96 protein-coding genes (1 of these 96 only partly in view) are annotated in these 112,536 nt (G+C 71.3%); 28 read left to right on the top strand and 68 right to left on the bottom strand.

Features of this window, described 5'->3' with window-relative positions; translation table 11 throughout:
- Window positions 1-150: 150 nt before the first annotated feature.
- From mfd to ABIC52_RS01725, 15 genes are all read right to left on the bottom strand, one after another.
- Complete coding sequence (mfd, locus tag ABIC52_RS01795; RefSeq protein ID WP_354026464.1) at window positions 151-3,762, bottom strand: transcription-repair coupling factor; 3,612 nt, start codon at window positions 3,760-3,762, stop codon at window positions 151-153.
- Window positions 3,763-3,836: 74 nt separating this feature from the next.
- Window positions 3,837-5,198 (bottom strand): PT domain-containing protein, encoded by a 1,362-nt coding sequence (locus tag ABIC52_RS01790; protein WP_354026463.1) that lies wholly within the window; start codon window positions 5,196-5,198, stop codon window positions 3,837-3,839.
- A gap of 187 nt (window positions 5,199-5,385) precedes the next feature.
- Window positions 5,386-5,970 (bottom strand): aminoacyl-tRNA hydrolase, encoded by a 585-nt coding sequence (gene pth, locus ABIC52_RS01785; protein ID WP_126890972.1) that lies wholly within the window; start codon window positions 5,968-5,970, stop codon window positions 5,386-5,388.
- Window positions 5,971-6,002: 32 nt separating this feature from the next.
- On the bottom strand, window positions 6,003-6,635 hold the full coding sequence (locus ABIC52_RS01780) for a 50S ribosomal protein L25/general stress protein Ctc (protein WP_354026462.1): 633 nt from the start codon (window positions 6,633-6,635) through the stop codon (window positions 6,003-6,005).
- 204 nt (window positions 6,636-6,839) lie between these two features.
- A complete protein-coding gene (locus ABIC52_RS01775) occupies window positions 6,840-7,760 on the bottom strand; it encodes a hypothetical protein (protein WP_354026461.1) in 921 nt (306 codons plus the stop codon).
- Window positions 7,761-7,783: 23 nt separating this feature from the next.
- Window positions 7,784-8,521, bottom strand: a complete 738-nt coding sequence (locus ABIC52_RS01770; RefSeq protein WP_354026460.1) for a hypothetical protein — start codon at window positions 8,519-8,521, stop codon at window positions 7,784-7,786.
- Entirely contained in the window at window positions 8,514-8,699 is a 186-nt protein-coding gene (locus ABIC52_RS01765; RefSeq protein ID WP_250367045.1) for a hypothetical protein, read from the bottom strand. The genes ABIC52_RS01770 and ABIC52_RS01765 overlap by 8 nt, the downstream gene beginning before the upstream one ends.
- A 102-nt stretch (window positions 8,700-8,801) precedes the next feature.
- Entirely contained in the window at window positions 8,802-10,157 is a 1,356-nt protein-coding gene (gene manD, locus ABIC52_RS01760; RefSeq protein WP_354026459.1) for a D-mannonate dehydratase ManD, read from the bottom strand.
- Entirely contained in the window at window positions 10,154-11,434 is a 1,281-nt protein-coding gene (locus ABIC52_RS01755; protein ID WP_354026458.1) for a mannitol dehydrogenase family protein, read from the bottom strand. The genes manD and ABIC52_RS01755 overlap by 4 nt, the downstream gene beginning before the upstream one ends.
- A complete protein-coding gene (locus tag ABIC52_RS01750) occupies window positions 11,431-12,303 on the bottom strand; it encodes a sugar phosphate isomerase/epimerase family protein (RefSeq protein WP_354026457.1) in 873 nt (290 codons plus the stop codon). The genes ABIC52_RS01755 and ABIC52_RS01750 overlap by 4 nt, the downstream gene beginning before the upstream one ends.
- Entirely contained in the window at window positions 12,300-13,502 is a 1,203-nt protein-coding gene (locus tag ABIC52_RS01745) for a Gfo/Idh/MocA family protein (RefSeq protein WP_354026456.1), read from the bottom strand. The genes ABIC52_RS01750 and ABIC52_RS01745 overlap by 4 nt, the downstream gene beginning before the upstream one ends.
- On the bottom strand, window positions 13,499-14,335 hold the full coding sequence (locus ABIC52_RS01740; RefSeq protein WP_354026455.1) for a sugar phosphate isomerase/epimerase family protein: 837 nt from the start codon (window positions 14,333-14,335) through the stop codon (window positions 13,499-13,501). Before ABIC52_RS01740 ends, ABIC52_RS01745 begins: the two co-directional genes overlap by 4 nt.
- A 77-nt stretch (window positions 14,336-14,412) precedes the next feature.
- The gene (locus ABIC52_RS01735; RefSeq protein ID WP_354026454.1) at window positions 14,413-15,360 is read right to left on the bottom strand and encodes a carbohydrate ABC transporter permease; all 948 of its coding nucleotides are present in this window, start codon (window positions 15,358-15,360) and stop codon (window positions 14,413-14,415) included.
- Window positions 15,357-16,370: a carbohydrate ABC transporter permease gene (locus ABIC52_RS01730; protein WP_354026453.1), complete on the bottom strand. Its 1,014-nt coding sequence runs from the start codon at window positions 16,368-16,370 to the stop codon at window positions 15,357-15,359. Before ABIC52_RS01730 ends, ABIC52_RS01735 begins: the two co-directional genes overlap by 4 nt.
- Window positions 16,370-17,722 (bottom strand): ABC transporter substrate-binding protein, encoded by a 1,353-nt coding sequence (locus tag ABIC52_RS01725; RefSeq protein WP_354026452.1) that lies wholly within the window; start codon window positions 17,720-17,722, stop codon window positions 16,370-16,372. Before ABIC52_RS01725 ends, ABIC52_RS01730 begins: the two co-directional genes overlap by 1 nt.
- Before the next feature lie 143 nt (window positions 17,723-17,865).
- Here ABIC52_RS01725 and ABIC52_RS01720 point away from each other — a divergent pair, with 143 nt between their 5' ends.
- From ABIC52_RS01720 to ABIC52_RS01705, 4 genes are all read left to right on the top strand, one after another.
- Window positions 17,866-18,912 carry a LacI family DNA-binding transcriptional regulator gene (locus ABIC52_RS01720; RefSeq protein ID WP_354026451.1) on the top strand — a complete coding sequence of 349 codons (1,047 nt, stop codon included), beginning with the start codon at window positions 17,866-17,868 and terminating at the stop codon, window positions 18,910-18,912.
- A 92-nt stretch (window positions 18,913-19,004) separates the two neighbouring features.
- Complete coding sequence (gene uxaC / locus ABIC52_RS01715) at window positions 19,005-20,444, top strand: glucuronate isomerase (protein ID WP_354026450.1); 1,440 nt, start codon at window positions 19,005-19,007, stop codon at window positions 20,442-20,444.
- A 203-nt stretch (window positions 20,445-20,647) separates the two neighbouring features.
- Complete coding sequence (locus ABIC52_RS01710) at window positions 20,648-23,992, top strand: SdrD B-like domain-containing protein (protein ID WP_354026449.1); 3,345 nt, start codon at window positions 20,648-20,650, stop codon at window positions 23,990-23,992.
- 291 nt (window positions 23,993-24,283) lie between these two features.
- Window positions 24,284-24,931 carry a class I SAM-dependent methyltransferase gene (locus tag ABIC52_RS01705; protein WP_354026448.1) on the top strand — a complete coding sequence of 216 codons (648 nt, stop codon included), beginning with the start codon at window positions 24,284-24,286 and terminating at the stop codon, window positions 24,929-24,931.
- Between the two features lie 93 nt (window positions 24,932-25,024).
- Here ABIC52_RS01705 and ABIC52_RS01700 read toward each other — a convergent pair whose 3' ends face one another.
- The 4 genes from ABIC52_RS01700 to ABIC52_RS01685 all read right to left on the bottom strand — a co-directional run bounded on the left by ABIC52_RS01700 (window position 25,025) and on the right by ABIC52_RS01685 (window position 29,170).
- Window positions 25,025-25,867, bottom strand: a complete 843-nt coding sequence (locus ABIC52_RS01700; RefSeq protein ID WP_354026447.1) for a hypothetical protein — start codon at window positions 25,865-25,867, stop codon at window positions 25,025-25,027.
- On the bottom strand, window positions 25,864-26,850 hold the full coding sequence (locus ABIC52_RS01695) for a DNA adenine methylase (protein WP_354026446.1): 987 nt from the start codon (window positions 26,848-26,850) through the stop codon (window positions 25,864-25,866). The genes ABIC52_RS01700 and ABIC52_RS01695 overlap by 4 nt, the downstream gene beginning before the upstream one ends.
- A gap of 194 nt (window positions 26,851-27,044) precedes the next feature.
- A complete protein-coding gene (locus tag ABIC52_RS01690) occupies window positions 27,045-27,731 on the bottom strand; it encodes a response regulator transcription factor (RefSeq protein ID WP_354026445.1) in 687 nt (228 codons plus the stop codon).
- Window positions 27,728-29,170: a histidine kinase gene (locus tag ABIC52_RS01685; protein ID WP_354026444.1), complete on the bottom strand. Its 1,443-nt coding sequence runs from the start codon at window positions 29,168-29,170 to the stop codon at window positions 27,728-27,730. Before ABIC52_RS01685 ends, ABIC52_RS01690 begins: the two co-directional genes overlap by 4 nt.
- Window positions 29,171-29,386: 216 nt before the next feature.
- Here ABIC52_RS01685 and ABIC52_RS01680 point away from each other — a divergent pair, with 216 nt between their 5' ends.
- The gene (locus tag ABIC52_RS01680) at window positions 29,387-29,632 is read left to right on the top strand and encodes an SHOCT domain-containing protein (RefSeq protein WP_202976531.1); all 246 of its coding nucleotides are present in this window, start codon (window positions 29,387-29,389) and stop codon (window positions 29,630-29,632) included.
- On the opposite strand, the gene ABIC52_RS01675 is transcribed toward ABIC52_RS01680, so the two are convergent.
- On the bottom strand, window positions 29,619-30,158 hold the full coding sequence (locus tag ABIC52_RS01675) for a gluconokinase (RefSeq protein ID WP_126890985.1): 540 nt from the start codon (window positions 30,156-30,158) through the stop codon (window positions 29,619-29,621). The two genes, ABIC52_RS01680 and ABIC52_RS01675, sit on opposite strands and share 14 nt — an antisense overlap.
- Window positions 30,159-30,271: 113 nt before the next feature.
- Here ABIC52_RS01675 and gnd point away from each other — a divergent pair, with 113 nt between their 5' ends.
- Window positions 30,272-31,744, top strand: a complete 1,473-nt coding sequence (gene gnd, locus ABIC52_RS01670) for an NADP-dependent phosphogluconate dehydrogenase (RefSeq protein ID WP_354026443.1) — start codon at window positions 30,272-30,274, stop codon at window positions 31,742-31,744.
- 71 nt (window positions 31,745-31,815) lie between these two features.
- On the opposite strand, the gene ABIC52_RS01665 is transcribed toward gnd, so the two are convergent.
- A complete protein-coding gene (locus tag ABIC52_RS01665) occupies window positions 31,816-32,502 on the bottom strand; it encodes a hypothetical protein (RefSeq protein WP_148113332.1) in 687 nt (228 codons plus the stop codon).
- A 167-nt stretch (window positions 32,503-32,669) separates the two neighbouring features.
- Between ABIC52_RS01665 and ABIC52_RS01660 the strand changes: the two genes are divergently transcribed.
- Complete coding sequence (locus ABIC52_RS01660) at window positions 32,670-34,271, top strand: molybdopterin-dependent oxidoreductase (RefSeq protein WP_354026442.1); 1,602 nt, start codon at window positions 32,670-32,672, stop codon at window positions 34,269-34,271.
- On the opposite strand, the gene ABIC52_RS01655 is transcribed toward ABIC52_RS01660, so the two are convergent.
- From ABIC52_RS01655 to ABIC52_RS01605, 11 genes are all read right to left on the bottom strand, one after another.
- Entirely contained in the window at window positions 34,258-34,734 is a 477-nt protein-coding gene (locus tag ABIC52_RS01655) for a GNAT family N-acetyltransferase (protein ID WP_354026441.1), read from the bottom strand. The two genes, ABIC52_RS01660 and ABIC52_RS01655, sit on opposite strands and share 14 nt — an antisense overlap.
- 28 nt (window positions 34,735-34,762) lie before the next feature.
- Window positions 34,763-35,548: a putative protein N(5)-glutamine methyltransferase gene (locus ABIC52_RS01650; protein WP_354026440.1), complete on the bottom strand. Its 786-nt coding sequence runs from the start codon at window positions 35,546-35,548 to the stop codon at window positions 34,763-34,765.
- 46 nt (window positions 35,549-35,594) lie between these two features.
- Window positions 35,595-36,572: a ribose-phosphate diphosphokinase gene (locus ABIC52_RS01645; RefSeq protein WP_126892446.1), complete on the bottom strand. Its 978-nt coding sequence runs from the start codon at window positions 36,570-36,572 to the stop codon at window positions 35,595-35,597.
- 55 nt (window positions 36,573-36,627) lie between these two features.
- Window positions 36,628-38,055, bottom strand: a complete 1,428-nt coding sequence (gene glmU, locus ABIC52_RS01640; protein WP_354026439.1) for a bifunctional UDP-N-acetylglucosamine diphosphorylase/glucosamine-1-phosphate N-acetyltransferase GlmU — start codon at window positions 38,053-38,055, stop codon at window positions 36,628-36,630.
- An 88-nt stretch (window positions 38,056-38,143) separates the two neighbouring features.
- Entirely contained in the window at window positions 38,144-39,523 is a 1,380-nt protein-coding gene (locus ABIC52_RS01635) for an MFS transporter (protein WP_126892449.1), read from the bottom strand.
- Between the two features lie 169 nt (window positions 39,524-39,692).
- The gene (locus ABIC52_RS01630) at window positions 39,693-40,739 is read right to left on the bottom strand and encodes an NAD(P)-dependent alcohol dehydrogenase (protein ID WP_126892450.1); all 1,047 of its coding nucleotides are present in this window, start codon (window positions 40,737-40,739) and stop codon (window positions 39,693-39,695) included.
- A complete protein-coding gene (locus ABIC52_RS01625) occupies window positions 40,736-41,992 on the bottom strand; it encodes an ROK family transcriptional regulator (protein WP_209677571.1) in 1,257 nt (418 codons plus the stop codon). The genes ABIC52_RS01630 and ABIC52_RS01625 overlap by 4 nt, the downstream gene beginning before the upstream one ends.
- A 119-nt stretch (window positions 41,993-42,111) precedes the next feature.
- On the bottom strand, window positions 42,112-43,188 hold the full coding sequence (locus ABIC52_RS01620) for a sugar phosphate isomerase/epimerase family protein (protein WP_354026438.1): 1,077 nt from the start codon (window positions 43,186-43,188) through the stop codon (window positions 42,112-42,114).
- 68 nt (window positions 43,189-43,256) lie between these two features.
- Window positions 43,257-44,369, bottom strand: coding sequence for a Gfo/Idh/MocA family protein (locus ABIC52_RS01615; RefSeq protein WP_354026437.1), 1,113 nt, complete (start codon window positions 44,367-44,369; stop codon window positions 43,257-43,259).
- Window positions 44,354-45,055 carry a ThuA domain-containing protein gene (locus tag ABIC52_RS01610; RefSeq protein WP_354026436.1) on the bottom strand — a complete coding sequence of 234 codons (702 nt, stop codon included), beginning with the start codon at window positions 45,053-45,055 and terminating at the stop codon, window positions 44,354-44,356. The genes ABIC52_RS01615 and ABIC52_RS01610 overlap by 16 nt, the downstream gene beginning before the upstream one ends.
- Window positions 45,055-46,248, bottom strand: a complete 1,194-nt coding sequence (locus tag ABIC52_RS01605; protein WP_238638236.1) for a Gfo/Idh/MocA family protein — start codon at window positions 46,246-46,248, stop codon at window positions 45,055-45,057. The genes ABIC52_RS01610 and ABIC52_RS01605 overlap by 1 nt, the downstream gene beginning before the upstream one ends.
- 97 nt (window positions 46,249-46,345) lie before the next feature.
- Between ABIC52_RS01605 and xylA the strand changes: the two genes are divergently transcribed.
- The 4 genes from xylA (at window position 46,346) to ABIC52_RS01585 (ending at window position 50,722) form a co-directional block, all read left to right on the top strand.
- Complete coding sequence (gene xylA, locus ABIC52_RS01600) at window positions 46,346-47,536, top strand: xylose isomerase (RefSeq protein WP_126892337.1); 1,191 nt, start codon at window positions 46,346-46,348, stop codon at window positions 47,534-47,536.
- Window positions 47,533-49,026 (top strand): xylulokinase, encoded by a 1,494-nt coding sequence (locus ABIC52_RS01595; RefSeq protein ID WP_354026435.1) that lies wholly within the window; start codon window positions 47,533-47,535, stop codon window positions 49,024-49,026. Before xylA ends, ABIC52_RS01595 begins: the two co-directional genes overlap by 4 nt.
- A 115-nt stretch (window positions 49,027-49,141) precedes the next feature.
- A complete protein-coding gene (locus tag ABIC52_RS01590; protein ID WP_354026434.1) occupies window positions 49,142-50,131 on the top strand; it encodes an acetylxylan esterase in 990 nt (329 codons plus the stop codon).
- A gap of 243 nt (window positions 50,132-50,374) precedes the next feature.
- Window positions 50,375-50,722 (top strand): helix-turn-helix domain-containing protein, encoded by a 348-nt coding sequence (locus ABIC52_RS01585; RefSeq protein WP_354026433.1) that lies wholly within the window; start codon window positions 50,375-50,377, stop codon window positions 50,720-50,722.
- On the opposite strand, the gene ABIC52_RS01580 is transcribed toward ABIC52_RS01585, so the two are convergent.
- Both ABIC52_RS01580 and ABIC52_RS01575 read right to left on the bottom strand, forming a co-directional pair.
- Window positions 50,680-51,252, bottom strand: coding sequence for a TetR/AcrR family transcriptional regulator (locus ABIC52_RS01580; protein WP_354026432.1), 573 nt, complete (start codon window positions 51,250-51,252; stop codon window positions 50,680-50,682). The genes ABIC52_RS01585 and ABIC52_RS01580 overlap by 43 nt on opposite strands.
- Before the next feature lie 119 nt (window positions 51,253-51,371).
- A complete protein-coding gene (locus tag ABIC52_RS01575; protein ID WP_174234769.1) occupies window positions 51,372-51,545 on the bottom strand; it encodes a hypothetical protein in 174 nt (57 codons plus the stop codon).
- 138 nt (window positions 51,546-51,683) lie between these two features.
- Here ABIC52_RS01575 and ABIC52_RS01570 point away from each other — a divergent pair, with 138 nt between their 5' ends.
- Entirely contained in the window at window positions 51,684-51,878 is a 195-nt protein-coding gene (locus ABIC52_RS01570; RefSeq protein WP_126892678.1) for a hypothetical protein, read from the top strand.
- A 45-nt stretch (window positions 51,879-51,923) separates the two neighbouring features.
- Here ABIC52_RS01570 and ABIC52_RS01565 read toward each other — a convergent pair whose 3' ends face one another.
- The 5 genes from ABIC52_RS01565 to ABIC52_RS01545 all read right to left on the bottom strand — a co-directional run bounded on the left by ABIC52_RS01565 (window position 51,924) and on the right by ABIC52_RS01545 (window position 58,995).
- Window positions 51,924-53,081 carry a PP2C family protein-serine/threonine phosphatase gene (locus ABIC52_RS01565; RefSeq protein WP_354026431.1) on the bottom strand — a complete coding sequence of 386 codons (1,158 nt, stop codon included), beginning with the start codon at window positions 53,079-53,081 and terminating at the stop codon, window positions 51,924-51,926.
- A 163-nt stretch (window positions 53,082-53,244) separates the two neighbouring features.
- Window positions 53,245-55,785 (bottom strand): beta-xylosidase/alpha-l-arabinosidase, encoded by a 2,541-nt coding sequence (locus ABIC52_RS01560; RefSeq protein ID WP_354026430.1) that lies wholly within the window; start codon window positions 55,783-55,785, stop codon window positions 53,245-53,247.
- Window positions 55,782-56,675, bottom strand: a complete 894-nt coding sequence (locus tag ABIC52_RS01555; RefSeq protein WP_209679692.1) for a carbohydrate ABC transporter permease — start codon at window positions 56,673-56,675, stop codon at window positions 55,782-55,784. Before ABIC52_RS01555 ends, ABIC52_RS01560 begins: the two co-directional genes overlap by 4 nt.
- A complete protein-coding gene (locus ABIC52_RS01550; protein ID WP_126892593.1) occupies window positions 56,675-57,694 on the bottom strand; it encodes a carbohydrate ABC transporter permease in 1,020 nt (339 codons plus the stop codon). The genes ABIC52_RS01555 and ABIC52_RS01550 overlap by 1 nt, the downstream gene beginning before the upstream one ends.
- 2 nt (window positions 57,695-57,696) lie before the next feature.
- Window positions 57,697-58,995 carry an ABC transporter substrate-binding protein gene (locus tag ABIC52_RS01545; RefSeq protein ID WP_126892594.1) on the bottom strand — a complete coding sequence of 433 codons (1,299 nt, stop codon included), beginning with the start codon at window positions 58,993-58,995 and terminating at the stop codon, window positions 57,697-57,699.
- 158 nt (window positions 58,996-59,153) lie between these two features.
- On the opposite strand from ABIC52_RS01545, the gene ABIC52_RS01540 reads away from it, so the two are divergent.
- Window positions 59,154-60,182: a LacI family DNA-binding transcriptional regulator gene (locus ABIC52_RS01540; protein ID WP_354026429.1), complete on the top strand. Its 1,029-nt coding sequence runs from the start codon at window positions 59,154-59,156 to the stop codon at window positions 60,180-60,182.
- Window positions 60,183-60,743: 561 nt separating this feature from the next.
- Here ABIC52_RS01540 and ABIC52_RS01535 read toward each other — a convergent pair.
- Window positions 60,744-61,730, bottom strand: coding sequence for an AraC family transcriptional regulator (locus ABIC52_RS01535; protein ID WP_209679697.1), 987 nt, complete (start codon window positions 61,728-61,730; stop codon window positions 60,744-60,746).
- A gap of 121 nt (window positions 61,731-61,851) precedes the next feature.
- Here ABIC52_RS01535 and ABIC52_RS01530 point away from each other — a divergent pair, with 121 nt between their 5' ends.
- Window positions 61,852-62,298, top strand: a complete 447-nt coding sequence (locus ABIC52_RS01530) for a MarR family winged helix-turn-helix transcriptional regulator (RefSeq protein ID WP_209679699.1) — start codon at window positions 61,852-61,854, stop codon at window positions 62,296-62,298.
- Window positions 62,299-62,459: 161 nt separating this feature from the next.
- On the top strand, window positions 62,460-62,612 hold the full coding sequence (locus tag ABIC52_RS01525; RefSeq protein WP_153257449.1) for a hypothetical protein: 153 nt from the start codon (window positions 62,460-62,462) through the stop codon (window positions 62,610-62,612).
- A 137-nt stretch (window positions 62,613-62,749) separates the two neighbouring features.
- Here ABIC52_RS01525 and ABIC52_RS01520 read toward each other — a convergent pair whose 3' ends face one another.
- The 4 genes from ABIC52_RS01520 to ABIC52_RS01505 form a co-directional block, all read right to left on the bottom strand.
- Window positions 62,750-63,598, bottom strand: a complete 849-nt coding sequence (locus ABIC52_RS01520; protein ID WP_209679701.1) for a carbohydrate ABC transporter permease — start codon at window positions 63,596-63,598, stop codon at window positions 62,750-62,752.
- Window positions 63,598-64,584, bottom strand: a complete 987-nt coding sequence (locus ABIC52_RS01515; protein ID WP_209679703.1) for a carbohydrate ABC transporter permease — start codon at window positions 64,582-64,584, stop codon at window positions 63,598-63,600. Before ABIC52_RS01515 ends, ABIC52_RS01520 begins: the two co-directional genes overlap by 1 nt.
- Entirely contained in the window at window positions 64,581-65,900 is a 1,320-nt protein-coding gene (locus ABIC52_RS01510) for an ABC transporter substrate-binding protein (RefSeq protein WP_126892585.1), read from the bottom strand. Before ABIC52_RS01510 ends, ABIC52_RS01515 begins: the two co-directional genes overlap by 4 nt.
- Window positions 65,901-66,215: 315 nt before the next feature.
- Window positions 66,216-67,235, bottom strand: a complete 1,020-nt coding sequence (locus ABIC52_RS01505; protein ID WP_354026428.1) for a LacI family DNA-binding transcriptional regulator — start codon at window positions 67,233-67,235, stop codon at window positions 66,216-66,218.
- Between the two features lie 249 nt (window positions 67,236-67,484).
- On the opposite strand from ABIC52_RS01505, the gene ABIC52_RS01500 reads away from it, so the two are divergent.
- Genes ABIC52_RS01500 through ABIC52_RS01480 form a run of 5 tightly spaced genes read left to right on the top strand, consistent with a single transcriptional unit; the run spans window position 67,485 to window position 72,650 of the window.
- The gene (locus ABIC52_RS01500; protein ID WP_354026427.1) at window positions 67,485-68,720 is read left to right on the top strand and encodes a sugar ABC transporter substrate-binding protein; all 1,236 of its coding nucleotides are present in this window, start codon (window positions 67,485-67,487) and stop codon (window positions 68,718-68,720) included.
- A gap of 57 nt (window positions 68,721-68,777) precedes the next feature.
- Window positions 68,778-69,728 (top strand): carbohydrate ABC transporter permease, encoded by a 951-nt coding sequence (locus ABIC52_RS01495; protein WP_354026426.1) that lies wholly within the window; start codon window positions 68,778-68,780, stop codon window positions 69,726-69,728.
- Window positions 69,725-70,615, top strand: a complete 891-nt coding sequence (locus tag ABIC52_RS01490; RefSeq protein WP_126892467.1) for a carbohydrate ABC transporter permease — start codon at window positions 69,725-69,727, stop codon at window positions 70,613-70,615. Before ABIC52_RS01495 ends, ABIC52_RS01490 begins: the two co-directional genes overlap by 4 nt.
- Before the next feature lie 50 nt (window positions 70,616-70,665).
- Complete coding sequence (locus ABIC52_RS01485) at window positions 70,666-71,532, top strand: ThuA domain-containing protein (protein ID WP_354026425.1); 867 nt, start codon at window positions 70,666-70,668, stop codon at window positions 71,530-71,532.
- Window positions 71,529-72,650, top strand: a complete 1,122-nt coding sequence (locus ABIC52_RS01480; RefSeq protein ID WP_354026424.1) for a Gfo/Idh/MocA family protein — start codon at window positions 71,529-71,531, stop codon at window positions 72,648-72,650. Before ABIC52_RS01485 ends, ABIC52_RS01480 begins: the two co-directional genes overlap by 4 nt.
- Window positions 72,651-72,934: 284 nt before the next feature.
- On the opposite strand, the gene ABIC52_RS01475 is transcribed toward ABIC52_RS01480, so the two are convergent.
- A complete protein-coding gene (locus ABIC52_RS01475) occupies window positions 72,935-74,533 on the bottom strand; it encodes an ABC-F family ATP-binding cassette domain-containing protein (RefSeq protein WP_354026423.1) in 1,599 nt (532 codons plus the stop codon).
- Between the two features lie 74 nt (window positions 74,534-74,607).
- Between ABIC52_RS01475 and ABIC52_RS01470 the strand changes: the two genes are divergently transcribed.
- Window positions 74,608-75,249, top strand: coding sequence for a biotin transporter BioY (locus ABIC52_RS01470; protein WP_354026422.1), 642 nt, complete (start codon window positions 74,608-74,610; stop codon window positions 75,247-75,249).
- A 256-nt stretch (window positions 75,250-75,505) separates the two neighbouring features.
- On the opposite strand, the gene ABIC52_RS01465 is transcribed toward ABIC52_RS01470, so the two are convergent.
- The 5 genes from ABIC52_RS01465 to sufB are packed head-to-tail and all read right to left on the bottom strand — an operon-like array spanning window position 75,506 to window position 79,737.
- A complete protein-coding gene (locus ABIC52_RS01465; RefSeq protein WP_022902786.1) occupies window positions 75,506-75,835 on the bottom strand; it encodes a metal-sulfur cluster assembly factor in 330 nt (109 codons plus the stop codon).
- Window positions 75,835-76,602: a Fe-S cluster assembly ATPase SufC gene (gene sufC / locus ABIC52_RS01460; RefSeq protein WP_066654406.1), complete on the bottom strand. Its 768-nt coding sequence runs from the start codon at window positions 76,600-76,602 to the stop codon at window positions 75,835-75,837. Before sufC ends, ABIC52_RS01465 begins: the two co-directional genes overlap by 1 nt.
- A gap of 58 nt (window positions 76,603-76,660) precedes the next feature.
- Window positions 76,661-76,987, bottom strand: a complete 327-nt coding sequence (locus ABIC52_RS01455) for a non-heme iron oxygenase ferredoxin subunit (protein WP_435526052.1) — start codon at window positions 76,985-76,987, stop codon at window positions 76,661-76,663.
- Window positions 76,987-78,318, bottom strand: coding sequence for a Fe-S cluster assembly protein SufD (gene sufD / locus ABIC52_RS01450; RefSeq protein WP_354026421.1), 1,332 nt, complete (start codon window positions 78,316-78,318; stop codon window positions 76,987-76,989). Before sufD ends, ABIC52_RS01455 begins: the two co-directional genes overlap by 1 nt.
- Window positions 78,319-79,737, bottom strand: coding sequence for a Fe-S cluster assembly protein SufB (gene sufB, locus ABIC52_RS01445; RefSeq protein WP_126892075.1), 1,419 nt, complete (start codon window positions 79,735-79,737; stop codon window positions 78,319-78,321).
- A gap of 250 nt (window positions 79,738-79,987) precedes the next feature.
- On the opposite strand from sufB, the gene ABIC52_RS01440 reads away from it, so the two are divergent.
- Window positions 79,988-80,974 carry a COX15/CtaA family protein gene (locus ABIC52_RS01440; protein ID WP_126892076.1) on the top strand — a complete coding sequence of 329 codons (987 nt, stop codon included), beginning with the start codon at window positions 79,988-79,990 and terminating at the stop codon, window positions 80,972-80,974.
- 559 nt (window positions 80,975-81,533) lie between these two features.
- Here the strand turns inward: ABIC52_RS01440 and ABIC52_RS01435 are convergent.
- Entirely contained in the window at window positions 81,534-82,478 is a 945-nt protein-coding gene (locus ABIC52_RS01435) for a heme o synthase (RefSeq protein WP_126891149.1), read from the bottom strand.
- A 373-nt stretch (window positions 82,479-82,851) separates the two neighbouring features.
- Between ABIC52_RS01435 and tkt the strand changes: the two genes are divergently transcribed.
- The 5 genes from tkt to pgl all read left to right on the top strand — a co-directional run bounded on the left by tkt (window position 82,852) and on the right by pgl (window position 89,762).
- Window positions 82,852-84,945 (top strand): transketolase, encoded by a 2,094-nt coding sequence (gene tkt, locus ABIC52_RS01430; RefSeq protein ID WP_354026420.1) that lies wholly within the window; start codon window positions 82,852-82,854, stop codon window positions 84,943-84,945.
- Between the two features lie 155 nt (window positions 84,946-85,100).
- Window positions 85,101-86,213 (top strand): transaldolase, encoded by a 1,113-nt coding sequence (gene tal / locus ABIC52_RS01425; protein ID WP_126891147.1) that lies wholly within the window; start codon window positions 85,101-85,103, stop codon window positions 86,211-86,213.
- Between the two features lie 191 nt (window positions 86,214-86,404).
- Window positions 86,405-87,943, top strand: a complete 1,539-nt coding sequence (zwf, locus tag ABIC52_RS01420) for a glucose-6-phosphate dehydrogenase (protein ID WP_126891146.1) — start codon at window positions 86,405-86,407, stop codon at window positions 87,941-87,943.
- Complete coding sequence (locus ABIC52_RS01415) at window positions 87,940-88,884, top strand: glucose-6-phosphate dehydrogenase assembly protein OpcA (RefSeq protein WP_126891145.1); 945 nt, start codon at window positions 87,940-87,942, stop codon at window positions 88,882-88,884. Before zwf ends, ABIC52_RS01415 begins: the two co-directional genes overlap by 4 nt.
- Before the next feature lie 107 nt (window positions 88,885-88,991).
- Window positions 88,992-89,762 carry a 6-phosphogluconolactonase gene (pgl, locus tag ABIC52_RS01410; protein WP_126891144.1) on the top strand — a complete coding sequence of 257 codons (771 nt, stop codon included), beginning with the start codon at window positions 88,992-88,994 and terminating at the stop codon, window positions 89,760-89,762.
- Window positions 89,763-90,003: 241 nt separating this feature from the next.
- Here pgl and ABIC52_RS01405 read toward each other — a convergent pair whose 3' ends face one another.
- The 15 genes from ABIC52_RS01405 to polA form a co-directional block, all read right to left on the bottom strand.
- On the bottom strand, window positions 90,004-90,363 hold the full coding sequence (locus tag ABIC52_RS01405; protein ID WP_209677209.1) for an RNA polymerase-binding protein RbpA: 360 nt from the start codon (window positions 90,361-90,363) through the stop codon (window positions 90,004-90,006).
- A gap of 3 nt (window positions 90,364-90,366) precedes the next feature.
- Window positions 90,367-90,618, bottom strand: coding sequence for a preprotein translocase subunit SecG (gene secG / locus ABIC52_RS01400; protein ID WP_058727797.1), 252 nt, complete (start codon window positions 90,616-90,618; stop codon window positions 90,367-90,369).
- 120 nt (window positions 90,619-90,738) lie between these two features.
- A complete protein-coding gene (gene tpiA / locus ABIC52_RS01395; RefSeq protein WP_354026419.1) occupies window positions 90,739-91,518 on the bottom strand; it encodes a triose-phosphate isomerase in 780 nt (259 codons plus the stop codon).
- Window positions 91,515-92,732 (bottom strand): phosphoglycerate kinase, encoded by a 1,218-nt coding sequence (locus ABIC52_RS01390; RefSeq protein ID WP_126891141.1) that lies wholly within the window; start codon window positions 92,730-92,732, stop codon window positions 91,515-91,517. The genes tpiA and ABIC52_RS01390 overlap by 4 nt, the downstream gene beginning before the upstream one ends.
- The gene (gene gap / locus ABIC52_RS01385) at window positions 92,729-93,739 is read right to left on the bottom strand and encodes a type I glyceraldehyde-3-phosphate dehydrogenase (protein WP_058749583.1); all 1,011 of its coding nucleotides are present in this window, start codon (window positions 93,737-93,739) and stop codon (window positions 92,729-92,731) included. Before gap ends, ABIC52_RS01390 begins: the two co-directional genes overlap by 4 nt.
- 259 nt (window positions 93,740-93,998) lie before the next feature.
- Window positions 93,999-94,979 (bottom strand): DNA-binding protein WhiA, encoded by a 981-nt coding sequence (gene whiA / locus ABIC52_RS01380; protein WP_126891140.1) that lies wholly within the window; start codon window positions 94,977-94,979, stop codon window positions 93,999-94,001.
- 75 nt (window positions 94,980-95,054) lie between these two features.
- Window positions 95,055-95,966 (bottom strand): RNase adapter RapZ, encoded by a 912-nt coding sequence (gene rapZ, locus ABIC52_RS01375; protein ID WP_209677211.1) that lies wholly within the window; start codon window positions 95,964-95,966, stop codon window positions 95,055-95,057.
- A 108-nt stretch (window positions 95,967-96,074) separates the two neighbouring features.
- A complete protein-coding gene (gene uvrC, locus ABIC52_RS01370; RefSeq protein ID WP_209823607.1) occupies window positions 96,075-98,195 on the bottom strand; it encodes an excinuclease ABC subunit UvrC in 2,121 nt (706 codons plus the stop codon).
- Window positions 98,196-101,234, bottom strand: coding sequence for an excinuclease ABC subunit UvrA (uvrA, locus tag ABIC52_RS01365; protein WP_238638126.1), 3,039 nt, complete (start codon window positions 101,232-101,234; stop codon window positions 98,196-98,198).
- A gap of 49 nt (window positions 101,235-101,283) precedes the next feature.
- Entirely contained in the window at window positions 101,284-102,207 is a 924-nt protein-coding gene (locus ABIC52_RS01360) for an SDR family NAD(P)-dependent oxidoreductase (protein WP_354026418.1), read from the bottom strand.
- Window positions 102,197-104,281: an excinuclease ABC subunit UvrB gene (gene uvrB, locus ABIC52_RS01355; RefSeq protein WP_174234706.1), complete on the bottom strand. Its 2,085-nt coding sequence runs from the start codon at window positions 104,279-104,281 to the stop codon at window positions 102,197-102,199. The genes ABIC52_RS01360 and uvrB overlap by 11 nt, the downstream gene beginning before the upstream one ends.
- An 84-nt stretch (window positions 104,282-104,365) precedes the next feature.
- Window positions 104,366-104,968, bottom strand: a complete 603-nt coding sequence (coaE, locus tag ABIC52_RS01350; protein WP_126891136.1) for a dephospho-CoA kinase — start codon at window positions 104,966-104,968, stop codon at window positions 104,366-104,368.
- A gap of 90 nt (window positions 104,969-105,058) precedes the next feature.
- Window positions 105,059-106,528 carry a 30S ribosomal protein S1 gene (gene rpsA, locus ABIC52_RS01345; protein ID WP_126891135.1) on the bottom strand — a complete coding sequence of 490 codons (1,470 nt, stop codon included), beginning with the start codon at window positions 106,526-106,528 and terminating at the stop codon, window positions 105,059-105,061.
- Window positions 106,529-106,828: 300 nt separating this feature from the next.
- Entirely contained in the window at window positions 106,829-108,508 is a 1,680-nt protein-coding gene (locus tag ABIC52_RS01340; RefSeq protein WP_126891134.1) for a DUF885 domain-containing protein, read from the bottom strand.
- A gap of 101 nt (window positions 108,509-108,609) precedes the next feature.
- Window positions 108,610-111,282, bottom strand: coding sequence for a DNA polymerase I (polA, locus tag ABIC52_RS01335; protein ID WP_126891133.1), 2,673 nt, complete (start codon window positions 111,280-111,282; stop codon window positions 108,610-108,612).
- Window positions 111,283-111,394: 112 nt separating this feature from the next.
- Between polA and ABIC52_RS01330 the strand changes: the two genes are divergently transcribed.
- The gene (locus tag ABIC52_RS01330; RefSeq protein ID WP_058730186.1) at window positions 111,395-111,763 is read left to right on the top strand and encodes a PaaI family thioesterase; all 369 of its coding nucleotides are present in this window, start codon (window positions 111,395-111,397) and stop codon (window positions 111,761-111,763) included.
- Window positions 111,764-111,782: 19 nt separating this feature from the next.
- On the opposite strand, the gene ABIC52_RS01325 is transcribed toward ABIC52_RS01330, so the two are convergent.
- Window positions 111,783-112,253 (bottom strand): GNAT family N-acetyltransferase, encoded by a 471-nt coding sequence (locus ABIC52_RS01325; protein WP_209823604.1) that lies wholly within the window; start codon window positions 112,251-112,253, stop codon window positions 111,783-111,785.
- Between the two features lie 138 nt (window positions 112,254-112,391).
- Window positions 112,392-112,536 carry the 3' portion of an ANTAR domain-containing response regulator gene (locus tag ABIC52_RS01320; protein ID WP_022903868.1) on the bottom strand. Its footprint extends 461 nt past the window's final position, so 145 of the gene's 606 nt are visible here — the last part of the coding sequence; its start codon lies off the right edge, out of view; it ends in the stop codon at window positions 112,392-112,394.

The raw sequence follows: 112,536 nt of genomic DNA, 5'->3' as shown, positions 1-112,536 counted from the left end.
CGCCGGCCCCCGGTATTCCCGGGGGGGCGGGCGCGGGTTTCGTCCACCCCGCCGCCGGGGGGGGCGCGGGGGGGGGGGGGCCCCGGGGGGGGGGGGGGGGGGGGGGGCCCCCGGGCCCCCCCCGCCTCCCGGCCTCAGGAGGGTCGCGACTCAGGACGCGGGCGCCTCCGCGGGAGCCTTCGACGCCCCGTAGACGGCCGTCAGGATGCTCTCCACCCACTGGATGAGCCCGTCGTCGGGCAGCGTCTCGCCGTGCGGCTTCGGCAGCGGGATGCTCGCGGCGTCCTGCTGCGGGAACCAGCGCGCGCCGGGGAACATGCGCTTGAGTCGGACCTGGGCCGAGTCGGCGAGTTCCTTGCCGGCGACCCGCAGGTTCGAGCCCATGACGACGACGTCGGACAAGCCGACCTGCTGCGCCATGCGGCGGAGACGCGAGACCTCGACCAGGGTGAGCACCGGCTGCGGCGGCTGGCCGTAGCGGTCGGTGAGCTCGTCGAGCACCATGTCGATCGCCTCGGGCTGCGCCGCCGGGGCCGACGCGGCCGAGAGCTTCTGGTAGGCCTCGAGGCGCAGCCGCTCGGACTCGACGTAGTCCTCCGGGATGTGCGCGTCGACCGGGATCTCGAGCCGGAGCTCGGTCTGCCCCTCGGCGACGTCCCCGCGGAACTGCGACACGGCCTCGCCGATCATGCGCAGGTACAGGTCGAAGCCGACGCCCGCGATGTGGCCGGACTGCTCGCCGCCGAGCAGGTTGCCCGCGCCGCGGATCTCGAGGTCCTTCATCGCGACCTGCATGCCGGCGCCGAGCTCGTTGTTCGCGGCGATCGTCTCGAGGCGGTCCTGCGCGGTCTCGGAGAGCGGCTTGTCGGCGTCGTACAGGAAGTAGGCGTACCCGCGCTCGCGCCCACGGCCGACACGACCGCGCAGCTGGTGCAGCTGCGACAGCCCGTACTTGTCGGCCTTGTCGATGATCAGCGTGTTCGCGTTCGCGATGTCGAGACCCGTCTCGACGATGGTCGTCGACACGAGCACGTCGAACTTGCGCTCCCAGAAGTCGACCATGACCTGCTCGAGGGTGCCCTCGGACATCTGCCCGTGCGCGACCTGGATCCGGGCCTCGGGGATGATCTCGGCGAGGTGCGACGCCACCGACTGGATGTCCTTCACGCGGTTGTGCACGTAGAACACCTGGCCCTCGCGCAGGAGCTCGCGGCGGATCGCGGCGGCGACCTGCAGGTCGGACTGCGGCCCGACGAAGGTCAGGATCGGGTGGCGGTCCTCCGGCGGGGTCGCCAGCGTCGACATCTCGCGGATGCCGGTGACCGCCATCTCGAGCGAGCGCGGGATCGGCGTCGCGGACATCGCCAGGACGTCGACGTTCGTCTTGAGCTTCTTCAGCTGGTCCTTGTGCTCGACCCCGAAGCGCTGCTCCTCGTCGATGATGACGAGTCCGACGTCCTTGAACTGGATGTTCTGCGACAGGATCCGGTGCGTGCCGATGACGATGTCGACCGTGCCGTCGGCGAGCCCGGCGATGGTCTCCTTCGACTCCTTCTCGCTCTGGAACCGGCTGAGGGCGCGCAGGTGCACGGGGAAGCCGGCGAAGCGCTCCTGGAACGTCTCCATGTGCTGCCGCACGAGCAGCGTCGTCGGGACGAGCACGGCGACCTGCTTGCCGTCCTGCACCGCCTTGAACGCCGCGCGGATCGCGACCTCGGTCTTGCCGTAGCCGACGTCACCGGAGAGCAGCCGGTCCATCGGGATCGGGCTCTCCATGTCGCGCTTGATCTCGTCGATGGTGGTGAGCTGGTCGGCGGTCTCCGCGAACGGGAAGGCTTCCTCGAGCTCGCGCTGCCACGGGGTGTCCGGACCGAACGCGTGCCCCTTCGAGGCCATGCGTGCCGAGTACAGCTTCACGAGGTCGACGGCGATGTCGCGGACGGCCTTGCGGGCCTTGGACTTCGCGGCGGACCAGTCGGAGCCGCCCATCTTCGACAGCGTCGGGTTCTCGCCGCCGACGTACCGGGACAGCTGGTCGAGCTGGTCGGTGGGCACGAAGAGCTTGTCGCCCGGGTAGTTCCGCTTCGACGGCGCGTACTCGAGCACGAGGTACTCGCGCTGGGTCTTCACGGCGTTGCGGCCACCGGAGCTGACCTCGCGTGAGACGAGCTCGACGAACTTGCCGATGCCGTGGGTGTTGTGCACGACGACGTCGCCCGGCTTGAGCTGCAGCGGGTCGACGACGTTCTTGCGGCGCCCGGCGAGCTTCTTCACCGTGCGCGCGCCCTGCTGCACGCTGCGGCCGTAGAACTCTGCCTCGCTCAGGACGGCGATCCGCGGGTCGGGGGTCGCGAAGCCGGCCTCGACCGTGGCGGTGGTGACGATCGTCATCCCCGGCTCCGGCGGCGCGGTGAGGTCGTCGGCCCGGGCGGCGACCCCGGCGTCGGCGAGCACCTGCACGGCGCGCTCGACGAGGCCCTTGCCCTGCGCGGTGACCACGACGGCCCAGCCGTCGTCGACCAGCTGCTTGACGTGGGCCACGGCGCCGTCGGCACTGCCCACGAAGCTCGGGATCGACTCGGCGCGGACCCGGATGTACTCGCCGGCCTCGGCAGCGGCCTCGGCGTCGGTGAGGACCCGCTCGCGATCGCCCTCGTCGAGCCCCGAGTCGAACGGGGTGACCGTCCACCAGGTGCGCTGCCCGCGCGCGTTCTTCAGCTGCTGCACGGTGAGGAAGTTGCCGGCGTCGAGGTCGATCGGCGCCTGCGCACCGGCGACCGCGGCGCTCCACGCGGCCTGCAGGAACTCGGTGTTCGTCTCGGCGAGGCTGTGCGCACGGCCGGCCACCCGCTCCGGGGAGAGCACGGCGATCGTCGCGGCCTCGGGCAGGTAGCTCGTGATCGGGACGAGGTCCTGCACGAGGGCCGGTGCGAGGGACTCCATGCCCTCGACCGGGATGCCCTCGGCGATCTTCGCGAGCATCTGCGACAGGTTCGGGAACTCGTGCAGCATCTCGCGCGCACGCTGCCGCACGTCGTCGCTCAGCAGGAGCTCGCGCGACGCCGTGAGCTCGACCGAGCCGAGGTCGTCGTCGGTGGTGCGCTGGTCGGCGACGGAGAAGGCCTTGATCGCCTCGATCTCGTCGCCGAAGAAGTCCACGCGCACCGGGTGGTCGGCCCCGGGCGGGAAGACGTCGAGGATGCCACCGCGCACCGCGAACTCGCCGCGGCGGGTGACGAGGTCGACCCGGGCGTAGGCCAGGTCGACGAGCTGCGACGCGATGGCCGCGAAGTCGTTGCCCCGCGACCCCGTGACGAGCGCGACGGGCGCGAGGGAGGTCAGGTTGCCCGCGATCGGCTGCAGCGCAGCGCGGACGCTCGCGACCACGACGATCGTGCGGCGGTCGGCCGGGTCGGCGTCCTGCCACGCCGCGAGCTTCCGGAGCGTCGCGATGCGGGTGCCGACCGTCTGGGCGCTCGGGCTCAGGCGCTCGTGCGGCAGGGTCTCCCACGCGGGGAACTCGAGCACCTCGGCGTCGGGGACGGTGCAGGTGAAGGCACCGCGGACCGCCTCGGCCTCGCGCCCGGTGGCGGTGACGACGACGAGGCACTGGGGACCGTTGCGCTCGGCGAGCAGCGCGCCGAGCAGCGGGACGCGCAGGCCGTCGACGACGGAGAAGTCCGCGTCACGCCCGGCAGCGCGGAGGACGCGATCGAACGCGGAGGCGCGCGAGAGCGCAGGGATGATGCCCGAGATCGTCACTCAGACGATGGTACCGGCGGCGTCCGACACCCGGCCCGGCGTGCGCGGGCGGCGAACACGGCACGCGGCGCGGATCAGCGACGGCGACGACGCGTGAGACCACCGAGGAGGACCCCGCTCCCGGCCAGGGCCGTGGCGGTGAGCAGCGCGGGCACGACCGGACCGGCGCCGGTCCAGGCGAGGTCGCCCTGCTGACCTGCGGCCGGGGCGACGAGCGCTCCGTCCGCGGGACCGGCGCCTGTTCCTGCTCCCGCCGCGTCGGTCGCGGGTCGGCCGGGAGGCTCGGTACCGGCGCCCGGGACCGCAGCCGTCACCGAGGGGATCGCCTCGGGGCCGGGGGCCGAGGTCGGGATGGACGTCGGTGCCGCCGTCGGCTGCACCGTCGGCTCGCTCGTCGGCGCGCTCGTGGGTTCTCCCGTCGGCTGGACGGTCGGGTCGACCGTCGGTTCGCTCGTCGGCAGGGCGGTCGTCGGTGCCGGGCTGGGGACGACCACCGCTCGCCCCGACGACACGGCCGTCACGACGCGCTGACGGTTGTAGTCCGCGACGACGAGGCTGCGCCCGGGCCCCACCGACACCGCCGTGGGGTTCACCAGCGGCGAGCCGTCCGGAGCGCTCGAGAACGCCTCGGTCCAGGAACCTCCCGTCAGCGCCCAGACCGCGCCGCGCCCGTTGTCCACGACGAAGACGTCACCGTCGTCGACGGCGACCCCGCGAGGTCGGGTCTGCGCATCACCCGGGAACCCGAGTGACGTCACCGCCCCCGAGGCCCGGTCGAGCTGCCACACCTCGTCGGAACCGGCGTCGGACACCGTGAGCATCCCACCGTCGGCGGACAGCGCGACACCGCTCGGGTCCGTCCACGGACCGGGCACCGCGGCCCAGGTCCCGCTCCCGAGCTCGGTCGTGAAGAGCGTGCCGCCGCCGGGGACCGCGGCGTAGACGGTCGAGCCGTCGACGGCCAGCTCCGAGACCGCTCGCCGCGCGGGCGGGGCGGTGCGCGACAGCACGGTGCCGTCGGCGCCGAGAACCGTGAACGCGGGGCGTCCGGCCTCGGCGACGAGGATGCGGCCGTCGGTCGTGGTGGTCACCGCCGACGGGTTCCACACGTCGCCGGCACCGGTGCCGAACGGCGCGACCCTGCTCCAGGTGCCGTCGACCGCGCGCCGCAGCAGCCCGTTGGCGGAGAAGTCGGCCACGAGGAGCGAGCCGTCCGACTCGTGGTGCACGTCGTTCGGCGCGCCGAAGGTCGACGCGACCGGCGGTGCGGACGACTCCGCGACGGTCGGCGTCCAGGTCTCGGTCGCCGCGACGGCGCCGTCCTGCGTGAGGAGCGACCCGAGGCCCACGGCGATCACCGCGATCGCGGCCGGGACGACGGCCACCGCCGCCCGGCCCCCGTCGGTCCGTCGTGCCCGGTGTGCTGCTCGTCCCACGGTCGTTCCCCTCGTCGTCGGGGATCGTCACCCCGTGGGCGAACGTACCGACGACCGGGGTACGTGAGAGTCCCCCAGTTCGGGGACCGCACGCCTTCCGGACAGTGACGTGGCGGACGCGCGCCGCGCCTCCAGGCCGACGCCTGGACCACCCGCCCGACGGATCAGGCGCGACGTGCGCGACGGATCAGGACGGGGCGTGCACGCGCTGCTGCGCGGCGAGGAGGCCGAGTTCCGCGATCGCCTCGACGGCGTCGGCGCCGTCGGCGAGCAGGTTCGGCAGCGTCTTCTTCTCGGTCGGCGAGAAGTCACGCAGGACGTAGTCGGCGGGGTCCTGGCGTCCCGGGGGTCGGCCGATGCCGATCCGCACCCGAGTGAACTCGTTCGTGCCGGTCGCCTTGATGATGTCGCGGAGCCCGTTGTGGCCGCCGTGCCCGCCACTGCCCTTGAGACGGACGGTGTCGTACGGCAGGTCGAGCTCGTCGTGGACCACGATCAGGTCCTCGGCGGTGGCGCTGTAGAACCCGAGCACGCTCGAGACCGGTCCACCGGAGGTGTTCATGAAGGATCCCGGCTTCGCCAGGACCAGCTTCGGTCCGCCGGGCACCAGGCGCCCCTCGGCGACCTGGTTCGGCGTCTTGTGCTTCTTGAACGTCGCGCCCATGCGAGCGGCGAGTTCGTCGAGGACCATCTGGCCGACGTTGTGACGGTTGCCCGCGTAGCCGGGCCCGGGGTTCCCGAGCCCGACCACGACGAGGGTCGTTCCTGTCATCAGCGTCGGCCAGACGTTCCGCGAAGGGGGTGTTACTCGGAGTCGACCGGGGCGGAGCCGCCCTCGGCGCCGGCCTCGGCGCCCGCCTCGGCAGCGGCCTCGTCGGCAGCGTCGTCGTCAGCGGTGCCACGCGGGGTGACGATCTGGACGACGAGCGCCTCGCCGTCGGTCTCGAGCTCGGCACCGGCCGGCAGCTCGAGCTGCGAGGCCAGGACCTGTGCGCCGTCCTCGAGGCCCTCGACGTCGACGGTCACGTGCTCCGGGATGTCGGTCGCCTCGACGAGGAGCGAGACCGAGGAGAGGTCCTGGACGTGGATCGTGCCCGAGAAGGACTCGCCCTCGACGACGACGGGGACGTCGACGGTGACCTTCTCGCCACGGCGCACGACGACGAGGTCGATGTGCTCGATGATCTGGCGCACCGGGTCGCGCTGGACGTCCTTGACGAGGGCGAGCTGGGCCGCACCCTCGATGTCGAGGTCGACGACCGCGTTGGCGGTACGGACGAGCAGCATGGTCTCGTGACCCGGGAGGGTGATGTGCTGCGGCTCGGTGCCGTGGCCGTAGACGACCGCCGGGATCTTGTCGGCGGCGCGGAGCTTGCGCGCAGCGCCCTTGCCGAACTTGGTGCGGGTCTCCGCTGCGAGCTTGGTGTAGTCGGCCATGGTGCCTCCTGGTGTCGGGGTCGACGCCGGGGTGCCGGCATCGGGGGGTCTGTGGTGTTGCAACTCGAACGCGTGCACGCGTGAGGAACGCTCCCTGGACTGGGCCGGGTCTCCCTACCGCGTCGATCACGGCCGCGCGCTGCGCGGCCCTCGCCGAAGTCGGTTTGTGAGTCTAGCAGGGGCCGTCGGGCGTGTCGCGCCGGGTCAGCGGCCGACGTCTCGACGGTGGCGCTGCGCGGCGCGCAGGAGGTCCCGTGCGCGGTCGCTCGCGTCCGCTGCCTCGTCGCGCGCGCGTTCGGCCCGCTCGATCTCCGCGCTGGCGTCGGCGAGCTGCCGTTCGAGCTCGGTACGGCGCTCCTCGGCGGTCTCGAGCTCCTGCTCTGCGGCGTCCAGTGCCGCGTCGGCATCGCGTGACTCCGTGCCCGCTGCGGCCTCGGCCTCACGAGCGGCGCGGCGCTCGGCAGCGGGGTCGGCACGCGGTTCGGACTCCGGCCCCGGGTCCTGTTCCTCCTCGGGCTCCGCCTCCGGCTCCGGCTCCGGTCGGGAGGCACGGCTCGCCTTTCGGGATCGCCGCGCGCTGGTGATCGGGATGGGTTCGGCATCGGTGCCGGACCACGCGTCCGGCACCGCATCGGGGTCGGCCAGTGCTCCGTCGAGGTCGACGGCGTCGAACCCGGCGCTCTCGAGCGGTCGGACGAGCAGGCCGGACCGGGCGGCGGCGCCGGCGTGCGGGTCGGCCATCGCGGCCTCGATCGTGGCGCGGACCTGGTCGAGCACCGCCGACGTCACCGGGTGCCCGGCGTCGGACGCCAGGTCGGCCCCGGCCTGCGCGAGCGCGGCGACGACCTCCGCCCGTTGCCGGCGGAGTCGACGGATCTCGTCGGGATCTGCGTCGGCCTGGGCCCGTCGGATCGCCGGGCCGAGGTCGACCGCCTCGTCCAGGGCGCCCTCGTGCGCGAGCAGGTCGACCACCCACGCGGCGGGCGCGGGCTTCCGCAGTCCGCCGATCCGGGTCGCGAGCTCGCGGTCGTTCTTCCGCTCCGCACGCTGCCGTGCGGTCCGCTCCTGCACGAAGTCCGCGGGCGCCACGAGGAGCAGCTCCCTCGCCACGTCCGCGAACTCCACGCCCCCAGCATGCCCGCTCGCGATCAGTACGCCTGCAGTCGATCGAGCCGCACGGCCGGGACCGGATCCGGAGGCGACACCTCGTAACCGAGTTGTCTGAGCGCCCCTGCCGCTGACTCGGGATCGTCGCGGACGCAGACGGCCGTCTGGATGCTGCGGAAGCGACGCCGCCCCTCCGCGATCACCGAGCCCGCGTCGGGTGCGCGATCGATCCCGAACTCCTCGACGAGCATCTCGAGGACGTCTTCCAGCGCGGGCCGGTGTCGGTGGCCACCGAGTGGGAAGTGCAGGGTGGAGAGCCGGGTGATCCGACCGTTCGTCGCTTCGAGCAGACGGCGCTTCCCCCGCTTCGCTCTCGCCATGAGCATCGCCCAGATGATGTCGTCACGGTGCGCGTGGGCGTTGAGGTGCGCCACGGGTACCGCCCCTCGAGGCTCCCGGACGTAGTCGAAGTGGAAGATCGGCTCGTTGACCTGGTCGAGAGCGACCGTGAACGACGACTCTTCGACCGCGAGAAACTCTCCGGTGGTGTCCCACCGACAGCGGAACCGGACGAGCAGCCGGAAGAGCACGTGTCCGTCGACGGTCAGCGGCGCCCCCGTGTCGTCCGACTGCATGATGGGCACCTGCGGTCGCTTGGTCGATTCGCCGACCTTGACGACGAAACCCACCGGTCGCCCCAGGACACCGGTGAGCGTGTCGGTCAACTCCTGCGCGAACTCCTGCACCCGTGCTGCGAGGGCGGGAGTCCGGTCAGTCATCACCCGCGAGGAAGTCGAGTTCGTCGAGCGCACGGAGGATCGCCTGTTCCTCCGGGTCGAGCTGGTAGTTCGCACCCTTCGAGCGCATCACGTCGAGCGGCATGTTCGCGCGCTGGAGCAGGTCAGCACGCCGAGCTTCGATCGCTTCGTGATCCAGGTAGATGACGGTGGGGACCATGCATTCCTCCTCGCTTCGTGGATGACGATACTGCTGCACGCCACCGACAGCACGGAGTTCGGATGCACGGCGGCCGCGATGGGATCGCGGCCGCCGTGCCGGTCACCAGTCGTGGACGGTGCCGTCGGCCAGGCGGTTGAACGGCAGGTACGCCTGCTCGTACGGGTACTTCCCCGCCTCGTCGAGGTCGAGCGTCACGCCGAGACCCGGCTCGTCGCCCGGGTGCAGGTAGCCGTCCGTGAAGGTGAACGTCTGCCGGAACACCTGGTTCGTCCGGGGCCCGTGCTGCATGTACTCCTGGATGCCGAAGTTGTGGATCGCCATGCCGAGGTGCATCTGCGCCGCCAGGCCGACGGGCGAGATGTCGGTCGGCCCGTGGAACCCGGACTTGACCTGGTACATCGCCGCGTAGTCCATCGTCTTGCGCAGCGGGGTGACGCCGCCCATGTGGGTCACGGCACCGCGGACGTAGTCGATGAGCTGGTCGCGGATGATGTCCTTGAAGTCCCAGATCGTGTTGAACACCTCGCCGATCGCGAGCGGCGTCGTGGTGTGCTGCCGGACGAGCTTCAGCGCCTCCTGGTTCTCGGCAGGGGTGCAGTCCTCGAGCCAGAACAGGTCGTACGGCTCCAGGCTCTTGCCGAGCTTGGCGGCCTGCAGGGGGGTCATCCGGTGGTGGCCGTCGTGCAGGAGCGGCAGCTCGGGGCCGAACTCGTTGCGGACGGCCTCGAACACGGTCGGCACGTGCCGCAGGTACGCCCGGGTGTCCCAGTCCTCCATCGCCGGGAACGCTCCGCGCTGCGCGGGCTCGAAGTCGTAGCGGACGCCGGCGTTGCCCTCGGTGGTCCGGTTCGACGCGATGCCGTAGATGCTCTCGAGCCCGGGGACCCCGGTCTGCACCCGGATCGACCGGTAGCCCTCGGCCTGGTGCTCGCGGATCGAGTCGAACAGCTCGGGCAGTTCCTTGCCGGAGGCGTGCCCGTAGGCCATGAGTCCGGTGCGCGACGCCCCGCCGAGCAGCTGGTAGAGCGGCATCCCCGCGACCTTGGCCTTGATGTCCCAGAGCGCCATGTCGACGGCGGCGATCGCGGCCATGGTGACCGGGCCGCGGCGCCAGTAGGACGAGCGGTAGAGGAACTGCCAGGCGTCCTCGATGCGGCTGGCATCGCGCCCGACGAGCAGGGGGACGACGTGCTCCGACAGGTACGCGGAGACGGCGAGCTCGCGACCGTTCAGGGTGGCGTCGCCGAGACCGGTGACGCCGTCCGCGGTCGTGAGCTTCAGGGTGACGAAGTTCCGGTCCGGGCTCGTGACGATCACCTCGGCCCGGTCGATCAGCTGCCCGCGGTCGGTCGACGCCCAGGTGTCCGGACGGCCGGCGGTCGGGTCCGTCGCCGCGCCGCCGTCGGCGGCACCGGGGACGGGCGCGGCGGGGTTCGTGGTGCCGGTGTCGGTCATGCGTGGACTCCTTCGTCGACGGGGCCGCGTGCGGGTGCCGCGGCGGCGCGGATGCGTTCGGCGGCCGCGGTGACGGCGGCCACCACGGGGGTGGTGTCGAGGTCGGGCGCGACGACCCCCAGGACGTCGTGCAGGTCCGAGTCTGGCCCGGGCGCTCCGGCGTCGTCCACCAGCTCGGGCTGCGTGGTGCAGTGCAACCACCAGGCGGCGAGCAGGGTCGCGGCTCCCGGGCCGATCCCGGCGTCGGGGTCGCGCTGGAGTCGCCGACGCAGGACGTCGACGACGCGGACGGGCAGCTTCTGCGAGCCGCCGGACGCGATCTGGCGCAGGGTGTGCCGGATGCGCGGGTTCGCGAACCGCTCGACGAGCGCGGCCCGGGCGTCGGCGACCTCGTCGGCGGGCAGCGGGAGCTCGGCGGCGGCCTCGTCCCAGAGCTGTTCGACGACGGTACGGCAGCGTTCGTCGTCCATCGCGGAGGCGACGGTCTCGTGGCCGAGCAGCAGGCCGAGGTACGCCAGGAGCGAGTGCGACCCGTTCAGCAGCCAGAGCTTCCGCTGCTCGTACGGGGTGACGTCGGGCACGAGCCGGACGCCCGCGGTCTCCCAATCGGGGCGGTCGACGCCGTCGAACGCGTCCTCGAGCACCCACTCGGCGAAGGGTTCCGTGACCACGGGCACGCGGTCGCCGTCGAGCACCCCGGGCAGGTCGCCGATCTCCGCGAGGTCGGAGGCGGTGGTGGCCGGCGTGATCCGGTCGACCATCGACGAGGGGAACGCGACCGTCGACGCGGTCCACGACCGGAGCGCCGGGTCGTCCGTCGCCCCCAGCACGGCCTCCCGCAGGACCTCGCCGTTGTGCGTCAGGTTGTCGAGCGACACCAGCGCGATCCGGCCGCCGCCGGCGGCCCGTCGGGCGGCGAGCCCCTCGACCAGCCGGGCCGGCACGCCGGAGTCGGCGCGGTAGCCGGCCTCGGTGACCGTCAGCGTGACGACGGTCGTCTCCGGGGACGCGACCAGGTGCCTCCAGGCCGTGTCGTCGCTGCCGGGGTGGGCCGCGACGACGGTGTCGACCACCTCGGCGGTGTCGCCGTCGGCCGCGCGCGTGACGAGTGTGTACCGGCAGTCCTGCGCGGAGAGGGCCTCGGCCGCCGACGGTGACCGACCGGTGAACGCGGTGATGCCCCACGCCTCGCCTCGGGCGTGCCCCGTGTACCAGGCGAGGTGGGCGCGCGCGAACGCCCCGATGCCGAGGTGCACGATGCCGGGACGACGGGTCATGCCGTCACCGGCACCAGGGAGCGGAGGTACGCCAGGTTGTCGGCGGTGCGCTCCGCGAGCGGCAGGTCGGTGGAGAAGTCCTCGATGGTGACCCAGCCGTCGTAGCCGTGCTGCCGCAGGGCGTCGAGGTACTCGGACACCGACGCCTGGCCGTCGCGCAGCGGTGCCCACTCGTTCCGCCAGATCCGGCTGCCGTCGGGCCGGGTCTCGCCGGTGTCGACCCAGCGGGCGTTCTTGACGTGCGCGTGGGCGAGGTACGGGCCGAGGAGCTCGAAGGCCGCCAGGTGGTCCTCCTGCCCCTCGATGACGAGGTTCCCCAGGTCGTGGATGACGCCGACGTGCTCGGGGTCGAGCCCGTCCACGAGCCGGAGCGCCGCGGACGCCGACGGGGTGATCGTCATGTGGTGCAGCTCGACGAGCGCCTTGACGCCGAGGTCGGCCGCGCGGGCGGCAGCCCACTCGAGGTCGGCGCGCGTCCGGTCGAAGAGCTCGCCGTAGGTGGTGCCGGTCCGCTCCCGCTCGCGCTGGTACCAGGGCATGGTCACGCGGACCTGGCGGGCGCCGAGGCCGCTCGTCACCCGGAGCATCGTCTCGACGCCCTCGTGGTCGGCCACCGGCTGGTAGCCGCCGATCCCGGAGTACTCCAGGCCGGCGGCGTCGGTGACCCGAGCGATCTCGCCGACCTGGTCCGCGATGCCGGTGAACTGCCAGGTCGAGCGGTTGCCGGCCCAGAAGCCGGACGAGCCGTCTGCGGTGCGGTCGTCGACGATCCGCCACTCGATGCCGTCCCAGCCCTGCTCGGCGAGGGTGTCGGCTGCCTGCGCCGGGGTCCAGTCGGGCGTCGAGGCGGTGAACACGGAGAACTTCACCGGACTGCTCCTTCCCGGGGAGCGACGACGGCCCGGGGAGCGACGACGGGTTCGACGTCGTCGTACTTCCCCTCGATGACGTCGTCGATCCGCACCGGCTGCCCGAGCGTCGCGCTGACGTACAGCCCGCGGACGGTGGCGAGCGACACGAGGGCGTCGTCCACGGTCACACCGGGGTCGCGGCCCTCCCGGATCGCCGCGACGACGTCCGTGTACTGGCGGGTGTGCCCCGCGGCGAAGTGGTCCGCCTCGGCCGGGCCACCGACGACGTGCTCCGGTGGGACGACGTCGTGCTTCTGGTCGGCGGCGTCGGCCACCGCGGTGGTGTTCGCCGTCGTCGCCGCGGACTCCAGCGTCGCCGTGTCCGGCGCGACGTGGAAGTACGCGAGCCGGTCGTCGTCGACGATCGCCGACCCGTGCGTGCCGTACACCGCGTAGCGCGCCGAGAGCCCGGGGTACGCGGCGGTCGTGCAGTGGACGACCCCGAGGGCGCCGTTCCGGAACCGCACGGTGGCGACCGCCGTGTCCTCGACCTCGATGCGGTCGTGCGCCAGGAGTCCGACCTGCGCCGAGATCTCCTCCGGACGACCGAGGGCCCACACGAGCAGGTCGACGGTGTGCACGCCCTGGTTCATCACCGCGCCGCCGCCGTCGAGCGCCCAGGTGCCGCGCCAGTCGCCCGAGTCGTAGTAGCCCTGCGAGCGGTACCAGGCGACGCTCGCGACGCCGGACGTCACGGTGCCGAAGTCGCCGCCGTGCGCGGCTCCCGCGACGGCGACCGAGGCCGGGTCGAAGCGGTGCTGGCTGATCACGCTCGTCACCAGGCCACGCGAGCGGGCGTCGGCGGCGAGCGCGGCGATCTTCCGCGCCCGCGGCATCGTGGTGTCGAGCGGCTTCTCGATGACGACGTGCTTGCCGGCGGCGAGCGCCGCCTCGGCCAGCTGGACGTGCATGCCGGAGGGCGAGCAGATCGCGACGACGTCGATGTCGGTCTGCGCGATGGCGTCCTCGATGGTCGCGGTGGTGACGGGCCGGTCGGCGCCCGTGGCCTCGAGCTCGTCGGCGGCGCCGGTGGCGGCCTCGGGGACGGCGTCGACGAGGGCGACGACCTGCAGGTCCGGGTGCTGTGCGGAGACGCGGGCGTGGTGGCGTCCGATGACGCCGGCGCCGACGACGGCGAGCTTCAGTGGGGTGGTCATCGCAGGGTGACTCCGATCTGGTCGGTGAGGCTCCGGAAGGCTCGTCCGGCGCGGCCGAACGCGGCGGGGCCGGAGAACCCGCCGAGGCTGTTCACGTCGGTCAGGTGTGGTTCGAGGGAGGCGTACCCGGCGTACCCGGCGTCACGCAGCGCGGTGAGCGTGAGCAGGAGTTCGCCGTCGCCCTCCCCCGCCGGGACGACGGACCCATCAGCGGCGAGGGCGTCCTTGACCTGCAGGTAGTCGACGTAGGGCGCGAGCTGCGCCCAGCCGTCGGTGAACGGCCTGACTCCGCACTGCACGTAGTTCGCGTTGTCCCAGGCGAGCCGCAGCGCGCTCGAACCGATGCTCTCGACGATGTCGAGCACGCGCTCGGGGACGTCGCCGTAGATGTCCTTCTCGTTCTCGTGCAGCAGGGTGACGCCCTCGCGCTCCGCGAGGTCGGCGAGCGCGCGCATCCGGACGAGGACGTCGTCGCGCACCTCGTCCGCGGTGCGGCCGTCGAAGTAGAACGAGAAGATCCGGATGTTCGTCGTCCCGAGGGCGTGCGCGGCCCGGATCGCACGGGCGAGCCGCGACACCTCGTGCTCGACGGGTTCGTCGACGGGCACCTTGCCGATCGGCGAGGCGACGGCGGACACGGTCTGTCCGCGCTCCTCGAACAGGCGGTGCAGCCCGGCGAGCTGGTCCTCGTCGAGGTCGACGACGTTGGTGCCCCAGGCGCTGCGCACCTCGATGGCGCTCGCGCCGAGCGCCTGGAGGACCGCGACCTGGACGACCGGGTCGGCGTCGATCTCGTCGCCGAAGCCGGAGAACTCCCACGTTGGCTGGGTCATCGTGTTCCTTCCTTGTCGGACGGGAGGCGCGTGGCGGGCTGGCACCGCGCCTCCCGTCCGTCGTGTGGTTGCTTGCGTCACTTGACGGAGCCGGCGGTCAGACCGCCGACCAGGTAGCGCTGGAAGACCAGGTAGAGCGCGACGACCGGCACGGCGCAGACGATCGACGCGGCCATCATCTGGCCGTAGATCGGGACGGCGCCGCCCTCCTGGGCGGTGCCGAGCACCTGCAGCACCACGGCGACCGTGCGGGTGTTCGGGGTCGTCATGATGGTGCTGAAGAGCACGTCGTTCCAGCCGAGCAGGAAGGCGAAGATCGCCGAGACCACGATGCCCGGCCACGAGAGCGGCAGCACGACGCTCCGCAGGATCCGCCCGCTCGAGGCACCGTCGATGCGGGCGGCCTCCTCGAGCTCCTTCGGCAGACCGCGCAGGTACGTGACCATCACCCACGTCGAGAACGGCAGGGCGAAGGTCAGGTAGGTGACGAACAGGCCCCAGCGGGTGCCGATCACCTGCACGCCGGTCGCGCTGGCGATGTTGGCGAAGACGACGAAGACGGGCAGGAGCAGCAGGGTGCCGGGGATCGACTGCAGCGCCAGCAGCCCGCGGAGGATCGTCAGGCGGCCGAGGAACCGGAACCGGACGAGCACGTAGGCGGTGGACACGGCGAGCGCGGCACTCGCGACGGCGACGGCCCCGGCGGTGAGCAGCGAGTTCACCAGGCCCTGGCCGAGCGCCACCGTGTCCCAGATCGCGACGTAGTTCGCCAGCGTGAACTCGGAGGGGAAGTACTCGCCGCGGGCGACCGCGACGTCCGAGTTCACCGACCCGAACAGGATGTACAGCACCGGTACGGCGATGAACGCGACGAGGAGCACGATCACGGTGACCAGCAGCCACCGGGGCAGCAGCCGGGTGACGTCGGTGTCGTACGGGCGCCTCGGGCGCTTCGCACCGCCGGCGGTGATGCTCTCGGTGAGCGTCGCGGTCGGGCGGGTCCGGGTCTGGCTGAAGGCGCTCATGCGCGGGCTCCCTCGATGTCGGCGGCGGCCGGGGCGGCGAGCACGGCGCGGTCGGCGCGGCGCTGCTTCCAGGTGGGGCCCGCGTCGTCGCCGGTGTCGAGCTTGACGGCCCGCAGGTAGACGAAGAGCGGGATCGCGACGATCACCAGCGAGCAGATCGCCATCGCCGCGGACAGGCCGAAGCGGAACGACTGGAAGCTCGCGATGTACGTCAGGACGGGCATCACCTCGACGCTCGAGGGGAGGGGGTTCCCGAAGAGCACGAACGGCAGCGTGAAGTTGTTGATGTTGTGCAGGATCGAGATGATGATCGCCAGGCTCAACGGGCCGCGCAGGTACGGGAAGACGATGTACCGGAGCTTCGCCCACCACGTCACGCCGTCGAGGGCGGCGGCCTCGTGCACCTCGTTGTCGACGGCCTGGAGTCCGGCGAGCGAGAGCAGGTAGACGAACGGCCAGCTCGTCCAGACCATGACGCCGGCGAGCGCCCAGTACGACGCGGAGCCGTTCAGCCAGAGGACGTCGGTGCCGAGCGCGGTGTTCACCACGCCCTGCGGCTGGAGCATCGTGCGGAAGAACGTCCCGACGACGAACGCCGGCAGCACGTAGGGCACGAGGTAGATCGACCGGACCAGACCGCGACCGGGGAAGCGGTTCTGGGTGGAGACCGCCGCGGCGACGCCGATCGGCACGGTGACCGCGGTGACGAGCACCGACAGGGACACCGAGATCCAGATCGAGTGCAGGAGCGGCGAGTCGGTGAACGCCTCGGCGAAGTTCGCGAACCCGACGAAGGGGGCGCTGAACCACTGGCGGAGCGTGTACTGGTCGAGGTCGAGCATCGCGATGTACACGCCGACGAGCAGCGGGACGACGATGACGGCGAGCATGAGGACGCCCCCGGGCAGGAGCATCCACAGCGGACGCTCGCGCTTGTACAGCGGGGTCTTCCCGTGCGGGCGGACCGCGCGCGGGGTCTCCTGGCGGGGCCGGGTCTGCGTGGTGGTCATCACAGCCCTCCGTTCTTCTGGCGGTCGAGCGTTGCCTGGGCGTCCCGCTGCGCCGCGGCGAGGCGCTTCCGGAGCTGGTCGTCGCTGACCTCGCCGCTCTTCAGCGACGGGATCGACTGCACGACGACGTCGACGAGCGAGAGCTGCACGTCCGACCACGCGCCGGTGAAGGCGGTGGGCTTCGACAGTTCGCCGGCGCGGACGATGGGTGCGAGGTCGGGGTTCTGCTCGGCGATGCGGTCCGCCGCGACGGTGTTCGTCGGCAGTTGTCCGAAGAGCTCGAAGTACCGTTCCTGCGCCTCGGGCGAGGACACCTGCCGGACGAAGTCGAACGACAGGTCCTGCTTCGAGCCGTAGTCGGCGACGACGAGGTTGTCGCCGGACAGGATGCTCGCCGCCTCGATGCCGTCGGCGGGACGCTCGGTCGCGCCCGGTGGCACGGTCGGCAGCAGGGCGTACTCGTACTTGCCGTCGACGGCGGAGCCCTTCAGCGAGTTGAGGGACGTCGTCGTGGTCATCGGGAAGAACGCGGCCTTGCCGTCGGCGAACTGCGCGAGGGCCTGCGGGTTGTTCCACCCGATCGCCGCGGGGTCGACCACGCCGTCCTTCGTCACCCAGTCGAAGTAGGTGCGGTAGGCCTGCTCGACCGCGGGAGCGTCGATCTCGGCCGTCCCGCCGTCGACGATCGTGTTGCCGGCGTTCTGCGCCATGCCCCACACGAACTTCCACGGGTCGAAGCCGTCCGCGTAGGCGATGGCCATGCCGTGGACGCCGTCCCCGGTGGTCTTCCTGGCGTCCTCGGTGAGCTCGTCCCAGGTGGTCGGCAGGTCCGTGATCCCGGCGCGAGCGAGGAGCTCGGTGTTCACGGCCATGACGAACGGCCGACTGGCGAAGGGGATGCCGATCTGCTTCGACGTGCTCGGACCGGAGATGCCGAGCGAGGCCGGCGCGAACTGGTCCTTGCCGCCGACGGCGTCCCACTGCTCCGGCCCCATCTCGACGAACGCGCCGGTGGCGTAGGCCGTGGGGGTGAACGTCGTGCCGATCGCGTACACGTCCGGACCCTGCCCGGAGATGACGCTGGTCTGGATCGCGGTGAGCTCCTCCTGCGGGGTCGAGTAGGTCTCCCACTGGATGTCGGCGCCCGTGGTGCGCTTGAACTCGGCGGCGGTCTCCCGCTGCCACTGCGCGCGCTCCTTCGGGTAGGTCGTGTCCGCACCCATCATCACGCGGAGGGTGTCCGGGTCGTCGCCGCTGCCGTCGACGACCGCGCAGCCCTGCAGCGAGAGGGCGGCGACGGCGACGACGGCGGCACCGACCAGGACGCGGGTCCTGCGTCTTCCTGTGCTCATGCGGGGGTGTCCTCCTCGACATCTCCCCCGGGCGACGGTGCCCGGGACGGCGGCTGCGCTGCCGACGTGCCACCACTGTCCCGTCCGTGGCAACAACCGGCAACCGGTTGCCACTTGTTGCCAACGCGGCCTAGCTTCGCCTCGTGAGCAGCGCAGACACGGACACCTCGCGGCGGGTGACCATCCGGGACATCGCCGATGCGACCGGGGTCGCCCCGTCCACTGTGTCCCGTGCGCTGTCGCTGCCCGACCGGGTGAACCGCGACACGCAGCAGCGGATCCAGCAGGCCGCCCGCGAGCTCGGCTACGTCGCCAACTCGCAGGCCCGGGCACTGACCTCGGGTCGGACCCGGGCGGTCGCCGTCCTGGTGTCGGACATCACGAACCCGTTCTACTTCGACGTCATCCGGGGCACGCAGCACCAGCTCTCCGCCGCCGGGTGGACGCAGCTGCTCGTCGACACCGAGGAGTCCGCCGAGGCCGAGGTCGCAGCGCTGAGCGCCGTCGCCGGCAAGGCCGACGGTGCCGTGCTCACCGCGTCCCGTCTGTCCGACGCGCAGATCGCCCGGTTCGCCGAGCGCACGCCGCTCGTCGTCGTGAACCGGCGCCCGGCCGGGGTGCCGTCGGTGCTCATCGACACCCCCGGCGGGGTCGAGCAGGCCGTGCAGCACCTCGTCTCCCTCGGCCACCGGGACGTGCTCTACGTCGCGGGTCCGGACAGCTCGTGGTCGAACGAGCGGCGGTGGCGGGCGCTCGTCCGCGTCGCGAAGCGCCTGGGGGTGCGGGTGGCGAGGATCGGTCCGCACGCGCCGTTCGTGGACTCGGGAGCAGCGGCCGCGGACGCCGCCGTGCACGCCGGGGCCACCGCGTGCATCGCGTTCAACGACCTCATCGCGATCGGGATGCTCACGCGCTTCCGCGAACGGGGTGTCCGGGTGCCGGAGGACGTGAGCGTCGTCGGCTGCGACGACATCTTCGGTGCCGACTTCTGCAACCCGCCGCTGACCACGATGACCTCGCCCATCGAACGCGCCGGCCGGGTGGCGATCCGGATGCTGCTCGGACGGCTCGACGCGCTGCCCGCCGACGAGCTGCCGGGCGAGCACGCGTCGGGGGCCGTCGCGCTGCCCACCCACCTGACCGTCCGCGAGTCCACGGGACCGGCTCCGGCGCGGCCCCGGCCCCGCTGACCGGCGCTCTGCGCTCGTCGCTCTGCGTCCCGCGCGCCCTCGTCCGCATCCGACCCCGCCCGTCCCGCCCGTCCCGCCCGAAGGAGCCGATGATGTCCTCCACCAGCACCACCACGCCGTTCGCACCCCACCCCGACCGGCTGTTCCCGGCGGACCCCGGCGCCCGCGCGGTCGCGCGGACCGTGTACGACGCGGTCCGCGACCTGCCGATCATCTCCCCGCACGGACACGTCGACGCGTCCCTCATCGCCGACGACCAGCCGTTCCCCGACCCTGCGACGCTGCTGGTCACGCCCGACCACTACGTCCTGCGCCTGCTGCACGCGAACGGCGTCGGGCTGCAGGACCTGGGACGCCCCGACCGGTCGGGCACGCACCCGCTCCCCGACGGTCGGGAGGTCTGGCGCCGGCTCGCCGAGCACTGGGACGACTTCGTCGGAACGCCGGTCCGCTACTGGTTCGAGACGGAGCTGCACGACGTCTTCGGCCTGACCGAGCAGCCGTCGGCCGGGAACGCCGACGAGCAGTACGACCGCATCGCTGCAGCGCTGGCCACGCCCGCACTCCGACCCCGAGCCCTGTTCGACGCCTTCGGCATCGAGGTGCTCGCGACCACCGACGGCCCCGCCGACGACCTCGCCGCGCACGCGCGGCTCGCCGCCGACCCGTCCTTCACGGGTCGGGTGCTCCCCACCTTCCGCGCGGACGCCGTGTTCGACCCGTCGCGCTCGGACTGGAGGCACGTGGTCGCGTCGATCGGTGAGGCGTCCGGCATCGACACGGGCACCCACGACGGGCTCCTGGCAGCGCTGCGGGACCGGCGCCGGTACTTCATCGAGCACGGTGCGACGGCGACCGACACCGGTGTGCTCGACGCGGGGTCCACGCCGCTGTCCGCGACGGAGCGTGCGCGCATCCACGCGGCAGCGATGCGGGGTCCGTCGGGCGTCACCCCGGACGAGGCCGTCGCCTACCGCCACGACATGCTCTTCCGGTGGGCCGAGATGAGCGTCGAGGACGGCCTCGTCATGCAACTGCACCCGGGCGTGCTCCGGAACCACCACACGCCGACCCTCGAGCGTTTCGGCCCGGACACCGGACACGACCTGCCGGCCGTCGGCGCGTTCACGGAGCCACTCCGTCCACTGCTCGAGGCCTTCGGGACCGCACCGGGCTTCCACCTCGTGCTCTTCACGGTGGACGAGACCGTCTTCTCGCGGGAGATCGGGCCGCTCGCCGGTTTCTACCCGGCCGTGTACGCGGGAGCCCCGTGGTGGTTCATCGACACCCCCGCCGCCATCGGGCGCTACCGGGCGGCGGTCACCGACTCGGCCGGGTTCACGAAGACCTCCGGGTTCATCGACGACACTCGCGCCTACTGCTCGATCCCGGCGCGGCACGACATGTCCCGGCGGGCGGACGCGGCGTACCTGGCGTCGCTCGTGGTGACGCACCAGCTCTCCGAGGAGGACGCGGTGCACACGGCACGCCGGATCGTGTCGGAGATCCCGCGGGCGACGTTCAAGCTCTGATCGGCAGGTCGTACATGTGACATGCAAAGAGTTCGGCACTGCGGCCCTCGTCGGCTCAGGGTAGGGCGTCCGTCCGTCCCGATCCCCGACCGAGGAGCGCCATGTCTCGTCGTCCGTCGTCCGAACGTCCTCCCTCGCCCGCTCGATGCGGCCGGCCCGTCAGTCCCCCGTCGTCCGGGCGCGCGATCGGCGCGCTGGGGACGGTGGCGCTGGCGGTCCCCGCCGTCCTGCTCGGGCCGAGCGGCGCTGCTGCTGCCGCACCCGCGCCCGAGGCGGTGGTCGGCCTTGCCGTGGAGGTTGCCGCCGACGGCCGCGGTCCGTTCACGCCCGAGGACGGCCCCGGAGCCGACCGAGGTCCCGCGAACGGTGTCGTTCGCACCCGTGACGCCGTGACCTACCGGGTCACCGTGAGCGCGGGCGACGGGACCGCACACCACGAGCGGTTCGTGCTCGACGCCCCGACGGGCACGAGCTGGGCAGGTGTACCGCTCGCATGCACCGGAGCCGGTTCCGTGGTGGAGGGCCAGCGGCTCACCTGCGACCTCGGCGACGTCCCCTCGGGGCACGCGGTCGCCGTGCCCGCCGTGCTCGACGTGTCCGGGGACCTGCAGGACGGCGACCGCATCGCCGTGACCGGTACCGCCTCGGCCGACGACGCCGAACCGACCGCACCGGTCACCTCGGCGACGACCGTCGTGTCCGCCGCGCCGCGGTACAACCTCAGCAAGGCCGCGGTCGGCTCGACCCTGCGCACCGGAGTGCCGGGGCCGGACGCCACCCCCGGCGTCCAGTTGCGCTACCCGATCACGGTCGACTGGCAGTCCCCCGTCCCCGGGCAGGGCCTCCTCGGGTTCGAACGGAGCACGGGCGACATGCACTTCACCGACGACCTGTCCCACCTGCTCGGCGACCGGCCGTCGGGCGCGGTGCTCTGGAACGGCGGTGGACCCGCCTGTGGTCGGAACGGTGAGGACGGTGTGCAGTTCGGCGGCCTGCCCGCTGGCCGCGGCGGTGGTGACCGCGCCGTGGTCGACTCGGGCACCATCACGTGCACGCAGGCAGAGCCGGGCGGCGACGTCGACGTCACGATCGACGGTGCCGTGACGGACGCAGCGCGCATGCCCAGGCGGAACATCGGCGGTGGCCCGATCAGCGGCGGCGCGAAGCCGTACGTCGTGAGCGGGTGGATCTCGCTGTGGGTGCCCACCCCGGAGGCGCCGACGTCCGTCGAGTCGGTGAACACCTTCACGCCGCTGCAGACGACGTCGGTCAGCGGGACGCCGAACTTCCCCGGCGGCTCGGAGCCGACGACCGACAACAGTGCGCGGCGGAACCTCGTCGAGCTCGGACCGGGCAGCGCGGCGAAGCGACTCTGGCGTCTCGACAGCGACGGGATCGGCGTGATCGCGGGATCGGCGAAGGACGGCGACCCCTGGGCCACCCCCGGCACCCGGCTCCGCAGTGACGTCACGATGTCGAACCCGGGGCTCGCCGCCTTCCGCAACGCGGCCCTCTGCGACACGTTCGACCGCCGGACGCAGCGTCTGACGGCCGTCGGCGGGCGGGCGCCCGCGTGGACGAGCGGCTTCGAGCACGCCCGGGTGCAGTACGCCGCCGACGACACGGCATCGCCGGCGGCGGGCCAGGTCCACACGTGCGACGACGGCGACGGTCCCTGGTACGACGATCCGGAGGACGTCCCCGGCGGAGCTGCGGCGGTCGGGGCGGTCCGTGTCGTCGGTGACCTGCCCGGCGGAACGTACGGTGGCCTGTTCTCCACCGTGACGACGCAGCGAGTCCCCGACGGCACCCGCGCCCGCGACTTCGGCCACGCCCGCTTCGGTGACCACCTCCCCGCCTGGGTGCACGACCAGCAGGACCCCGACCTCGCTGCGGGCGGGCTGGCCGACAGCGTCGTGCTCACCGAGGACCTGGTCCGCGTCGGCAAGGTGGTCGTCGACCCCGGGCACGACGCCGCGGACACCCCGGACCGGACGAGCTCGGTCGCACCGGGCAACACCGTCGACTACGCGCTCCGGCCGACCCTGACGAACGGCTTCGCCGACGGACGCCCTACCGACGTCACCGTCCGTGACGTCCTGCCCGCGCACACCTCGTACGTCGAGGACAGTGCGTCGAGGACCCCCGAGGTCGACACGGTGCCGGGTGCCGACGGCCAGGAGCACCAGCGTCTGACCTGGACGCTGCACGACGTGGAGCCGAACAGCCGCATCACCCCGATCACCTACACCGCACGGGTCGACCGCTCGGCCCCGGCCGGGCGGATCGCCAACACCGTGACGGTCGAGTCCCCGGCCGACCGGTCCGAGGAAGGCTGGCGCACCGCGCAGCGCGGGCTGGAGGTCGTCACCACCGGCGGCGTCGGGGTCGAGAAGCGCACACCGGCACCCGTCGTCGTGACCGGCGACCACCCGGAGTGGGACCTCGACGTCACGAACACCGACGACACCGCGATCCGCGGCCTCGACCTGATCGACGTGCTCCCGCACCGTGGAGACGCACGGGGCTCGGACTTCCACGGCAGCGTCGGCCTCGCGGCGCCGGTCACCTCCGACGCCGCCCAGGACGAGGTCGTGCGCTACACCGACGCCGATCCCACTAAGGTCGCCATGGACGGTGCCGACCCGAGCAACCAGCCCGGCGGGGCGACCCGCTGGTGCACCGAGGACGAGTTCGGCGCGAGCGGCTGCCCGGACGCACTCGCGCGGGTGACTGCCGTCCGGGTCGAGCGGCAGACCCCGGTCCCGGCCGCCGACACCGTCACGTACCGGCTCACCCTCGCGACGAGCGGCGAACAGGACGGTGACCGCTACGTCAACCGGTTCGGGCTCCGGACGTCCGACCTGGCGCTGCCGGTGCAGTCGAACCCGTCGACCGTCCGGGTCGTCGCCGGCGCGATCGGCGACCGGGTGTGGGACGACCGGAACGACGACGGTCTGCAGGACGACGGCGAGCCCGGCGTCCGGGGCGTGCCCGTCGCCCTGACCGGGACCGACGACCGCGGTGACGAGGTCGAGCGGCGCACGACCACCGACGACCACGGCGGGTACCGGTTCGACGGGCTGCGGCCGGGCGACTACCGCGTGCGCTTCACGGCGCCGGACGGGACGCACTTCACCGAGGAACACGTCGGCGACGACCCCGCGGTCGACTCGGACGCCGCTCCGGACGGCCAGACCGCACCGGTCACGGTCGACCGGGTCACGAGTACGACCGGCGCGCTCGAGGGCGTGCGCCGTGACACGACCGTCGATGCTGGCCTGGTTGCGGCGGATCCCGGTGGCGGGGGCGACGGCGACGGCGACGGAGTACCCGGGGCGGGCGGCGGTTCCGGTGCCGAGGCGGGCGACGACGCGTCGAGCGAAGGCGGTCACGATCGCGCCGGCGCTGTGCACGCCACCGCTGCCGGACGACTCGCGTTCACCGGGACGAGCATCGGTGCTGCGGTCGCGCTCGCGCTCGCGCTCCTCGTGCCGGGGTTGACCGTGCTCGCCGTCCGGCGTCGTTCTCGGTCGACGTCGGACTGATCCCCGGCTCCGTCCACCGCGTTCCGTACGGCGGGGTCGGGTTGCCTCCGGGCGACCCGACCCCGCGGTCCACACGAGCGGAGACCGCCGGCACCACGACCGCCGACACGAGGACCGTCGCCACGTGGACCGTCGCCACGTGGACCGGACCAGCGGCGCGCGCCTCGGACCCGACGGAGCGAGTGCCCGGGGGGGGCGGGCCGCGGCAGGGCGGACGCGGCAGTCGGAGGCGGCAGGTCGGTACGGGCAGGTCGATGTCGGCGAGTCGGTGGCCGTCGGTACCGTCGAGTCGTGGAACACACCGCGGAGAGCACTCCGGACGTCCCGAGCGCGACGGTGCCCGACGTCGACCGGGTCGTGGCTGCCTACGGCGACCGAGCGGACGAGTACGCCGAGATCCTCGGGTCGATGGACGCTGTCCACCCCGACGACCGGACACTCGTCGAGGCATGGGCGGACACGATGCACGGACTCCTGCTCGACGTCGGGTGCGGACCCGGACACTGGACCGCGCACCTCCACCGCCGTGGCCACGACGTCATCGGGGTAGAGCCCGTCCCGCGGTTCGTCGGGCTCGCGAGGGCGGCCTCACCCGAGGTCGACTTCCGGACCGGGACGATCGAGGTGACCGGCCTGTCCGACGGGGCTGTCGGCGGTGTGCTCGCCTGGTACTCGCTCGTGCACCACCGCCCGGACCGGGTGCCGATCGCGCTCGCTGAGGTCCACCGCATCCTGGCCCCCGGCGGCGGGCTGCTCGTCGGCTTCTTCGAGGGCCCGTCGCTCGAGCCGTTCGACCACGCGGTGACGACCGCCCACCGATGGCCCGTGGAGCGGATGGTCACTGCGCTCGAGGACGCGGGTCTCACGGTCGACTCCGTCCACCGGAGGACCGACGAGGGGGCACGTCCGCACGCGGCCGTCGTGGCGCACCGGTTGTGATCACGATGCGATCGACTCAGCCCGCCACCGCTAGCCCGAACCGAACGGGTTCGTTGTCCGCCGCCGATATCAGCATTGTCGCACGCCGAACACTCATAGCGAGGGCTCGAAGAGCCCTTTGAGTCGCGCAAATTCGCGTAAGTCTGTCCGAAACTCCTCGAGATCATTAAGCGTATAAAGGCCGTCGATCTGGCTGTCTTCCAAAAGGCGATGGATGCGGCGAAGATCGTTAATTCGACTCTTCCAGCCGATTCCGTCCACAACCGCCAGACACAGCTGGCGCGGTAGCCGAACTGCCGCCATCTCCTCGATCTCACGGACAGCATCGGTCAACTTTGAACCGGTTGAGTCAAAACCCTTCGCGGCCACGACGATCATCGGCTGGTCACGGGACGGTATAGCAAGGTCACACGGGGCAGTCCTGCCGCCGTTTCCGATAAAACGAGTCCTAGAAGTTGAATCTAATCCGAGGTCCATCGCTATCTGCTCGATCGCATCCTCGATGCTCCTCCCTGCAGCACCAGCCCGAATCGCGGAGACGCGCGACCCAGCCCTTGCCACAAGAAGCTCACCGAACGTATAGCTCCGGTTCAAGTGCTGATCTAAGGCTCCCAGCATCCCGTAAGCAGAGTCGAAGAACCGCGACAATCGACCTGGGTCGATCTTGGCTATTGACCGCCAACTACTCGTTCCGAATTCATGCTTCAGAGCATTTTTAAGCTTCTCCTGGGACAAACCCACCACAAGCGCGACCGTCGGTACGCCGTCCGGGTTGCGCTGCAGGAACGCAGCGAGCTCATCAACTGTCGTCGGATGAACTGTTTCGAGATCCTTTGCAACCTGCTGAATCTGCGATGAGGCTCGACTTGGAGCCAACGGGTCTACGTGTGGCGTAAGTGGCCTAAGCCTCTCAACGTATTCGTCAAAAGCAGTCATTCCAGGCTCCCAATGAAGATATATTCGCTTACTTGTCGACGAGCCGCCGTCGAATGAGTTCCAAAACTATACCTGTGGGGAATTTCTTTGACATCCACCCGCGGACGAGTCACCTTCATCAAGTCGACGATACGATCTCGATCAGGAACCGCATTCGAGGAGTATGACATCACCAGAGTAGGAACCGATGCGAATTGCGCGAAGGTCCGCTCTAAGGCGTTCTCAATCGTCCGCTTGTAGGCGAACTCGGTGAACTTCTTCGCAATCTTCTTAGTTTTCGTCTCTTCCATGATCACTTGCCCACGCCAGTAGACAGAGAGACCCTCCAGAAAGTGATAGCGTTTCATGTAATCCGCATCATCCTTCGGCGGAGCATAAGGGGGGTCAAGGTAAACGAGGTCGATCTCGCTCGAGGATAGAAGGGCGCTATCCTGAGTAAGGACCCGGTGCACTCGACCATTATCGAATATCGCCCCGTTGACTTCAGCGACTGCTTCTCGAAAAAGGTCTTCTATGGGCACGCGCAGATGGCGTCGTCCATCATCGTAGCGGTGCCCGACAAAGGTAAAGACACCCCTCGGTTGGCGGCGAGCTGCCGCAATAACCAGAGCGGCAATCGCAACATCCCGCGTCGCGCCCTGAAGGCGGTCGATGTGCGACCATGCCGCGTCCAGAAATTCTAAATCTCGACGTTCGAAGAAGATTCCTTCGAATGTTCGTGTTATGAAGTCCCTGTCGTCGGCGGCAGGCGAACAAATCAGCTCCGTGAGTTCGGCATCGAGCGTCGCCCTCGAGTTTTGGATCAGAGCTCTTGCGACAACTGACGGATACTCCATGAAGTCGTTGCTCACGACTGACCAACCGCGGCTCTTCAAAAGATAGGAAACTATACCCGAGCCACTGAAGGCATCGAGGGCACGGCCCGTTGGAATCGATGAGAACACGGAATCGAGTTCGTTGACCAATCGGAACTTAGACCCCATGTATCGAAGCCTAGGATAGCGGCTCACGTCCGCAGCTGACGTCGTGGGCATCGAGCTGTTCGACCCGACCCTCAAAAGCGGTCCCAGTTCCAGTTGATCATCCTGTCAAACCTAGCGGCGTGCGCTGACATCAGGCTCCACCGACGAGGGGGGGGGCACGCCCGCACGCGGCCGTCGTGGCGCACCGGACGTGATCACGGCTGCCACCCCGGCGTGACCAGTCCGGTCTCGTAGGCGAAGACCACCAGCTGCGCGCGATCGCGGGCGCCGAGCTTGATCATGGCGCGGGAGACGTGGGTCTTCGTGGTCATCGGGCTGACGAAGAGCCGCTCGGCGATCTCCGTGTTGCTGAGCCCGAGGGCGACGAGCTGCATCACCTGGCGTTCGCGTTCGGTGAGCACGTCGAGCGTGGGGGCGAGGGCCGCGGGCTTCGCGTGCGTCGCGTAGGCGGCGACGAGGGACCGCGTCGGCCCCGGCGACAACAGGGACTCCCCCGCGTGCACGGTGCGCACCGCGCGGAGCAGTTCGGCGGGCTCGGTGTCCTTCACGAGGAAGCCGGCCGCACCGCCACGGATCGCCTCGAACACGTACGAGTCCTCCTCGAAGGTCGTGAGGATCACCACGTGCACGCCGCCCAGGTCCGGGTCAGCCGAGATGCGCTGGGTCGCGACGAGTCCGTCCGTGCCCGGCATGCGGATGTCCATCAGCACGACGTCGGGACGCTCCCGTCGGACGGTGTCGACGGCTTCGTCACCGTCACCGGCCTCGCCGACCACGGTCATGCCGGGTTCGGCGTCGACGAGCGCGCGGAGGCCGGCCCGGATGAGCACCTGGTCGTCGACGAGCACGACGCGGATGACGTCGTCGGTGGTGGTGGTCACGATCGTTCCCCGATCCCGTCCTCGTGGGGCACCCGTCCGGCCGCGGTCGCGGTGTTCGGCAGACGAGCCGCCACCCGCCAGCCCCCGTCCGGTGTCGGCCCGGCCGAGAGCGTGCCACCGACCGCAGCGGCCCGCTCGCGCATCCCGATGATGCCGTTGCCCGACGGCCCGAGCAGCGGCGACGTCCGTTCCACGCTGGCGTCGTGGGCCGGTGACGGGGAGTCCTCGACGGAGAGTTCGAGGACGTCCGGGTCGACCCGCACTGCGATGCGCGTGCGGTGCTCGGGGGCGTGCTTCATCACGTTCGTCACGGACTCCTGCACGATGCGGAACGCCGTGCGGTCGGTGGTGCGGTCCAGCAGCGCACGGTCACCGTCGACGTCCGCGGAGACGTCGACCCCGGCCGCACGGGCCCGCACCACCAGGTCCTCCAGGCGGTCGAGCCCGGGGACGGGGTGCCGGTCCGCTGAGCCGGGCGACGACTCGCTGTCGAGAGCGCCACGTCCGAGCGGTGCGCTGTCGAGTCGCACCCTCCTCGGCCCGTCCAGCGCGTTCAACCCGTCCGGCTCGTCCGAACCGTCGGCGCCGAGGGCACCGGGTCGGTCGACCGATCGGAGGACGCCGAGGATGGTCCGGAGCTCGACCAGGGCCTCGCGACTCGTGTCACGGATGTCGGCGAGCGAGCTGCGCGTCTGCTCGGGGAGCTCGGCCCCCAGGTGGAGCGCGACCCCGGCCTGCAGGTTGATGAGCGACATGCTGTGCGCGACGGAGTCGTGGAGCTCACGGGCGATGCGGACGCGCTCGTCACGCGCACGTTCCTGCTCCGCAGCAGCCCGTCGGCGGCGTCGTTCCGCGACGCGCTCGAGACGGACCCGGACGAGCTCGGCCACCGACAGCGTGACGGCGGCCCAAGCGACGGCGAGGAAGACCGCATCGAGGTTCCGGTCGGGCGTCCGGGCGAGGACCGCGTCGGCGGTCGGCAGCACCGCGACGGCCAGTCCGAGCGCGACGCCCGCTGCGGTGCGACGTCCCCGCAGCCACGCGTTCACTGCGGCCATGCTCAGCGCGGCCACGAACGGCCCGCGCGGACTCACCAGCAGGGCGTAGCCGATCGTCGTCGCGAGCGTGACCAGCAGGACTGCCGTCGGCCACCGCCAGCGCCACGGCAGGACGACGACCCCGGCGACGAGGAGCGCGATCGCGAGCGGGCCCGGGACCGCCGCGTCGACGACCGAGGAGCCGAGGACGTGGGACGCCCAGGGCGGGCCGCCGCGAGGCCCGACGGCGTCCGTCGGACCGGTCGGGAACCGCGCTGCCAGCAGCGTCCCGACGATCTGCACGAGTGCGACCGGCAGCACCCGACCGAACCGGGCGAAGCGGCGGACGCCGTCTCGCTGGTCGTCGTCCGCCTCAGCCGAGGCGGTGGGGGTGCGGTGCATGGGTCCGAGCCTAGGGTCGGACGGGTGCCACGGCGTCGGGCGCTGGCAGGAGGTGTGGACTACTCCCGCGGGAGTAGCCGCCTGTGCAGGAGGGACGGCGGTACTGCTGCGGGAGCAGGCCGGAGTCGGCCTCCGTGGCGGACGCGGGACGAGCCTCCCTGCCGGACGCTTGGATCGTCGCCCGACCGGGCGACACGAACCGCCCAGGAGGCAACCGTGCACACCGCTCTCTCGACCATCGCCGCCGTCGGCCCGTACGGGCACGGCGGCCCGCCCTTCTTCCTGTTCCCGGCGTTCTTCCTGCTCGTGCTCCTGGCCACCGCCGTCGTCTTCGGCGCGCTGCGCCGCGGCAGCTGGCGGGCACGGTCCGACGCCAGGGCCGTCCTCGCCGACCGGTTCGCCCGCGGCGACATCGACGCGGACGAGTACCGCTCGCGGCTCGCCGAGCTCAGCCGGAAGTGACCGACAGCGCCGACGTGATCGTCGCCACGGTGTCGTCGACCGATCCCTCGATCGACACCGCGACGGCGGTCTCGTCGGGCTGCGGCCGCTCGAGGGTCGCGAACTGCGAGTCGAGCAGCGAGGACGGCATGTACTCGTGGTGGCGGTGGGCCTGGCGCTCGGCGATGAGGTCGTGCGACCCGTCGAGGAACGCGATGACGAGGTCGGGCGCCGAGCTGCGGAGCCGATCACGGTAGACCCGCTTCAGCGCGGAGTTCGCCATCACGCACCGGTGGCCGGACGCCTGCACCTCGGCGATGCGCGCCGCGCACGCGTCCAGCCAGGGCCAGCGGTCCTCGTCGGTCAGCGGTGTGCCCTGCCGCATCTTCTCCTTGTTGGCGGCCGGGTGCAGGTCGTCGGCGTCCACGAACGTGCTCGGCTGGCCCTGCTCGGCGAGGGCGTCGGCCAGCGCCTGGCCGACGGTGGACTTGCCGGAACCGGAGACACCCATCACGAGCACGGGCGGGAGGACGTCGTGGTCGGTCATCCCTCCACAGTACGGGTCGTCCGCTTCCCGCCCCCAGTTGCCGGAACACCCGTGCCGACCCAAGGTGTCGGTCGTACGGTGGGCCGCGACACGTCAGGACGAAGGAGACTCAGGTGGCGGACAACGAACAGCACGACGACGGCGGCACGGCGAACATCGGCGTCGTCGGTCTCGCGGTGATGGGCTCGAACCTGGCCCGCAACCTCGCCTCGCGCGAGGGCAACACGGTCGCGGTGTACAACCGCACCTACGCACGCACCCGGGAGCTCATGGACGAGCACGGCGACATGGGGTTCATCGCGTCCGAGGACATCGACGGCTTCGTCGCGTCGCTGTCGAAGCCGCGCACCGCCATCATCATGGTGCAGGCCGGCAAGGGCACCGACGCCGTCATCGAGCAGCTCGCCGAGCGCTTCGAGGAGGGCGACATCATCGTCGACGGCGGCAACGCGAACTTCCACGACACCATCCGCCGCGAGCACGACCTGCGCGAGAAGGGCCTCAACTTCGTGGGGACCGGCATCTCCGGTGGCGAGGAGGGCGCGCTCAAGGGCCCGTCGATCATGCCCGGCGGCTCGGACGAGGCGTGGGAGACCCTCGGGCCGATCCTGAAGTCGATCGCCGCGGTGGCCGAGGGCGAGCCGTGCGTGACGCACATCGGCACCGACGGCGCCGGCCACTTCGTCAAGATGGTCCACAACGGCATCGAGTACGCGGACATGCAGCTGATCGCCGAGTCCTACGACCTGCTCCGTCGCGCCGGCGGGCACTCGGTCGACGAGCTCGTGCAGATCTACGAGAAGTGGAACGAGGGCGACCTCGAGTCCTACCTGATCGAGATCACGGGCGAGGTCCTCAAGCAGCAGGACGCCGACTCGGGCAAGCCGCTCGTGGACGTGATCCGCGACGAGGCCGGGTCGAAGGGCACCGGCGTGTGGACCGTGCAGAACGCCGTCGGACTCGGCATCCCCGTCTCCGGCATCGGCGAGGCGGTCTTTGCCCGAGCGGTGTCGTCGAAGCCGACGCAGCGTGCAGCCGTCCAGAAGTCGGTGACGAGCCGCCCGGACGTCGTCGACGTGCCCGACACGTTCGAGGACGACGTCCGCGCCGCGCTGTACGCGTCGAAGGTCGTCGCGTACGCGCAGGGCTTCGACCTCATCATCGCCGGGGCGAAGGAGTACGACTGGGACATCGACCTCGGCGCGGTCGCGAAGATCTGGCGCGGTGGCTGCATCATCCGTGCCCAGTTCCTCAACCGCATCGTCGAGGCGTACGACAAGAACCCCTCGCTCGAGAGCCTGCTGGTCGACCCGTACTTCGCGGACGCCGTCGCCGAGGGCGAGGCAGCCTGGCGTCGCATCGTCGGGATCGCCGCAGCGTCGGGCATCCCCGCCCCCGGGTTCTCGTCCGCGCTGGCGTACTTCGACTCGCTCGCGTCCGACCGCCTGCCCGCGGCACTCATCCAGGGGCAGCGCGACTTCTTCGGCGCGCACACCTACCAGCGCGTCGACAAGGACGGCACCTTCCACACGCTGTGGTCGGAGGACGGCCGCCGCGAGGTCGAGCAGGAACCGTCCACGCACTGATCCCTGCACTGACCGAACAGACAGCAGGCCCCGTCGCACGACGGGGCCTGCTGTCTGTTCGGCGGACGGGGTCAGACGACGATGCGCTCCCGTGCGAGGTCGGCGACGAGCCGCTCGAGTCTGGGGCCCCGTCCGAGCAGCCGACGGGACCCGGGCGACGAGCGGACGAAGAAGGTGGCGACGGCGGCGGTGTCGTCCGGTCGGACGTAGTGCATGGCCACGGCGCTCGCAGTCCGCTCCCCCAGGACGTCCTCGACGCCCACGTGCACCATGCGGCTCCAGCGGATCACGAGCAGACGGGTCGCCCGACGCTCCTCGAGTTCCCACAGCGACGCCTCGGTGGCCCCGAACGCCCAGGTCACCCGCTCGCCCAGGGTGGTCTCGGGCCGGGCCCGCTGCACGTCCTGGCGCAGTTCCGGCGTCGGCGCCGCCGGCACCAACCAGACGGTCGGGTCGATGCGACGGATCGCGGACGCGAGTGCCTCGTCGGCACGACGACGGCGGATCGCCCGGGCGCGCACGACCGCGACGACGACACCCGCCACCCCGACGGAGACCGCGACGAGCTCGGCGACGCCGAAGAACGTCAGGTCGGTCTGCGGCGCCGTCGAGACGACGACGATCCGACCGACCAGGAGCGCCGTCCACACGCCGACGATGCTCCAGCGCAGGACCGCGAAACGTCGATCGACCGTCCAGGCGGTGCGCGACCGCCGCGCGCGAGCGCGGCGGGGCACACGGTCTGGTCGGTCCAACACGATCCCGATCCTCGCACGGCTCCGGTCGGGTGCGCTGTCCCGGAGCAGTGAACGGTCGACGAACCCGTCGCGGTCACGATCCCTGCACAGGCCGGAGCGGCTCCTCGTCGTCCACCACCACGGACGTTGTCAGCCCATCCGCGGTGGCTCCGACCTACGCTGCACGGGTGAGCACGACAGCGGCACCGACCACCGAGCAGGCACCGGCCCCGACACGGGTCCGGCACCCGGCGCTGCTCGCGGCCGTGTGCGGTGTGGTCGCGGTCGCCGCGTTCCTGGCCGTCGCCGAGTTCGGCGCGCTGCTGCTCGGCGGTGCGGGCAGCCCGCTGGTGGCCGTCGGTTCGGCCGTGATCGACCTCGCTCCCCCGGCGGCGAAGGACCTGATGGTCGGCCTGTTCGGCACCGGGGACAAGGCCGCGCTCTTCGTGCTCATGGCGGTGCTCACGGCAGCGATCAGCGCGGGCGCCGGTGTGCTCGAGCGCGCGCGGCCGCCGTTCGGGGCGCTCGTCCTCGCGGCCGGTGCGGTCCTCGCACTGGTCGCCGTCACCACCCGCTCGGGCAGCGGCACCTGGGACGGAGCCCCGACGGTGCTCGGCGTCGCCGCGGCGATCGTCGTGCTCCGCGTGCTCCTGCGTCGGCTCCGTCGGTGGGAGGCCGCGGCGGCCGTGCCCTCGGCGTCGCCCCGCCCGGCTGCGACCGAGCGACGCGCCTTCCTGGTCTGGAGCGCGACGACCGCCGTCGCGGCGATCGTCGTCGGCGGAGCATCACGAGCCGGTACGGCGGCGATGCAGGCCGCTGCGGCCGCGCGTCGCGCCGTCCGGCTCCCCCGGGCCGCGACGACCGCGCCGGCCGTCCCCGCCGGCGCGTCGCTCGACGTCGACGGCATCACGCCCTACGTCACGCCGAACGCCGACTTCTACCGCATCGACACGGCGCTCCGCGTGCCGTCGATCGACCCGGCGGACTGGTCGCTCCGCATCCACGGCGCCGTCGACCGAGAGGTCGTCCTGACCTGGGACGAGCTGCTGGCACTGCCCCTGCAGGAACACATGGCCACGCTCAGCTGCGTGTCGAACGAGGTCGGTGGTGACCTCATCGGCAACGCCCTGTGGCTGGGCTACCCGATCCGCGCACTGCTCGCCCGAGCGGGCGTGCAGGACGGCGCCGACATGGTCCTCTCCCGCAGCATCGACGGGTTCTCCGCGGGGACGCCCCTCGACGTGCTGCAGGACGAGGGCACCGCGGCACTGCTGGCGATCGGGATGAACGGCGAACCGCTGCCCGCCGAGCACGGCTTCCCGGTGCGGATGGTGGTCCCCGGGCTCTTCGGCTACGTCTCCGCGACGAAGTGGGTGACCGAGCTCGAGGTCACGCGGTTCGCCGACGCCCAGGGGTACTGGACGCCGCGCGGGTGGTCCGAACGCGGGCCGGTGAAGCTGGAGTCGCGGATCGACACCCCTCGGGGCGGTGCCTCACTGACCGCCGGCCAGCAGGTCGCCGTGGCCGGCGTCGCCTGGCAGCCGCACACCGGGGTCAAGGCGGTGCAGGTGCGCATCGACGACGGCGCGTGGCAGGACGCCACGCTCGCGGACTCCGTCTCGGCCGACACCTGGCGGCAGTGGGTGTACCGCTGGACGCCGGACGCCGGCTCGCACACGATCCGGGTCCGGGCGGTCAGCGCCGACGGCCAGGTGCAGACGAGCGTCGAGCGGCCGCCGGCTCCGAACGGCGCGACCGGGTGGCACACGGTGCAGGTCAGCGCCGGCTGACCACGCCAGCGTGATCGTCCGCGCCCCCGTCCCCCTCACCGTCGCCACGGGCACCGGGTGTCGCGACGACCGTGTCGAGGTCCATGCCGGGTCCGTCCTCGTGCCGGCGGACGAAGCCGCGCTGTTCGTAGAAGGACGCTCGACCCCGAGCCGCGAAGAGCTGCACGTCGTCGACGCCCCGACGGCGTGCCTCGTCGACGAGCCGGGCGAGCACCTCGCCTCCGACACCCGTGCCGCGCACGCCCTCCGACACGATCATCTCGGTGACGAAGGCGTGCAGGGCACCGTCGCTGATCAGGCGTCCGATCCCGACCAGACGCCCCGCCTCGTCCCGCGCGCTGCACACCACCCAGCTGCCGGACAGGGCGCGTGCGAAGCGCTCGAGGTCCCAGGCACCCCAACCTGTCTCGCCGTAGAGGGCCTGGAACTCCGCTGCGGTCGGCGGTGCGAACGAGTACTCCACGCCCAGACGGTACCGCGGCCGACGGGCGTCAGGCGGGGAGCTCCGCGACGATGCAGGTCCCCTCGACCTCGTCGTCGGACTCGATCGTCACGCTGAAGCCCGAGCCCTCGAACACCGCGGCGGACACCGGCGCCTGGGTCGACGACACCTCGATGACGACCGCGCCGCCCGGACGCAGCCACTCCCCCGCCCCCGCGGCCACCCGCCGGTGCACGTCGAGCCCGTCCGGGCCTCCGTCCAGCGCGACGAGTCGCTCGTGCTCCCGCGCCTCGGCCGGCATGGTCGCCAGCGCCTCCGACGGCACGTACGGCGCGTTCACCGCGATGACGTCGACGGCTCCGCGGAACCGTTCCGGCAGCGGTGCGAACAGGTCTCCCAGGACGACGATCCCGCGGTCGCCGATGTTCTCCGCCGCGACGTCGACCGCGTCCGGGTCGATGTCCGCGGCGACCAGGTCGAGCGCGCCGACCCGGCCGAGCAACGCCACCGAGATCGCGCCGACCCCGCAGCACAGGTCGACGACCCGGTCGTAGCGCTGCAACCGTCGTGCGGCCTGCTCGACGACGACCGTGGTGCGGGTCCGTGGCACGAACACCCCCGGTGCGACACGGACGCGGTGTCCGTCGAACGCGGCCCAGCCGAGCACGACCTCGAGCGGTTCGCCGGCGAGCCGACGCTGCACCAGGCTGCGCAGCTTCACCGGGTCACCGTCACCGGCCTCGAGCAGCAGGTCGGCTTCGTCCTCGGCGAACACGCTGCCCGCCGACCGGAGTCGGGCGGCCAGCGCGGCGCGCGCCGGGTGGACGGGAGGCACGGCTCAGCTCGCCGGTGGGGTCACGCGGATCGCGCGACCGGTCCGACTACGCGGCACCGTCGAACATCGACGTCACGGAGCCGTCGTCGAAGACCTCGTGGATCGCGCGGGCGATGAGCGGCGCGATCGGCAGGACCTCGAGGCGGTCCCAGCGCTTGTCCTCGGGCAGCGGCAGGGTGTCGGTGACGACGACGCGGTCGATGAACTCGCTCTGCAGCAGCTCGGTGGCCGGGTCGGAGAACACGGCGTGGGTCGCCGCGACGACGACGCCGGTCGCGCCGTTGGCCTTCAGGGCCTCCGCCGCCTTGGCGATGGTGCGGCCGGTGTCGATGAGGTCGTCGACGAGCAGGCAGACACGGCCGGAGACGTCGCCGACGATCTCGTGCACGGACACCTGGTTCGGCACGAGCGGATCGCGGCGCTTGTGGATGATCGCCAGCGGAGCGCCGAGCTTCTCCGACCAGATGTCGGCGACGCGCACGCGGCCCATGTCGGGCGACACGACCGTCAGCGTCTTCGGGTCGAGGATCTCGCGGAAGCGCTCGAGCAGGACGGGCATCGCGAACAGGTGGTCCACCGGGCCGTCGAAGAAGCCCTGGATCTGTGCGGCGTGCAGGTCGACGCTCATGATGCGGTGCGCACCGGCGGCCTTGAACAGGTCGGCGACGAGTCGCGCCGAGATCGGCTCGCGGCCACGGCCCTTCTTGTCCTGGCGTGCGTAGGGGTAGAAGGGCGCGACGACGGTGATGCGCTTCGCCGAGGCACGCTTCAGCGCGTCGACCATGATGAGCTGCTCCATGAGCCACTCGTTGATCGGCGCGGTGTGCGACTGGATGACGAACGCGTCGCAGCCGCGGACCGACTCGTCGAAGCGGGCGTAGAGCTCACCGTTCGCGAAGGTCCGGGCATCCGTGGGGACGAGGTCGACCCCGAGCTCGTCGGCGATCTGCGCCGAGAGCTCCGGGTGTGCCCGGCCCGACACGAGGACGAGTCGTTTCTGACCGGTGGTCTTGATTCCGGACAAGTGCGGTGCTCACTCCCTGACCCGCTCGGGGCCGTCTCGATCGACCCGACCGCCGTCAGATCTGTTCGCCGTGCGCGCGCCGAGCCGCCTCGGCCGCCGGCGAACCGGGTCGGTGTTCCTCGACCCATCCGTCGGTGTTGCGCTGCGGGGCGTAGCTGATCGCCAGCGACCCGGCCGGTACGTCCTTGCGGACGGTCGTACCCGCGCCGGTGTACGCCCCGTCGCCAATCCTAACCGGGGCGACGAACACGTTGTGCGAGCCGGTGCGGACGTTCGACCCGACCTCGGTGCGGTGCTTGTGCACGCCGTCGTAGTTGGCGGTGATCGTGTTCGCCCCGATGTTCGAGTCCTCGCCCACCTCGGCATCGCCGATGTACGACAGGTGCGGGACCTTGCTGCCGCGGCCGATCACCGCGTTCTTCGTCTCGACGAACGTGCCGATCTTGCCCCGCTCGCCCAGGATCGTGCCCGGGCGCAGGTAGGCGAAGGGACCGACCGAGGCGCCGTCGCCGATGACGGCGAGGGTCGCGTCCACGCGGTTCACCACCGCGCCGGCTCCGACCTCGGTGTCGCGCAGCGTGGTGTCCGGCCCGACCACGGCGCCGGCGGCGACGGCCGTGGCGCCGACGAGCTGCGTGCCGGGGAGGATCTCGGCGTCGGCCTCGATGGTGACGTCGAGGTCGATCCAGGTGGTCGCCGGGTCCTGCACGGCGACGCCGGCGACCTGGTGGCGTCGGACGATGCGGGCGTTGAGCTCGCGCGCGGCGTCGGCGAGCTGCGCGCGGTCGTTGATGCCGGCCACGAGCCAGGGGTCGGTGAGGGTCACGACGTCGACCGAGCCACCCCGTTCGATGACGAGTGCCGGTGCGTCGGTGATGTACTTCTCGCCCTGCGCGTTCGCGGTGGTGAGCGACGGCAGGACGGCACGCAGCTGCGTGACGTCGAAGGCGTAGATCCCGGCGTTGTACTCGGTGATCGTGCGCTGCTCGTCGGTGGCGTCCTTGTGCTCGACGATGCCGACGAACGTGCCGGACGCGTCGCGGACCACGCGGCCGAGACCGGTCGGGTCGTCGGCGATCGCGCTGACCAGGGTCACGGCGTTGCCGACGTGGGCGTTCACCAGCGCGCGGAGCGACACGGCGTCGAGCAGCGGGACGTCGCCGGACAGCACCACGACGGTGCCGTCGAAGTCGGCGGGCAGCGCCTGGACGGCGACCTCGACCGCGCGACCGGTGCCGGGGACGTCGTCCTGGTCGACCACGATCGCCTCGGGGGCGCGCTCGGCGACCTCGGCGGCGACCCGGTCGCGTTCGTGCCGGACGACCACGGCGACGTGCTCGGGCTCGAGCGAGGCGGCCGTGCGCAGCACGTGCGCGACGAGGGGCAGGCCGGCGAGGCGGTGCAGCACCTTCGGGGTGGACGACTTCATGCGCGTGCCCTGCCCGGCGGCGAGGACGACGACGGCGATCCGCTGGTCGGTCATGCACCCATCCTGGCGCATGCGGTCCGACCGGGTGCTCGACCCGCGCCCGGAACGCGGGGTGAGCCGGGACCGACGAGCGGACCGAGCGCTACACCCGCGCCGGCTCCCGCCGCACGAACGCCATGAGCACGAGCCCCGCGACGAGCACCACGACCACGCCGATGATCCCGAACCGCGTCGACCCGCCGATCGTCACGGCGATGCCGAACAGCGCCGGTGCCAGGAACGACGCCGCCCGCCCGGTCGTCGCGTAGAGGCCGAACAGCTCGCCCTCGCGGCCCGGGGTGGCGAGCCGCGCCAGGTACGCCCGGGACGACGACTGCACCGGCCCGACGAAGATCGCCAGTGTGAGCCCGAGCACCCAGAACCCGGCGGTGGCGTTCCCGATGAGGAACACGCCGATGCCGGTGAGCGCGAGCCCGACGAGCGACACCGTGATGACCGCCCGCGAGCCGAACCGGTCGTCGAGCCGCCCGGACGCGAAGGTCGCGATGCCGGCGACGACGTTCGCCGCGATCGCGAAGAGGATCACCTGCGACGGACTGAACCCGAACACCTGCGCGGCGACGATGCCGCCGAAGGTGAACACCGCGCCGACGCCGTCGCGGAACACGGCGCTCGCGAGCAGGAAGGCCAGGACGTTCCGGCGCTCCCGCCACAGCCGGGCGACGTGCCGGCCGAGGTCGCGGTAGGCACTGAGCAGGCCGCCGGTGCGGGACCGGTCCGGTGCCGCCTCGGGCACGGTCAGGAAGAGCGGGACCGAGCTGACCGCCAACCACACCGCCGCGATGCCGATCGCGACCCGGACGTCCCACGACCCGTCCGCCACGGTCGACGGCAGCTGCAGGAGCCCCGCGACCCCCTCGGTGCCGAAGTCCTGGATGCAGAGCAGGAGCAGGACGACGAGCAGCACGATCCCGCCGAAGTACCCGGCCGCCCAGCCGACCGCCGACACGCGCCCGGTCTGCGGCCCGGACGCCACCTGGCCGAGCATCGCGTTGTAGCCGACGGTCGCGACCTCGTACGCGACGGTCCCGATGCCGAGGAGCGCTGCGCCGAGCACCAGGTACGGCTGCTGGGGCGCGACGAAGACCATCGCCCCGATCGACAGCGCGACACCGATCGTGCCGATGAGCACGGACCGGCGGCGGTGCCCGGAGGAGTCGGCGAGCCGCCCCACCGCGGGCGCGACGAGCGCGACGACGATCCCCGCGAGGGTCAGCGCCGTCGAGACCGTGGCGGCGTTGTGCGCGAGCTCCCGCTCGACCGCCTGCGCCGCGGCCGCCGAGGAGTCCTCGGCAGCGACGAGCCGCGGGTCGACGAACGCCCGGCTCGCCAGGTAGGTGCTGAAGACGAACGTGGTGACGACGGCGGTGAACGCCGAGGACCCCCAGTCCCAGAGTGCCCAGGACACGAGGGCCCGCCGGTCGGTGCGCTGCGGCACTGCCGCCGCCGGTGTCGCGGTCATGGCCGAACCGTAGCGCGTCGTGGTGACCGGGCGGGGACCACCCGGCCACGGCTCGCCGTGGTGACCGGACGCCGGACGGGAGGGTCGGCACCCGCCGGCACCGCGCCTCCCGTCCGTCGAGCGGTCACCGGACGGGCGCGACCCGCGTCGCGCACGTCGGCTCGCGTCCTCACGCGCCCGCGGGGACCCCGTTCGGGTAGACGACGGACTTGAGCGAGGCCGGGTCGGTGTCGCTCTCGAGGGCCTCCCGGACCTCGTCGAGGCCGAAGCGGCCGGTGACGAGCGCGTCGAGGTCGACCTGGCCCGACGCGACGAGACCGATCGCGACCGGCCACGTGTTCGTGTAGCGGAAGATGCCGGTGACCGTCACCTCGAGGTTCTGGATGTGCTCGACCGGCAGCACCATCTCGGAGTTGCCGAGGCCCACGAGCACCGCGGCACCGGCGGGCCCGACGGCCTTGATGCCGTCCGACACGGCACGGGGCGCACCGCTGGCGTCGATGAACGCGTCGACGGGGACGATGTCCGACGTGACGTCCACCGCGACGGGGTCGACCACCTCGGTCGCGCCGAAGGACAGCGCACGCTCGCGGCGCTCGGGGACGAGGTCGCTGACGACCACGCGCGTCGCGCCGAACGCCCGGGCGACCTGGGCGCAGATGACGCCGATCGGTCCGGCACCGGCGATGAGGACGCTCGAGCCGGGCACGATGCCGGCCTTGCGTGCGGCGGCGATGCCGACGGACAGGGGTTCGAGCAGTGCACCCGCCTCGAAGGACACCGTGTCGGGCAGGGTGTGTGCGAACTCCGCCTCGATCGTGACGTACTCGGCGAAGGCGCCGTCGACCGGGGGCGTCGCGTAGAAGCGCATGTGCGGGCAGAGGTTGTAGCGGCCGGCCAGGCACTGCGCGCAGCGGTGGCAGGGACGCTGGGGCTCGACGGCGACGCGCTCGCCGACCCGGGCGGGGTCGACGCCCTCGCCGACCGCGGCGATCGTGCCGGAGAGCTCGTGGCCGAGGACGAGCGGCTCCTCGACGACGAAGTCGCCGATGCGGCCGTGGCGGTAGTAGTGGACGTCGGAGCCGCAGACGCCGACGGCGGCGACGCGGACGAGGACGTCGCCAGGGGCGACCGCGGGGACGGGGCGGTCTTCGATCGTCAGGTCCTCGGTGCCGAGCAGGACGCTCGCGCGCTGGGTGTCGGGGGTGGTGCTCATGCGGATCTCGCTTCCTCGACCGCGTCCTCGCGGTCGGATGTGGTGTGGTCGGTGGCGGGGGCGGCTGCCGCGCCGCTGGTGGTCGGGAGGGCCCCGTCGCGGAGCAGGTCGGCGAACCCGAGCTCGGCGGCACCGCGCACCAGGACGTCCCGCCCGAGCTCGGCGGGCACGATGCGCAGCCGGTCGGTCATCGCCGCCATGGTCTGCGCCCGGACGTCGTCCTCGACGCGGTCCCCGACGTGCCCGAGCAGCACCCCGAGGAACCCGCCCAGCACGACGACCTGGGGGTCCACGGTGTGGATGGCGTTCCGGATCGCCGTCGCGAGCGCGGTCACCTGTCGGTCGACGACCCGTTCGACCTCGTCGTGTCCCTCGGCCAGCGCCGTGGCGAGGGCGTCGAGGTCGTCGGGCGGGGTGCCGGTCACGGCGGTCAGGGCGCCGCGCGACGCCTCGGTCTCCAGGCACCCGATCGCCCCGCAGTGGCAGCGGATGCCGTTCGCCGCGACGAAGGTGTGCCCGAGCTCGCCCGCGTACCCGTCGGCACCGCTGAACGGTCGGCCGGCGCTGACGATCCCGCCACCGATGCCGCTCGCGCCGCCGTTCAGGTACACCAGGTCGTCGACACCACGTGCACTGCCGTAGAGCCGCTCGGCCCAGGCGCCGAGGTTCGCGTCGTTCGCCGCGCGGACCGGCAGCCCGAGACGCTCGGCGAGGGGCCCGGCGAAGGGCTCGTCCCGCCAGCCGAGGTGTGGGGCGTCGCGGACGACCCCGTCCTCGACCCGGACGATGCCCGGGACGGCGACGCCGACGCCGACGAGCCGCAGCTCCGGGGCCGCCCGTCCGGTCAGGACGTCGAGCAGCCGGGCGACGGCGTCGACCGCGACGGCTGCGCTCGGGACGCTGGGCTGCGGCTCGACGAGCCGGTCGCGCACGGTGCCGTCGAGGGCGACGAGTGCCACCGCGACGGTGTCGATCTCGACGGTGACCGCGGCGGCCACGACGTCGCCGGATGCCCGGACGACCGCGCTCGGTCGTCCGACCCCGGCGGGTCGGTCGGCTCCCGCGGTCCCGGCGGCCGGGAACTCCTCGTGCACCAGGCCCCGCTCGACGAGCTCCCCCACCAGGGCGAGGACCGTCGACCGGTTGAGCCCCGTGCTGCGGGTGAGCTCGGCGCGGGTGACGGGTCCGTCCTCGTGCACGATGCGGAGGACGCGCGCGACGTTGCCGGGCGTGGTCGTGGCCGTGCGGGCCATGGGTCCTCCTGGGGTGTGAAGTGGATCGGCGGCGCGAGTCTCGTGCTCAGCGACGTTCCTCGCGGCGGTCGGGACGAGGAACGTCGCTGAGACCGAGTCTCGCGTACCCGGGCGGGCGCTCAGCGCGAGCGGGAGAACGCGGCGTCGAACGCGGCGTCGGGCGGGGCGATGGTGCCGAGCTTCCGCACGAAGGCGAGCGCCTCTGGGCCGCCGACGAGTCGGTCCATCCCGGCGTCCTCCCACTCGACGCTCGTCGGACCGTCGTACCCGATGTGGTTCAGCACGCGGAACACCCGCTCCCACGGCACGTCGCCGTGCCCGGCGGACACGAAGTCCCACCCGCGACGGGGGTCGCCCCACGGCAGGTGCGACCCGAGTCGACCGTTGCGGCCGTCGAGCTGCCTGACCGACTCCTTGCAGTGCACGTGGTACACCCGGTCGGCGAAGTCGAGCAGGAACGCGGCGGGGTCGAGGTCCTGCCACACGAAGTGCGACGGGTCGAAGTTGAACCCGAAGGACGGCCGGTCGGCGAACACCTCGAGCGCCCGCTTCGCCGTCCAGTAGTCGTAGGCGATCTCGGAGGGGTGCACCTCGAGCGCGAAGCGGACGCCGACCTCCTCGAAGACGTCGAGGATCGGCGACCAGCGGTCGTGGAAGTCCTGGTACCCGGCCTCGATCATCGCCGGCGGCACGGGCGGGAACCCGGCGACGGTCTTCCAGATCGAGGACCCGGAGAACCCGGTCACGGTGGTCACCCCGAGCGCGGCGGCTGCACGGGCGGTCCACTGCAGTTCCTCGGCGGCCCGCTGCCGGACGCCCTCGGGGTCGCCGTCGCCCCACACGTGCGGCGCGAGGATGTCCTCGTGCCGCTGGTCGATCGGGTCGTCGCACACGGCCTGCCCGGTCAGGTGGTTCGCGATCGTCCAGACCTGCAGTCCGTTGCGCTCGAGGACCGCCTTCCGGTCCGCCACGTACTCCGGGTCCGTCGCGGCACGCCGCACGTCGAGGTGGTCGCCCCAGCAGGCGATCTCCAGCCCGTCGTAGCCCCACTCCCCCGCCAGGCGCGCGACCTCCTCGAAGGGCAGGTCCGCCCACTGCCCGGTGAACAGGGTCACCGGCCTGGTCGACCGTCCGCCGCCGTCCGGCCTGGAGGCGCCGCCCACCTCGGTCTCGCCGGTTCCGTCCGTCGTCGTCATCGTCGTCGTCCTTCCTCGCCTGTCGTGTCGTGTCGCGTCGTGCTGCTGCTGCTGCTGCTGAGTCTGGCTCACCAGGACCCGGGTGAGGCGCCTGCCGGCACGGTGTCGGGACGGTCGACGCGCGACCGGACCTCGACCACGGTGTGCTCGCGGGCGGCGGTCGACACCGCTTCCATCACCTCGAGCACGTGGAACGCGAGCTCCCCCGACGCCCGGTGCGGTCGGTCGGTCGCGATCGCGTGCGCCATGTCGGCCAGGCCGTACCCGCGTCCGGCGTCGGCGTACCCGGCGCTCGTCGGCAGGTCCCGCCACTCGCGGGGCTGTGCTGTTCCCCCCTGGGCGTCGGCGATCGACACCGTGTCGGAGAACCGGTTCGGGTCGGGGACGCCGAGCGTGCCCGCGGTGCCGTACACCTCGAACAGCGGCGCCCGGGTGGCCCAGACCTCGAACGACACGGTCACCGTCGAGACGACACCGTTCGCGTGCTCGAGGACGGCGACCACGTGCGTGTCGATGTCCACCCGGAGCGGGGTGCCCGCCGCGGGACCCGTCGCGATGGTGCGTTCGCGGTCGGAGCGGGTCGAGGCACCGCTGACCCGGACGACCGGGCCGAAGAACGACACGAGGCTCGTCAGGTAGTACGGCCCCATGTCGAGCAGCGGACCGCCGCCGGGCTGGTAGTAGAACGCGGGTGCCGGGTGCCAGAGCTCGTGCCCGGGAGCCGACCACGACACCGCGGCTCCGACCGGGCTGCCGATCAGGCCGTCGTCGAGCGCGGCCCGTGCGGTCTGGATCCCGGTGCCGAGCACGGTGTCCGGCGCGCTGCCGACCCGCAGGCCCGAGCGTCGGGCGCGGTCGAGCACGGGCTGTGCCTCGGCCGTCGACATCGCGAGCGGCTTCTCGCCGTACACGTGCTTGCCGGCCTCGAGTGCCCGGGTGGCGATCTCGGCGTGCGCGGCGGGGATCGTCAGGTTGAGCACGACGTCGACGTCGTCCGCGGCGATGAGCTCGTCGACGCTCGTCCCCCGCACGCCCTGCGTCGCACCGACCGACTGCGCCCGGGCGACGTCGATGTCCGCGACGGCGGTGAGCTCGAGGCCGGGCAGCGCCGGGAAGTGCTCGAAGTACTGCTGGCTGATGACGCCGACGCCGACGACACCGACCTTCATCGGGCTGCCCACAGGAGTCCCCTCTCGATGATCGTGCGGAGCGGCTGCGACTCGACGACCTCGAGCCGGTGCCCGGGAGCCGAGACGAACACGCGCCCCTCGCCCCACTGCCGGGTCCAGATCGCCGGTGCGGTGACCGGACGGTTCCAGGCGTCGAAGTCCCGGGCCTCCTGCGTGGTCGTCGCCAGCACGTCGTTGTACTCGTCGGAGAGCACCCAGTACTGCTCGGTCAGGAGGTCGAAGTCCTCGATGCCCTGCGTGATCGGGTGTTCGTGCCCGGCATCGGTGATGTGCACCGTGTACGGGATGTAGTTGTCGGACTGCTCGCCGGTGCGCTCCGACGGGTGCTTGCCCGCGTGGTGCGCGAACTGGCCGCCGACCATGTGCAGGTAGTCGGCGGTGTTCCGGAACGCGTCCGCGATCCCGCCGTGCCAGCCGGCGAGCCCGGCACCGCCGAGCACCGCCTGCTGGAGCCCGGCGAACTCGTCGTCGGCGATGGTCGACATCGTCACGACCTGCACGATCAGGTCGACGTCCGCCATCACGGACGCGTCGGCGTACACCGCCGTCGAGTCCGACACGTGGACGTCGAAGCCGTTGTCGCGGAGGAACGGGACGAACAGGTCGGTGGTCTCGACGGGCATGTGCCCGTCCCACCCGCCACGGACGACCAGCGCTCGCTTCGTCGTGTCGGCCATCAGATCGCCGTCCAGGCGCTGCCGTCGGCCGCGCTGCGCTCGACCGCGTCGAGGACCCGCTGCACGTGCAGGCCGTCCGCGAACGACGGCTGCGGGTCGGTGCCGGCGACGATCGCCCGCACGAAGTCCGTCACCTGGTGGCTGAAGGTGTGCTCGTAGCCGATGAGGTGCCCGGTCGGCCACCACGCGGCCATCCACGGGTGCTCCGGCTCGGTGACGAGGATGCGGCGGAAGCCCTGCTCCCCCGCGGGCGCCGACGACTCGTACAGGCGCAGTTCGTTCATCGACTCGAGGTCGAACTGGATCGCGCCCTCGGACCCGCTGACCTCGAGCGTCAGGCCGTTCTTCCGGCCGGTCGCGTAGCGCGTGGCCTCGAAGGTGCCGATCGCACCGTCGGCAGCGCCGCCGGTCAGACGGCCGAGGAAGAACGCGGCGTCGTCGACGGTGACCTGCCCACGCTCGTCGGACGCGGTGCCGGAGAGCCCGACGCCCTCGGCCATCAGCGGACGCTCGTGCACGAAGGTCTCGAGCGTGCCGGACACGGTGGCGAGCTGTGCGCCCGTGACGTGCTCGACGAGGTCGATCGCGTGCGCACCGATGTCACCGAGCGAGCCGGAGCCGGCGAGCGCCTTGTCCAGGCGCCACGTCATCGGACCGTCCTCGTCGGCCAACCAGTCCTGCAGGTAGAGCGCGCGGACCTGCCGGACCGTGCCGATCCTCCCGTCCGCGACCAGCTGGCGGGCGAACGCGATGGCGGGGACGCGGCGGTAGCTGAAGCCGACCATCGCGCGGACCCCGCGCTCGGCGGCGGCCTCGGCGGCGGCGGTCATCGCCTCGGCCTCGGCGACGGTGTTGGCGAGGGGCTTCTCGCACAGGACGTGCTTGCCGGCCTCGAGCGCCGCGATCGCGACCTCGACGTGGGAGGACCCCGGCGACACCACGTCGACGACGTCGATGTCCGGGTCGGCCACCACCTGCCGCCAGTCGGTCGATGCGGTCTGCCAGCCGTACTGCTGCCGCGCGGCCTCGGTGCGCTCGGCGTCGCGGCCGACGACCACGGCCATCTCGGGCTCCACGCCGAGGTCGAAGAACCGCGGTGCGGTCCGCCACGCCTGGGAGTGCGCCGCCCCCATGAAGCCGTGCCCGACCATGGCGACGCGCAGTCGTCCCGGTCCGTGTCCGTCCTGTGCCATCCACTCGCTCCTTTGCGATCCGGTGTTGCCAGGATCCACCCTACCGCTTATGTTGGGCGCGGCAACATTTTGTTTCGACGACGAACGGTGACCCACCATGGCAACGACGCCCACCCGCGACGACAAGTTCTCCTTCGGTCTCTGGACCATCGGCTACAACGGCTCCGACCCGTTCGGCGGCCCGACCCGTCCCGCGCTGGACGTGGTCGAGGCGGTCGAGAAGCTCGACGAGCTCGGTGCCTACGGCCTGACCTTCCACGACGACGACCTGTTCGCCTTCGGCTCGACCGACGCCGAGCGCCAGGCGCAGATCGACCGCCTCAAGGGCGCGCTCGACTCCACCGGGATCATCGTGCCGATGGTCACGACGAACCTGTTCTCGGCCCCGGTCTTCAAGGACGGCGGCTTCACCTCGAACGACCGGAACGTCCGTCGCTTCGCGCTCCGCAAGGTGCTCCGCAACCTCGACCTGGCCGCCGAGCTCGGCGCGAAGACCTTCGTCATGTGGGGTGGCCGCGAGGGCTCGGAGTACGACTCCGCCAAGGACGTGCAGGCAGCGCTCGAGCGCTACCGCGAGGCCGTGAACCTGCTCGCCCAGTACGTCACCGACAAGGGCTACGACATCCGCTTCGCCATCGAGCCGAAGCCGAACGAGCCCCGCGGCGACATCCTGCTGCCGACCCTCGGTCACGCGATCGCCTTCACCGAGACGCTCGAGCGTCCGGAGCTGTTCGGCATCAACCCCGAGGTCGGCCACGAGCAGATGGCGGGCCTGAACTTCACGGCCGGCATCGCCCAGGCGCTCTACCAGGGCAAGCTCTTCCACATCGACCTCAACGGCCAGCGCGGCATCAAGTACGACCAGGACCTGGTGTTCGGCCACGGCGACCTGCAGAACGCGTTCTCGCTCGTCGACCTGCTCGAGCACGGTGCTCCGCAGGGCGGCCAGGCGTACGACGGCCCCCGTCACTTCGACTACAAGCCGAGCCGCACCGAGGACATCACGGGCGTCTGGGACTCGGCGAAGGCGAACATGCGCATGTACCTGCTCCTCAAGGAGCGTGCGCAGGCGTTCCGTGCCGACCCCGAGGTGCAGGAGGCCCTGTCCGCCGCCAAGGTCGACGAGCTCTCGACGCCGACGCTGAACAGCGGCGAGTCGTACGACGACTTCCTCGCCGACCGCTCGGCGTACGAGGACTTCGACGCCGACGCGTACTTCGGCGGCAAGGGCTTCGGCTTCGTGCGCCTGCAGCAGCTCGCGATCGAGCACCTCATGGGCGCTCGTTGAGCCAGCAGCTCGCCGCAGGGGTCGACTCCTCGACCCAGTCCTGCAAGGTCACCATCCGTGACGCTGCGACCGGCGCGGTCGTCCGGGAGGGCCGTGCGGCCCACCCGGACGGCACGTCCGTCGACCCCCGACACTGGTGGGACGCGCTCGGCACCGCGATCGCGGACGCCGGCGGGTTCGACGACGTCGCCGCCGTCGCGATCGCCGGGCAGCAGCACGGCATGGTCGCGCTCGACGTCGACGGTCGCGTGGTCCGCGACGCGCTCCTCTGGAACGACGTCCGCAGTGCCGACGCGGCCGCGCAGATGGTCGAGGAGCTCGGCCGGGAGGCATGGGTCGCCCGGACGGGTCTGGTCCCGGTGGCCTCGTTCACCGGCACGAAGCTGCGGTGGCTCCGCGACGCGGAGCCGGACAACGCAGCGCGGGTCGCCGCCGTCGCGCTCCCCCACGACTGGCTGTCGTGGCGGCTGCGCGGGTACGGACCGGCGGACGAGAGCCCGCTCGGACCGGACCTCGACGCCCTCGCGACCGACGGCTCGGACGCCAGCGGCACCGGCTACTGGGACCCGGTGCGCCGGGAGTACGACACCGAGCTGTTCGAGCAGGCGCTCGGTCGTCGCGCACGGGTCGCTGCCGGGACGCACGACGGCACCGCGCACGACGGGGACGACGACCTGGTCGTCGTCCCGCGGGTCGTGGCTCCCGACGAGGCGATGGGCACGCTGGCGTCCGACGTCGAGCTGCCGGGCGGTGCCGTCTCCCGCGCCGGCCTCGTCGTCGGCCCGGGGCTCGGCGACAACGCCGGGGCAGCGCTCGGCCTCGGGCTCGGCCCGGGCGACGTCGCGGTGTCCCTCGGTACCAGCGGGACGGTCTTCGGCGTCACCGACACCGAGGTGACCGACCCGAGCGGGACCGTGGCGGGCTTCGCCGACGGGACCGGGTCGCGCCTCCCGATCGTCACCACCCTGAACGCGGCCCGCGTGCTCGAGGTGATCGGCGGACTCCTCTCCGTCGACCACGACGAGCTCGGCGAGCTCGCGCTGCAGGCGCCGGCGGGGGCGGACGGTCTCGTGCTCGTGCCGTACTTCGTCGGCGAGCGCACGCCGAACCGGCCGGACGCGACCGCCTCGCTCGTGGGCATGACGCCCGCGACGACCGACCGGGCGCACCTCGCCCGTGCCGCCGTCGAGGGCATGCTCTGTGCCCTGGCCGACGGTCTCGCCGCGGTCGAGGACACCGGCGTGCACGTGTCGCGGCTGCTGCTCATCGGCGGCGCCGCGCGGAACGAGGCCGTCCGGGCCGTCGCCGCGCAGGTGTTCGGCCGCGCCGTGTCGATCCCGGAGCCCGGCGAGTACGTCGCCTCGGGTGCCGCTCGACAGGCCGCGTGGGTGCTGACCGGGAGCCTGCCGTCGTGGGAGGTCTCCGCGACGGTCGTGCCCGCGGACCCGCACCCCGAGGTGCTCGAGCAGTACCGCGCCGCCGCACGCTGATGCGCTGAGGCGCGTCCACCTGGTGGAATCGGGCGTACCCGGTCGGAACTCCCGACCAGGTGCGCCCGTTCCGACCAGGGACACCCGGAACGACCCACCACCAGCGAGGACCCCGATGCCGCTCACCGACCTGCCCCTCGACCAGCTCCGCGCGTACCGCCCGACCGTGCGGCGGCCCGACGACCTCGACGCCTTCTGGACGGACACGATCGCCGAGGCCCGGGCGGCCGGTGCCGGGACCGAGCCCGTGCTCGTCCCCGCCACCACGCCGGTGACCGCGCTCGACGTGCAGGACCTGACGTTCCCGGGCTTCGGCGGCGACCCCGTCCGGGCCTGGGTCTCGCGTCCGGCGGGCTCGACGGATGACCTGCCCGCCGTGGTCGAGTTCATCGGGTACGGCGGCGGTCGGGGCCTGCCGGGCGAGCGGGTCTCGTGGGCACTCGCCGGGTACGTGCACGTCGTGATGGACACCCGCGGGCAGGGCAGCGGCTGGGGGTCCGGCGGCGACACCCCGGATCCGCACGGCTCCGGCCCGAACGGCGGCGGGTGGATGGCGAGCGGCATCGCCTCGCCCGCCGAGCACTACTACCGCCGCGTGTACACGGACGCGGTCCGGCTCGTCGACGCGGTCCGCACGCTGCCCGGTGTCGATCCGGACCGCATCGCGTTGACCGGTGGCAGCCAGGGCGGCGGCATCGCGATCGCCGCGGCCGCCCTGGTCGAGGCGCACACCGCGCCGCTCGTCGCCGTGCTGCCGGACGTCGCGTTCCTGTCGGACTGGGAGCACGGCACGGACGTCGCGGTGGGCGGCCCGTACCTGGAGCTCGCCCAGTACCTCGCCGTGCACCGGGACGCGGTCGAGACCGTGTGGGACACCGCGGCGTACTTCGACGGCGTGAACCTGGCCGCACGGATCACGGCCCCGGCGCTGTTCTCCGTCGCGCTCATGGACGACGTGGTGCCCCCACGCACGACCTTCGCGGCGTACAACGCACTGGCGTCGACGGACAAGCACATCGAGGTCTACCCGTACAACGGCCACGAGGGCGGCGGCCACCGGCACTGGGAGCGGCAGGCGGCGTTCCTGGCGCAGCGCCTCAGCTGACCCGCAGTCGAATTCAACAACGCCGGACCGGCGGCGACCGCCGACCCCGACGCCCTGCCCGCGCTCCGCCGGACGATCGCCGGGGCCGCGGGGACACTGTGGGACCCGCCCGCCGCGCCGCCCCTCCGCGAGGCGCAGCGCCGGAGGATCGCCGAGGCCGTCCTCGAGGTCTTCGACCAGACCCCGCCGTCGGGCATCGCTGCGGCGGGGCACGGCGCGGTCCGTGTCGCCCAGGAGTGGATCGTGGCGAACGCCCGCCGACCGCTCACCACGGCCGACCTCTGCCGCGCCACGGGGCTCAGCGCTCGGGGCCTGCAGGCGGCGTTCCACCGTGCGGGCGCGGCGAGCCCGATGCAGTTCCTGCGCGACGTGCGACTGCACCGCGTGCAGGCGGCACTCGAGGCCGGGGACCCGTCGACCACCACGGTCGCCGAGGTCGCCAGGGCGTGGGGCTTCGCGCACCTCGGTCGGTTCGCGGGCACCTACGCCGGCACCTTCGGCGAGCGCCCCTCGGACACGCTGCACCGGAGGGTCCGGCGGGAGACCGGTCAGTCCCCGAGCAGTGCTCCGACGGCGTCCACGACGACCTGACGGCGGCGCATCGGCACGACCGAGGCGACCGGAGCGGACGCCTCGGGCGGGAGGGTCGACCAGACCTCGGCGAGCTGGACGACGAGCCCGTAGAGCACCGCGGGGCGGAAGCGTCGCGGGAGCACCCCGGCGCGCTGGGCCCGCTCGACCTCGGCGACGGCGTCGGCGTACTGCTCGGCGAGCGCCTCGACCGGCGTGTCCGGCCGCTCGAGCCGGTGCCAGGTCGCGAGCCGCTGCACCCACGGGCGCTCGACCAGGACGTCGTGCAGGCGACCGGCCCACGCGGCCAGGTCGGCGGTGTCGAGCGGCGCGGCGTCGTGCACGGCCGTCAGCTCGCTCGTCAGCAGCGCGTCGAACAGTCCGTCCTTGCCCCCGAAGTAGTGGAAGACCTGCGCCTTGTTGCTGCCGGCCTCGGCGGCGAGGCGCTCGACGCGCGCCCCGGCCAGCCCGTGGGCGGCGAACTCGTCGCGGGCGGCGGCGAGCAGGGTCGCGCGCATCGCGTCGGCAGCGGGGGGCGTGAAGCGGGCCATGTCCGACACGGTACCGATCCGCGGACCGGTCCCGGTGGCGACGCGGCGACCGGGGACACACGGGAGGCCCGTGGCGGCGTCGCCACGGGCCTCCCGTCCCGTCTCGTGGTCGGGTCCGGCTAGTCCGCCGACTCGTCGTCCTCTTCGGGGTTGAAGTGCGAGTCGTCGCCGGCGAAGCCAGCGGCCACCCCCTCGGGGTGCGCGGGGATCGTGCCGTCCTCGCCGAGGCCGTCGGGCTTCTCGGTGCCCTCGGGGTCGTTGACGGTGTCGCGCGGGTCGTCGGCGTCGGTCATGGCGTGCTCCTTCACGGTGTGAGGAGGGCCACGGTACCCACGCTCCCCCGGGGTTCCCGGAGCGTGCACGGGTCCCGGGCCTCCCGGTGCGGTCCACGGCCGTGTAGCCTCGCGGGCACAGCGACCAGGAGGGGCGTCATGGGGGACACCGACGACGATCGACCGTGGGGCGACGACGCGTTCGAGCACCCGCGGAAGCGCGGCTGGTTCGCGACCGCGGTGAGCATCGTGACGCGCTCCGTGACGGCCGTGGGCGCCGCGAGGAACGGCGCGCAGTCGCCACGGCAGCTCCCGCTCGACCCGCGTCCGGGTCGGTACGACCACCGCCCCTGACGCGCTCGAGCGAACACGGTGGCGGGCCACCTCAGCGCTGCGCGGTCAGGCCCGGCCGAGGACGACGACCGTCACGTCGTCCTCGGCCCGCTCGGCCGCGCGCAGCCGCACCGTCTCGAGGAAGGCGACGACGCCGGACGCGGTGCGCAGCGTCCGGGCGAGGTCGAGCAGCGTGTCGATCGTGCCGTCGCCCAGGTCGAGCGCCCCGTCGCTCACCACGACGAGGGCGTCGCCGGGCTCCAGGGTCGTGGTCGACGCCCGGCGCGGGGTGCCCTCCGGGTGCAGTCCGAGCGGCAGCCCGTGCGACCGGAGCACCCTCGGCGTGCCGTCCGCCGGGACGTGCACCGCCAGCCCGTGGCCCGCGTCCACGATGTCGACGACCCCGCTGGCCGGGTCGAGCCGGGCGTGGAACAGGGTGGCGAAGGCGCTCGCGCGGCCGAGGTCCTCGGCGAGGGCGGGTTCGACGGCGGTGACCGCTGCGACGGGCGGGACGGTCCGGTGCTGCCGGAGGGCGGAGCGGATGCCCGCCGCGAGCAGTGCGGCCGGCTGTTCCTTCCCCATGACGTCGGCGAGGGTCAGCACGAGGTCACCGTCGACCACGGACCAGTCGTGCAGGTCGCCGCTGAGGTCCCCGTAGGGCACGGTGATCCCGTCGATCCGGTACCCGGCGGGTGCGACGGCGCGCGGCGCGAGGGCGGTGGCGACCTCGAGCAGGCGGTCGTGGTGCAACCCCTGCCCGAGGGCGCGTTCGGCCCAGTGCCCGAGGTCGATGAGCGCGGCGGTGTCCTGCGGGGAGAACGCACGCGGTCGGGTGTCCATGAGGCAGAGCGTCCCGACGGGCTCCCCGCCGGCGATGGTCAGCGGGACGCCCGCGTAGAACCGGATGCCGCGCCGCGTGACACCCGGCAGGTCGGCGGTGCGGGGATCGGCCGTGGTGTCCGGCACCACGGTCGGCTCCGTGTGCTGCACCGTCAGCTGGCAGAACGACCACCCGACCGGTCCGGAGACGATCTCGTCGGGGACGTTCGGCGTGAGGGTGTGCAGCAGGTCGTCGTCGAGCACGTTGACGTAGGACAGCGGCACGTCGAAGACCTCGCGTGCGACCCGGACGATGCGCTCGAAGCGCTCCGACGGTGGCGCGTCGACGACGTCGAGCGCCGCGACGAGCGCGCTGCGCACGCGTGCCTGGTCGTCGGTGCTCACGGGTGTCGTCCTCCTCCTGGTCCACCGGGGCCGCGGTGCGTGGTGGCACACCGTGTCGCGGTCCCCGTGGAAGACTCGTTCCACCGTACCGGCCCGACGCCGGGACGCACGCGGACGCCGCCGCGGGGTCCCTGATCCGGACACTCCGCGACGGCGTCCTCGGTCAGACGGTCGTCCAGGTGACGGTGCGCCGGTCGGCCAGCGAGACCCCGTGCACGGCGCCGGTCAGGCCAACGACCGCACGCTCCGTCGCCGACCGGGGGAACTCGTGCCGGACCGGCCCGTCGCCGGACGCGACGATGCCGCCCGTCTCCAGCGGGCCTCCCGGCCGCGACGCCGACGCGTCGGACGCGACCCACACCTCGACGTCGCCCGGCTCGACCACCTTCCGCATCGCACGGTCGGTGAAGGCGAACCGCGCGACGGGCACGTCGAACCGCACCGTGACGGACTCCCCCGCCGCCACGGCGACCCGCGCGTACCCGAGCAGCTGCGCGACCGGACGCGTGATCGACGCGTGCGGGTCGTGCCCGTAGAGCTGGACGACCTCGACGCCGTCCCGGTGGCCGGTGTTCCGCACGGTGACCGACGCGGTGAACGACCCGTCCGTGGTCGCGGTCCCGTCCACGGTCAGGTCCTCGTACGCGAAGGACGTCCACGTCAGGCCGAAGCCGAACGGTCGGACCGGGGTGGAGTCCGTCGCCGTGACGTCGGACGGACCACCGAGGCGCGGGTGCAGGTACGAGTACGGCTGGGCCCCGGCCGACCGCGGCAGCGAGACCGGCAGGCGACCCGAGGGTGCGGCGGCGCCGGTGAGCAGGTCGGCGATCGCGGTGCCGCCCTCCTCGCCGGGGAAGAACGCCTGCACGACCGCCGCGGGCTTGTGCTGGTCGCCGTCGAGCGCCCAGCCGATGGCGTACGGGCGACCGGTGAGCAGCACGACGACGGTCGGGGTGCCGGTGCCGACGACGGCCTCGACGAGCTCGCGCTGCACCCCGGGCAGGTCGAGCGACTCGGAGTCGTTGCCCTCGCCGACCGTGCCACGACCGAACAGGCCGGCCTGGTCGCCGACCACCACGACCGCGACGGCGGACTCCTGCGCGACCGCGACGGCCTCGGCGATGCCGGAGCGGTCGTCGCCCTCGACCTCGGTGCCGCGGGCGTACCGGACGGCGTCGGGTCCGAGCGAGTCCTGCAGCGCCTCGAGCACGGTCGGGATCGCGAAGCCGAGGTCCAGCCCCGGGTGGGTGGCGAGCACGTGGTTCGCGAACGAGTAGCAGCCCTGCAGGGCCTCGGCGCGGTGGGCGTTCGGGCCGATCACCGCGACCGGGCCCTGCAGGACGGCGCCCGGGGTCCGGGAGACGGGGGCGGCAGCGCCGCCACCGACGGGGGCGGCGGCGCCGCTGCCGAGCGGCAGCACGCCGTCGTTCGACAGCAGCACCAGCGACTCGGCCGCCAGTCGCCGCGCCAGCGCCCGGTGCTCGGGCGAGTCGAGGTCGACGGCCGTCGGCGGCTCGTCCTCGAAGGCCTCCGGGTCGAGCAGACCGAGCCGCTCCTTCTGCCGGAGCACGCGCAGCGCGGCACGGTCGACGAGGGCCTCGTCGACGAGTCCGCTGCGGACCCGCTCGACGAGCGGCGCGAGGTACGCGTCACCCGTCGGCAGCTCGACGTCGATGCCGGCCGCGAGCGCCGTCGCGGCCGCCTCGCCGCGGTCACGGGCGACACCGTGCATCACCTCGAGGAACGCGACGGAGAAGTAGTCCGCCACGACCGTCCCGTCGAACCCGAGCCGGTCGCGCAGCAGGTCGGTGAGCAGCGCGGGGTCGGCGGCGACGGGCACGCCGTCGATCTCCGCGTACGAGTTCATGACGCTCCGGGCACCGCCGTCGACGAGCGCCATCTCGAACGGCGGCAGGAAGACGTCGGCGACCTCGCGCGGACCGGCGTGCACCGGCGCGTGGTTGCGACCGGCCCGTGAGGCCGAGTACCCGAGGAAGTGCTTGAGCGTCGCGTCGACACCGGCGCTCTGCACACCGCGCACGTACGCGGTGCCGACCGTGCCGACCAGGTAGGGGTCCTCGCCGATGCACTCGTCGACCCGTCCCCAGCGGGGGTCCCGCACGACGTCGAGCACGGGCGCGAGGCCCTGGTGGACGCCGAGCTCGCGCATCGAACGGCCGATCACGGCGCCGACCTGCTCGACGAGCTCCGGGTCGAACGTCGCTCCCCACGCCAGCGGCGTCGGGAAGGTCGCCGCCTTCCACGCCGCGAGTCCGGTCAGGCACTCCTCGTGGACGAGCGCCGGGATGCCGAGGCGCGTCTCGCGCTTCAGCCGCCGCTGCTCCGCCCACAGCCAGGCGGCACGCTCGTCGGGTTCGACGGGTCGGGTGCCGTACACGCGGGTGTACTGCCCGAGTCCGTGCCGGGTGACGTCGGCGAGCGCCGTCCCCTGCTGCGCTGCGGCCATCTCGCCCTGCATCGGGGCGACGACACCGTTCTGGTCGAGCCAGTAGCCGACCAGCTGCGCCGTCTTCTCCTCGAGCGTCATCGCGGCGAGGAGCGCGGTGACGCGGTCGGACGGGAGGCCCGGGGCGGCGCCGCCACGCGCCTCCCGTCCGTCGCGGGTGGCGTCGGTGAGCGGCGGTGCGGACGTGCCGCGCGCCTCCTGGCCGTCGGTGGTCACCGTGTGGTCGAGCGTGGTCACCCCTTCACCGCCCCGGTCAGGCCGCCGACGATGCGCTTCTGGAAGATCGTGAAGAACACCAGCGCGGGGATCATCGACATCGACGTGAACGCGAGGACCTTGGCCGTGTCGACGGAGTACTGCGACGAGAACGCCTGGACACCGAGCGGCAGCGTGTACGCGGCCTCGTTGTTGAGGATGAACAGCGGCAGGATGTAGCTGTTCCAGCTGCCGATGAAGGCGAGGATCCCGACCGTCACCACGCCGGGCAGCGACAGCGGGACGATCATGCGGAAGAAGAAGCCGAGGCGGCTGGCGCCGTCGATCGAGGCGGCCTCCTCGAGCTCGTCGGGGATCGCCCGCAGGAACGGCACCAGGATGATGACGGTCGTCGGCAGGGCGAAGGCGATCTGCGGCAGGATCACACCGGCCAGACTGTTCGTGAGACCGAGGTCCTTGACGAGCAGGTAGAGCGGCGTGATGGCGACCGTGATGGGGAACATCAGGCCCGCGGCGAACAGCGCGTACACCGCCCCGCGGCCCCGGAAGGAGTAGCGGGCGAGCACGAAGCTGACCATCAGGCCGAGCACGACGACGCCGAGCGTGGTGCTCAGGGCGCTGATCGTCGAGTTGCCGAGCTGCTGCCAGAAGATCCCGCTCGACAGCACCGAGCCGTAGTTGCCGAACTGGAACGGAGCCGGCAGGCCCGCAGGGCTCGTCGTGATCTGCGAGTTCGTCCGGAACCCGCCCAGCACGATGTAGAGCACCGGGGCGAGGTTCGCGGCCACGAACAGGATCGCGACGACGTAGGTCAGCGGGCTCGCCTGACCGAGGGCGGCCCCGGACTTCCGCGCCCGGGCACCACGGCGACCGGGGGCGACGAGGTTGGTGGTGGCGCTGGTGATGGCCATCAGTGCTTCCTCTCGGTGATGGCGCCCGCGGTGTCCCGACGGAGCACGAAGTGCTGGTAGACCAGGGCGACGGCGAGCGAGATCAGGAACATGACCACGGCGACGGCGCTGCCGAACCCGTAGTTGCCCGAGGTCCGGCCGTTCGCGACCATGTACGTCGCCATGGTCGAGGTGCCCGCGGTCGAGGAGATGTACTGGCCCCAGATGATGTAGACGAGGTCGAACAGCTGGAGGGAGCCGATGATCGACAGGAACGCCCAGATGCGGATGGTCGGGCCGAGCAGCGGCAGCGTGATCCGGCGCTGGATCTGCCAGTAGCTCGCGCCGTCGATCGCCGCCGCCTCGAAGAGCTCCTCGGGGATGCTCTGCAGGCCGGCGAGGAACAGGATCACCGCGAAGCCGATGTACTTCCACGAGATGATCGCGAGGAGGCTCCAGATCGCGATGTCCGGGTTCGAGAGCCAGTCCTGACGGAGGCCCCCGAGCCCGATGCCCTGCATCAGGTCGTTCACGGCACCGTTCGACTGGAGCATGAGGCTCCAACCGGTGCCGACGATGACCTCGGAGATCACGTACGGCACGAAGACGAGCACGCGGACGAGTCCGCGGCCGCGCATCTTCTGGTTGAGCAGGAGCGCGAGGACGATCGCGATCGGGCCCTGCAGCACGAGCGACATCACGACGATGAAGCCGTTGTGCAGCAGGACGGACTGGAACGCCTTGTCCTGGAAGATGATCAGGTAGTTCTGCAGCCCGACGAAGTTCGTCGGTGGGCCGTAGCCCTGCCACTTGTAGAAGCCGTAGTACGCGGCCAGCGCCACCGGCAGGATGACGAAGGTCACGAAGACGATGACCGCGGGTCCGGCGAGGACCGCGATCTCGACGCGCTTGCGCCAGTCGGCGACGCGCTTGGCGGTCCGCCGGGCGGGGAGCGGCGAACCGCTCCCCGCCGGGGACGTCCCGGGAGCTGTGCCCGACGCCTTCGCCGGGTTCGTGCCGAGGGAGGTGTCGAGCGCCATGATCAGCCCTTGGCCGCAGCCTGGTTGGTGGTCTCGACGATGTCCTTCGCGCTGCCCTTGCCGGCGAGCAGGTCGACGACGCTGGTGTTCAGCGCGTTGCCGACGTTCTGGCCGTACAGGGTGTCGAGGTACTGCGAGACGAACGGAGCCTCCTGGTAGGCGGCGAGGGCCGTCTTCAGGTAGGGCTCGGAGACGACCGACTGGGCGTCCTTGTTGACGGGGATGGCGTTGAAGGCCTTGTAGTAGGCCTCCTGGTTGTCCTTCTGCACGATGAAGTTGAGGAAGTCCGTGCAGGCCTTCTTCGGGGCCTGTGCCGAGCAGGAGTTGCCGTCGACACCACCCATCATCGACTTCGGGTCACCCTTGCCGCCGTCGACCGCCGGGAACGGGAACCAGCCGAGGTCCTGCAGCGGCTTGGAGTCCGGGGTGAGCGAGGCGATCACGCCCGGGTCCCAGGCGCCCATGAGCTCCATCGCGGCCTTGTGGTTGGCCAGGAGTCCGGCCGAGCTGCCGGCACCCTGCTGTGCGGCGGTGGTGAGGAAGCCCTGGTTGAACGGCTCGGTCTTGTTGAAGTCCTCGAGCTGCTGACCAGCCTTGGTCCAGCAGGCGTCGTCGAACTTCAGCGTCTTCGCGGCGTCGTTCAGCGTCTTCTCGCTGCACTCGCGGAGCGCGAAGTTGTAGTACCAGTGCGCGGCCGGCCAGGCGTCCTTCGCGCCGACGGCGACCGGGTCGATGTCCTTCGCCTTGAGCTTGGCGACGTCCTCGTTCAGCTCGTCCATCGTGGTCGGGGTGCCCTCGATGCCGGCCTCGGCGAACAGGTCCTTCGAGTACCAGATGCCCTCGGGGAGCACGGCGCCCGGCATCGCGTAGGTCTTGCCGTCCTTCTCGTACCCGGCGAAGGTGCCCTTGCTGATCGACTGCTTCGCGTCGGCGCTGATCGAGTCGGAGATGTCCATCAGCTGACCGGCGGCGATCATCGCGTCCATCTTGCCGCCGCCGCGCTGCAGGAAGATGTCGGGACCGTCGCCGGAGTTCAGCGCGGTCTGGAGCTTGCCGTCGAGGTCCTCGTTCTGGATCGCCTGGACCTTGATCGTGACGTTCGGGTACTTCTGCTCGAAGGCCTTGACCGTGTCGTCCCAGTAGGCCTTGCCCGGACCGGTGGTCGAGTTGTGCCAGAAGGTCATCGTGACCTTACCGCCGTCCTGGGACGGGTCGCTGCCGCCGGCGGAACAGCCCGCCATGGTGAGCGCGGTGGCCCCGACCAGCGCGATGGCTGCCGCGGCACGGATCTTCCTCGTCATCGTGGAACTCCTCGGTGTCGTCGTTGACGTTCGCGGCAGTCGATGCCGCTGCGGAGAGCGTGCCAGGTGCTCCGCAGCGTTGTCAATCGTTATCGATAACGTTTTCTAACCGTGATGCGCGGACTGGCGGAATGCGGCTCCGGCGGTACGGTGAGCACATGCAGACCGCCGTCGATCCCACGCCCGGACCGGGGCGGGTCACGATCGCGGACGTCGCGCGCGCCGCAGGTGTCTCGATCCCGACCGTGTCGAAGGTGGTCAACAACCGCGACGGCGTCGCACCCGCGACGATGCTCCGCGTGCAGGAGGTCGTCGAGCGCCTGGGCTACGAGACGTCCCTGGTCGCGCGGAGCCTGCGGAGCTCGCGCACGAACGTGATCGGCATCCTCGTGCCCGAGTTCGAGCCGTTCTCGACCGAGCTGCTGCGCGGTGTCTCGGCCGCGACCACGGGCACGGGCTACGAGCTGCTCGCCTACGCCGGGCTCGAAGCAGGCACCGGGCAGCCCGGGTGGGAACGCCGGTCACTGTCACGCCTGTCCGGCACGCTGATCGACGGTGCGATCGTCGTCACCCCGTCCGCGGCCCTGTCGGGAGCGTCCATCCCCGTCGTGGCGATCGACCCGCACACCGGACCGGAGGGCCACGCCACCGTCGACACCGACAACGCTGCCGGGGCCCGGGACGCCGTGGAGCACCTGCTCGGCCTCGGGCACACCCGCATCGCCCACGTGCAGGGCCGCGGCGACCTGGCGTCGTCGCAGCTGCGCGAGACCGGGTACCGGGACGCCCTCGCCGCCGCGGGCATCGCGGTCGACGAGCGGCTCGTCCGCGCCGGTGACTACCAGGAGGAGCGCTCCGCCGCCGTGGCGCACGACCTCCTGACGCTGCCGGACCGCCCGACGGCGGTGTTCGCGGCGAACGACTCGTCGGCCATCGGCGTGCTGCACGCCGCGACATCGCTGGGGCTGCGCGTCCCCGAGGACCTGTCGGTGGTCGGGTTCGACGACGTCCCGCAGGCGTCGACGACCACGCCGCCGCTCACCACCGTGGCCCAGCCGCTCGCCGAACTCGGCGCGAGCGCGGTCACGATGCTCCTCGCGATGCTCCGGGGCGAGCCGACGAGCGACCACGTGCGACTGCGCTCGACGCTGCGCGTCCGCAGCAGCACGGCGCCGGCGCGCGGCTGAAGCGCAGCGGGCGCGCGGCGGGCGCGCGGCGTGCAGCGCGCGGCGCGCAGCCGGCACCGCGCCTCCCCTCGGCACGACGAGCGGGCCACATCTGTCACGCTCGGCGCCGCTGGCAGCCGATCGCACCCGCTCGGCGCACGGCTGCGGCATGTCGTGCCCGCTTGGCCGTCGCGACGGGTCTGCGGACGGGAGGCGCGCGGTCACCTGGCACCGCGCCTCCCGTCCGGCGGCCCTCGCCTGCTGCGCGGTGGCGCGAGTCGTCCGCGGAAGCGACAGTGCGCCGCCGTCGGGAGACGGAAGCGTGTCGCTTCCGCGGCACGGCGCGGCGCGGCGCCGTAGCGGCCGCAGCGGCCGCACCGCCCGCAGCGGCCGCACCGCCCGCAGCGACCGCGGCGGCCGCGGCACGCGCGGCACAACCGAAGGCACGCCGCGCCACGGCCTTCCGCGGCGCGACGTGCTCCTGGTTGCGCGCGAGCGCGTCGCGCCGACCGGCGCTGCGCGGCGCGGCCGCGGCCGCGACCGGGCGAGCCGCGACCGCCGCGCGGCCGAGCCGCGCGGCCCTCAGCGCCGCAGGGTCTGCTTCGGGTACTCGCCGAACCGCTCGGCGTAGGACGCCGAGAACCGCCCGAGGTGCGCGAAGCCCCAGCGGCGCGCGATGTCCCCCACGGCGCCGGCCTGCGGCCCTGCCTCGAGCAACTCCTCGTGCACGCGGTCGAGCCGCACCTGGCGCAGGTAGGTCAGCGGGGAGACGTCGAACACCCGGCGGAACGACTCCTGCACGGACCGGACGCTGAGCCCGGCGGCCTCGGACAGGTCGACGATCGACACGGGCTCGGCGGCGTGCGCGTGGATGTACTCGACGGCGGCGCGGAGCCGGGCGTTCCGCGGCTGCTCGAGCACGTCGGGCAGGCTGCCGCTCTGCGGCGGGAACATGTCGAGGAAGACCTCGGCGGCGGCGACCTTGGCGTCCTGCCAGACGTCCGAGTCCGGCCCGCCCACGCGGAGGGCCCGCGAGAGCGCCGTCAGCGCCCCCTGCCACCGGTGCCCGATCGACTCGTCGGCGCCGCGTCGCGCGTCGAAGCGCAGCGGTCGGTCCGCGACGTCCGACCGTGTCGCGGCGACCCGCCGGACGAACTCGCGGTCGAAGTGCACCAGACGCTGGTCGTAGTCCGCGGTGACGAAGCCGAACTCCTCGTCGGCGGGGAACATCACCGGCACGTCCAGGAGCATCGGCCAGCGCTCCCCGCGCACCTCGAGTTCCCCCGTCCCCGTGCTGATCCACGTCACCACGTAGTCGACCGACCCCGAGGGCATCCACCCGCGGATCTCGCCGTGCATCTGCGACCGGCGGATGGTGACCTCGCTGTCGCCGATCGCCGTGTACCGGTAGTCGAACCGCCCGTGCGACGGGACGGCACTCCACCGCTCCCCCGCGTAGATGCCGCCCAGGTCGCGGACGGCGGTGTCCGGCCGCGTCCCGGAGACCTCGAATCGCACCGGCGCGATCGTCCCCTCGGCGCCGAACGCCTCGATCAAGGGATCAGCCACGACGATCCCGTTCGCGATCGCCTGTCCAGTTGACGCATGCTTCCTCGTTATCCGGATACGGTTCCAGGGTGGGTGCGGCGTAGTGTCGCGCACGACCGACGCACTCGGAGGGGGCGACCACGTGAGTGAGATCGACCTGACGGCCGCGATCACCCGGCTGGAGGCCGCGATGGGCGCGCTCCGGGGTCGACTGCGCGAACGACTCTCGGTGTCCGGTTCCGACCTGACGGTCCTGCAGTTCGTCGCGCGGGCCGCTGCTGCCGGACGCACGGTGCGGGTGAAGGACCTCGTGTCGCACCTCGGGCTCTCGAGCCCAGCGGTCACCGGAACGGTCGACCGGCTCGAGCGCGCCGGTCACCTGTGCCGCGTCCCGAACCCGGAGGACGGCCGCAGCCGGTACATCGAACTGACCCTGGAGACGCAACGCGCCTACGCCGCCGCGATGGACAGCACGAACGAGCACCTGCACGAGCTCCTGTCCTCCTTCTCCGAGCGCGAGACCACGCGGTACGTCCGCGTGATCGACCGAGTGATCGAGGCGCTCGAGTACGGCGCTCCGACCCCTTGACGGCAGGCTACGGGCGGCTGGGGACCCTGCTCGAACATTTGTCCAACAAGCGCAGTTAGGTCAGTTCCCGACCTACATCGGCGGACGCGGGACGCCGTTGCACGTACCGTCGCCCTCGGGTACCCCCACACGGGGGTGGATCAGGGAAACGGGGAGGAACCATGGGTTCGTACCAGTCCGAGCCGGGCATCGACCCGGTGCGCATCGAGACGTTCCGTCGGATGCGCAAGCGTTGGAAGTACGGCGAGCTGCAGGACGTCAACGGCCTGTACGCCGACTTCTTCACCGACACCGCACGCGACGGACGTCGCTGACGGCACGTGACCGGTCCGGCTCGCGACGATCGCGCACCGGACCGGTGACGGACGGGAGGCCCGTGGCGGGATCGCCACGGGCCTCCCGTCCGTCACCGGGGTCGGTGACCGTTCCGTGGTCACCGAGCGCGCGGAGGTCACCCCTTCACCGCACCGCTGGTGAGCCCGGAGACGATCGACCGGCGGAACACCAGCACGAGGATGACGATCGGGATCGTCGCCGCGACGCTCGCCGCGAAGATCTGCGCGAACGGCACCGTGAACTGCGTGCCGAACAGGGCGATGCCGACCGGGATGGTGCGGAACGAGTTCTCGCTGTTGAACGTCAGCGCCATGAGGAACTCGCTCCACGACGCCGTGAACGTGAAGACGCCGACGGTGAACAGTCCGGGCTTCGCCATCGGCAGGATCACCGACAGCACGGTGCGCCAGGCGCCGGCGCCGTCGATCTCGGAGGCCTCCTCGATGGTGGAGGGGATCCCCTGCAGGTAGTTGCGCATGATCCAGATGGCGAACGGCAGGTTGAACGCCACGTACGGCACGATCAGGCCCGGGTACGAGTTGAGCAGCCCGAGGTTCCGCTCGAGCAGGTACAGCGGCGTCAGGACCGCGATCGCCGGGAAGACCGACAGCATGAGCAGCGAGGTCATGATCGCCGTCCGGCCCTTGATCCACCGCCCGGCGAGGGCGTAGCCGGCGAGGAACGACAGTGCGAGCACGATGACCGTCGTGGCCACCGACACCACGATGCTGTTGACCATGTACTGCCCGAGGGCGTTGTCGCGGAAGGCCACGACGAAGTTGTCGAACGTGAGCGACTGCGGCACGACGGTCGGCGGCGACTGCGCGATCTCCGACGACGGCTTGAGCGACGTGGAGACGAGCCAGTAGAGCGGCAGCGCGGTGAGCACGGCGATGACGACACCGCTGACGTTGACGGTGTTGACCCACTTCCGCCAGCCCTTGCGGACACGTTGACGGGGCATCAGGCATCCCCTCCCTTCGCCTGGTTCCGGAACGCCCGCAGGAAGAGCAGGCACCCGACGGCCACGATGACCGCGGTGCTGGTCGCGATCGCGGCGCCCGGTCCGATGTTGATGTCCTGGAAGAGCACCTTGTAGCCCATGATCGCGAGCGACTGGGTGGTGGTGCCCGGTCCACCGTTCGTCAGCACGAACGGCAGGTCGAAGACGCCGAACGCCTGCAGCACGCGGAACAGGACCGCGATCGTCAGGGTCGGCGTCAGCTGCGGGACGACGACGCGCCAGAACGTCTGCCACCCGTTCGCCCCGTCGAGCTCGGCGGCCTCGTACAGGTCCTCCGAGATCTGGACGAGGCCCGCGAGCAGGATGATCGCGACGAACGGTGTCGTCTTCCAGATGTCCGCCACCATCAGGCCCGTGATCGCGGGGACCGGTTCGCCGAGGATCACCGGGGCGTCGCCGAACAGGCCGAAGAACCACGTCGCGACGCCGTACGTCGAGTCGTAGATGTACTTCCAGAGCTGCGCGTTGACGATCGTCACGAGCGACCACGGCACGAGGAGCAGCGCGAGCATCCACCCGCGGGTGACCCCGAGCCGCTCGAGCACCAGGGCGACGAGCATGCCGAGCACGAGCTCCACGGACACCGTGACGACGGTGTAGAGCACCGTGAAGCCGAGTGCCCGGTACCAGTCGGCGCTCTGCAGCAGGGCCGCGTAGTTGCCGAGGCCGAAGCCCTGGATCGTGAAGCCGTCGTAGCCGATCTCGACGTCCGCGAAGCTCAGGACGATCGAGTACACCACCGGGAAGATCGTCACCGCGGCGACGACCAGGAGCGCCGGGGCCGCGAAGCCCCACGCACCGCGGGCACGGACGCGCTCCATCCGCGACCGTGCGGTCGTCGGGCGGTACCGGTCGGGCTTCCCGGTGCCCGGCGTCCGTCCGCCGGTCTCGCCGGCCGAGGTCCGCGTCGCGGTGCCGGCGCTCACAGCGCGTCCCCGGTCAGGGCGAGCGAGATGGCCGAGGCCATCGAACGGGTGCCGCCGTCGACCGATGCCTGGCCGCCGAGGATGCTGTTGCCGTTCTGGTAGACGCCCTGCGAGACCTTCGGGTAGTACGCCGTCGAGGTCGGGCGGGGCACGAGGGTGATGCCCGCCGCGGTGTCGTACGTCGGGCGGTCCTGCCGCTTCGCGTCGTCGCTGACCAGGCTCGCGCTGCGGGCCGGCAGCACACCGCCCTCGCGGGTGAGGAACTGCTGCGCCGTCTCGCTCGACATCCACGCCGCGAAGGTCAACGCCGCCGCGGGCTGCTGGGTGTGCGGGTTGATGTAGTTCCCCCACCCGCCGATCGTCGAGTGGTGCTCGTCCATGCCGTCGAACGTCGGGCGGGGCGCGAGGCCGACCTTGCCGGCGACCGCCGAGTCCGGGCCGTTCGCGATGCCCCAGGCGTACGACCAGTTGCGCAGGAACGCGGCGCGGCCGCCCGCGAAGGCGTCGTTCGTGTCCTGCTCCTGGTACGTCAGGGTCGCACGGGGAGCGGCGCCGTCGGTGATGAGCGAGCGCATGAACTCGAACGCACGCTTGGTCTCCGAGCTCGTCGTCGCGGGCTTCGTCAGGTCGTCGTTGAGCAGCGACCCGCCGGCGTCCGCGACGAACTCGGTCACGTTGCAGGTGAGGCCCTCGTACACGTCGCCCTGGAACGCCAGCCCGTAGTCGACGTCGCCGGTGTCCACGAGCTTCTTCGCGGTGTCCTTGACCTCCTCCCACGAGCGCGGGACCTGGAGCCCGTGCTTGTCGAGGAGGTCCTGCCGGTACAGGAAGAACGACTCGTCGATGTAGAGCGGGAACATGTAGTAGGTCCCGTCGACGCTCGCCGCCAGGCGGAGCCCCTCGGGGAACTGCTCGAAGAAGTCCTCCCCCACGAGCTGGTTCACCGGGGTCGCGAGCTTGTTCTTCGCGAACTGCCCGGGCCACGCGACGTCGCCCAGGTACACGTCGGGCGTCGGACTGCCCGCGGCGATCTGCGTCGTCAGGCTGGTGCGGTTCGTGTCGGTGTCGCTCGGGGCACTCACGATCCGCACGCGGATGTTCGGGTGCTCCTTCTGGAACTCCGCGATGAGCCGACGGCGGAGGTCGCCGCCGTCCTTCGAGGCGACCTGCCCCGCCCACCAGCTGATCGTGACGTCACCCTCGGGCGGGTCGGTGGGCCACTCCTCGACGGTGGTGCGCTCCGGCCGGGTGGAGCACCCGGCGAGCAGCAGCACCCCCGTGCCCCCGAGCAGGAAGAGCCTGCGGTCGATTGCCATCCGTCCTCCTCGACGAAGGGTGCGCGAGCACCCGGCGATCTCGTTGCCCCACAGAACCAAGCGCTCCTGTGCAGTCGCACAGGGAAGGTGAGTATGAGACGGACGGGAGGCGCGGTGCGGGCCCGCCACGCGCCTCCCGTCCGGCGGTGGGGCAGGGCGCGGCGGTCGGCGGTCGGCGGTCGGCGGTCGGCGGTCGGCGGTCGGCGGTCGGCGGTCGGCGGTTGAGACTCGCGCTGCGCGACCGTTCTCGTGGCCCGCGCCCCGAGGGACGTCGCTGGGCGCGAGACTCGCCGGCGGCCGGCGGCCCGCCCCGGGTCAGCGCGTGGGGGCGGCGGCCGTCGACTCGGCGGGTCGGAGCACGCAGGGCAGCAGGAAGTGCGGCAGCTCGACGGACGTGCCGTCGAGGCGGTCGATCAGCGCGTCCGCCGCGCGGACGCCGAGCTCGCGGCCGGGCGCGATCATCGTCGAGAGGCGCGGGTGGTGCTGGTCCCCCGCTGCCGCGGAGGACGCGATGCTCAGGACCGAGACGTCGTCCGGCACCCGTCGACCCGCGGCGTACAGGCCGACGAGCAGCCCGGCGGACGAGTCGTCCTTCATCACGAGCACCGCGGTGACGTCGGGGTCGGCCTCGAGCAGGCGCCGGGCAGCGTCGCGGCCGCCCTCGCTCCCGGGGCCGGCGTACACGATCGTTCCCGCACCGCCGCGATCCGCAACCGAGCGACGGAAGGTGTCCTCGACCCGCAGGTGCGGCGCGTACCCGGCCATCGGCGTGCCCTCAAGGTTCTCGAGCACGAGCCCGAAGCGCCGGTGGCCCAGGTCCTGCAGGTGGTCGAGGCCGTCCTCGATGGTGGTCTCGAAGTCGATGTCCACGTACGGCAGCTCGTCCGCGTCACGCGTCCGGCCGATCAGGGTGAACGGGACGCCGAGCTCCGACAGCTTGACGACGCGCGGGTCGTCCATCCGCACCTCCATGAGCACGACGCCGTCGACGAGACCGCCGGAGACCAGGTCGTCGAGGTCGTCGCCCGCCGGGTCGACCGGCCACAGCACCAGGTGGTAGCCCCGCGCGGAGGCCCGCTCGGCGGCGTTCATGAAGAACTCGGACGTGGTCGGGCTGAAGCGGTTGCCCGTGGTCGGGAACAGCAGGGCGATGATCCGGGTCCGTCGGCTCGCGAGGGCGCGCGCCACGACGTTGCCGCGGAACTTCAGCTCGCGCATCGCTGCGGTGACCTTCGCCGTGGTGGCCGGCGTGACGTACTTCGTGCCGTTCACCACGAACGACACCGTCGCGATGGAGACCCCGGCACGGTCGGCAACCTGCTGCATCGTGGCCATCGGACCCTCCTGATCGATCGGTACCGCCCGGCTTCCGAGGCACGTCCAGGAGCAGGACGGCGACGGTGCCGACCTGCCCCGCGTGCGCTGCGGTGGTCCTGAGCATAGTCCCGCGGCGGAACCAGAAAAGCGCTTTACAGGTGAAGCGCTTTTCTGTTAGCTTCTCGCCCCAGGACCACCGCGACGACGACGTCAGTGGAGTCGACGCACCGTGTCCTTCCCCGCATCCGCGAAGAGAAGAGCAGTGCAATGAAGCCTGGTTTCCGCTCCACGTCCCGCCGGGGCCGCGCCCTCGTCGGCGCCGCCGCGATCGTCGCGACGGTCCCCCTCGTCCTGGCCGGGTGCTCCGGCGCCGGCAACGCGTCGTCGTCCGGCGGCGGGAAGACCCTCACGATCGAGGACTACTACGACGCGAACTACGACCCCGTGTACCAGCAGTGCGCGAAGGACGTCGGCGTCGAGGTGAAGATCAACCACGTCGCCGGAGCCGGCCTCATCTCGAAGGTCCTGCAGCAGGCGTCGTCGCGCACCCTGCCCGACGTGCTCATGCTCGACAACCCCGACGTCCAGCAGATCGCCTCGTCCGGAGCGCTCTCCGACCTCGCCGACTACGGTCTCGACGCGGACGACGACGTCCCCGGCGTGAAGGGCGCGAACACCTTCGAGGGCAAGCTCTACGGTCTGCAGCCGAACACGAACTCCATCGCGTTGTACTACAACAAGAAGCTGCTCGCCGACGCCGGCGTCCAGCCGCCCAAGACGTGGGACGAGCTGAAGGAAGCGGCGAAGAAGCTCACCAACGGGTCGACGTACGGCTTCGCGATGAGCAACATCAACACCTACGAGGGCACCTGGCAGTTCCTGCCGTTCTTCTGGTCGAACGGCGGTGACGAGAAGGACATCGCGACGCCCGAGGCCGCGCAGGCGCTGCAGCTCGTGCAGGACCTGCAGGACGACGGCTCGATGTCGAAGAGCTCGATCAACTGGGCACAGGCCGACGTCAACAACCAGTTCATCGCCGGCAAGGCCGCGATGATGATCAACGGTCCGTGGCAGCTGCCGGCACTCAAGAAGGCGAAGGACCTGGAGTTCGACAGCGTCCCGATCCCGACGCGCACCGGGTCCGAGACCGTCGCCCCGCTCGGCGGCGAGGCCTTCACCGTCCCGCAGACGGGCGACAAGGAGAAGATGCAGCTCGCCGGCAAGTTCGTCGGGTGCCTGAACAGCGACAAGATGCAGGCCGTCCTGGCCGGGGTCAGCGGGAACGTGCCCACCAACATCGAGGTCGGCAAGAAGTGGGCCGAGGACCACGCCGACGTGGCCTCGTTCGTCACCACCGTGCAGACCGCCCGCGCGCGCACCGGCGAGCTCGGACCGGACTGGCCCAAGGCCGCCACGAAGATCTACACCGCCGTCCAGCTCGCGCTGACCGGCAAGGCCGACCCCGAGCAGGCGCTCGAGCAGGCGCAGTCGCAGAACCAGTAGCGGAGCCGGGGAGCCGGTCGCGAGACCGGCTCCCCGCCCCTGACGGAAGGACCTGACATGAGCGCCTCCACGCAGATCCGGCCCCGGGCGACGACGCCCGCGGCCCCCGCCCGCCCCGGACAGCGCCGCGCGCGCCTCCGGTCGACCATCACCCGCTGGCTCTTCGTCGTGCCGGCCGCGGTGTTCGTCGCCCTGTTCTTCGGCTACCCCGTGGTCAAGAACGTCGTGATGTCGTTCCAGGACTACACGACGAAGACCTTCTTCACCGGCGAGGCCCCCTGGGTCGGCCTCGGCAACTACGTCGCGGTCTTCTCGAGCAGCGTCTTCACGACCAGCGTCGTCAACACCGCCCTGTTCACCGCGGGCTCGATCGTCCTGCAGTTCGTCCTCGGCCTCGGCCTCGCGCTGTTCTTCCGGCGGCACTTCCCGCTGTCGGGCTTCCTGCGCGGCCTGCTGCTCCTGCCGTGGCTGCTGCCCCTCATCGCGTCGAGCGCGGTGTGGAAGTGGCTGCTCGACCAGGACAGCGGTGCACTGAACCAGCTGCTCGGCGTCGTCGGCATCGGCCCGGTGCCGTGGCTCGTCAGCCCGAGCCTGGCCCTCATCGCCGTGATCGGCGTGAACGTCTGGCTCGGCATCCCCTTCAACACGACGATCCTGTACAGCGGGCTGCAGTCCGTCCCGCCGGAGCTCTACGAAGCGGGCGCCCTCGACGGTGCCACCGGGTTCAAGGCGTTCCGGTACATCACCTGGCCGAGCATCCGGAGCGTCGTGAGCGTGGTGATCGTGCTCGGGGTCGTCTACACGCTGAAGGTCGTCGACATCATCCTCGGCCTGACCGGCGGCGGTCCCGCGAACTCGACGCAGACCCTCGCCACGAACGCCTACCACCAGTCGTTCATCAACTTCCAGTTCGGCATCGGAGCCGCGGTGAGCAACGTGCTCATCGTCGTCTCGTTCGTCTTCGCGATGGTCTACATCGCGATCTCACGGAAGGCGGTCGACGAATGAGCGTCGGACTCGCGAACCAGACCGTCACCGTCACGCGCGCGATCACGACGAAGCGGAGCGCGCGATCGCCTCGACCACGCCGCACCGCGAAGGGGCTGCCCTTCACCATCCTCGGGATCGTGTTCCTCGCGATCATGATCTTCCCCGTCTACTGGATGGTGAACACCAGCCTGCAGGCCACCTCGGGCGCCGCCACCGCCACCTGGTTCCCGTGGAACCCGACGTTCGCCGGGTACCGGGCCGCGTTCGCCCAGCAGGGGCAGAACTTCGTGTCGAGCATGATCATCGGCCTCGGCACCGTCGTGCTGACGCTGGCGATCGCCACCCCGGCGGCGTACGGCCTCGCCCGGTTCCGGATGCGCGGCACGAAGGTGTTCCTGCTCGTGCTGCTCATCACGCAGATGATCCCCGGCATCGTCATCGCCAACGCGCTCTACACGCTGTTCAACAACGTCGGGCTCCTGAACAGCTACGTCGGGCTGATCCTGGCCGACAGCGCCGTGCAGGTGCCGTTCGCGATCCTGCTCATGCGGGCGTTCATGGAGTCGATCCCGCCGAGCCTCGTCGAGGCCGCGCTGGTCGACGGCGCGAACGACCTGCGGGCCTTCGTGTCGATCGTCCTGCCGATCAGCCGCAACGCCATCGTCACCGCGGCGCTCTTCACGTTCCTCGGCGCCTGGGGCGACTTCCTCATCGCCCTCACCCTCACCTCGACCGACGCGGTCCGCCCGATCACGCTCGGCATCTACAACTACATCGGCTCGAACGTCACCGACTGGGGGCCCGTCATGGCGACGTCGGTCCTCGCGTCACTGCCGGCGGCCGTGCTCCTCATCGTCGCCCAGCGCTACATCTCCGCCGGTGCACTCGGCGGCGCGGTCAAGTGACGACCGCCCCCGCCGGTGCACCCCGCCACTCCTCCAGGAAGGCCCACACCATGACCACCACCCCGCTGCGCATCACCGTCTGGGGCGAGAACGTCCACGAGCAGGTCGAGCAGCACGTCGCCGAGCGCTACCCCGACGGCATGCACGGCGCCATCGCCGACGGCATCCGCGAGAACCTGCCCGACGCCGTCGTCCGGACCGCGACCATGCAGGAGCCCGAGCACGGGCTGTCCGAGGCCGTGCTCGCCGAGACCGACGTCCTGACCTGGTGGGGGCACGCCGCCCACGCCGACGTCGACGACGCCGTGGTCGACCGCGTCCACAAGCACGTCCTGTCCGGCATGGGCCTGGTCGTCCTGCACTCCGGCCACTGGTCGAAGATCTTCGGCAAGCTCATGGGCACCACGTGCACCCTGCGCTGGCGGAGCGAGCACGACCAGGAACTCGTCTGGACCGTCAACCCGCAGCACCCCATCACGCGGGGCGTGCCGAACCCGATCGTCATCCCCGAGCAGGAGATGTACGGCGAGTACTTCGACGTGCCCACGCCCGACGAGCTCGTCTTCATCTCCGGGTTCACCGGTGGCGAGGTCTTCCGCAGCGGCATGACCTACCGTCGCGGCCTCGGGAAGATCTTCTACTTCTCCCCCGGTGACCAGGACTTCCCCGTGTACCACCACCCGGACGTCCGACGCGTGGTCGCCAACGGGGCCGAGTGGGCCCGACCGGAGCGTGAGCGCGAGCTCCCGACGCTGCGCCGCTACGACCTCGGCGAGTACTTCGAGGGCCAGCACTACCGCGGCCCGTTCGACGACGCACCCGAGGACGAGACCACCGAGCCCACCGAGCCCACCGAGCCCGCGGCCGCCGAGCCCGCAGCCGCCGAGCCAGCCGAGTCCGCCGAGGCCCGCGCATGACCGACCACGCCCCGCTGCGGGTCGTGCAGGTCGGCGCCGGCGGGATGGGACGCGCCTGGCTCGGTACCGTCGCCGCCGACCCGGACGTCGAACTCGTCGGCGTCGTCGACCTCGACCTCGACGCCGCGCGCGCCGGGGCCGAACTCGCCGGCTCCCCGACGATCCCGGTCGGGCGCGACCTGCCCGCACTCCTGGCGGAGACCGGCGCCGAGGCCGTCCTCGACATCACGGTGCCCGTGGCCCACCACCCGGTGACGATGGACGCCCTGCACGCCGGGCTCCCCGTGCTCGGCGAGAAGCCCGCGGCGCAGACCGTTGCCGAGGCGCTCTCCCTCGCCGCCGCCGCCGAGGCGACCGGCCAGCTCTTCATGGTGTCCCAGTCGCGCCGGTACAACGACCAGCTCGTCGCCTTCCGGCAGCACGTCCGCGCGCTCGGCGGTGTCGGCAGCCTGGGTACGCGCTTCGCGAAGGCCCCGCACTTCGGCGGCTTCCGCGAGGAGATGGACGACGTGCTGCTCCTCGACATGGCGATCCACGCGTTCGACTCCGCCCGGTACGTGCTCGAGCGCGAACCCGTGTCGGTGTACTGCGAGTCGTGGAACCCGTCGTGGTCCTGGTACCGCGGGGACGCGAACGCCGCCGCGGTCTTCGCCTTCGAGGACGACGTCCGCTACGTCTACGACGGCTCGTGGTGCGCGCCCGGCGACGAGACCTCGTGGAACGGCGACTGGCACGCGTCCGGCGCGTCGGGCTCCGCCGCGTGGGACGGCGACCACGATCCGTCGAGCGTGATCGACGACGCCCCCGGTGCGCCCGCGGCGGCCCCGGGGGTCGGCTCCGAGATCGCCGGGGCTCTGGCGTCGTTCGTCCGGGCCGTCCGGACCGGGACCACCCCCGACGGCGAGGTCCACGGCAACGTGATGAGCCTGGTGATGGTCGACGCGGCGATCGCCTCGGCCCGCTCGCGACAACGCGTCGTGGTCGACGACGTGCTCGAGCAGGCGCACGCGACGGCGCTCGAGGTCGAGCGGGACGACGCCGTCCGCGAGCGGCTCGCCGCGTGGGGCTCGGTGCGGCAGGCGCTCGCCTCCGCGCCGGACCGGACGCCGGCCGGCTGACGCGAGCACACACGGACTGGAGGCGGGGGGGGCGCCGGGGCCCCCCCCCCCCGCCCGCCCCCCCCCCCCCCCCCCCCCCCCGGGGCGGCCCCCCCCCCCCCCCCCCCCCCCCGGCCCCCGGCGGGGGAGACGACCAGGGGGGGGCGGGCGGGGGGGGGGGGGCGCGACCCCCCCCCGCGGCGGCAGCCGGTGGGCGTGTCGAAGGGGGGGGGGGTGCCCCCGGGGGGGGGGGGGGGGGGGGGGGGGGGCGGGCGGCCCCCCCGCCTCCCGTCCGTCACGGGTCGCTACGCGAGCTCGATGAGCTCCGCGTAGTCCTTGTTCCAGTGGTCCTCGGTGCCGTCCGGCAGCAGCAGCACCCGCTCGGGGTTGAGCGCGTCGACCGCGCCGGCGTCGTGCGACACGAGCACCACGGCGCCCTCGAAGCCGGCCAGCGCATTGAGGATCTCCTCGCGCGACGCCGGGTCGAGGTTGTTCGTGGGCTCGTCGAGCAGCAGCACGTTCGCGCCCGAGACGACGATCATCGCGAGCGACAGACGGGTCTTCTCGCCGCCGGACAGCACGCCGGCCTTCTTGTACCCGTCGTCACCGGTGAACAGGAACGAACCGAGCACGCGCCGCGCCTCGGTCTCGTTGAGGTCCGTCGACGCCGACACCATGTTCTCGATCACGGTGCGGTTCACGTCGATGTTCTCGTGCTCCTGCGCGTAGTAGCCGATCCGCAGACCGTGACCCGGCAGGATCTCGCCGGTGTCCGGCTGGTCCGCGCCCGCGAGGATCCGGAGCAGCGTCGTCTTGCCTGCACCGTTGAACCCGAGGATGACCACGCGCGACCCACGGTCGATCGCCAGGTCCACCCCGGCGAAGATCTCGAGCGAGCCGTACGACTTCGACAGGCCCTCGGCCATCAGCGGGGTGCGACCGCAGGGCGCCGGCGTGGGGAAGCGGATCTTCGCGACGCGGTCGGCGACGCGCTCGTCCTCGAGTCCTGCGAGCAGCTTGTCCGCGCGCGCGACCATCTGGTGCGCAGCGGCCGCCTTCGATGCCTTCGCGCCGAACCGGGCCGCCTGGTCCTTGAGCGTCGCAGCCTTCTTCTCGGCGCCGGCACGCTCCTTGCGGCGGCGCTCCTCGTCGGCCACGCGCTGCCGCTGGTACAGCTTCCAGCCCATGTTGTAGACGTCGATGGTCTGGCGGTTCGCGTCCAGGTAGAAGACGCGGTTGACGACCTCGTCCACCAGCTCCACGTCGTGGGAGATGACGATGACGCCGCCCGGGTAGGTCTTGAGGTGCTCGCGGAGCCACACGACGGAGTCGGCGTCGAGATGGTTCGTCGGCTCGTCGAGGATCATCGTCTCGGCGTCCGAGAACAGGATGCGCGCGAGTTCGATGCGACGACGCTGACCGCCCGAGAGCGTCTTGAGGGGCTGGTCGAGGATGCGGTCCGGCAGCTTGAGGTTGGACGCGATCGACGCCGCCTCGGCCTCGGCCGCGTAGCCCCCGAGGGCGTTGAACTGGTCGTCGAGGCGGCTGTAGCGACGCATGGCCTTCTCGGCGGTGTCCGGGTCCTCGCTGGCCATGTCGAGCGTCGCCTGGCGGATCCCCTCGACGAGCTCACCGAGCCCTCGGGCGTCGAGGATGCGCTTGCGGGCGGAGTCCTCGGGGTTGCCCGAGCGCGGGTCCTGCGGCAGGTAGCCGATCTCACCGGAGCGCTCGATCTTGCCGTCGGTCGGCTGCGCCTCGCCGGCGAGGGCCTTCGTCATCGTGGTCTTGCCGGCGCCGTTGCGCCCGACGAGCCCGATCTTGTCACCCTTCTCGACACGGAAGGACACGTGCTCCATGAGGAGGCGAGCGCCCACGCGGATCTCGAGGTCGTGCACGGCAAGCACAGGAGGACGTCCAATCAGTTGGTGATGTGCACAACGACGTGTGCGGGAGGTGCACCGCTACGCTGACGGGACCGATGGTCCTCGAACGGGACCAGCAGTCCATTCTAGGAGAATCCATGACGAACGCCACCGGGTTCGCTCGCCGCGCAGTCCTCGCCGACCGTCTTCGCACCTCGGGGCTCGCCACCGACGCCGCCCTGGTCGCCGGCGGTGCCCTGTTCACGGCCGCGATGGCACAGCTCCAGGTCCCGATGTGGCCGGTCCCGATCACCGGGCAGACCCTGGCCGTCGTGCTGGTCGGCGCCACGCTCGGCGCCCGACGCGGCATGCTGTCGCTGCTCGTCTACGCCGTCGCGGGTCTCGCGGGGGCGCCGTTCTTCGCCGAGTTCTCCGGCGGCCTCGCAGCCCTGGCCTCGCCGAGCTTCGGCTACGTCATCGGCTTCGTGCCGGCGGCCGGTCTGGTCGGTTGGCTCGCCCGCCGCAACTGGGACCGCAAGGTCGGCCGGGCGACGGTGGCGATGCTCCTCGCGAGCGCGATCCCGTTCGTGACGGGGCTGCCCTGGCTCGCTGTGGTGCTCGGTCAGCTCGGCGCGCCGAACGACCTGCAGTCGGTGCTCGCCGCCGGCCTCTACCCGTTCGTCGTCGGTGGCGTCGCCAAGGCGCTCATCGCCGCGGGCGTCCTGCCCCTGGCGTGGAAGCTGATCGGCCGCCGCTGACGCGTCCTGCTCCGCCGACGGGCCCCGCACCTCCTGGTGCGGGGCCCGTCGCCGTTCCGGCCCGGGTGGCTGTCTCGCTTCGCGAGCGAGCACGACACGCCGCGCGACGAACGCCGGGCGGGTGATGTCCGTCGCGGAGACCGGTTGAGCGTGACGGATCGTGCCCGCTCGGCGCGGCGGGGGTGCTGCACCGACGACGGACGGGAGGCGCGGTGCCAGCTGGCACCGTGCCTCCCGTCCGTTGCGGTGGTGGCGTCTAGATCGAGAAGCCGAGCGCGCGCATCATCTCGCGCCCGTCGTCGGTGATCCGCTCCGGACCCCACGGCGGCATCCAGACCCAGTTGATGCGGAACGCGTCGACGATGCCGTCGAGCGCGTTCGCCGTGTCGCCCTCGATGACGTCGGTGAGCGGGCAGCCCGCGCTCGTCAGCGTCATGCTGATCACGAGCGCGTTCGCTTCGTCGTCCATCGCCAGGTCGTAGATCAGGCCGAGGTCGACGATGTTGACGCCGAGCTCCGGGTCCTGGACCTCCTTGAGGCCCTCGACGACCTCGTCGAACTTCTCCGGGGAGAGTGCGGTGATCATCAGTTGCCCGCCGCAGCTGCCTGGACGTAGCGGTCGTAGCCCTCGTTCTCGAGGCGCTCGGCGAGCTCGGGGCCGCCCTGCTCGGCGACCTTGCCCGCGACGAAGACGTGCACGAAGTCCGGCTTGATGTAGCGGAGGATGCGCGTGTAGTGCGTGATGAGGAGCACGCCGAGGCCGGTGGCGGCCTTCGCGCGGTTGACGCCCTCGGACACGATCTTGAGCGCGTCGACGTCGAGGCCCGAGTCGGTCTCGTCGAGCACGGCGAACTTCGGCTTGAGGAGCTCGAGCTGCATGATCTCGTGGCGCTTCTTCTCGCCGCCCGAAAAGCCCTCGTTCACGTTGCGCTCGGCGAACGACGAGTCCATCTTGAGGTCGGCCATCGACTGGCGGAGGTCCTTGACCCAGCCGCGGAGTGCGGGGGCCTCGCCGTCGATCGCGGTCTTCGCGGTGCGCAGGAAGTTCGACACCGTCACGCCGGGGATCTCGACCGGGTACTGCATCGCGAGGAACATGCCGGCACGGGCGCGCTCGTCGACGCTCATCGCGAGGACGTCCTCGCCGTCGAGGGTGATCGAGCCACCGGTCACGTTGTAGCGCGGGTGCCCGGCGATCGTGTACGCCAGGGTGGACTTGCCGGAACCGTTCGGCCCCATGATCGCGTGGATCTCGCCCTCGTTGATGGTGAGGTCGACACCCTTGAGGATCTCCTTGGTGCCCTGATCGGTGTCGATCGAGACCTGGAGGTCGCGGATTTCGAGAGTGGACATTGCGTTCCTTCGGTTGCAGCTGGTGTGCGGCGTCAGCCGCGGAGGAGAGTGGGGTCGGTCAGTCGACGGGGACGGTGTCGTGCACGTCGACGTAGACGTCGCCGTCACGGACCTCGACCCGGAAGACCGGAACCGGCTCGTACGCCGGGAAGTTCTGCGGCTTGCCGGTGGCCAGCGAGAACCGGGACCCGTGGGCCCAGCACTCGAGCGTGTCACCCTCGACGAAGCCCTCGGCCAGGGAGATGTCCCCGTGCGTGCAGGTGTCGCCGATCGCGTGCACGGTGCCGGCGGAGTCCTTCACGATCGCCACGGCGGTGCCGTCCACGACGACGCGCATCGGGCTGTCGACGGCGATCTTGGACTCGGCGCAGACCTTCTCGGCCATCAGGCGTCCGCCTGCTCGGCCTCGGGCTCCGCTGCGACGACCGCGGTGCGGCCGTCGGCGAGCTCCTGCTCGACGGCAGCGATCAGGCGCTCCTCGAGCTCGGGCGCGCCGATCTTCTGGATGACCTCGACCAGGAAGCCGAGGACGACGAGGCGACGTGCTTCCTCCTCGGGGATGCCGCGGGCCTGCAGGTAGAAGAGCTGCTCGTCGTCGAAGCGACCGGTCGCGCTGGCGTGCCCGGCACCCTCGATGTTGCCCGTCTCGATCTCGAGGTTCGGGATGCTGTCCGCGCGCGTGCCGTCGGTCAGGACGAGGTTGCGGTTCTGCTCGTACGAGTCGGTGCCGTCACCGGCGCGGCCGATGAGCACGTCACCGATCCAGACCGTGTGCGCGCCCTCGCCCTGCAGTGCGCCCTTGTAGTTGACGCGCCCGCGGGTGTTCGCGGCGTCGTGGTTCACGTACACCTGCTGCTCGATGTACTGCCCGGCGTCGGCGAAGTACACGCCGTACATCTCGGTGTCGGCACCCTGCGCGCCGAGGTGCGTCGAGGGGTTCACCCGGACGACGTCGCCGCCGAGCGAGACCACGACGTGCTTGAGGAAGGCGTCGCGACCGACCTCGGCGAACTGCGTCGACACGTGCACCGCGTCGTCGTCCCAGTCCTGCAGGCTGACGACCGTGAGCCGGGCGCCGTCGCGGACCACGATCTCGACGTTCTCGCTGAGGAGCGCCGACCCGCGGTTGTCGATCACGACGATGCCCTGCGCGTGCTGCTCGGCCGTGATGACCGTGTGCGCCGCGCGGGCCTGCGTGCCGAAGTCCGAGCGGGTGATCGAGATCGACTCGTGTGCCTCGGTCGCCTTGACGGTGACCTTGAGCACGGCGTCGCGTGCGGTCCAGGCCGCCGCCGCGGCACGGTCCTCCGGGAGGCCCGCGGAGCCGACGAGGGGGTCGTCGCTGCGGCCCCACTCGACGTCGGCGCCCTCGGTCTGTCGGGCGAGGAACGGGTAGGCGGAACCGTCGAGGCCGCCGTCGAGGAGCGGCTGGAGCTTCGCGAGCGGCGCGAACTTCCAGTTGACCTCGCGGCCGGTGACCGGCGGGAAGGCGTCGAGGTCGCCGGACTGCGGGCGCTCCGAACGGGTCTGGACCGGGACCTTCGAGTCCCAGCCGCCGTCGGAGTGCGCCTGAGCGCCGTGCTGGTCGGTGCCCTGGCCCTGCGCCGACGGCGCCTGCTGGCCCTGCGCCACGGCGGACGGCTCGACCGGCTGGTCGATGTGCGGAGCGGGGCTCGCCCCGTCGGTCGGTGTCGGGTTGGTGCTGGTGTTCGACATCTAGCCGACGGATCCTTCCATGCTCATCTCGATGAGCTTGTTGAGTTCGAGCGCGTACTCCATCGGGAGCTCGCGGGCGATGGGCTCGATGAAGCCGCGGACGATCATGGCCATGGCCTCGTCCTCCGGCATGCCGCGCGACATGAGGTAGAACAGCTGCTCCTCGCTCACGCGGGACACCGTGGCCTCGTGGCCGAGCTGCACGTCGTCGACGCGGATGTCGATCGCCGGGTACGTGTCGCTGCGGCTCACCGTGTCGACCAGCAGCGCGTCACAGCGGACCGTGTTCGCGGCGTGGTGCGCGGCCGGGTCGACCCGAACCTCGCCGCGGTAGCCGGCGCGGCCGCCGCCGCGGGCGATCGACTTCGACACGATGGACGACGTCGTGTACGGCGCCATGTGGATCATCTTCGCGCCGGCGTCCTGGTGCTGGCCCGGACCGGCGAAGGCGACCGACAGGGTCTCACCCTTGGCGTGCTCACCGGCGAGGTAGATCGACGGGTACTTCATCGTGACCTTGGACCCGATGTTGCCGTCGATCCACTCCATCGTGGCGCCCTCGTGCGCGATCGCGCGCTTGGTGACGAGGTTGTAGACGTTGCTCGACCAGTTCTGGATCGTCGTGTAGCGCACGCGGGCGTTCTTCTTCACGATGATCTCGACGACCGCGGAGTGCAGCGAGTCCGACTTGTAGATCGGTGCCGTGCAGCCCTCGATGTAGTGGACGTAGGAGTCCTCGTCCGCGATGATCAGCGTCCGCTCGAACTGGCCCATGTTCTCGGTGTTGATCCGGAAGTAGGCCTGCAGCGGGATCTCGACGTGCACGCCCTTCGGGACGTAGACGAACGACCCACCGGACCACACGGCGGTGTTCAGCGCGGCGAACTTGTTGTCGCCGGCCGGGATGACCGAACCGAAGTACTCCTCGAAGAACTCGGGGTGCTCACGGAGCGCCGTGTCCGTGTCCATGAAGATGACGCCCTGCTGCTCCAGGTCCTCGCGGATCTGGTGGTAGACGACCTCGGACTCGTACTGGGCGGCGACGCCGGCGACGAGGCGCTGGCGCTCGGCCTCGGGGATCCCAAGGCGCTCGTAGGTGTTGCGGATGTCCTCGGGGAGCTCTTCCCAGGTCTGGGCCTGCTTCTCGGTGGACTTCACGAAGTACTTGATGTTGTCGAAGTCGATGTCCGACAGGTCGGCACCCCACGACGGCATGGGCTTGCGGTCGAACAGCGTGAGCGCCTTGAGACGGAGCTTGTGCATCCACTCGGGCTCGTTCTTCCGGCCGGAGATGTCACTGACCACCTCGTCCGACAGACCGCGGCGCGCAGACGCACCGGCCGTGTCGGAGTCGGACCAGCCGAACTCGTACTGGCCGAGCCCTTCGAGTTCTGGACGGTCGATGAGCACGTCGGACATGGTCTCCTCGTTTCCTTCTCGCGGCAGCGTCTGTCGGGACAACCCGTGACGTCCGGACGCCATTCCACCGCAGACCTCCGACAGGAGTCCCGCGGCGTTGCTGCCTCGCAACGTCGATGGTCCCACGCAGTCGTCCGACCGATCGGCGATCTCGGCCCATTCGGAGCCGGCGCCTGCCTAGACTTGACTGCTGCTGAACCCTCGAATCCTACAGGTTCACCGCACGGAACAACAGGAAGGCACCACCCTCGTGACTCGCGTCGGACCCACCGTCGAGCAGGGCGTCCGCCCCGGCACCCGCGACCAGCGGTGGTGGTCGCTCCCCCGCGCCGTCGACCCCCGCGTGATCTGGCTCGCCTGGGCCTCCTTCGTGGTCGAGGTCGTGCTCATCGGCACCGGTGGCCTCGTGCGGCTCACGGCCTCCGGGCTGGGCTGCCCGACCTGGCCGAAGTGCACCGCCGAGTCGCTCGTGTCGACGCCCGAGATGGGCATCCACGGCGTGATCGAGTTCGGGAACCGTCTGCTCACCTTCGTGCTGGTGATCGTCGCGGTCGCGATGTTCCTGCTCGTGGTCCGGATGCGCCGCACCCGTCCCGAACTGTTCTGGCTCGCCTTCGCCCAGGGCATCGCGATCCCGGTGCAGGCCGTGATCGGTGGACTCAGCGTCCTCACGAACCTCAACCCCTTCGTCGTTGGCCTGCACTTCGTGGTCTCGACGACGCTCGTCGCGGTCACGGCGACGCTCGTGTACCGCTCGATGAACGGCCCGCGGACCGCGGCCCGACTCGTCCCCGGCTGGTACACCGGCCTGGTCCGCGGCACGGTCGCCGCCGTGGTCGTCACCGTCCTGGTCGGCATCCTGACGACGGGCTCCGGCCCGCACGCAGGAGCGAGCGAAGCGGTCGACGGCGGGCGGCTGCACCGCACCGGGTTCGACCCGCAGCTCATGGAGCACCTGCACGCGATCCCGGCCTACGTGCTCTTCGCCCTCACCCTCGCGCTCGTCGTCGGCGCGGTCGTCCTCCGTCTGTCGAGCCGCTGGGCGCTCGTCCTGCTCGTCGTCGAGTTCGTGCAGATCGCCGTCGGCCTGACCCAGGCACGCACGGGCCTGCCGGTCGGCCTGGTGGGGACGCACATGGTGCTGGCCGGGCTCCTCGTCGGCGCCGTCACGGTCGTCGTGCTCTCGACGCGCGGCAGCGCCGGGCGCGGGGCCGTCCGGGAGCCCGTCGCCGCCTGACCGGCCTCCGCCCAGTCCCGCTTCCGACGTCCCACGCGTCGCCTCCGTCTCGAGCGCCGACGCGTGGGACGTCGTCGTCCGGACGACCCCGGTCCCGCGGCCGCGCTCGAGACGCCGGCGTCGGCGCAGGACGCCGCGGGCAGCGTGAGGCGCCTCCGGATCCGGCCCCGTCCCGCGCGGACGCGACCGTCTCCCGGAGACGCCCCCGTCTGACGCCCCGCGGTGCCCGCCCGGCCACGGTGCGGACGGGAGGCCCGGCACCAGCCCGCCCCGCGCCTCCCGTCCGTCGCCCGCTCGCCACGCCGCGGCTGGTTGCGACGTCCGCGTCGTCGTACGACAGCGGCACCGCCGCCAGCGTCGGCCACCCGACCGCGACCCGGGTCGTCGACGGCCCACTGCGACATCCCCGCCGTCGTACGACAGCGGATCTGTCGCAGCACCCGCGCGCGCCCCGCCCGCACGCGCACCACCCACAGCAGCGCGTACGCACCCGCGCCGCCACACACGACGGCGCCGCCGGCGGACCTACGGCGCTGTGGTGCGCGGGGCAGAGCCCGCGCTAGATCGTGAAGGTGAAGACCTGCGGCAGCAGCGGGTCGATGCCCACGGCGATGAACAGCAGCGTCAGGTAGGTGATCGAACTGTGGAAGACCCGCATCGGCTGGACGTGCTCGACGTGCTGGATCGCCCGCGAGTACAGGCGGTGCGACTCGACGACGAACCAGATGCCACCAGCGAGTGCGACGACCGTGTAGAGCGGGCCCATGTTCGCGACCGGGATCAGCAGCAGCGAGCAGACGAGCGTCGCCCAGGCGTACAGGACGACCTGCAGTCCGACGACCGTGCGACCGCGGACGACGGCGAGCATCGGGACGTCGGCGGCGTCGTAGTCGTCGCGGTACTTCATCGAGAGCGGCCAGTAGTGCGGCGGCGTCCAGAGGAAGATCACCATGAAGAGGATGATCGGTGCCCAGGTCAGCGACCCGGTCACGCCGGCCCAACCGATGAGCACGGGCATGCATCCGGCCGATCCGCCCCACACGATGTTCTGCGGGGTGCGACGCTTGAGCCAGAGCGTGTAGACGCAGACGTAGATCAGGATGGCGATGACGCTGAGCGCGGCGGCGAGCCAGTTGACCAGGAAGCCGAGGACCGCGGTCGACAGGACGGCCAGCGTCCACGAGAACACCAGCGCCTCCTTGTCGGAGAGCTCGCCGGTGACCAGGGGCCGCTGGCTCGTGCGCTTCATCAGTCGGTCGATGTCGCGGTCGATGTAGCAGTTGAACGCCGAAGCCGAACCCGCGGACATCGCGCCGCCGAGCATCGTCCAGAACACGAGCCACAGGTCGGGGACCCCGCGCTCCGCCAGGAACATCGTCGGAGCGGTCGTGACGAGGAGCAGCTCCATGACCCGGGGCTTCGTCAGCGAGACGTACGCCCGGACCTTGCGGGACAGCGTCGAGCGGGGTCGATCGGTGTCGGGCCGGGTCGCGGTGGCAGTCAACAGGGGAACCTCAGTCCGTTCGCGTCAGCTCGCACGCTCGGTGGGCGGCTCCGTCACCGTCGGGGCGTGCGTCGACCCGGAATGCACACGGGTCAGCAGTAGTTTAGGCCATCGAGGCGCCGCGAGGATGCCCCGCCTCGCCGACCGGGCCGACCGCCCGACACGGCACCGTCGTCACCTGGACACCTTCTGAGAGCGTTGTCACTATGCTGGACACGCCCTCCCGCATCGTGTGCCCCGAAGACGTCGGCCGCGAAGAGCCGGTCGGCCGCCGCTCGACGGCGACACGACACACGGCCCCGGGACGGCGATCATGTCCGTGCGATGGCACGAGCCCTCGCACATGTCGCAACAACGAAGGGTCAACATCCAAGTGGCTGAATTCACCTGGGACGCCATCGACCGGAAGGCCGTCGACACGGCGCGCGTCCTCGCCGCCGACGCGGTCGAGGCCGCCGGCAACGGTCACCCCGGCACCGCGATGAGCCTCGCGCCGGTCGCCCACCTGCTCTTCCAGAAGGTGATGCGTCGCGACCCCAGCGACTCCACCTGGATCGGCCGCGACCGTTTCATCCTGTCCGCCGGACACGCCTCGATCCTGCAGTACGTGCAGTTCTACCTGCACGGCTACGGCCTCGAGCTCGAGGACCTGCAGCACCTGCGCAAGTGGGGCTCGAAGACCCCGGGTCACCCGGAGTACGGCCACACCGACGGCGTCGAGATCACCACCGGCCCGCTCGGCCAGGGCCTCGCCTCCGCCGTCGGCTTCGGCTACGCGCAGCGCTTCGAGCGCGGCCTGTTCGACCCGGAGACCGCCGACGGCGAGTCGCCCTTCGACCACTTCACCTACGTGATCGCCGGTGACGGCGACATGCAGGAGGGCGTGACGAACGAGGCCGCGAGCCTCGCCGGCCGTCAGCAGCTCGGTCGCCTGGTCGTCTTCTACGACTCGAACCAGATCTCGATCGAGGACGACACCGACATCGCGTTCTCCGAGGACGTCGCCGCCCGCTACGAGGCGCTCGGCTGGCACGTCCAGCACGTCGACTGGAAGAAGACCGGCGAGTACTCCGAGGACGTCGAGGAGCTCCACCGCGCAGTCGAGGCCGCCAAGGCCGAGACGACCAAGCCGTCGCTCATCGTCCTCAAGACGATCATCGGTTGGCCGTCGCCGACCAAGCAGAACTCCGGCAAGATCCACGGCTCGGCGCTCGGCGCCGACGAGCTGAAGGGCCTCAAGGAGGTCCTCGGCTTCGACGCGGACAAGACCTTCCACGTCGACCCCGAGGTGCTCGAGTACACCCGCGGTGCGATCGCCAAGGGCCAGGAGCAGCACGCCGAGTGGAACAAGACCTTCGACGCGTGGGCTGCGGCCAACCCCGAGAAGAAGGCGATGCTCGACCGCATCAACGCCGGTGAGCTCCCCGAGGGCCTCGAAGAGGCGCTGCCCGTCTTCTCCACCGAGAAGGCCGTCTCGACCCGTGCCGCCTCCGGCAAGGTCATCAACGCGATCGCGCCGCTCATGCCCGAGTTCTGGGGTGGTTCCGCCGACCTCGCCGAGTCGAACCTGACCACGATCGAGGGCGCGAAGTCCTTCGGTCCGGCCGAGGCCTCGACGAAGACCTGGTCGACCGACCCGTACGGCCGCGTGCTGCACTTCGGCATCCGCGAGCACGCGATGGGCTCGATCCTGTCCGGCATCGTGCTGCACGGGAACACCCGCCCCTTCGGCGGCACGTTCCTCATCTTCAGCGACTACATGCGTCCGGCCGTCCGTCTCGCCGCGCTCATGAAGGCGCCGGCGATCTACGTCTGGACCCACGACTCCATCGCCCTGGGCGAGGACGGCCCGACGCACCAGCCGATCGAGCAGATCACCGCGCTCCGTGCGATCCCGGGTCTCGACGTCGTCCGTCCGGCCGACGCGAACGAGGTCTCCTACGCCTGGCTCGAGATGCTCAAGCACAAGGACCGCCCGGCCGGCATCGCGCTGAGCCGCCAGAACCTCCCGGTGTTCGAGCGCGGCGAGGGCGACGCCTCCGGCGACACGCTCGCGTCGGCGAAGAACGTCGCCAAGGGTGCGTACGTCCTGGCCGAGGCGCCGAACGGCACCCCGGACGTGATCCTCATCGCGACCGGTTCCGAGGTCCAGATCGCGGTCGACGCACGCGAGCAGCTCAAGGGCGAGGGCATCAACGCCCGCGTCGTGAGCGCCCCGTCGCTCGAGTGGTTCTTCGAGCAGTCGGAGTCCTACCGCGAGCAGGTCCTGCCGAAGGCCGTCACCGCGCGCGTCTCTGTCGAGGCCGGCATCGCCATGAGCTGGCGCGACATCGTCGGCGACAAGGGCCGCAGCGTGTCGATCGAGCACTTCGGTGCGTCGGCCGACTACCAGCGCCTGTTCGCCGAGTTCGGCTTCACCACGGAGCACGTGGTCGCAGCCGCCAAGGAATCGATCGCAGCGTCCTGACCCACGAGGGGCCGGATCCGGTACGCCGGGTCCGGCCCCTCTGCCGGGAGGCACGCAGCGGGCCCGTCCCGCGCCTCCCGGCCCACAGACCACGACACCACGGCCCCGGTCGCGTCACGCAGACCGGGCCGGTCGACGAAAGAAGAAGAGAAACCATGGCTGAGAACACCCCCACCGCCGCCCTCTCCGAGGTCGGCGTGAGCATCTGGCTCGACGACCTGTCGCGCGAGCTCCTCGAGACCGGCAAGCTCACCGAGCTCATCGAGCAGAAGAACGTCGTCGGCGTCACCACGAACCCGACGATCTTCGCCTCGGCCCTCGCCAAGGGCGAGCGCTACGACGCGCAGGTCAAGGAGCTCGCGGCGAAGGGCACCGACGTCACCGAGGCGATCTTCGAGATCACCACGCAGGACGTCGCGAACGCCTCCGACGTCTTCAAGCCGATCTACGACGAGACCAAGGGCTTCGACGGCCGTGTCTCGATCGAGGTCGAGCCGGGCCTCGCCCACGACACGCAGAAGACCATCGAGCAGGCGAAGTTCCTGTTCGAGAAGGTCGGCCGGGAGAACGTCCTCATCAAGATCCCCGCGACCCTCGAGGGTCTCGAAGCCATCACCGAGGTCATCGGCGCCGGCATCTCCGTCAACGTCACCCTGATCTTCTCGCTCGAGCGCTACCGCGCCGTCATCGACGCCTACCTCGGTGGCCTCGAGAAGGCCAAGGCCGCCGGCCACGACCTCTCGAAGATCCACTCGGTCGCCTCGTTCTTCGTGTCGCGCGTCGACTCCGAGATCGACAAGCGTCTCGACGCCGTCGGCACCGACGAGGCGACGGCCCTGAAGTCGAAGGCCGGCATCGCCAACGCGCAGCTCGCCTACCAGGTCTGGACCGAGCAGTTCGCGACCGAGCGCGCCCTGGGCCTGCTCGAGTCGGGTGCGAACACGCAGCGTCCGCTCTGGGCCTCGACCGGTGTCAAGGACCCGTCGCTGCCCGACACGCTCTACGTGACCGAGCTCGCCGCGCCGAACACCGTCAACACGATGCCGGGCAAGACGCTCGACGCGACGTTCGACCACGGCGAGGTCCACGGCGACGCGATCGCCGGCTCGTACGAGGGCGCGCAGCAGGTCATGGACCAGATCGCCGCGGCCGGCGTCGACTACGACGAGGTCGTCGCACTGCTCGAGAAGGAGGGCGTGGACAAGTTCAACGTCTCCTGGGGCGAGCTCGTCGACACGGTGAAGACCGCGCTCGAGAACAGCAAGTAAGCACCACAGGAGCCTGCGTCCCGGTGACGGGACCACCGTCGACGGGACGCAGGCACCCACGGTCAGGACCGGCCCGCCGGAGCCGCGACGAGCCTCCCGGCCGGTCCTGACCACCACGACGGCGGAGTCGCCGCTGCCACCGCAGCGTCGCGCTCCGCCGTCTCCGTTCGACCCTCAAGGAGTCCACACCCATGTCACCGGTGGCGATCACCCCGGAGCACAACCCGCTCCGGTTGCCGACCGACCGACGTCTGAACCGGATCGCGGGTCCCAGCACCCTCATCATCTTCGGCGTCACGGGCGACCTGTCCCGCAAGAAGCTGATGCCTGCGGTCTACGACCTGGCGAACCGAGGGCTCCTGCCCCCGGGCTTCGCACTCGTCGGGTTCGCCCGGCGCGACTGGGAGGACCAGGACTTCTCCCAGCTCGTGCACGACGCGGTCCGGGACCACTCCCGCACCCCCTTCGACGAGGCCGTCTGGAAGCAGCTCGAGCAGGGCATCCGCTTCGTGCAGGGCTCGTTCGACGACCCCGAGGCGTTCCTCGAGCTGAAGCGCACCGTCGACGAGCTCGACGCCGAGCGCGGGACGCTCGGGAACCACGCCTTCTACCTGTCGATCCCGCCGAAGATGTTCCCGGTGGTGACCGAGCAGCTCAAGGTCTCGGGCCTCACCGAGAAGCGCGAGGGCTCGTGGAGCCGTGTCGTCGTCGAGAAGCCGTTCGGCTCCGACCTCCGTACGGCACGCGAGCTGAACGCGATCGTCGAGAGCGTCTTCGCGCCCGACGACGTCTTCCGAATCGACCACTACCTCGGCAAGGAGACCGTCCAGAACCTCCTGACGCTCCGGTTCGCGAACCAGATGTACGAACCCATCTGGAACTCGAACTACGTCGACCACGTGCAGATCACGATGGCCGAGGACATCGGCGTCGCCGGTCGAGCCGCGTACTACGACGGCATCGGCGCCGCACGCGACGTCATCCAGAACCACCTGCTGCAGCTCCTCGCCCTCACCGCGATGGAGGAGCCCGTCTCGTTCAAGGCCGCGGACCTGCGTGCCGAGAAGGAGAAGGTCCTCTCCGCGGTGCGCCTGCCCGAGGACCTCGCCACGGCGACCGCCCGCGGGCAGTACGACGGTGGCTGGCAGGGCGGCGAGAAGGTGCTCGGCTTCCTCGAGGAAGCGGGGATGGACCCCGAGTCCACGACCGAGACCTACGCGGCGATCAAGCTCGACATCGCGACCCGCCGCTGGCAGGGCGTCCCGTTCTACCTGCGTGCCGGCAAGCGCCTCGGCCGCCGCGTCACCGAGATCGCGATCGTCTTCAAGCGCGTCCCCGAGGACGTCTACGGCAACACGCAGGCGCCCCTCGGCCAGAACGCGCTCGTCATCCGTGTCCAGCCGGACGAGGGCGTCACGCTCCGCTTCGGCTCGAAGGTCCCCGGCGTCGGCACGCAAGTGCGCGACGTGACGATGGACTTCGGCTACGGACACGCGTTCACCGAGGCCTCGCCGGAGGCGTACGAACGACTCATCCTCGACGTGCTCCTCGGCGACCCGCCCCTGTTCCCCCGTCACCAAGAGGTGGAACTGTCGTGGAAGATCCTCGACCCGATCGAGGAGTTCTGGGCCACGCAGGGCCAACCCGAGCAGTACCGTCCCGGCACGTGGGGTCCGGCGTCCGCCGACGACCTGCTCGCCCGCGACGGCCGGACCTGGAGGCGTCCATGAAGATCGACATGCCGAACACCACGGTGTCGAAGATCCAGAAGAAGCTCGTGCACATCCGCGAGGAGGGCGGCGCCGTCGCCCTCGGCCGCGTGCTGACGCTCATCATCTCGACGGCACTGGGCCACGAGGAAGAGGCGATCTCGGCCGCGAACCAGGCGTCGCGCGAGCACCCGATGCGCGTGATCATCGTGTCGAAGAACGACGGCGACACGAAGTCGCCCGGTCGTCTCGACGCGCAGATCCGCGTCGGCAGCGACGCGGGCGCGAGCGAGGTCATCGTCCTCCGCGCCTACGGCGAGACCGCGACCGACGAGGAGAGCCTGGTCACGGGCCTGCTGCTGTCGGACGCTCCGGTCGTCGCGTGGTGGCCGCAGGCCGCTCCGGAGCAGCCGGCAGCGTCCGCGCTGGGCCGGATCGCGCAGCGCCGCATCACCGACGCCGCCGCGCAGAAGGACCCGAACGGCGCGATCGAGGCGCTCGGGAAGTCCTACGTGCCGGGCGACACCGACTTCGCGTGGACCCGCCTGACGCTGTGGCGGAACCAGCTCGCCGCGGCACTCGACCAGCCGCCGTACGAGCCCGTCACCGGCGTCGAGGTCTCCGGTGCGAGCGACAGCCCGTCGACCGTCCTGCTCGCCGCCTGGCTGCAGCTGCAGCTGCAGGTCCCGGTGTCCGTCGTCACCTCGCCCCGGGCGACCGGGTCGAGCGGCATCCACGGGGTCAAGCTCGAGCGCGCCTCGGGCACGATCGACCTCGAGCGGTCCCTCGTCGACGTGGCCACCCTGTCGATGCCCGGGCAACCGACGCACGACCTGTCGCTGCCGCGGCGGAACCTGCGCGACTGCCTCGCAGAGGAACTCCGTAGACTCGACCCGGACGTCCTCTTCGGAGACGTCGTCAAGCACGGGGTGCCCCAGCTGCGCGAGACCATCGCCGGCTGAGCAACCCACACGACCGGGTGCCGGTCGGTGGTCGACACGACCACCGCCCGGACCCGGTCGGACCGAAGGCGGTCGCACCGGTCGGCCGCCACGAACACGGGAGACACGTGACCAACGAACGACGGGTACTGGTGCACCCGGACAAGCAGTCCCTCGGCGCGTCGGTCGCCGCCCGCTTCATCACGAAGATCATCGACGTGCTGGACGAGCAGGAGCGCGCCGACATCGCGATCAGTGGCGGCTCGGTGTCGACGCTGGTCCTCGCGGCGATCGGGCAGTCGCCCGCGCGGGAGAGCGTGGACTGGTCGAAGGTGCACGTCTGGTGGGTCGACGAGCGCTGGGTCGCCGAGGGCGACGCGGACCGCAACGTCACCGGGACGCAGACGGACTTCTTCGAGCACGTGGACATCCCGCAGGCGAACATCCACCCGATGGCGCCGTCCGACGCGGGCCTGTCCATCGACGAGGCCGCCGCGCAGTACGAGCGCGAGCTCCAGGACGCCGCGCCCGAGGGTGCGGTCGCACCGCGCTTCGACATCACGCTGCTCGGCGTCGGTCCCGACGGCCACACGGCGTCGCTCTTCCCCGAGTTCCCGCAGCTCGCGGTGACCGACCGTGCCGTCCTGACGGTCGACGACTCCCCCAAGCCGCCGGCGCAGCGCCTGACGCTGTCCTTCCCGGTGATCAACGCCTCGCAGCGCGTGTGGGTGATCCTGTCCGGTGCCGAGAAGGCGTCCGTGCTCGGCCTCGCGCTGGCCGGCGCTGCGGTGGACGAGGTCCCCGTCGGCGGCGTGCAGGGCCGCAAGCGCACGGTGTTCTTCGTGGACCAGGACGCCGCGCGCGACGTCCCGGAGAACCTGATCGCCTCGACGTACTAGACGCAGGCTTCTGACGGACGGGAGGCGCGGTGCCGGCTGGCACCGCGCCTCCCGTCCGTCTGTGGTCCGGTCGGCGTTCGCCAAGCGGGCCAGAACTGTCACGGTCGGCAGCGCCCGCCGACAGATCTCGCCCGATCGGCGGACGACACACGGCATGTCCTGCTCGCTCGCCGATGGTCAGCCAGTGGCACGACGAAGGCCCCCGCACCGGATGGGTGCGGGGGCCTTCGGGCGTCTGGCGCTACTTCGCGGTACCGCGGCGCTGCCGGAGCTGCTGCAGTGCGTCCTCGAGGAGCTGCGCTGCCTCTTCCTCGGTGCGGCGCTCCTTCACGTACGCGAGGTGCGTCTTGTAGGGCTCGGTCTTCGCGACGACGGGAGGGTTCTCCTTGTCACGGCCGGCCGGGAGCCCCGTGGAGGGCGAGTCGACCGTCTCCGGGATCTCGTCCTCCGGCAGGGTCGCCGAGAAGTACCGCACGACCTCGTTGCCGAGGGCGTCCCAGTACGAGACGGCCACGCGCTCCGCCTGGACGCCGCGGTCCTGCTCCCCCATCGGGCCCGCGCCGACGCGCGAGCCTCGGATTGCACTGCCTCCGCTTGCCATGGATCAGCTCCCCGCCGTGAACTTGTTGATGAGACCGAGCACGATGATGGACACGATCCAGACCAGACCGAGGATCACCGTGATGCGGTTGAGGTTGCGCTCGGCGACGCCGGACGCCCCGAGGTTGCTCGTCACGCCGCCGCCGAACATGTCGGAGAGACCGCCACCGCGGCCCTTGTGCAGGAGGATGAGGAGCGTGAGCAGGAGGCTCGTGATCGCGAGCAGGACCTGCAGCACGACGGAGAGTATCGCCACGACGTACCTTTCGTGTGAAGTCAGCCCTGCAAGTGTACCGGGCCGCAGGAGCGGCCAGGACACCGGGCAGGGCGTGGCTCAGGCCGGCCACGCGGACGTGACCGGCCTGAGCGGGGTGGTTCAGAGACCGACGTGCTGCCGGAAGCGCGCGATGGCCGCGAACTCCTGCACGTCGAGCGAGGCCCCACCGACGAGCGCGCCGTCGATGTCGGGCTCGCGGAGGAAGCCGGCGATGTTGCCCGACTTCACCGAGCCGCCGTAGAGCACACGGGTGCTCGCGGCGAGGTCGTCGCCCCAGGCCTCGGCGATCCCGCGACGCAGGGCGGCGCAGTCCTCCTGGGCCTGTTCCGCCGTGGCGGCCTGGCCGGAGCCGATCGCCCAGACGGGCTCGTAGGCGACGACGATCTCGGACGGCTTCACGGCGTCGAGGACGACCCTGAGCTGCTCGACCGGGACGACCCCGGCGCCGCGCTGCTCGCGCTGCTCACCGGTCTCACCGACGCAGACGACCGGCACGAGGCCGTGCTTGACGGCCGCGGCGGTCTTCGCGGCCACGATCTCGTCGGTCTCCCCGTGCATCGTGCGACGCTCGGAGTGTCCGACGATGACGTACTTCGCGTCGAGCGCGGCGAGGAATGCACCCGAGACGTCGCCGGTGTAGGCACCGGAGTCGTACTGCGAGAGGTCCTGCGCGCCGAACTCGATCGAGAGCTTGTCGGCCGAGATGAGCGTCTGCACGCTGCGGAGGTCGGTGAAGGGCGGGAACACCGCGACCTCGACGTCGTCGTGGTCGTGGCGGGCGTCCTTCAGCGTCCATGCGAGCTTCTGCACGGTGGCGATGGCCTGGAGGTGGTCCAGGTTCATCTTCCAATTGCCGGCGATGAAGGGAGTGCGGGTCATCGGGACCACCCCAGTGCTTCGAGACCGGGCAGGGACTTGCCCTCGAGGAACTCGAGGCTCGCACCACCACCGGTCGAGATGTGCCCGAACCGGTCGTCCGAGAACCCGAGGGACCGGACTGCCGCGGCGGAGTCACCACCGCCGACGACGCCGAGGCCGTCGACCTCGGTCAGCGCCTGCGCGACGGTCTTCGTGCCGGCCGCGAACGCTGGGAACTCGAAGACGCCCATCGGGCCGTTCCAGAACACGGTCTTCGAACCGGACACCGCCGACGCGAAGCGCTCCGCGGTCTCCGGGCCGATGTCGAGGCCGATGCCGTCGGCGCCGAACGACGAGGACTCGATCGCGTCCGCCGCGACCGTCTCGTGGTCGGCGTCGGCCGCGAAGCCGGAGGCCACCACCACGTCGGTCGGCAGGTCGATCGTCACGCCGAGCTCGTCCGCCTTCGACAGGTAGGCGCGGACCGTGTCGAGCTGGTCCTGCTCGAGCAGCGACTTCGCGACCCCGTGGCCCTGGGCCGCGAGGAACGTGAAGAGCATGCCGCCGCCGATGCAGAGCGTGTCGACCTGCGGGAGCAGGTGCTCGATGACGCCGAGCTTGTCGCTGACCTTCGACCCGCCGAGCACGACCGTGTACGGCCGCTGCGGGTCCTTCGTCAGCCGCTCGAGCACCGTCAGCTCGGACTCGATGAGCGAGCCGGCCGCGCTGGGCAGCGCTGCCGCGAGCTCGTACACCGAGGCCTGCTTGCGGTGCACGACGCCGAAGCCGTCGGACACGAACGCGTCACCGAGGCCGGCGATCCGCTCGGCGAACGCCTGGCGCTCCGACGCGTCCTTCGAGGTCTCCTCCGGGTTGAAGCGGAGGTTCTCGAGCAGCAGGACGTCGCCGTCCCCGAGGGCCTCGGCGGCCGCGGTCGCTTCGTCGCCGACGGTCTCGCCGACGAAGGTGACCTCCTTGCCCAGCAGTTCGGAGAGCCGCTGCGCCACGGGGGCGAGCGAGTACTCCTGTGCGGGCTCGCCGTCGGGTCGGCCGAGGTGCGAGATCACGATGACCCGCGCACCCGCGTTGACGAGCGTGTTGAGCGTGCCCAGCGACGCCCGCACGCGGCCGTCGTCGGTGATCGTGCCGTCCTTGAGCGGGACGTTCAGGTCACACCGGACGACGACGCGCTTGCCGGCGAGGTCGCCGAGGTCCTCGAGGGTGCGGAGGCTCATGCCGAGAGTCGCTCGCCCACGTACTCGGTCAGGTCGACGAGGCGGTTCGAGTAGCCCCACTCGTTGTCGTACCACGAGGTGATCTTGACGAGCTTGCCGATGACCTTGGTGAGGCCGGAGTCGTAGATCGACGAGTGCGGGTCCGTCGTGATGTCGGTCGACACCAGCGGGTCCTCGCTGTAGAGCAGGATGCCCTTGAGCGGGCCCTCTGCGGCCTCCTTGTAGGCGGCGTTGATCTCGTCGACGGTGACCTCGGACGACGTCTCGAGGGTGAGGTCGGTGATCGAACCGGTCGGTACCGGCACGCGGAGCGCGTAGCCGTCGAGCTTGCCGGCGAGCTCCGGCATGACCAGGCCGATGGCCTTCGCCGCACCGGTCGAGGTCGGGACGATGTTCAGCGCGGCGGCACGGGCACGACGCGGGTCCTTGTGCGGACCGTCCTGCAGGTTCTGGTCGGCGGTGTAGGCGTGCACCGTCGTCATGAGGCCACGCTCGATGCCGAACTTGTCGTGGAAGACCTTGGCGAGCGGCGCGAGGCTGTTCGTGGTGCACGACGCGTTCGAGATGATGTTGTGGTTCTCGGGGTCGTACTGGTCCTCGTTCACGCCGAGGACGATGGTGACGTCGTCGCCGGTCGCCGGGGCCGAGATGATGACCTTCTTGGCGCCCGCGTCGATGTGCTTCTGCGCGTCGGCGGCCTTGGTGAAGAAGCCGGTCGACTCGATGACGATGTCGACGCCCAGCTCGCCCCAGGGGAGGTTGGCGGGGTCGCGCTCCGCGAGGACCTTGATCGGCTTGCCGTCGACGACGATGCTGTCGCCGTCGAGCTCGACGGAGACGCCGAGACGGCCCGTGATGGAGTCGAACTTCAGCAGGTTCGCGAGGGCTGCGTTGTCGGTGAGGTCGTTCACCGCCACGATCTCGAGGTCGGAGCCCTTGGCGAGGGCGGCCCGGAAGAAGTTACGGCCGATGCGGCCGAAGCCGTTGATGCCGATCTTGACGGTCAATGGATCTCCTGGTGGGTGTGGAGCGCCCCGGGGGCGCTGCTTTTCGGAGTCGTGCGGCCCTGCGGACCCACGTGTGGTGGACGATACGCCCCGTAACGTCGCCGTAACGACCCTAGCAGTCGGACACTGCGCGCCCGCGCCGGATGACGGTCCGTCCGGACGGTCGCACGAGCGGCGGTGGACGGGTGGACGAACGCAACGGGAGGCGCGGTGCCAGCCGGCACCGCGCCTCCCGTCAGGTCGTGGGGAACGCCAGGGACTACGCCCCTTCGAGTTCCTCCGGCACGCTGGCCTCGGTCCCCGGGATCCCCAGGTCCGACGCCTTCTTGTCGGCCATCGCGAGCAGGCGACGGATGCGTCCGGCGATGGCGTCCTTCGTCATGGGCGGCTCGGCGTGCTGGCCGAGCTCGTCGAGGGATGCGTCACGGTGCTGGAGCCGCAGCGAACCGGCGTACTTGAGGTGGTCCGGCACCTCGTCCGCCAGGATCTCGAGCGCACGCTCGACCCGGGCGCACGCGGCGACGGCGGCCTGCGCCGAGCGGCGGAGGTTCGCATCGTCGAAGTTGACCAGACGGTTGGCGGTCGCACGGACCTCGCGGCGCTGGCGCATCTCCTCCCACTCGGCGGTCGTGCGGGCGGCGCCCATGACGGTGAGCATCTGCCCGATCGCCTCGCCGTCGCGGATGACCACGCGGTGGACGCCGCGGACCTCACGGCCCTTCGCGGCGATGCCGAGGCGCGACGCGGCACCGACCAGGGCCATCGCGGCCTCGTTGCCCGGGCAGGTGACCTCGAGCGCTGCGGCACGACCCGGGTCGGTCAGCGTGCCGGAGGCGAGGAACGCACCACGCCAGATGGCGGCGAGGTCCTCGCGGTTGCCGGTCGTCAGACGGTTGGGCAGGCCGCGCACCGGGCGACGCCGGGCATCCATGAGCCCGGTCTGGCGGGCGAGCGTCTCCCCCGCCTCGAGCACGCGGACCAGGTAGCGGGTGCCGCGGCGGGAGGAGGCGGACGACCCCACCGACGCCTCGCTCCGCACGCCGTACAGCTCCGCCAGGTCCTTGCGCACGCGGTGCACGATGATCCGGGTGTCGAGCTCGACCTCGACCGCGATCCTGCCCGAGATGACGTGCAGGCCGCCCGCGAACCGCAGGATGGTCGCGAGTTCGGCGGCGCGGACCGTGTTGCGGTTCACGGCGACCCTGGCCAGTTCGTCCTTGACCTCGGCAGTCAACGGCACAGCATCATTCCTAACGTTTTCTCTGGTGGGGTCCGCGGGTCCGGCGCACGTGGTGTGGAGCGGCCGGAGGAACGGTCACTCCCGGCCGAGATCTCGGTTCTTCACACGCACGGCGACGTCGGACATCCCGCGGAGGAGGTTCGCCAACTCGGCGACGACGGCGACCGAGCGGTGCTTGCCGCCGGTACAGCCGATGGCGATCGTAGCGTGTCTTTTGTTCTCGCGCTGGTATCCCGCCAGCACGGGCTCGAGCACGGCGGCGTAGCGCTCGACGAAGGAGCGGGCACCCGGCTGCGACAGGACGTACTCCGAGACCGGGGCGTCGAGGCCGGTGTGCGGGCGGAGCTCCGGCACCCAGTAGGGGTTCGGGATGAACCGGACGTCGGCCACCATGTCGGCGTCGGCGGGCAGCCCGTACTTGAACCCGAAGCTCATCAGCGTGACCTGCACCCCGACGAAGTGGTCGTCGGCGAACCGGTCGGTGACGGCGTTCGCGAGCTGGTGGATGTTGAGGTCCGACGTGTCGATGACGACGTCGGACGCCTCGCGCAGCCCCGACAGGCGCGACCGTTCGAGCCCGATGCCGTCGAGCAGCGTCCCGTCGCCCTGCAGCGGGTGCGGACGCCGGACCTGCTCGAAGCGGCGCACGAGCACGGCGTCGGTCGCCTCGAGGAAGAGCACCCGGACCCGGGCGGACGTGCCCGCCCGGACCTGCTCGACCGCCTGTTCCGGGTCGGTGAAGAACCGCCCGCCGCGGACGTCGACGACGGTCGCGATCTTCGGGATCTTCTCCCCCGCCCGGTCGGCGAGCTCCGTCAGCGGGCCGAGCATCTGCGTCGGGAGGTTGTCGACCACGTACCAGCCGAGGTCCTCGAGGGCCTTGCCGACCGTCGAGCGGCCGGCTCCGGACATGCCGGTGACGATGAGGATGTCGTGCTGCTGCGACGCGGACGTCGGGGCTGGTCGGTCGGCGCTCGTGTCGCTCATGTGTGGGAGGGCTCCGTCGTGGGGGCCCGGGCCACGGCCCGGGGAGGTCTCGGCTTCGGGTCTCGGCTGCGTGTCCAGGCTACCGTCCCCCGTCCGGGGCGGCGCGGGTCACCGTGGGCGGGACGGACCGTCGTGGGAGACGGCGGGGACACGGACGGGACCCGTCGGGACCGCCGGACGGGAGGCACGGTCCGGCCCCGCCACGTCCGCCGCCACGCCCGCATCGGTCGCGCCGGTGGCACTCACGTCGGGCGCGCTGGCTTCCGGTGTACTCGCTTCCGGCGCACTGGCTTCCGGCGCACTGGATTCCGGTGCGCTCGCTTCCGGTGCGCTGCGGGGGGTCTGCGCCAGCTTCGTGACGACCGCTGCCGCCGTGGCCGGCCCGACCCCGTTCACCTCGGCGATCTGCTCCGCCGTCGCCTCACGCAGGCGTGCCACGGACCCGAAGTGCTTGAGCAGGGCGTTCACGCGGGTCGGGCCGAGCCCCGGGATCTCCGACAGCTGCGACCGGACGTCGCGCTTCCGTCGGGTCCGCTGGTGCGTGATCGCGAACCGGTGCGCCTCGTCGCGGATCCGCTGGATCAGGAACAGCGCCTCGGAGTTGCGCGGCATGATCACCGGGAAGTCGTCGTCGGGCAGCCAGAGCTCCTCGAGGCGCTTCGCGATGCCGACCAGGGCGATGTCGTGCACCCCGGCCTCGTCCATCGCCCGCTTCGCCGCCTGCACCTGCGGCTGACCACCGTCGACGATGAGCAGCTGCGGGCGGTACGCGAAGCGCTTCGTGGGCTTGGTTCCTTCGACGACGTCCTCGCTCGTGGCGTCGGGGACGTCCGGCACCGAGGCGTCCTCGTCCAGACGCGCCAGACGACGCGACAGCACCTGGTACATGCTGTCGGTGTCGTCGGTCGTCTCGGCGATCGTGTACCGCCGGTACTGGTCCTTCCGCGGCAGTCCGTCCTCGAACACGACCATCGAGGCCACGACGTTCGTGCCCTGCAGGTGCGAGATGTCGTAGCACTCCATGCGCAACGGGGCCTCGGTCATGCCGAGGGCGTCCTGGATGTCGGCGAGGGCGGCCGACCGGGTCGTGTAGTCGGCGCTGCGCTTGGTCTTGTAGAGCATCAGCGCCTGCGCGGCGTTCTGGGCGGCCGTGCGCGCGAGCCCCGCCCGGTCTCCCCGCTGCGCCGTGCTGAGCTTCGTCCCTCGTCCGCCGCGCCGTTCGCTGAGCCACTGCTGCAGCGCCTCGGCGTCCTCGGGCAGCTCGGGCACGACGACCTCGCGCGGGACGTCGTCGCTCGTGGCGTACTGACCCTGCACGATCTGCTCGACGAGGTCACCCGTGCTGATGTCGAGCTCCTTGTCGACCACCCAGCCCCGGACACCGCGGATGCGCCCACCGCGGACCGAGAACAGCTGCACGGCGGCCGCGAGCTCGTCCTCGGCGACGCCGAAGAGGTCCAGGTCCACCGAGTCGCGGAGGACGACGGCCGACTTCTCGAGCACCGCCTCGAGCGCACCGACCTGGTCGCGGTACTTCGCGGCCTGCTCGTAGTCCATCGCGTCGGCCGCCGCTCCCATGCGCTGCCGCAGGGTCGTGATCACCTTGCGGTCGTAGCTGCCCATGAAGCGGACGAACTCCTCGACGATCGCCCGGTGCTCCGCGATCGTGACCTTCTGCGAGCACGGACCGCCGCACTTGCCGATCTGTCCCGGGAAGCACGGCTTCCCGGTCTGCATCGCCTTCTTGTACGACGAGTCCGAGCAGGTGCGGATCGGGAACACCTTGATCATCAGGTCGATGGTGTCGTGCACCGCCCAGATCTTCGGGTAGGGCCCGAAGTACTTCGCGCCCTTGATCTTGCGGTTCCGCGTCACCATCACCCGCGGCGACTCCTCGCCCAGGGTGATCGCCATGTACGGGTACGACTTGTCGTCCCGGAACTTGACGTTGAAGGGCGGGTCGAACTCCTTGATCCAGGTGTACTCGAGCTGCAGCGCCTCGATCTCGGAGCCGACCGTGGTCCACTCGACGCTGCGTGCGGTGAGCACCATGCGCCGGGTGCGCTCGTGCAGGGTCGGCAGCGGGGCGAAGTAGTTGCTCAGTCGGGCACGGAGGTTCTTCGCCTTGCCGACGTAGAGCACCCGTCCGGCCTCGTCACGCCACCGGTAGACGCCTGGGTCGGTCGGGATCTCCCCCGCCTTCGGCCGCCAGGAGACGGTGTCCGCCACCTACCGAGCACCCGCCTTCTGCTTGCCCTGCTGCTTCGTGCCCTGCTGCTTCTGGGTCGCCTGCCGGGCACCGACCGCCTGTGCCTTGCCCACGCGGGCGTCCTGCGCGTCGAAGATCTCGCGCAGGAACACACCGGTGTGGCTCTCGGGGACGTCGGCCACGTGCTCGGGCGTTCCGACGGCCAGGACCGTGCCGCCGCCGGCGCCGCCCTCCGGACCCATGTCCACGAGCCAGTCGGCCGACTTGATCACGTCGAGGTTGTGCTCGATCGTGATGACGGTGTTGCCCTTGTCGACCAGGCTCTGCAGCACGAGCAGCAGCTTCCGGACGTCCTCGAAGTGCAGACCGGTCGTCGGCTCGTCGAGCACGTAGACCGTCCGGCCGTTCGAGCGGCGCTGGAGCTCCGTCGCCAGCTTGACGCGCTGTGCCTCGCCGCCGGAGAGCGTCGTGGCGCTCTGGCCGAGGCGCACGTAGCCGAGGCCAACGTCGACGAGCGTCGCCATGTAGCGGTGGATCGCGGAGATCGGCTCGAAGAACTCGGCCGCCTCACTGATCGGCATGTCGAGGACCTCGGAGATGTCCTTGCCCTTGTAGTGCACCTGCAGGGTCTCGCGGTTGTACCGCGCACCGCCGCAGACCTCGCACGCGACGTAGACGTCGGGCAGGAAGTTCATCTCGATCTTGATCGTGCCGTCGCCGGAGCAGTTCTCGCAGCGGCCGCCCTTGACGTTGAAGCTGAACCGGCCGGGCTGGTAGCCGCGCGCCTTCGCCTCGGGCGTCTCGGCGAAGAGCTGCCGGATGCGGTCGAACACACCCGTGTAGGTCGCCGGGTTCGACCGCGGCGTACGGCCGATCGGCGCCTGGTCGACGTGCACGACCTTGTCGAGCTGGTCGAGGCCCTTGACGCGGGTGTGCTTGCCGGCGATGTGCCGTGCGCCGTTGAGCTGGTTCGCGAGCACCTTGTACAGGATGTCGTTCACCAGGGTCGACTTGCCGGAACCGCTGACGCCGGTGACCGCGGTGAAGACCCCGAGCGGGAAGTCGACGTCGACCTGCTTGAGGTTGTTCGCCCGCGCACCCTGCACGCTGATGACGCGCTTCGGGTTGATCTTCCGTCGCTCTGCCGGCACCTCGATCGCACGCCGACCGGCGAGGTAGTCCCCCGTCACCGACTCGCGGTTCTCGATGATGCCCTCGTACGAACCGGAGTGCACGACCTTGCCGCCGTTCACGCCCGCGCCGGGTCCGATGTCGACGACCCAGTCGGCCGTGCGGATGGTGTCCTCGTCGTGCTCGACGACGATGAGCGTGTTGCCGAGGTCCTTCAGCTTGACGAGCGTGTCGATGAGTCGACGGTTGTCGCGCTGGTGCAGACCGATGCTCGGCTCGTCGAGCACGTAGAGCACGCCGGTGAGACCCGAGCCGATCTGCGTGGCGAGCCGGATGCGCTGGGCCTCCCCGCCGGAGAGGCCGCCGGCGCCGCGCGCCAGGGTCAGGTAGTTGAGGCCGACCTCGAGCAGGAACTCGAGGCGCGCCCGGATCTCGCGGAGCACCGCGGCGGCGATGTGCGCCTCGCGCTCGGTGAGCGTCAGCTCTTCCATGAAGCCGTAGGCCTGGTCGAGCGACATGTCGGTCACGTCGGCGATGCTGCGGCCGTCGACCGTCACCGCGAGGACCTCGGGCTTGAGGCGCGTGCCGTCGCAGACCGGGCAGGGCACCTCGCGCAGGTAGCCCTGGAAGCGCTGCCGCTGCGAGTCCGACTCGGCCTCGGCGAACTTGCGCTCGATGTAGGGCATGACGCCCTCGAACCCGCTCGTGTAGCGCATCTCACGGCCGAAGCGGTTCTTCCACGACACGGAGACCTGGAAGTCCTTGCCGGTCAGGATCGCAGCCTGCACCGAGGGGTCGAGCTGGCTCCACGGGGTGTCGAGGGTGAACCCGAGGTCCTTGCCGAGGCCCGCGAGGAGCTTCTCGAAGTACGAGTACAGCCCGCTCGTGCCCGTCCAGGGGAGCAGGACACCGTCGCGCAGCGAGGCCTCGGGGTCGCCGAGCACCAGGTCGGGGTCGACCGACATGCGGGTCCCGAGGCCCGAGCACTCCGGGCACGCGCCGAAGGGTGCGTTGAACGAGAAGGTCCGCGGCTCGATCTCCGTCAGCGCGAGCGGGTGGTTGTTCGGGCAGGACAGGTTCTCGGAGTAGGTCCGGACCGCGCCGGGCCCCTCGTGGTCGACGAGGTCGATCGCCACGGTGCCGCCCGTCAGCCGCAGGGCGGTCTCGAGCGAGTCGGTGAGGCGGCCGAGGATGTCGTCGCTCGCGACGAGGCGGTCGACGATCACCGAGATGTCGTGCTTGACCTGCTTCTTCAGCTTCGGCGGGTCGCTCAGCTGGATCCGCTCACCGTCGACGATGGCACGGGCGTAGCCGGAGGCAGCGAGCTCCTGGAAGAGGTCGACGAACTCGCCCTTCTTCTTCGAGATGACCGGCGCGAGGACCTGGAAGCGGGTGCCGTTCTCGAACTCCATGAGCTGGTCGGCGATCTGCTGCACGCTCTGCTTGCTGATCACCTCGCCGCAGACGGGGCAGTGCGGGACACCGATGCGCGCCCACAGCAGACGCATGTAGTCGTAGACCTCGGTGATGGTGCCGACGGTCGAGCGCGGGTTCCGGTTGGTCGACTTCTGGTCGATCGAGACGGCCGGGGAGAGCCCCTCGATGAAGTCGACGTCGGGCCGGTCCACCTGCCCGAGGAACTGGCGGGCGTAGGCCGAGAGCGACTCCACGTAGCGGCGCTGGCCCTCGGCGAAGATCGTGTCGAACGCGAGCGAGGACTTGCCCGACCCGGACAGCCCGGTGAAGACGACGAGCGAGTCGCGCGGGATCTCGAGGTCGACGTCGCGCAGGTTGTGGACGCGAGCACCACGGACGCTGAGCGTCGAGGTGTTGTGCGGCGCCGTCCCGCCGGGGATGTGGAGGTCTGCGGGCTCGCCGAAGGCGTTCCGGCCAGGGGTCGCGGTTCCGCGGTCAGAGGTGATGGTCATCGCAGACGATTCTACGAAGGAGCACCGACATCCGTCCGGGCGTGGCGGGCTAGCCGAGTGCGTCGAGAGCGAACGCGACACCGGTCGTCTGCTCGCTCGCCGTCCACAGGCGCGCGGCTGCGGTCCGGTCGTGCGCACGCGGACGAGCGGGCACGAGTGCCGGCCGTCCGGCGAACTGGAGCGGCCCGCCGGGCCCCCAGTACTCCCCCGAGCGGACACCGTCGCCCACCGCCGCGTGCACGAGCGGCCACGCGCCGGCGTCCTTGCCCTGTGCCACCCAACCCGAGCCCGCGCGCATCCACGCCGGCTCCGAGCGCGTCGGCGCGACGTCCGGGCGGGGAGGAGCGCCGGCGTCGAGCGCCAGACCCGGGTGCGCGACGACGCTGCGCACCCGCGAACCGGCGTCCCCCAGCCGCTGCGCGAGCTCGAAGCCGAACAACATCACCGCGAGCTTGCTCCTGGCGTACTGCCGGTGCCCCTCGTAGCGTCCGACCGCCAGCGGGTCCCTGCGGTCGAGCGTGGCGAAGCGGTGGGCGATGGAACCGAGGTGGACCACGCGTCCGGTGTCCTGGTCGAGCGCGGGCAGTGCCAGGGCCGTCCAGGCGAAGTGCCCGAGGTGGTTCGTGCCGACCTGCAGCTCGAACCCCTGCGCCGTGCGCTGTGGCCGGGCGGAACCCACCACACCGGCGTTGTTGAGGAGCGCGTGCACCGGTCCGAGCCCCTGCAACTCGGCCGCCGCGTCGCGCACGCTGCCGAGGTCGGCGAGGTCGAGGTGCAGGTGCACGAGGTCGGAGTCGTCGACGTGCGTGCGGATGCTCCGTTCGGCAGCTGCTCCGCGCTGGGGGTTGCGCGTGGCGAGCACCACACGGTGGCCCTGGGCCGCGAGCTGTTCCGCCGCGTGGTAGCCGAGACCGGCGCTGGCGCCCGTGACGACGACCGTGCGTCGCACGGTCTCCGCGGTGTCAGCGGACATGTCCGGCCGACTCCATCTGCCGCAAGGCCTTCTTGAGGTCCTGGACCTCGTCGCGGAGCCGGGCCGCGAGCTCGAACTTGAGCTCGGCCGCGGCCTGGAGCATCTGGTCGTTGAGGTCGGCGATCGTCGCCTCGAGCTGGGTCGCGCCCTCGCCGGCGATGCCCTCGCGGCGGAGGTTCGGCGTGGGCGAACGGCGGCCGTCGGCAGCCGGACGACCCTCGAGCAGGGCCTTGGTGTCGTCGCTCTCGCGCTGCAGCACCTCGGTGATGTCGGCGATCTTCTTGCGGAGGGGCTGCGGGTCGATGCCGTGCTCGAGGTTGTAGGCGACCTGCTTCTCGCGACGCCGGTCGGTCTCCTCGATGGCCTGCTGCATGGAGTCGGTCATCTTGTCGGCGTACATCAGCACCTGACCCGACACGTTGCGAGCGGCACGGCCGATCGTCTGGATGAGCGACGTCGACGAGCGCAGGAACCCTTCCTTGTCGGCGTCGAGGATCGCCACCAGGGACACCTCGGGCAGGTCGAGGCCCTCGCGCAGCAGGTTGATGCCGACGAGCACGTCGTACACGCCCTGGCGGAGCTCGGTCAGCAGCTCCACGCGCTTGAGGGTGTCGACGTCGGAGTGCAGGTACCGGACGCGCACGCCGGCGTTGCCCAGGAAGTCGGTGAGCTCCTCGGCCATCCGCTTCGTGAGCGTCGTGACGAGCACGCGCTCGTCCCGCTCGACGCGGAGCTTGATCTCCTCGAGCAGGTCGTCGATCTGGCCGTCGCTCGGCTTCACCACGATCTCGGGGTCGACCAGCCCGGTCGGGCGGATGATCTGCTCGACGACGCTGTCCGTCACGCCGAGCTCGTACTTGCCCGGGGTCGCGGACAGGTAGACCTTCTGGCCGACGCGGTCGAGGAACTCCTCCCACGTCAGCGGCCGGTTGTCGAGGGCGCTCGGCAGACGGAAGCCGTGCTCGACGAGCGTGCGCTTGCGGGAGGCGTCGCCCTCGTACATCGCACCGATCTGCGGAACGGTCACGTGGGACTCGTCGATCACGATGAGGAAGTCGTCCGGGAAGTAGTCGATGAGGCAGTGCGGGGCCTCACCGGCGTCACGCCCGTCCATGTGCCGCGAGTAGTTCTCGATGCCGGAGCAGAACCCGATCTGCTCCATCATCTCGATGTCGAAGGTCGTGCGCATCCGGAGCCGCTGGGCCTCGAGCAGCTTGCCCTGGCCCTCGAGCTCGGCGAGCCGTTCGGCCAGCTCCTCCTTGATCCGCTCGATCGCCCGGTGCATCACGTCCGTGTCCGCGACGTAGTGGGACGCCGGGAAGATCGAGACGCCGGGCAGGTCCGCGATGACGTTGCCGGTCAGTGGGTGCAGCGAGGTGAGCGCCTCGATCTCGTCGCCGAACATCTCGATGCGGATCGCGTGTTCCTCGTACATCGGGATGATCTCGATCGTGTCGCCGCGCACGCGGAAGGTGCCGCGCGCGAAGTCGACGTCGTTGCGCTGGTACTGCATGCCGACGAACTTGCGCACGAGCTGGTCGCGCGAGATCGTCTGGCCGACGTGGAGCGCGATCGACGCGTTCATGTACTGCTCCGGCGTGCCGAGGCCGTAGATGCAGGACACGGTGGACACGACCACGACGTCGCGCCGGCTGAGCAGCGAGTTCGTCGTCGAGTGGCGGAGGCGCTCGACCTCGGCGTTGACCGAGGAGTCCTTCTCGATGAAGGTGTCCGTCTGCGGGACGTACGCCTCGGGCTGGTAGTAGTCGTAGTACGACACGAAGTACTCGACCGCGTTGTTCGGCATGAGCCCGCGGAACTCGTTCGCCAGCTGCGCGGCCAGGGTCTTGTTGTGCGCGAGCACGAGCGTCGGGCGCTGCACCTGCTCGATGAGCCAGGCGGTCGTCGCCGACTTGCCGGTACCGGTCGCTCCGAGGAGCACCACGTCGGTCTCACCGGCGTTGATCCGACCGGCGAGTTCGGCGATCGCCGCCGGCTGGTCACCGCTCGGCGAGTACTCGCTGATCACCTCGAAGGGACGGATCGCCCGGGTGGGCTCGATCGACACTGCCATGGGGTCAACGCTAGTCGGGACCCCTGACACCACGCGGCCCTGATCGCCCACAGCTGAGCATGCGCGCGAGCGCGCAGGACCGCGTCAGCCGGCGATGCGCTGCCACACCTCGTCCGCCGACCGGAGGGTGTCCTCGAGCGAGCCGGTGGCGTCGACGACGTGGTCGGCGAGGGCGAGTCGCTCCGCGTCGGACGCCTGCGCGCCCACTCGACGCTCGGCCTCCTCGCGGGGCATCCCCCGGTGCTCCACGAGCCGTTCGACGCGCTGCGCCGCGGGGGCGTCGACGACGACGACCGCGTCGAACCGGATCGGACGGCTCCCCCGGGCCTCGGCCAGCAACGGCACGTCGTACACGACGACGGCATCGGGATCGGCTGCCTCGGCGGCGTCGAAGGCCTGCCGTGCGAGACGCCACACCTCGGGGTGGGTGATGCCCTCGAGGTCCTTCCGGGCCGCGGCGTCGGCGAACACGATGCTGCCGAGGGCGGGCCGGTCGAGCGAGCCGTCGGGTGCGAGCACGCCCGTCCCGAACCGCTCGGCGACGCGGGCGAGCCCGGGACTGCCCGGTGCGACCGCCTGTCGCGCGAGCCGGTCGGCGTCGACGACGACCGCGCCGTGCTCCGCCCAGCGACGGGAGACCGTGGACTTGCCCGCGGCGATGCCGCCTGTCAGACCGATGATGCGCACCGCTCCAGGCTACCGATCAGGTCGCGGAACGCCGGAAGCCCGGCACCCCGTGAGGAGTGCCGGGCTTCCGGTACGGTGCGACCCGCTCGATCAGTTGCTCGAGCTGAGCTTCTCGCGGAGCGCCGCGAGCGAGGCGTCGTCGGCCAGGGTGCCCTGACCGTTCGACTCGCTCGAGAAGGTCGACGAGGACGAGCTCGAGGCCGAGGCCGGGAGGTCGAAGCCACCCTTCTCCTCGTCGGCGATGGTCTTCGCGACCTGCGCCTTGTGGGCCTCCCAGCGCGACTGGGCGGCCGCGTACTGGCCCTCCCACTCGGTGCGCTGGGTGTCGTAGCCGTCGAGCCACTCGTTGGTCTCCGGGTCGAAGCCCTCGGGGTACTTGTAGTTGCCCTGGTCGTCGTACTCGGTCGGCATGCCGTAGAGCGCCGGGTCGAACTCGGTGCCCTCCGGGTCCACGCCCTCGTTCGCCTGCTTGAGGCTGAGCGAGATGCGACGACGGTCGAGGTCGATGTCGATGATCTTGACGAAGACCTCGTCACCGACGGAGACGACCTGCTCGGCGAGCTCGACGTGCTTGTTCGAGAGCTCCGAGATGTGGACGAGACCCTCGATGCCGTCGGCGACGCGGACGAAGGCACCGAACGGCACGAGCTTCGTGACCTTGCCCGGTGCGATCTGGCCGATCGCGTGGGTGCGGGCGAAGACCTGCCACGGGTCCTCCTGCGTGGCCTTGAGCGAGAGCGACACGCGCTCGCGGTCCAGGTCCACCTCGAGGATCTCGACGGTGACTTCCTGACCGACCTCGACGACCTCGCTGGCGTGCTCGATGTGCTTCCAGGAGAGCTCGGAGACGTGGACGAGACCGTCGACGCCGCCCAGGTCGACGAACGCACCGAAGTTGACGATCGACGACACGATGCCCTTGCGGACCTGGCCCTTGTGGAGGTTGTTGAGGAAGGTGGTGCGCGACTCGGACTGCGTCTGCTCGAGCAGGGCGCGGCGCGAGAGGACCACGTTGTTGCGGTTCTTGTCGAGCTCCAGGATCTTCGCCTCGAGCTCCTGACCCAGGTACGGGGTCAGGTCGCGGACGCGACGCAGCTCGATGAGCGAGGCCGGGAGGAAGCCACGGAGGCCGATGTCGACGATCAGACCGCCCTTGACGACCTCGATGACCGTGCCGGTCACGACGCCGTCGGACTCCTTGATCTTCTCGACGTCGCCCCACGCGCGCTCGTACTGCGCACGCTTCTTCGACAGGATGAGGCGGCCTTCCTTGTCCTCCTTCTGGAGGACCAGGGCCTCGACCTCGTCGCCGACCTCGACGACCTCGTTGGGGTCGACGTCGTGCTTGATCGAGAGCTCGCGCGAGGGGATGACACCCTCGGTCTTGTAACCGACGTCGAGGAGGACCTCGTCGCGGTCGATCTTCACGACGGTGCCGGAGATGAGGTCTCCGTCGTTGAAGAACTTCAGGGTCTTCTCGACCTCGGCCAGGAAGTCATCAGCCGAGCCGATGTCGTTGATGGCGACCTGCTTGGGAGCCTTGGTCGTGGTGGTTGTCATGTAGAGATTGCTCCGAACGGACATGAGTCGGGCCGAGACGGCGAGGGAGCGACCCCCTGGTCCGCACCTGTCGCAGGTACGAGCCGTCGCAGCGGTTGGTTGGATGACGCAGATTGCGCCGATCGAGTCTAACCGCAGCGCGGCGGCCCTGACAACCGGGCGTGTCGTCGCGTGTCGCGGACGGGCGGGGCCCGGCCGGACGGTGGAGCCCGACCGGCGACGGACGGGAGGCGCGTGGCGGGCCCGCCCCGCGCCTCCCGTCCGTCAGCCGTCGGTCTCGGACCCGCCAGGCGCTGGTGGTCAGCCCAGCAGCGCGCTCCGGAGCGTGTCCAGGCCGACACCGCCGAGCGCGAGCGCGCGGTGGTGGAAGGCCTTCAGGTCGAACGCGGCGCCCTCGCGGGCGGCGAGCTCGTCGCGGATCGACTCCCAGACGCGCTGCCCGACCTTGTAGGACGGGGCCTGTCCCGGCCACCCGAAGTAGCGGGCGACCTCGAACTGCACGAACTCCGGGGCCATGTTGACGTTCTGCCCCATGAAGTCGAGCGCGTACTCCCACGTCCAGCCGCCGCCGTCGGGGTTGGTCTTCTGCAGGTGCACGCCGATGTCGAGCACGACGCGGGCCGCACGCATCCGCTGGCCGTCGAGCATGCCGAGGCGGTCGCCGTCGTCGTCGAGGAACCCGAGCTGCTCCATGAGCCGCTCGGCGTAGAGCGCCCAGCCCTCCACGTGCCCGGACGGACCCGCCAGCTGCCGGCGCCACGTGTTCAGCTCGCCGCGGTTGTAGACTGCCTGGCTGATCTGCAGGTGGTGGCCCGGGACGCCCTCGTGGTAGACCGTGGTCTTCTCGCGCCAGGTGCCGAACTCGGTCACGCCCTGCGGCACCGACCACCACATGCGGCCGGCCCGCGAGAAGTCGTCGGAGGGGCCGGTGTAGTAGATCCCGCCCTCCTGCGTCGGGGCGATCCGGCACTCCAGGCGCTTGATCGGGTCGGCGATGTCGAAGTACTTCCCGTCCATCGCGCGGATCGACGCGTCGCTCGTCTCCTGCATCCACCGCTGCAGCGCGTCGGTGCCGTGCAGGATGCGGGCGGGGTCGGCGTCGAGGACCTCGATCGCGCGCGCCACGGAGGCACCGGACTCGATGCGGTCCGCGATGCGCTCCTGCTCGTCGCGCATGCGGGCGAGCTCCTCGATGCCCCACTCGTACGTCTCGTCGAGGTCGACGACCGCGCCGAGGAAGCGTCGGGAGTGCAGCTCGTAGTCCTCGCGGCCGACCGCGTCCACCGGGGTCGCGAGCGGCAGGAGCTCGTGCTGGAGGAAGCCGCTGAACGACCGGTAGGCGGCGGCTGCGACCTCCGCCCCGCGGGCCAGGTCGCTGCGGAGCGACTCGGGCAGCGGCGCGCCGCCCTCGAGCGCGGCGCCGTCCACCAGCTGCCGGAAGAACCCGTCCTCGGCGCCGTTGCGCGCCGCCTGCTCGGCGACGAACTCGACCTGGCGCTTCGCGGGCGTCACCTGCTCACGCGTGCCCTGGAGCAGGGTCTCGCGGTACCCCTCGAGGGCGTCCGGCAGCGCGGCGAGACGACCGGCGACGTCCTGCCAGTCGTCGGCCGTGGCGGTCGGCATCAGGTCGAGGACGTCGCGGAACTCCTGCGCGGGGCTCGCGATCACGTTGAGGTTCCGCAGGTGCAGCTTCCGCTCGTGCGACTCGACGACCAGGTCGAGCTCCGCGCCGAGGTCGGCCTTCGTCACGCGGTCCACGTCGTCGGTCGACTCGGCGGCGTCGAGGGCGCGGCGGGCCGAGCGGGCAGCGTCGGCGAGGGCGTCGGCACCGGCGGGAGAGGCGTCACCGTAGCCGTCGGTGCGTCCCGGGACACCGATGTACGTGGCGACGGTCGGGTCGAGGTCGACGAGGGTGGACACCCAGTCCTCCGCGACGCGGTCGACGGCGGACGGCTGGCGGACGGGTCGGTCTTCGCTCATGCCCCGACCCTACCCAGCGACACGACGACGGACGGGAGGCACGGTGCCAGCTGGCACCGTGCCTCCCGGCCGGCCCGTGGTCGCGACGCGACCCGCGCGCGTCAGTGCGCCGCGACCTCCCAGTTCGGGCCGACGCCGACCGACACGTCGAGCGGGACGCTCAGCTCGGCCGCCGCACCCATGCGCGTCCGCAGGATCTCCTCGACGCGCTCCTGCTCGCCGGGCGCGACCTCGAGGATGAGCTCGTCGTGCACCTGGAGCAGCAGGTGCGACTCGAGCGAGCCCTCACGGAGGTCCTCGTCGACACCGAGCATCGCGATCTTCATGATGTCGGCCGCCGACCCCTGGATCGGGGCGTTCAACGCGGCGCGCTCGGCGTTCTCACGGAGGACGCGGTTCGGGCTCTTCAGGTCCGGGAACGGACGACGGCGACCGAAGATCGTCTCGGTGTAGCCGTCCTCGCGGGCCTGCTCGACGACGCCCCGGAGGTAGTCGCGCACGGCACCGAACCGGGCGAAGTACTCGTTCATGAGCGTGCGGGCCTCGGACTGCTCGATGCGGAGCTGCTTCGACAGACCGAACGGGCTCAGGCCGTACGCCAGGCCGTAGGACATCGCCTTGACCTTCGTGCGCATCTCGGGCGTGACGTCGGCCGGCTCGACCGAGAACACCCGTGCGCCGACGAAGCGGTGCAGGTCCTCGCCCTCGTTGAAGGCCTGGATGAGGCCCGGGTCGCCCGACAGGTGCGCCATGATGCGCATCTCGATCTGCGAGTAGTCGGCGGTGACGAGGGTCGTGTACGGCTCGGCGACCGCGAAGGCCGAGCGGATGCGGCGGCCGACGGCGGTCTTGACCGGGATGTTCTGCAGGTTCGGGTCGGTCGACGACACGCGGCCGGTGCTCGTGCCGGTCTGCTCGTAGCGGGTGTGGATGCGCCCGTCGACGACCGCCGCGTCGAGCGTGTCGACGATCTGGCGGAGCTTCGTGGCGTCACGGTGCTGCAGCAGCAGGCCGAGGAAGGGGTGCGGGTGCTGCTCCTGCAGGTCCGCCAGGCTCGCGGCGTCGGTCGAGAAGCCCGTCTTCGTCTTGCGGGTCTTCGGCATCGCGAGCTCGGTGAACAGGACCTCCTGCAGCTGCTTCGGCGAACCGAGGTTCACCTCGTGCCCGATCTCGGCGAAGGCCTGCTGGGCGAGCTCGGCGGCCCGCTCCCCCAGGTCGTGCGACAGCCCGGTCAGCACCGGTCGGTCGATGCCGACGCCGATGGTCTCCATGCCCGCGAGCACCGGGACGAGCGGCAGCTCGATCGTGTCGAGCACGCGCAGCGAGGACTCGTCGACGCGCGAGCGCAGCGCGGTGTCGACGCGCAGGACGTACCAGGCGTGCACCCCGATGTTCACCGGCTCGGTCTCGGGGACGAGCTGGTTCGGGTCGGCGGTGGGCAGTTCCTCGCCGAGCTCCTGGTACACGAGGTCGGCGAGGGGCTGCCCCTGCTTGCCCGGCTGTGCGAGCCACCCGGTGATGCGGGCGTCGCCGGCGATGCCCGCGACGGTGATGCCGACCGTGCCGAGGGCCTTGATGGCGGTCTTGGCGTCGTGGAAGTGCTTCGGGGCGTCGGACGCGAACCACGCTGCGAGCTGCTCGTAGTCCTTCGCGCCGCTGCCGCCGGGCACCAGGACGGCGTCGTCGTGGGTGGCGATGCCGATCGCGCTGAGTCGGCCGTCGATGACCTCGACCGCGACGCCGAACCCGTTCTCGGCGTCGTTCGCACCCTTGCGCTCGAGCCAGTGGCCGAGCTCCTCGTCGATGACCGTGGTGACCTTCGGCGGGGTCGGGGCGCCGCTGTCGACGGCGCCGGGGGCGTCGCTCGCCTCGCTGGGCTCACCGCTGCCGGCGACCTTGAACACCCGGTCGAGCAGGGTGCGGAACTGCAGCTTCGCGAAGAGGTCGCGGACCGCCTGCTCGTCGAGCGGGCGCAGTGCGACGTCGCCGGGGCCCACGGGCAGCTCGACGTCGTTCACGAGTCGGTTGAGCTTCCGGTTCCGGATCGCCCGGTCCTTCTGCTCGCGGAGGTTGTTGCCGACGACGCCCTTGATCTCGTCGGCGTGCTCGAGCACCCCGTCGAGCGAGCCGTACGCCGTGATCCACTTCACCGCGGTCTTCTCACCGACCTTGTCGATGCCGATCAGGTTGTCGCTGGTCTCGCCCACGAGCGCCGCGATGTCGGGGTACTGGTGCGGCTCGATGCCGTACCGCTCGTACACCTTGTCGCGGTCGTAGCGGGTGAGCTCGGAGACACCGCGCACCGACGGGTACAGCAGCGTGACGTCGTCGTTCACGAGCTGGATGGAGTCGCGGTCGCCGGACACGACGTACACCTGGTACCCCTGCTCGGACCCCTGGCGGGCGAAGGTGGCGAGGATGTCGTCGGCCTCGTAGTCCTCCTTCGTGACCGTCGTAATGCCCATCGCCTCGAGCGCCTGCTGCAGGAGCGGGATCTGGCCCTTGAACTCCGGCGGGGTCTCGGAACGGGTGCCCTTGTAGTCCTCGTACTCACGCGTGCGGAACGAGAACCGGGAGATGTCGAACGCGACCGCCAGGTGCGTCGGCTTCTCGCGCTGCAGGAGCATGAGCAGCATCGAGATGAAGCCGTGGATGGCGTTCGTGTGCTGCCCCTCGCGGTTCACGAAGCTGTCGACCGGGAGCGCGTAGAAGGCCCGGAAGGCGAGCGAGTGGCCGTCGATGACCATGAGGGTAGGCTTTGCGGAGTCCGACACCCGGACAGCCTACCGACGCCATCCGACACGGGAGTCCGCCAGCGTGACCGACGACGTGACCCACGAACCGACCACCTCCGGAGCCGTCGACGAGCGACTGTCCGACCGCGGGATGGGTGAACTCGCCACGAAGATGGGCATGGAGATCACCGAGCTGAGCGCCGAGCGGGCCGTCGGATCGATCCCCGTCGAGGGCAACCGCCAGCCGGTCGGCCTGCTGCACGGCGGCGCCTACGTCGTGCTCGCCGAGAGCCTCGGGTCGATGGCCGCGAACGTCCACGCCGGCCCCGGGCGCTACGCCGTCGGCATCGAGCTGAGCGCGTCGCACTCGCGGAGCGCCACGAGCGGCCGCGTCACCGGGACCTGCACGGCGATCCACCTCGGCGGCACCCTGACGACGCACGAGATCGTCCTGACCGACGACGAGGGCCGACGGTGCTCGACCGTGCGGATCACGAACATGATCCGTGAGCGGCGCTAGTCCACCGGATCGGGACCGTTCAGTCCTCCGGCGGTCGCTGCAGCAGCAGGCGGGCGTCCCCGAACCCGAGCCGACGGTAGAGCGTCTCGCCGACGACGCTCGAGTGCACCACCACGCGCTCCGCGCCGGCCTCGTCCGCCACGTCGAGCAGGGCCGCGACCAGGAGCTTCGCGACTCCGGCACCGCGTAGGTCCGGGTGCACGTAGACGCTCTGCAGCTCGGCGGCGACGCGTCCCCGCGGACGGTGCGGCACCGGCGGACGGGCGTTCAGCGCGAGCCACGCCATGCCGAGCACGACGCCGCCCCGCTCCGCGACGACGCACCGGTGCGAGTCGGCGTGCTCGCGGGCGAAGGCGGTCATCGCCTCGCGGTACTCCTCGCGCGTCGCCGTCGGCGCGCGCCCGTCCTCGTCGACGCTCCACCGCCAGCGCAGGTCGGCGACCGAAGGCATGTCCGCCGGTCGGGAGGCTCGGATCACCACGTCGTCCATGTCCCCACCCTGCCAGGTCACCGGCTCGGCGGCGGGGCCGACCCGCGCCTCCCGTCCGGCACCTGCCGTGGCCGGGACGCGGAGAGCGCCGCCGGACCGGGTCCGGCGGCGCTCTCCGCGTGAGCGAGTGGGTACTCGTTACTTCTTGGCGCTGAGCTGCTCGATGATCGCCTTCGCGACGTCGTGCATGGTCAGACGGCGGTCCATCGACGCCTTCTGGATCCAACGGAACGCCTCGGGCTCGGTGAGGCCCATCTTCTCGTTGAGCAGGCCCTTGGCACGG

The organism is Curtobacterium oceanosedimentum (assembly GCF_040545555.1).
Lineage (GTDB): Bacteria > Actinomycetota > Actinomycetes > Actinomycetales > Microbacteriaceae > Curtobacterium.
This window is presented reverse-complemented; position numbering and strand designations above follow the sequence as displayed.

What these genes read in the sequence shown, in the direction of transcription:
- ABIC52_RS01580 (WP_354026432.1), bottom strand. Translation starts at nt 51,252, where the DNA reads ATGGCCCGCTTCACGCCCCCCGCTGCCGACGCGATGCGCGCGACCCTG.
- ABIC52_RS01470 (WP_354026422.1), top strand. Translation starts at nt 74,608, where the DNA reads ATGGTCCTCGAACGGGACCAGCAGTCCATTCTAGGAGAATCCATGACG.
- glmU (WP_354026439.1), bottom strand. Translation starts at nt 38,055, where the DNA reads ATGACCGACCAGCGGATCGCCGTCGTCGTCCTCGCCGCCGGGCAGGGC.
- ABIC52_RS01675 (WP_126890985.1), bottom strand. Translation starts at nt 30,158, where the DNA reads ATGACCGACCACGACGTCCTCCCGCCCGTGCTCGTGATGGGTGTCTCC.
- ABIC52_RS01570 (WP_126892678.1), top strand. Translation starts at nt 51,684, where the DNA reads ATGGGGGACACCGACGACGATCGACCGTGGGGCGACGACGCGTTCGAG.
- ABIC52_RS01390 (WP_126891141.1), bottom strand. Translation starts at nt 92,732, where the DNA reads ATGAGCCTCCGCACCCTCGAGGACCTCGGCGACCTCGCCGGCAAGCGC.
- ABIC52_RS01525 (WP_153257449.1), top strand. Translation starts at nt 62,460, where the DNA reads ATGGGTTCGTACCAGTCCGAGCCGGGCATCGACCCGGTGCGCATCGAG.
- ABIC52_RS01415 (WP_126891145.1), top strand. Translation starts at nt 87,940, where the DNA reads ATGAAGATCGACATGCCGAACACCACGGTGTCGAAGATCCAGAAGAAG.
- ABIC52_RS01340 (WP_126891134.1), bottom strand. Translation starts at nt 108,508, where the DNA reads ATGAGCGAAGACCGACCCGTCCGCCAGCCGTCCGCCGTCGACCGCGTC.
- ABIC52_RS01745 (WP_354026456.1), bottom strand. Translation starts at nt 13,502, where the DNA reads ATGACCACCCCACTGAAGCTCGCCGTCGTCGGCGCCGGCGTCATCGGA.
- ABIC52_RS01360 (WP_354026418.1), bottom strand. Translation starts at nt 102,207, where the DNA reads ATGTCCGCTGACACCGCGGAGACCGTGCGACGCACGGTCGTCGTCACG.
- ABIC52_RS01780 (WP_354026462.1), bottom strand. Translation starts at nt 6,635, where the DNA reads ATGGCCGACTACACCAAGCTCGCAGCGGAGACCCGCACCAAGTTCGGC.
- ABIC52_RS01755 (WP_354026458.1), bottom strand. Translation starts at nt 11,434, where the DNA reads ATGACCCGTCGTCCCGGCATCGTGCACCTCGGCATCGGGGCGTTCGCG.
- ABIC52_RS01635 (WP_126892449.1), bottom strand. Translation starts at nt 39,523, where the DNA reads ATGACCGCGACACCGGCGGCGGCAGTGCCGCAGCGCACCGACCGGCGG.
- sufD (WP_354026421.1), bottom strand. Translation starts at nt 78,318, where the DNA reads ATGTCGAACACCAGCACCAACCCGACACCGACCGACGGGGCGAGCCCC.
- ABIC52_RS01510 (WP_126892585.1), bottom strand. Translation starts at nt 65,900, where the DNA reads ATGGCAATCGACCGCAGGCTCTTCCTGCTCGGGGGCACGGGGGTGCTG.
- ABIC52_RS01770 (WP_354026460.1), bottom strand. Translation starts at nt 8,521, where the DNA reads ATGACTGACCGGACTCCCGCCCTCGCAGCACGGGTGCAGGAGTTCGCG.
- ABIC52_RS01765 (WP_250367045.1), bottom strand. Translation starts at nt 8,699, where the DNA reads ATGGTCCCCACCGTCATCTACCTGGATCACGAAGCGATCGAAGCTCGG.
- sufB (WP_126892075.1), bottom strand. Translation starts at nt 79,737, where the DNA reads ATGTCCGACGTGCTCATCGACCGTCCAGAACTCGAAGGGCTCGGCCAG.
- ABIC52_RS01630 (WP_126892450.1), bottom strand. Translation starts at nt 40,739, where the DNA reads ATGAGCACCACCCCCGACACCCAGCGCGCGAGCGTCCTGCTCGGCACC.
- ABIC52_RS01555 (WP_209679692.1), bottom strand. Translation starts at nt 56,675, where the DNA reads ATGGCCATCACCAGCGCCACCACCAACCTCGTCGCCCCCGGTCGCCGT.
- uvrA (WP_238638126.1), bottom strand. Translation starts at nt 101,234, where the DNA reads ATGACCATCACCTCTGACCGCGGAACCGCGACCCCTGGCCGGAACGCC.
- manD (WP_354026459.1), bottom strand. Translation starts at nt 10,157, where the DNA reads ATGACCGACACCGGCACCACGAACCCCGCCGCGCCCGTCCCCGGTGCC.
- ABIC52_RS01455 (WP_435526052.1), bottom strand. Translation starts at nt 76,987, where the DNA reads ATGGCCGAGAAGGTCTGCGCCGAGTCCAAGATCGCCGTCGACAGCCCG.
- ABIC52_RS01625 (WP_209677571.1), bottom strand. Translation starts at nt 41,992, where the DNA reads ATGGCCCGCACGGCCACGACCACGCCCGGCAACGTCGCGCGCGTCCTC.
- ABIC52_RS01325 (WP_209823604.1), bottom strand. Translation starts at nt 112,253, where the DNA reads ATGGACGACGTGGTGATCCGAGCCTCCCGACCGGCGGACATGCCTTCG.
- rpsA (WP_126891135.1), bottom strand. Translation starts at nt 106,528, where the DNA reads ATGACAACCACCACGACCAAGGCTCCCAAGCAGGTCGCCATCAACGAC.
- ABIC52_RS01730 (WP_354026453.1), bottom strand. Translation starts at nt 16,370, where the DNA reads ATGACCACCACGCAGACCCGGCCCCGCCAGGAGACCCCGCGCGCGGTC.
- ABIC52_RS01740 (WP_354026455.1), bottom strand. Translation starts at nt 14,335, where the DNA reads ATGACCCAGCCAACGTGGGAGTTCTCCGGCTTCGGCGACGAGATCGAC.
- ABIC52_RS01500 (WP_354026427.1), top strand. Translation starts at nt 67,485, where the DNA reads ATGAAGCCTGGTTTCCGCTCCACGTCCCGCCGGGGCCGCGCCCTCGTC.
- sufC (WP_066654406.1), bottom strand. Translation starts at nt 76,602, where the DNA reads ATGTCCACTCTCGAAATCCGCGACCTCCAGGTCTCGATCGACACCGAT.
- ABIC52_RS01465 (WP_022902786.1), bottom strand. Translation starts at nt 75,835, where the DNA reads ATGATCACCGCACTCTCCCCGGAGAAGTTCGACGAGGTCGTCGAGGGC.
- ABIC52_RS01685 (WP_354026444.1), bottom strand. Translation starts at nt 29,170, where the DNA reads ATGCACCGCACCCCCACCGCCTCGGCTGAGGCGGACGACGACCAGCGA.
- ABIC52_RS01700 (WP_354026447.1), bottom strand. Translation starts at nt 25,867, where the DNA reads ATGACTGCTTTTGACGAATACGTTGAGAGGCTTAGGCCACTTACGCCA.
- ABIC52_RS01330 (WP_058730186.1), top strand. Translation starts at nt 111,395, where the DNA reads ATGGGTGAACTCGCCACGAAGATGGGCATGGAGATCACCGAGCTGAGC.
- ABIC52_RS01590 (WP_354026434.1), top strand. Translation starts at nt 49,142, where the DNA reads ATGCCGCTCACCGACCTGCCCCTCGACCAGCTCCGCGCGTACCGCCCG.
- rapZ (WP_209677211.1), bottom strand. Translation starts at nt 95,966, where the DNA reads ATGAGCGACACGAGCGCCGACCGACCAGCCCCGACGTCCGCGTCGCAG.
- pth (WP_126890972.1), bottom strand. Translation starts at nt 5,970, where the DNA reads ATGACAGGAACGACCCTCGTCGTGGTCGGGCTCGGGAACCCCGGGCCC.
- uvrB (WP_174234706.1), bottom strand. Translation starts at nt 104,281, where the DNA reads ATGGCAGTGTCGATCGAGCCCACCCGGGCGATCCGTCCCTTCGAGGTG.
- ABIC52_RS01485 (WP_354026425.1), top strand. Translation starts at nt 70,666, where the DNA reads ATGACCACCACCCCGCTGCGCATCACCGTCTGGGGCGAGAACGTCCAC.
- ABIC52_RS01550 (WP_126892593.1), bottom strand. Translation starts at nt 57,694, where the DNA reads ATGGCGCTCGACACCTCCCTCGGCACGAACCCGGCGAAGGCGTCGGGC.
- ABIC52_RS01490 (WP_126892467.1), top strand. Translation starts at nt 69,725, where the DNA reads ATGAGCGTCGGACTCGCGAACCAGACCGTCACCGTCACGCGCGCGATC.
- tpiA (WP_354026419.1), bottom strand. Translation starts at nt 91,518, where the DNA reads ATGACCCGCACTCCCTTCATCGCCGGCAATTGGAAGATGAACCTGGAC.
- ABIC52_RS01575 (WP_174234769.1), bottom strand. Translation starts at nt 51,545, where the DNA reads ATGACCGACGCCGACGACCCGCGCGACACCGTCAACGACCCCGAGGGC.
- ABIC52_RS01545 (WP_126892594.1), bottom strand. Translation starts at nt 58,995, where the DNA reads ATGACGAGGAAGATCCGTGCCGCGGCAGCCATCGCGCTGGTCGGGGCC.
- ABIC52_RS01520 (WP_209679701.1), bottom strand. Translation starts at nt 63,598, where the DNA reads ATGCCCCGTCAACGTGTCCGCAAGGGCTGGCGGAAGTGGGTCAACACC.
- ABIC52_RS01495 (WP_354026426.1), top strand. Translation starts at nt 68,778, where the DNA reads ATGAGCGCCTCCACGCAGATCCGGCCCCGGGCGACGACGCCCGCGGCC.
- zwf (WP_126891146.1), top strand. Translation starts at nt 86,405, where the DNA reads ATGTCACCGGTGGCGATCACCCCGGAGCACAACCCGCTCCGGTTGCCG.
- ABIC52_RS01610 (WP_354026436.1), bottom strand. Translation starts at nt 45,055, where the DNA reads ATGGCCGACACGACGAAGCGAGCGCTGGTCGTCCGTGGCGGGTGGGAC.
- ABIC52_RS01605 (WP_238638236.1), bottom strand. Translation starts at nt 46,248, where the DNA reads ATGGCACAGGACGGACACGGACCGGGACGACTGCGCGTCGCCATGGTC.
- ABIC52_RS01620 (WP_354026438.1), bottom strand. Translation starts at nt 43,188, where the DNA reads ATGACGACGACGGACGGAACCGGCGAGACCGAGGTGGGCGGCGCCTCC.
- ABIC52_RS01405 (WP_209677209.1), bottom strand. Translation starts at nt 90,363, where the DNA reads ATGGCAAGCGGAGGCAGTGCAATCCGAGGCTCGCGCGTCGGCGCGGGC.
- ABIC52_RS01505 (WP_354026428.1), bottom strand. Translation starts at nt 67,235, where the DNA reads ATGGCCACGATGCAGCAGGTTGCCGACCGTGCCGGGGTCTCCATCGCG.
- ABIC52_RS01725 (WP_354026452.1), bottom strand. Translation starts at nt 17,722, where the DNA reads ATGAGCACAGGAAGACGCAGGACCCGCGTCCTGGTCGGTGCCGCCGTC.
- ABIC52_RS01480 (WP_354026424.1), top strand. Translation starts at nt 71,529, where the DNA reads ATGACCGACCACGCCCCGCTGCGGGTCGTGCAGGTCGGCGCCGGCGGG.
- tal (WP_126891147.1), top strand. Translation starts at nt 85,101, where the DNA reads ATGGCTGAGAACACCCCCACCGCCGCCCTCTCCGAGGTCGGCGTGAGC.
- ABIC52_RS01540 (WP_354026429.1), top strand. Translation starts at nt 59,154, where the DNA reads ATGCAGACCGCCGTCGATCCCACGCCCGGACCGGGGCGGGTCACGATC.
- xylA (WP_126892337.1), top strand. Translation starts at nt 46,346, where the DNA reads ATGGCAACGACGCCCACCCGCGACGACAAGTTCTCCTTCGGTCTCTGG.
- ABIC52_RS01695 (WP_354026446.1), bottom strand. Translation starts at nt 26,850, where the DNA reads ATGGGGTCTAAGTTCCGATTGGTCAACGAACTCGATTCCGTGTTCTCA.
- uxaC (WP_354026450.1), top strand. Translation starts at nt 19,005, where the DNA reads ATGTCCTCCACCAGCACCACCACGCCGTTCGCACCCCACCCCGACCGG.
- ABIC52_RS01735 (WP_354026454.1), bottom strand. Translation starts at nt 15,360, where the DNA reads ATGAGCGCCTTCAGCCAGACCCGGACCCGCCCGACCGCGACGCTCACC.